Below are 115,343 nucleotides of genomic sequence, written 5' to 3'. Positions count from 1 at the left end.
AAGGATAGAGGATCAGATTTAATCTGATGACCCTATCCTTTTTTTATGAATAAAGGTTATGATTTCGTAATTTATGATGATTCAGTGTTGCTTGATTGTTCGATAACAACTTCAACCTTGCGGACACGGTATCTGTTCATCTCGCGGATGGTCAATGTTACATGGTCACGAACAATACTTTTGCCAATGGCTGGATCGGTAATATGACTGTATACCCAACCACCAACAGTGGTCACTTCTTCATCTTCGAAATCAAGCCCTGTAAGATCCTTGACCTCTAACAGAGATACCTTACCATCGAACAGATAGTTAGTATCGCTTATTTTTTCGACTTCTCTGCGTTCATCACCGTCAAACTCGTCACGGATTTCACCAACGATTTCTTCCAAAATATCTTCAATCGTGATGAGACCGGATGTTCCACCATATTCATCAAGCAGCAAGGCAATATGCACACGTTCCAACTGCATACGAGTTAGAAGATTCTTGACCGGTGTAACTTCAGATACTGTCAGTACGGGTTGAATTAGGCTATGGAAATCAAAATCAGGATTGTTATCATACTGCAAATAGAGCTGTTTCGTGTTGATCATTCCGATAATATTGTCCTTGCTGCCTTGGGCCACAGGGAAACGAGTATATTGCTCCTTGCGGATAATTTCGAAATTTTCTTTCAACGAATGATTGGTAAAAAGACATACCATATCGGTTCGCGGAACCATGATTTCTTTGGCGAGCATCTCATCAAAAGTAAAGATTCGGTTAACATAGCCATATTCGGCTTTATTGATTTTCCCGCTTTCGTAACTCTCGGACAGGATCAAACGAATCTCATCTTCACTATGCGCGTCTCCATGCTCACTAGCTGGTTTCATCCCAAAAAGACGAACAAGCATATTAGCGGAACCGTTCATGAACCAAATGAGAGGGTACAAAATTCTGTAGAACCAAATAATCAGCGGTGAAGTAATTTGACCGATTTTTTCCGGAATGTTTATAGCTGCCGTCTTCGGAGCAAGTTCTCCGACAACGACGTGTAAGAATGTTGCAATGATGAATGCGAGTAAAAACGCAAGAGGGTGACTCACACTAGAACTGATATTGGCCCAGTCGAAAATAGGAAGCAATAACTGTTCGAATGCAGGCTCTGCCAGTGCACCAATACCCAGTGCAGTGATAGTAATCCCGAGCTGACAAGCGGATAAATAGCCATCGAGATTAGCGGATACCTTCTGTACTGCCAAGGCATTCTTCTTTCCGTCAAGCACCATTTGACTGATCTGGCTACCTCTAAGTCTCACCAATGCAAATTCTGTTGCCACAAAAAAAGCGGTTAAAATAATCAAAATAACCACCAACGTCAAACTAAGTCCTATACCCATATAATCTTTACCATCCCTTTCGTTCCTAAAATAGGTTATACTCATTATTATGAGTTCTTATGAACTATTCTACGAACTTTTCAATAAAATATCAAATGGTGGAGGGAAACAGATATGGAATCATTTGCATTGACTCGTGTGGAGATGTCCAGTCTACTGCTCTCATTGACCGGATTGTCAGACCGGAAACCGCTGAATATCCTCCAAGAGGCATGGGCAAAGTTTCACCGTGAAGAATTACAAAAGGGGACTTCGTTACCCGCTTTTTTATCAACCAATGTTCCACCCATATTACAAAAGATCATTAAAGGCGGCCATGTAAAAGGCTTTTCACTTGGTGAAATTGCTTCATTGGGCCATCTTATAGAGTATTCCACATTGACCGTCACAGCTATGCAAAATTGGGTCAAGCGCGACTTCAAGGAATATCTCGGTTCGCCTAAAGAAGGAAAGAAATATTCGGTTAATCAGGCGGCGCTTTTGTTTATTATCGATGATCTCAAATCAGCCCTTAACTTTGAAAGTATCCGCCAATTGTTCCAGCTAATGTTCCTAAAGCCGGATCGCGATGATGATGATCTAATTGAACCGGCCAAGCTGTATTACGCATATGCGGGGCTTTTTGAGGAGATCAAAAGCAATCCATCGATTCAGACGCAATGTAAAGTAGATCAAGTGTTGCACAAGGAGTTCTCTTGGAAAGAAGATACCTCGTTAAAAAGCTCTATAGATCGTGTAATTAACCGGTTGACACATTTGTCTAGAGCGCAGAGAGAATCCGTTCGTAATATGCTGCTTATCGCCACAATTTCTGTGCAGACCTGTTATTTTCAATCGCTGGCTAGGCAATACTTTAATGCTGCTTTATTTCTTGATTTTTGAGCACTTCAATTTTAAAATGTATAAGTGAAACAATCAAAAGTAAGTTTATTGGTTAACAGGTTGAAATAAGGGGGCTTCGAAGTGAATCAAATGACACTGCTGCGGAATCCGAAACAAAGGAAATTACTCTTCAGCGCTGGCTTGAGCTGGATGTTCGATGCGATGGACGTCGGAATGATTTCTTTTGTTGTAGCAGCTTTAGCTAAGGATTGGAATCTGGGACCGGAGCAGATCGGTATATTGACTAGTATTAATTCCGTCGGTATGGCAGTAGGTGCTGCAGCGGCAGGGATATTAGCAGACCGCTTTGGCCGTAAACCGGTATTGCTGTGGACACTCCTTATTTTCTCGGCGGCAAGCGGATTATCCGCATTTGCAACAGGCTTTGCGATCCTCTGTGTGCTTCGTTTTATCGCTGGGTTTGGACTTGGCGGTGAGCTGCCTGTCGCTTCTACCTTGGTCTCAGAGAGCATGCCTGCTCAGGAGAGAGGCCGTGCGGTTGTGCTTTTGGAGAGCTTTTGGGCAGTCGGTTGGATTGCTTCGGCATTAATCGCGTTCTTCATTATCCCTGATTATGGCTGGCGTATAGCTTTCGGAATTGGGGCTGTACCTGCACTCTACGCTTTATATCTAAGACGGGCGATTGATGATTCACCGAAATTTGCTGAGATTAAAAAGGCACCCGTTTCCTTAAAGAAACGAATCGCTACCGTATGGTCGCCAGAATATCGCCGTTCTACAATTATGTTGTGGATTTTATGGTTTACGGTGGTGTTCTCGTATTATGGCATGTTTCTATGGCTGCCTACAGTTATGGTACTTAAAGGCTTCAGCTTGGTCAAAAGCTTCGAATATGTGCTTATTATGACGCTCGCTCAGCTGCCTGGATATTTTACTGCCGCTTACTTTATAGAAAAGTTCGGACGTAAATTTGTCCTGGTCATCTATATGCTATTCACTGCGGTTAGCGCTGCATGGTTCGGAAATGCGACTACTGAAGGAATGCTGATGGCTGCCGGAATTTGTTTATCCTTCTTCAATCTTGGCGCTTGGGGTGGCATGTATGCTTATACGCCAGAGCTGTACCCAACGGCTATTCGTTCCACAGGCGCTGGTTTAGCAACTTCCTTTGGCCGGATTGGGGGCATTATCGCACCTTTGCTGGTAGGGGTTCTAGTAGGTAAATCTATGGCGATTGGCTCGATCTTTATGCTATTTTTTGTAACGATTATTATCGGTGCATTAGCGGTATTGTTCCTTGGCAAAGAAACAAAGGGAACCGAGCTTCTCTAAAGTGTGATTCTGCATTACATACTTGATGTTAATCTATCAACAATGCTAAAATATCAAGAAGAAACGATGTTGTCGTCCTGTATGGATGACCACTATTCACGTAAGAACAAAACGGTTCCTTCACAGTTGTGAACAGGACCGTTTTTTTACATTAATCCTTATTTATAAGGGCGGAGCGATCGCACATGAGTAATGATAGGAAGCAACCGCATTTCACAGAATTAGTCTGGGAAAGTACGGAACAAAATGTACCGATTCCACCGCGAAATTCCCCTGAACCTGCGCTGCCTAAGTCATCTTCTAAGCATAATGGCAAAACAAATTCAACCCCTGAACCTTCATTACAGCTGCAGCTTTGGGATACAGAGATGGAAACACCGGAGCCTGTGACTACCACCGAAGGGCAGTTCGTAACTAGAGCGAAGGAATTAGTTGAAAAAACTGAGGATTCAGCGCTTTTTGTTCCTTTTAAAAGTTACTGGCCTACATATGGACATATGACAGGCACGCAGAGCAGATGGTATTTTTATTGGCGGAATGAAGTTAGACAAGGCAGATATCTGAAAACAGATCTTTCTTATATTTTTCTGCATGTATATGAGCTTATTAATGGCGTGGGGTGGACTGACCCTAATGATGGCTATAGGCAGCTAAATCTGATCTGGGAAGCTTACCGGGAAAGTTATAAACGTTTGGATCAATATCTTGGCGGCTGGATCGCGGACTTCTCTTTTGTACATCATTTGGATGTCCCGCTTTCTATCATTGTGGCTCGTTCACGTGGTCTTGCTGGGGATCTGGCGGAGCTTGAATTAATGAGAGGACTGACGGCTGCTCCTGAGCAGCTAACCTTCGCAGTATTAACGGCAATGTCGGACTATGATATTAGTAAATCCAAGTTCTACATCGGAGAAGGCAAAGAAGCTCTTGAACAATACATTCCGCAGGTCGTGGCGTTAATTAATGCTTATGTCACCCGGAAACACGGCTCCAATCTAGTGGAAATGTTTCCGCCTGGACCAGCGGTGATGCGGGAGCGTTATTTATTCCGAAGTGCCGTATATGATATTTCATTATATGGCTATTCTGTTCTTATACCGGTTGTACGTATTAGTAAATCTCCACCACTTCGCAGTCTGATTACTAGGCTATTTCGTCTGACTGAGAATAAACTCCGGGAACTGATGGGTTACCGCGGACGACTTAAAGGTATTAATGTAGATGCCGATATGGACGATTTGATCACTCGTTTTTTAAAGCGTGAGTACCTTAAAGAGATGCAGGAAGACAAGGGACCCGCAGTTGTCATAGATCCGGAGAAGCTAGAACGCCTGCAAAGTGATTCTGAAATTGTACGGACGATGCTTACGGTTGAGAATATGGACGAGCAGGAAGACTACGAGGCTAGCGAGCTCGAAGCAACTATCGATGAAATCGATCCAATACAAGATAGTATGGAAGAAATGTTGCCTGTAGAGGTGATTGAAGAAGCTCAAGCGGTTAGCATAGGGTCGGAGGCAGAACAGTTTGCCAATGCTTTAAGTCCACTACAACAGGAAGTACTGCTTGCTCTTTTGGATGAAGATGGAAGTCATGCTTTACTGAAGCTGGCTGCTGCTAATGGCACGATGTCAGAGCTTTTAATTGATGAGATTAATGAAATCGCAATGGACATTCTTGGTGATCTGATCATTGAGGGGGAAGACATTGTTGAGGAATATATCTCTATGCTGCGCAATATTTAATGAGGTGAACTTTGGATGAGTGAATTAAAAATACCTAAACGAATGACAACTGCGCTAGTCAATTCGTTGACGGCTGGTGTTGTTCCGCGTATCGGACTAGAGCATATAGCCGTTGGCCGTCGGCCGGAGATTGAAGCCATATTAAGAGATATGGAGAACATTGCAGAGGGTGGGGCAGCTTTTAAGCTGATTACAGGCAAATTCGGCAGCGGCAAAAGCTTTCTGCTTCAGATGATCCGTAATTACGCGATGGATCGTGATTTTGTAGTAGCAGATGCTGACCTGTCCCCTGAGCGTAGGTTAGTAGGAACTAAAGGACAAGGTCTAGCGACTTACCGGGAGCTAATGAGCCATTTATCGACCCGCACACGTCCAGATGGTGGAGCGTTGGAGATCATCCTGCAGAAATGGATTATTACGCTACAGCAGTCCGTGATGCAGGAGAAGGAATATGGGCCTGATCACCCTCAGCTTGGTGAAGAAGTAGAGAAGCGAATTTACGCTGTAGCCTCTGAAATGCGTGGTTTGGTACATGGTTTTGATTTTGCTAAAGTACTCGCCTCTTATTGGAATGCACACAAGCTGGCCGATGATGACCAGAAACAGGATTCGCTTCGCTGGTTGCGTGGAGAATTTGCAACTCGGACAGAAGCCCGCAAAGCGCTTGGAGTTGGCGTGATTATTGATGATGATAATTGGTATGACTATATGAAGCTTTGGGCGGAATTTACCGCGGCTATTGGCTATAAAGGTCTGCTGCTGTTTATTGATGAAGGTGTCAATCTTTATAAAATTACGAACAGTATTTCCCGCCAGAGCAACTATGAAAAGCTGCTTACCATGTTCAATGATACGATGCAGGGGAAGGCAGAGAACCTTGGGATTTTTATAGGGGGAACTCCGCAATTTGTGGAAGATGGACGGCGTGGATTATTTAGTTATGAGGCACTGCGATCGAGATTGGTTGCTGGCCGGTACGGGGCGGCGGGTCTGAATAATTATACTGGACCTATCATTGCACTGGACATGTTATCACACGAGGAAATTCTGGTATTGCTCCAAAAGCTTAAAGAGATTCACGCCCTACATTATGGTTATGAAGCCCGTTTATCACAGGAACAATTGGTTCATTTTATGGAGGAAGCGGTTGGAAGATTAGGGGCTGAAGAACTCTTGACTCCACGGGAGGTAGTTCGTGATTTCATGGATCTGCTGCATACACTCCACCAGCATCCGGAGATTACTTTTGAACAGCTAGTGGGCGAAAAAACGGCTAAGCCAGCTGAGACTGAGCAAAATGAACTGGATGGGTTCCTGGCGGAGTTTGAATTATGAGTGATAATCCGTTCTATAGGCTGGCACCCTTCATTAAAGAGTTTATTTATAAGAACCGCTGGGAGACTTTGCGTGAGGCACAGGTGGATGCCTGCCGGGTGCTTTTTGACACCCCGCATCATCTGCTGATTGCCTCAGGTACCGCTTCAGGTAAGACAGAGGCAGCTTTTTTTCCTGCGCTTACTGAACTGTATGAACGTCCTTCCGGTTCGGTTGGCATTTTGTATATCGCCCCTCTGAAAGCTTTGATCAACGATCAATTTACACGTTTGAATGATTTGCTTCGTGAAGGCAACATTCCAGTGTGGCACTGGCATGGAGATGTACCACAAGCCGATAAAACAAAACTGGTGCAGAATCCTTCAGGCGTGCTGCAAATCACCCCTGAATCGCTTGAAGGATTGTTGATGAACCGCCCGAATGCTATTCCAGCGTTGTTCCATGATCTACGTTTTATTGTCATTGACGAGGTGCATGCCTTTATGGGAGCTGACCGGGGGATTCAGGTGTTAAGCCAGCTGGCGAGAATCTCACGTATGGCGGGATGCTATCCTCGCAGAATCGGACTATCAGCTACGCTGAGTGACTACGCTTCTGTCACAGAGTGGCTGGCGGCGGGCACGCGGGAGAGCGTTGAAGTGTCCGCTCCACAAGGCGGGCGTAAGCTCCGTTTAAGTGTGGAGCATTTCTCTTTCCCGGATGCGCGGGATGAGGTGCAGGCGGAGCATTTAGAACGTGCGAAGCAGTCTTATTACGATTTCATTTATGATCATACGCATCTGAAGAAGGCGTTGATCTTCACCAACAGCCGCTCAGATGCGGAGACGGCGACCCTAGAGATGCGGAGAACGGCCGCGAAGCGTGGTGAACGGGATGTGTTTCACGTTCACCATGGCAGCATCTCCGCGATGCTGCGTGAAGAGACGGAAGCCGCGCTGCGGCAAGGCACCGGACCGGCTGTTGCCGCAGCGACATTGACGCTGGAGCTGGGCATTGATCTGGGCGAGCTGGAGCGAGTGCTACAGATCGGCGCTCCCTATAGCTGCGCAAGCTTTGTGCAGCGGTTAGGCCGCTCGGGCAGGCGTGGAGACGCTGCATCCGAGATGATCTTTGTCACGCCCGAGGAAGAGGACGAGGAAGCTCAGCTTCCGGCGCGGATGCCTTGGACACTGCTTCGAGCGATAGCGGTTATTGAGCTATATGTGCGCGAGAAATGGGTGGAACCCCTGGTCGTGCGTCAGCTGCCAGTTGGACTGCTGTACCATCAGACGATGAGCATTTTGAAAAGTATGGGCGAGGCCGAACCGGATGATTTAAAAGAAGCGGTTCTGAGTTTGCCTTCGTTTAAAACCATAGATCCTACTGATTATGATATTTTCATGACCTATATGTTAGGCATGGGACAAATTGAGAAGATGGACGAAGGCAGCTTGATCATCGGGATGGCGGGAGAGAAGATCGTGAATAACTTCCGCTTCTACGCGGTCTTCAAAGATGATGAAGAGCATGTCGTCTATAACGGAACTGAGGAAATCGGATCGATCACAACGGTTCCACCACCAGGCTACTGTTTTACTCTGGCAGGTAAGCTTTGGAAGGTAGAAGAGGTAGATAATCGCCATAAAGCCGTTTATGTGAAAACTTCACGCGGCAAAGTAGATACGTTGTGGCTTGGTGCGGGTGGGGATGTACATACACGCATCATGACCAAAATCCATGAAATCTTAGGAGCCACTTCATTGTATCCTTATTTAGCTCCGAGTGCGGCTGCGCGGCTCGAACGAGCTCGTCGTTTAGCGAAGGAAAGCGGAATGCTTGTGCGGTCCGTTATGCCGGCAGGTGGAGATTCCATGTTCATTCTGCCCTGGGCGGGCAGTCGGCAATTCCGTACGTTGGAGCGCCTTTTGAAGAACAACCTAAAGAGCCCTCTGGGACTGCGTTCTATCGTTCCGATGGAACCTTATTATATGGTCGTTGCTGGTAAAACAGATGCAGAAACGCTGGAAGCAGAGATCATTGCTGAAAGTATGGCTGCCACAGATCCATTATCATTGTTATCCCCAGATGAAGCACCCTATCTCGGAAAATACGATGAGTTCATCCCGCATGAGCTGCTGCGTAGAGCTTTTTCCTTGGATGGATTAGATGTTCCGGGTCTGATTGAAGTTTTAAAGCAGTGGCAGCAACCTAATTAACCTTAAGCAGTACCCATTGAAAATACTCTAAATTGCAGACGTCCGCTTATGCGGGCGTTTTGTTATGTCCGGACCAATGCTGATGTATGAACTTTCCTTAAGTTTCAAATGTTGCATAAGAATAGGGTGAAAGGAGAATAGTACTAACAGATTCCTATAGAGGATGATTGCGATGTGGCCTAAAATAGTCTCTTATATTCCGGACTGGACAATTTTTATGCAGGCGGCGATTACGCTGCTCTTTCCCGTAGGGATTTTTTATCTTTACAGGCATTTGTATTTTTATGTTGGAAGCGGACGCTCCAAGGAAACAGAGGCCAAATCACAGGATGCGGAACTGAAGAAGAATGACAATCGGGAAGTAAATCCGCAGCCTCCTGTATCTACTGCTTTTACCCAGGACTATGATGCCGATCTGACAGCGATAAAAACGGCATTGGGGGAGAACAGTGATGTACATTTTCGTGAATTCTCAGTTAAAGGCATTCAGGCACGTGCCGCATTGGTCTATGTAGAGGGGATGCAGCACGAAGAACTGATTAATCAGCAGGTGCTGCAGAATCTGATGTTTGCCGGCGAAACGCAGGCTTCAGAAGGAATATACAACTACTTGAAACAGAATATGCTCCCGTTAGCTCAGCTTAGTGAAGCCAAGGATTTAGACCAACTGCAGGAGTTTGTCCTATTCGGATACACTGCGCTGATTGTCGAAGGCATGCGAGAGATGTTGCTGGTAGGTTCTCCGCATGGATCCGTGCGTTCGATTACTGAGCCGACCTCGGAGGCTTTACTGCGTGGGCCTCGGATTGGCTTTACAGAGGTGCTTAGTGAGAATACCTCTATGCTGCGGCGCCAAGGGCTTAATAAGAATCTGGAAATGAAAATGGTTGAAGTAGGCAGCGAAATCAAGAAGAACCTGGTTATCGCTTATATGAAAAACATTGTAAATCCTGATCTGCTCCAGGAAGTGAAGGAACGTATCTCCAAAATTGATATGGACTTTATTCTGGAATCCGGCTATGTGGAACAGTTGATCGAGGATGATTATTTAAGCCCGTTTCAGCAGACACAGAATACGGAAAGACCCGATCGGGTAATTGCTTCCTTGTTAGAGGGAAGAGTCGCTATTTTGCTGGATGGCACACCTTTTGCACTCGTTGTTCCAGTGACGTTCAGTATGCTTTTGCAGTCTCCTGAGGATTATTATGAGCGCTGGATTCCGGGTACACTTTTGCGGATACTCCGGTTTTGCGCATCATTTCTGGCTCTGTTGGCTCCGGCGCTGTATATTTCCTTTATCTCTTTTCATCCGGGACTGATTCCTACACAACTGGCGATCTCCATTATCGAAACACGCCAAGGTGTACCCTTTCCTGCATTAATTGAAGTGTTGATTCTGGAAATTTCCATTGAAATCTTGCGTGAAGCTGGGATCCGGCTGCCGAAGCCCATAGGTCCGGCAATGGGGATTGTCGGAGGTCTGATCATTGGAGATGCCGCGGTACAGGCTGGTATTGTGAGTCCTTTTCTTGTAATTGTTGTAGCTGTGACAGCGATCTCTTCGTTTTCCATACCGATGTACAGTGCGGGGATTACTCTCCGGATCTTACGATTCGCAGGCATGTTATTTGCGGCGGTCCTGGGTATGTTCGGAACCATCCTTTTCTTCCTGCTTATTTGCAGTCATCTGACTCGGCTTTCAAGCTTTGGAGTTCCTTACGTCACCCCTATTTCCCCTTTCCGGTTAAGTGACTGGAAAGATTTGTTCGTTCGTGCACCGTTATCGATCATGAAGCGAAGACCGGAGATGCTGAAGACCCAGAAGAAAAAGCGCAGGTCCTAGAGAATGTATTCTTAGCAGGAGCAGAGGGGAGACCACAGTGTTTAAACGAACTGATGACAAGATCACAACCTCGCAGGCTTCCATAATCTTGACCAATTCAATGCTAGGTGCGGGAATTTTGACTTTGCCAAGAAATGTTGTTAAGGCTGTGCAGACTCCCGATGCCTGGATTTCAGTAGTGCTGGGAGGTATCATCGTATCTTTGGTGATATTAGTTATGGTGAAACTTAGCCAGCAATTTCCAGGAAAGACTGTCTTTCAGTATTCTAAAAGAATTGTTGGGAATCTTCCAGGCAGTATAATGAGTACAATATTGATTCTGTACTTTATTGTGATAGCGGGTTTCGAAATTCGCGTTCTGGCGGAAGTAACGTTGTTTTTTCTTCTGGAAGGGACACCGATCTGGGCGATTGTGATGCCGTTCATCTGGGTGGGCACTTATTTGGTGTATGGCGGGATTAATTCCATGGCCCGCGTATTTCAGATTGTATTTCCGATCAGTATTTTTATCCTGATTATTTGTTACATCTTAAGTACCAGAATATTTGATATCCAGCATTTACGTCCTTTTCTGAGTGAAGGTATGATGCCGGTGGTCCGTGGAATGAAGTCAAGCATCCTGATCTTTACCGGTTGTGAGGTTGTGATGACAATGACGGCCTTTATGGAGCATCCACAGCAAGCAGTCAAGGGAATGTTGGTTGGTTTATGCATACCATTTGTATTATATTTGGTTACTGTTGTAATGGTTATCGGCGGCTTATCTATTAATTCTGTAATCTCAAGCACCTGGCCGACGATAGATTTGGTACGGAGCTTTGAAATTTCAGGGTTCTTTTTTGAACGATTTGAATTTCCGTTACTGGTTATCTGGCTGATGCAGATGTTCTGTAATTTTTGCAGCTTTTTCTTTAATGCTTCACTCGGAATCTCCCAGGTGTTCCACCTAAAGATCCATCCGGTTATGTTCGCTTTAATGCCCATCATCTTCATCTGCACGATGATCCCTCAACGCATCAATGATGTCTTCAGTCTTGGTGATACGATTGGCTATATGGGTGTGTTGATCTTTATTTTGCTGCCAATGTTATTGTCGATTGTATTAATCATTAGGAAGAAAGGACTCAAGCAGAATGTTTAGACAACGGGTTATACACTTACTGTTGGTATTCGTAATTCTGCTTACGCAGTCTGGCTGCTGGAGCAGTAAGGAGATTGAAGACCTGAGTGTTTATACGGGACTAGCACTTGACAAGGGGGAGCCGAAAGGAGTCGAACGGGAATTTGAGGAACTTGGAGGAAGCTATTTAAAGAAAAATAAATTGACGGCTACGGTACAAATTGTACCTGAAAATGTAATCGGAAACTCTGGCAAAGAAGGCGAAACACCTAAAACTCATTATAATAATATTTCTGAGACAGGGGATTCTCTGCTTGAGATATTTCGCCAAATCTCGATACGTAAGAACCGTCCGATTATAGGCCATCACCTCAAGGTTGTTGTCATATCCGAGAAACTGGTGCAACAGGTGAAGATCAGACGTCTAATGGACTTTTTACTGCGAGATAATGATATCCGCCCTAGCTGTCTTATATTTCTAAGCCAAGGTCCTGCGTCTGACACGCTTAACACATCCTCGGAGGAGATTCCTTCCTTTCGTCTGGCAGACATGATTCATAACCACTTTAGAACCAGTAAAGTTATGAAGGGCATAACATTGTCGAATCTGGATGCGCTGATGTACTCCAAGCAAAGCTTTGTATTACAGAACGTTGTGGAGGCGCAAGGTGAGGTGGAATTTTCCGGAGCAGGTATTATCAAGGGAGATACAGGACAATGGATTGGCAATATTGATCAACAGGATGTGGAGAGTATTGCCTGGATCAAAGGGGATATTAAAGGCGGAAGCATTAAGGCTTATAATCAGTCGAACGAAGCGATTACTTATGAAATTAAATCAGTTAAGAGCAAGATTACGCTAAAGGAGACTGCTGACGAGAAGTTCTCTATTCATGTAGCCATTGAGTCTGATGGCCGTCTTATTGAGAATTGGGATGATAATGAACATTCCGCGGAAGTTGCCTATTTCAAAGAATTGGAGAAGATATTCGAGGAAAGATTAACCGAAAAAATCAATGCTCTTATTCACAAAATGCATTCGACCTACAAAGTGGATATAGCAGGGTTCGGAAATTGGTTCAGCATAGAAAAACCGCAGGTTTGGAAAAAGATCAAGGATCATTGGGACGAGGAATTTATTCGGATGCCATTGACCTTTGATGTAAAGCTTAAAATCACCGATTTTGGTTCCACGACTGAATGAAGGGTTCACTTGATAGCGTGTTAACTCGAAAAGGATCTCAGCAGCCAATGATGGCTATTGAGATCCTTTTCGTGGTTAGTAAGTAGAAGCTGCAAAAACAAACACAACGACGAATAATATAATAATTGCGTACATCAGCGTGCCCACAATTCCACATACCAGACCTGCAATCGCTAGGCCTTTGCCTTGTTCATAACGATTACGGATTTCCTTCAGCGATAAGGCGGATAGAATAATCGCAATAATTCCTAACAGAAAGCCAATATAAGGTACAACAATGGAGAGGATTCCCAAGACAAAACCAGCGATTGATTTGCCATTCGTCGGTGCCGGAGGGGGTGGAGGCTGATAATAGTTCAAATTGTCGTTTGGTGGATAGCTCATTAAAATCACCTCCAATAGAAAATGTTATTGAATGTAGTTAATCCAGTGCTCTAGCTGCACACAAGGGACAAGTCCAATAGATTCAGCTAGACGAATGGAAGCTTGATTTCTTTCAAGGACGTGATAGCGTGGAATAAAGCCTCGTTCTAACGTTGCATGTATGGCTGTGCGAACTACCTTTTTCGCGTATCCGTATCTTTGAAATGCTTCTAAAGTATGTACAGCGCCGATTTCCCAAATCTGCTCTTCATTTCGGAACGCTAGGCAGGTACTAACTGGATTGTCGCCCTGAAAGATTGAAACGGAAAACGCTCCTTTTTGGAAATATTCCTCAATTTCTTCCTTATTGTAATGGTTAGCAGCCCAAAGTGGAAGTAGCCGTTCATCAAATGAATGGTTGATTGCCACCTCTTTGTCCTTACTATACCTTAATCCTTCAGCTGTGCTGTAAGAGAAAAACCCCCGAGCTTTTTCTAAAGAAAAATGTGCAGACAGTGCCTCTTGGTACTTCACATCCTGTAGTTTAAAAACAAGCTTTGCCTGTGTTGGGAGCAGTGGTAATAAAGCTGGAAATATATCGGGGCAGCTGTAATCCAAAAATACGATGTAATCCGCTTGAGGATATACCCTATGATCATATGCGTATGCTGTGGCTGGAAGAAGTAATACAATACCCCACTGATCACCTTGCTCAACTAGATGTGTTTCCATGACTTCGTGGAAAGAGTTTAACATTTTTAACAAGCTTACATTTTTTAAGGGATTCGTTTGTAATTTGTTTATGATTCGTTCGTTCTGGTGCACGTCCATCCACTCCTAGCTCAGATTTATATATTTTACTATAAATTGTACTTATGTAGATATTTATATTTTTTCCTTTACTAATCATTAAGCTATTGAAGAAGGAAGGTTGACATTGACTGTTATAATATATTAGGGAAAATAAAGCTCGCTGTTTGAAGCAGCATACGTGAACGGAGGCACATAATTTCATGACACAATCTATCACAGGCGCTGCTGTTCGTGTAGGAGAAGGTCTATCTAAGCAATTCATCTTAATTCTAGCCATTGCATCAGGACTAAGTGTGGCAAATATGTATTATAATCAGCCGCTCCTGGCTGAGATAGGACGCACATTTAATGCATCCTCTAACGCAGTGGGATATGTATCGATGCTTACTCAAATCGGATACGCGCTGGGAATGTTATTTTTTGTTCCACTAGGTGACATTCGTGAACGCAGAACACTGATATCAGGACTTCTTATTGCTGTATCACTGTCACTAATTGGTTTCGCTACCGCACAAAACCTCACTTGGATGTATATCGCCAGCTTTGCTATCGGCATAACAACGGTGGTGCCGCAGGTCATCATTCCTCTCTCGGCTGAGTTGGCTTTACCGGAGGAGCGGGGGAAGGTTATAGGCACAGTAATGAGCGGATTGTTTTTTGGTATTTTGCTAGCAAGAACAATATCCGGAATTATAGGGGATATGTTCGGCTGGAGGGCGATGTACTGGATTGCCGCAGTAGTCATGTTATTGCTATCCCTTATTCTTTATCGGTTAATTCCGGCAACGAAACCAGACAATAATTCTTCGTACTCCGATCTGCTGAAATCAATGGGGCAACTGATTCGCAGATATTCGACGCTTCGTGAGTCATCTTTAATTGGGGCTTGCATGTTTGGCGGCTTCAGTGTGTTCTGGACTTCTCTAGCTTTCTTTCTGGAAGGAGAACCTTATCACTACAGTAGCTCTATTACAGGATTGTTTGGTCTTATTGGAGTAGCAGGTGCTGCTGGTGCTCCATTTATCGGGAGGTTAGCAGACAGAATTGCTCCCAAAAAGATTGTAGGAATCCTACTGTTAATTACATTAATTGCTTACGGATTTTTTGGTTTAGCCGGATTTACGATCTGGAGTTTGATTGCAGGAGTTATTATTCTGGATCTTGGGGTACAGGGGTCACAGGTCAGTAACCAAACACGGATATATGCACTTGAACCAGCGGCTCGCAGTCGTATTAATACTGTTTTTATGGTCAGCACTTTTACAGGTGGAGCGATTGGATCCACACTGGGAAGTTTTGCATGGCAGCATTGGGGTTGGAGTGGTGTCTGCTTAATGGGGGGAACGCTAGTTATAGCCGCTCTATGCATATGGATAGTTTATAGAGTGATCGAGAAAGAGGATATACCGGAGATTAGCTAGAAACGTATTACAGTACCTTTTATTATCCCCGGGAGGTGTTTGATCATCGCTGAGAAGACGAAAGTTATAGAGGTTGTCCCGTATAACCCAGAGTGGAAGGCAGAATTCAATAGATTAAAAGAACAGCTCTTATCTTATGTCGGAGATCTTATTATTTCTATCGAGCATGTGGGCAGTACTTCCATTGAAGGGCTAGCTGCTAAACCTATCATCGACCTTGATCTTGTGATGGACAGCTACGATGTACTCCCACAAATCATAGAACGTTTACAACAGTATGGATATGAACACCAAGGGAACTTGGGAATAGAGGGAAGAGAAGCGTTTCAAAGACTTCAGGCTGATGGATTTATGAAATATCATCTGTATGTATGCCCTAAGGATGGAAAAGGCTACTTGGAGCATATCGCTTTCAGAGACTATCTGCGATCGAATACAGCAGCGCGTCAAGCCTATGCAGAGGTCAAACAGCACCTGGCAGCACAACATCGTGATGACATTGACGCTTATTGTGAAGGAAAGACAATGTTTGTTAGTTCAATTTTATCTAAAGCCATGAAAGAAACGTAAGAAAAATCAATCACTTGCCATTTCGAAGATGATTTCGAAATTCACTGGGAGACATGCCGCTCCACTTACGGAACTGCTTGGAGAAGTATAACGCGTCATTGAAACCGACCGAAGACGAGATCTGGTCGATGGTCAGCGTTCCTCCTAGCAGTTTTTTTGCGTTATCCATCCGTACCTTTAATAAATATTGTTTGGGAGACATGCCGATCTTTTGTTTAAAGACTTTAGAGAGGTGCGCTCTATGATAGCCTAGAGACGATGCCATATGGTCGATACTGATCTGTTGATGAAACTGCAGAGAAATCCAACGGATCGCTTGATCGATCTGGCGGTCGATAACATCCGGTAATTCTATCGATTGAGAGGGAAGCGAACTTATGTTCGCAACACCGAATTTGTGCACTAGCAGCCGCAGCCAACCCGAAGCTTCTAAGCTCTCCAGTCGAGGATAAGCAGATTGCTGAAAGGATAAACGAATATGTTCATATATTTTATGTATCTCTATTAGGTTATTTAAGTGGATTATTGGCTTGTCCCTTGTAATTCCCACTTCGTGTAGTAGCTGTTCAACCGCTTCCCCTTGTAAGGCCACCCATACATATGTCCACGGACGATCCATGTCTGCCTGATAGCTAAATAACGCACCCGGAAAAATTACAAAGGTATCCCCCTTACTACATCCCTGCGAATTACTGCCACTTTGAAAAACACCTTCACCATCAATTACTGTATGAATGAGATAGTAATCATGCACAGAGGGGCCCATTTTATGGCCAGGAACAGGCTTGCCTTCTCCGCTGAATAATACAGATAGGTCATGATCATCGGGAGCCAGATTAAACCCTGCTGTAAAATGATAATGCTCTGAAGCCATTCACTTAGGACCTCCCCAAGATTGCTTTTATAATACATTTAGATTATAGGATTGAATATACAAATGCAACAAACGTCCATATATCTCTTGTATTTCTCCATACTCATTGGGACCGCTCTCATTTATAGTGATTAGTGAAGAGAGCAGACGGTGATGATCCGACATCCTAGTGTTTATAAGGGAATTATAGTTTACTCTATTCCATAAAACTGCGATGTTAACACCGTTCACCTCACCTATAAGGAGGAATATTTCACATGTCTAAAATTACATTTATCGGAGCGGGCAGCACCGTATTTGCCAAAAACGTGTTGGGAGATTGTATGAGAACGCCAGCCCTGCAAGGGTTTGAACTTGCCCTGTATGATATTGATCTACAACGCCTTAAAGATTCCGAGAATATGCTAAATAATATAAAAGAGAGCAGCGGCAGCACTTGTGTTGTGAAATCCTATACGGATCGTAAAGAAGCTTTGCGTGGAGCTAAATATGTCATTAATGCAATCCAAGTGGGAGGTTACGATCCTTGCACCATCACAGATTTTGAAATTCCGAAGAAATATGGCTTGCGGCAAACGATTGCGGATACGGTTGGCATAGGTGGGATATTCCGTAACCTGCGTACTATTCCAGTGATGCTGGACTTTGCTGCAGATGTACGGGAGGTTTGTCCGGACGCACTCTTTATGAACTATACGAATCCTATGGCAGTTCTGACCAATGTGATGAATACCTATGGCGGTGTAAAGACGGTGGGATTATGTCATAGTGTGCAGCATTGTATTCCGGGCTTGTTCGAGCATCTGGGTATGGATCAGACAGGTGTTCAGGCTAAGATCGCTGGGATTAACCATATGGCTTGGTTATTAGAGGTTACTAAAGACGGCGAGGATTTGTATCCGGAAATTAAACGCCGTGCCGCTGAGAAGCAACAAGAACATCACGGAGACATGGTCCGTTATGAAATGATGCTTAAATTCGGTTACTACATTACGGAATCTTCGGAACATAACGCAGAGTATCATCCTTATTTTATCAAACGTAATTACCCTGAGCTTATCGAACGGTTTCAAATTCCACTTGACGAGTATCCACGCCGCTGTGTAGATCAAATTGAACGTTGGCAACAAATGCGTGAAGAATTGGTTAATAACAAAGAACTTAAACATGAACGTTCGCATGAATATGCGTCTTATATCATGGAAGCCATCGAAACTAATGTGCCTTTCAAAATAGGTGGCAATGTTATGAACACAGGTCTTATCACCAATTTGCCAAAAGAAGCATGTGTAGAGGTCCCTTGTTTAGTAGATAGAAGCGGAGTAACTCCGACCTACGTGGGAGATCTGCCTCCACAGTGCGCCGCACTGAATCGTACAAACATTAATACACAATTGTTAACGATCGAAGCAGCGATTACCCATAAGAAAGAACATATCTATCACGCCGCAATGCTCGATCCACATACAGCAGCTGAATTGTCGATGGATGACATTACAAATATGTGCGACGAGCTGATCACAGCCCATGGAGACTGGCTCCCGGCGTATAAATAAATTAATTAGTTAGGACTAAGGAAGCCTGAAAAATCAGGCTTTTTTTGATTGTATTTCTACGAGAAACGAATGTTATCTTTAAAAAAGACAACGTCGTTTCTTCTTGCTTATCTGTCTAGGACAACTGGGGGACATCGGAATACACATATATGGATTATCTAAATGTGGAGGTGATCCTATATGATCGTTGAAAGCTATACCTTAGCATCGTCCACAGCTTATGCTACCCCTTATTATGTGATTAGAGGTGAGCTTCCTGGTCCTGTCTTTATGGTGGTGTCGGGGATACATGGGAATGAGACAGGAAGTATTCGTGCCGCACAGATCATTGTAGAACGTTTTAATCAGAGAAGGTTGTATATACACCGGGGCACGATCATTGTAGTACCTCTAATGAATCAAAAAGCTTACCGCAAACGGATCAGAGGTGTACCCGATTTAAATCGCACCTTTCCACGTTCTAACAAAACAGCGGCAAAACATCCATTAGCTTCAGCTTTGCTACAGCTAGTAGTAAGATATCGTCCCACCTGGTTTCTGGATCTTCATGAAGCAAATGGGTTGTCACAAAAAAATCCGAAGCGACTTGGCCAGTCGATCATCGTCACTCCGGGAAGCCGAGGAATAGGTACAGCAAAACGTGTCATCAAAGGCATTAATCGTACGATTCCCAAAACCGCTTATCATTTTAATATCCGTTTACGGGAGCGCCCCGGCTCCTCAAGGGCAGCCGTTACCCGTATATTAGGGGCTAAAGCATTTACTGTGGAAACCTGCTGGAGCCTTGATCGTGACCTACGGATTCGCTATCAGATAGATATTGTTAGCCGTTTTTTAAAAAGTGCTGGATTATTGTGATGGAGAAAATATCTGATAACTGTGTAAGCTGGTTCTTAGATCCTAGGAATCAGCTTTTTTGCCGATACAAGAAAGGTAATTGACAACATTGAGTATAGTGTATATATTACATATATACATTGATAACACATAAACTAGGAGTGAGGGCACGATTCCATGAACATATTGATATCCAACACTTCCGGTGAACCCATCTATGCACAGATTGTCAGCCAGATCCGCCAGATGATTCTGCAAGGAGAGTTAGTGTCTGGCACCCCATTACCTTCTATCCGGCTATTAGCTAAAGAACTGCAGATTAGCGTAATTACAACGAAACGAGCCTATGAAGAACTGGAGAGAGAAGGGCTTATCAATTCAATTGTGGGGAAAGGTTCCTTTGTTTCTGGTGCAGATCAGGAGTTTATTCGGGAACAACGGCTACGGATTATGGAGCACAAAATGAAGGAGATTATCGACGAGAGTAAAATGCTGGGGATTAATTTTGCTGAATTTAGTGAAATGTTGAAATTGCTTTATGAGGAGGAGACAGAATGAAAGAAGTCATTCAATTGGACCAAATTTCTAAAAAATATGGCCATTTTAGCCTATGCGAACTTACGTTCGGTATTAAAGAAGGGTATATCACGGGGTTAATTGGGCCGAATGGGGCAGGGAAAACAACATTAATAAAAATGATGATGGGGATGGTGTTTCCTGATCGCGGCAGCGTCAAGATTTTTGACCAAGAGATGTCTATGCATGAAGCAGAGAATAAGGATCGGATTGGCTATGTCTCCGATGAGAATTACTTTTACGATCAATTAACCATCGATCAGATGAGTAAGATTATTGCTCCTTTTTATAGTCGTTGGGATCAAGAAACGTATAGGAAATACATAGAGATGTTCAAGCTTTCCCCGCGGAAAAAGATTAAGGAGCTCTCCAAAGGAATGAAAATGAAGTATTCGCTCGCCATTGCCTTATCACATGGTGCAGATCTGCTCATTATGGATGAACCTACTGCAGGACTTGATCCTATATTCCGAAGAGAGTTGCTTGATTTGCTTAGTGAGCATATCCAGGATGAAAAGAAGTCTATTCTTTTTTCAACGCATAATACGACTGATTTGGACCGGATCGCGGACTATATTGTTTTTGTGAACGAAGGGCACCTAGTATTTAATGAAATGAAGGAATCACTAGCCAACAAATATATGATGGTTAAAGGAAACAAAGAGTTGCTTGATCGGGATGTGCGAAAATGGTTCATCGGGCTTAGAGAGACGGAAGTTGGTTTCGAGGGGCTTCTGAACAATCGCTCTGAAGGGGAACACTTCTTTAGAGATCATGCCATATGCGAAACACCTACCCTGGAAGAAATCATGTATTTTACGGTAAAGGGAAACGCTTTGTATGTTTAACCTCTTTTTGCTGATTCGAAAAGATTTTATCCTACTGCGGAATTTTATCCCTATATTTCTCTTGAGTATCTTGTTTATTGCATATGTTCAACTGGATAACTCCAGCATGTTTGCTACATTTCAATCTTTACTGTTGCTCGTATACTCCTGTTCTATGGATGTATTGAATAACAACACAAAGTTTGTTATAGGGTTGCCAGTAAGACGGCAAGAGATTATCTTGGCTAAATACTTATCACTTATTCCTTATTGTTTCATCGGTTTGGTTTGCTCTTTCGCTTTGTTACTAATTTCCTTTTCATTGGGATATTCTATTAGCCCGTTTTATTGGATAGGGGTATCTTTAACGTTACTTATGATTCCTTTGTCTGCGTCTATTTATCTGCCGATTCATTATTGGCTTGGTTCCAAAAACTATTACTTCAATATCCTTTTTAATGTAGTAATAACGATAACCACCCTAAACACTGGATCTTCACTCTCGAATTCATCTTTTTTCTTAACAATTACCCATTTAAAGCTGCAAGATCATCTGGTGCCGGTTGGTTTGATAGGGATTGTTTATCTATCTATATTGTACTGCTCGTATAGAATTTCACTACGATTATTTAGTAAGGAAGAGTTATAAGCTAAGGAGGACGTAAAGTGCATAAATCATTTTTTTTAATTCAAAAAGACTTCATTCTTCTGCGTAAATTTCTGATGCTGCTAATCCCTTTCTTTATTTTTATAGCGTACTCGAACTATCATAGCTTCAGTTTATTTACGGTAATGCCACCCATGCTGTTATTGATAAGCTCCTGCTCAATGGATACTCAGCAGATGACACAACGGTTTCTCGTTAATCTCCCTGTAAGGAGACAAGAGCTTGTCCGTGCCAAATACTTATCGATCCTTCCGCATGCGCTTGTTGGGCTGGCAGCAACGTCCTTTACCTATCTCCTGATTATTGTAACAGGCAAAGCCGTAACCCCTCATTTTTGGCAAGAGGTTGGCATTACGATATCCATTTTCCCTCTCCTTGCGATGCTTTATTTACCGATTCATTACTGGTTAGGGGCAAAGGGAGCGCAAGTGGTTAATCTTGTTTTTATGATGATTGTAATGTTTGGACCGAACGTGTTTAGCTTTTTGATCCAGTGGATCCCTGATGTGAACAGATGGCTGAGTTTTGGAGTGAAAGGTACAGTCATTCCCTTTATAATCCTAGGGCTGGCTTATGTATTCTTGCTTAGCTGTTCATATATCATTTCTCTGCGGATTTTTGTGCGGAAAGATCTTTGATTCGAAGGATTTGAGATTTTGAATGAATTCATATACCATTGTCACTACAAAGATAAATAGTAGGGGAAGGGTATACAACCAATGCCTAAAATGATTTATAGCTTTCGTACAAAAATGATTATGCTGCTGATGGCCAGTATGCTTGTATCCGGTGGAATTACCTTTTCAATCTATAAAATTCTGCAGAGATATTATCGATCAGAGGTCTTATTAGAAAATCCATTGACTAAAGTTCGCTACTTGATGCGGGATATCGGTGATGTTAATGCATTTTTGATTATCTTCATTCCTTTGGCCATCTTATTCTTTTTTATATTTACTAAACCATATGCAAATTATTTCAAGGAAATCTCGAAAGGGATCCATCAGCTGGCGTCGGGTGATTTCTCGGAGCGGGTGGATATCCCTTCTAAAGATGAGTTCGGCCTTATTGGCCATGATATCAATCTGGCTATTGATCATCTACAGGAAGCTATTGAGCGGGGCGACTTTGCGGAGAGCAGTAAAGATCAACTTGTATTAAATCTGGCACATGATCTGCGTACACCACTTACCTCCGTTATAGGTTATTTGGATTTTATCTTGAAGGACAATGAATTAACGCCAGAACAGACCAGACATTATACAACGATTGCTTATACTAAATCTCAACGTTTGGAAAAATTAATTGATGAGCTATTTGAAATCACAAGAATGAACTATGGTAAGCTTACGCTTGAAAAAACCTCGATCGACCTGAGTGAGCTTCTTTTACAGTTAAATGAAGAGTTATATCCCGTTTTTGAAAAAAATGGTCTTATTTCCCGCTTGGATGTAACCCAACCTCTGAAGATAGAGGGTGACGGTGAACTGCTGGCGCGTGTATTTGAGAATCTCCTCACCAACGCAGCGCGATATGGAAGCGACGGTCAATTTATTGATATTCATGGTTATCTAGAAGAAAACGAAGTCGTTATTGAGATTATTAACTATGGAGATTGTATTGATCCGGAAGAGCTGCCGCGTATTTTTGATATGTTCTACACCGGGGATCGAGCACGAACGCATCCCACAGGGAGTACGGGACTGGGCTTATTTATCACTAAAAACATTGTGGAACAACATGCTGGTACAGTTTCTGCACAAAGCAGCGTAGTGCGGACGATGTTTGAAGTACGGCTTCCACAAAATAATTGAGAACGAAGTCAAGTGTCGACTGAGCAGGAGTAAAACCGAGATCTACATGATCTTGTGGTGTTACTCCTTTTTAATGGTTTGGTCAGCAGACAGGATGAACGTTACCGGACATTTATTTGAAATTTTTAATAAATCGTGATATTATTAGCTTGCTAAGTAATTTGTATGGCAGTACGGAGGAAATATCTGTGATAGAAGATGAGATAAGGGAACTACTGGATAGAATATCAGCGGAAATGCGTAGAGATTATGCAGAGCTGCTTAGAGAACTTAATCTTCATGTGGGTCAAGAACAGTTATTATGCCGGTTATGGAGAACAGATGGAATGACACAGATACAGCTAAGTGAACGCTTGAATTGTGAGCCTCCAACCATAACAAATATGGTGAAATCTCTTGAAAATCATGGGTTTGTTGTTCGAAAAAGAGATCCTGAAGATGGCAGAGTTAGCCGAGTGTATCTAACCCTAGCCGGACGAAGTCTCTGCGAACCTGTGGAACAGATTTGGAACAAACAGCTGGATAAATTACTAGCCGGAATTATACCTGAAGAACGTTTATTATTAAGAAGACTTATGAAACAAATGGCTGATAATTTAGCTTGAATCAGGACCTATCCGCCATAACCATTAGTAAGCTAATTAAAACCAAGAAAAGAGGAACATAGATGATTACAAGTTTGACTCGCATCAATGAATTAGCTAAGAAAGAACGTGAAGTAGGCCTTACACAAGGCGAATGGGTTGAACAGATCGCTTTGCGTGAAGACTACCTGCGTGAAATTCGTGGACAAGTCCGTAACAGTCTTTCTGGAGTGACAATTTTAGATCCGGATGGAAACGATGTAACCCCTGAGAAGCTTCGTGCAGCGCGTAAATAATCAATGAACTAATAGTGGAAACAACTACACCTTTAGATAACGTTAGATTAGCCTATGGCTGATCGACGGATATCTAGAGGTGTTTTTTGTTATATAAATCTTAACAGAAGCTTAATTCGTTATCATTAGGAGCTGGTGAAAGTTAAGAATCAATTAAACTTGCGTTACACAGGATCTAAGACTGGATTGTTAGAATGAAATAGACAAAAGATAAGGGATAACATGAAGGGGTGCAGAAGTTGGAGAAATTAAAAGAAACATCAAGGAAGGAAATGAAAGTATGAAAAAAACATTATTAATTTTACTTAAAGTAATAGTCGCTATAGTCATACTCATAGCACTTTTTCTGGTCATCGTTTTTACAGTCAATGTGATCAGCAATAAAGTGGAGAAAGGAAAAATAGAACCCTATGGTCAGCTTGTACCTGTCGACGGGAAAAAGATGAATGTAACCATACAAGGGCAAGGCAAGGAAACGGTCGTGTTACTCCCAGGGTTTGGAACCGCATCACCCGTAATTGATTTCAAACCACTTGTAGATGAACTGACTCCTTTCTATAAAGTTGTAGTAGTTGAGCCGTTTGGTTATGGTCTAAGTGATGTCACCACAAAAGAACGAACGGTCGACAATATCGTGAGTGAGCTTCATGAAGCTTTACAAGAATTAAAGATAGATCGTTATATTCTGATGGGACATTCTATAGCGGGAATTTACGGACTGGACTATGTGAACAAATACGAAAACGAAGTTAGTGCATTCGTAGGCATCGACAGCAGCGTACCCACACAAGGGGGCAACGATGAAGAATTTCCATCTGGAACCTATAAGCTGCTTAAAAAATCAGGATTTATGCGATTGATGGTAAAACTCAACCCGGCCCAAATCGTTACACCAAGTGATGATGAGGAAACTAAAGAACAAAATAGAATGATTTCACTTAAAAACATGATGAATCCTAATATCATCAGCGAAGCAGAGCATTTTAAAAGCAATTTCAAAGCCACGGAAACATTAAATTTCCCTAAAGATCTTCCTGTTATTTTCTTCCTTGTGAAAGAAAATACGGATGTTCCAGGCTGGGAATCCCTGCATAAAGAACAGATAAAAGACTCCTTACACGGGAAATTGATGTTGCTTGATGGGGAGCATTATTTGCACCATACCCGATCTAAAGAGATTGTCGAGAACTTTAGAAGCTTTATGGGAGAGATAAAGTAAGAATGAATGAGAAAAGCCTGCTAATTCAGGCTTTTCTTTTTTGTATTTTCAAATAAGTGAATCCTTTAGAAAAAAATGATAAATTTATCAAAGCAATTATGGGCACTCTATATCCTAATCTTTATAATAGGAAGGACTGCCATAGTATGTGCGGAATAGCAGGAATATTAAAATATAATGGACAGCCACCACATGAAGAAACCTTAAAGCAAATGACCGGGGTTATGAATCACCGAGGTCCCAATCATGAGGGAGTATGGCTCGATTCTCGCATTGGACTTGGTTTTCGCAGATTGTCTGTAATTGATTTACGTGATGGCAATCAACCGATGACCAATGAAGATCGTACCCTTTGGATTGTTTTTAATGGTGAAATCTATAATTATAAAAAACTACGAGATCAGTTAAAGCTAAAAGGACATCACTTTCAGACGCAATCAGATACAGAGGTCATTGTGCATTTATTTGAGGAATACGGCAAGGACTGTGTCCATCATTTACGTGGAATGTTTAGTTTTGCGATTTGGGATCTTAAGGAACAATCTCTTTTTGCTGCTAGAGATCATTTCGGGATCAAACCTTTTTATTATTACAAAGACGAAAATAATCTTTTATTTGCTTCAGAAATTAAAAGCATACTTGCAGTGCAAGGGGTACCCAGAAAGCTTCAATATCAAAGTTTATTCAGCTACTTAACTTTTCAGTATGTCCCGCATCCTGATACGATGTTTGAACACATTCATAAATTAGGACCTGCGGAGCGATTATTTGTTAACTCGGATGGTGAAATGAAGATCGAGAAATATTGGGAACCCCATTTTCAACCGGTAGAACGATCTTTAGCAGACTACGCAGAAGAAATTCAATGGAAATTGAAAGAGTCTGTAAATCTTCATTTACAAAGTGATGTGGATAGAGGATGTTTTTTGTCCAGTGGAATTGACTCCACCGCAATAGCTGCAATGATGAGAGCAGAAGAATCAACAAAGACCTTCTCGATTGGATTTGAAGGGCTGAACAATGAAACAATCATTGCAAATCAAACGGCAGCCAAACTGGGGACAGATCATTATTTTCACATTTTATCGCAAAAAGACTTTTTTGAAAGTATCCCGAAAACGGTCTGGCATCTAGATGAGCCAGTTGCAGACCCTTCCGCTATTGCACTCTATCATCTGAACCAGCTTGCAAAAGAACATGTCACGGTTGTCCTATCAGGGGAAGGCGCTGACGAATTATTCGGAGGGTATAGAATCTATAGAGAGCCAAATGCATTAAAACCGATAACCTGGATGCCTAACTTCATAAAGGATTCGTTACGAAAATCATTATCTGTATATCCCTATCATTTTTATGGCAAGAATTATTTACTTCGGGGTCTGACACCTTTAGAAGAGCGTTTTTTCGGAAATGCTAACATCTTTAACAAAAGCGGTAAGATGAACTTGCTCCACGAATCGGTACACGCTCAGAATAGCTTTTTACATCCTACGGATATCGTTAAGCCTTTTTATGATAAGACAGCTCACCTAGACCCTACGACAAGAATGCAGTTTATTGATATGAATTTTTGGTTACCTGGAGACATTTTATCAAAAGCAGATAAGCTGTCCATGGCACATTCATTAGAATTAAGAGTCCCGTTTTTAGATAAAGAGGTTTTCGAAACGGCTAGTAAAATACCTGTGTCCAATCGGATTGGGCAAAAAACAACAAAACTTGCTTTGCGTAAAGCTATGGAAGGAATCGTTCCGGAAGCTATTGTGAATCGCCCGAAACTAGGATTTCCCGTACCCATTCGTGATTGGCTCAAAACTCCAATTTCAGATATAATGTTCGAACAAATACGATATAGTGGCATTGAAGAAATATTCAATATGAATATCATCGAAGAGATGTTTACCCAGCACCGGAGTAATAAAGGCGACTATTCGCGTAGAATCTGGCTAATTTACATTTTTTCAGTATGGTACACTCTTTTTATAAAAGAAGATCTGAAGCAATTAAACAGTGCCGTGTTGTAATGGGGGAGTGGTGTGTTTGGAGTTTGAGGAATACGCGTGGAATAAACATGAGCAGCAAATAAGAGAAACTAAAGGATTTACTTACAGTACTCCAAAGATAAAGATTATAGATAACCATGAATTAAGAAATCGACTTGAAGTCATGCTTGAAAAGCTGCCGCAGAAGTTTCTGGCCAAATGGGCTTTGAAAGTAGCAGCTGAGCACCTGGATCATCTGGACCAGCAGCTTGTAAATGACCCGCGGATTGATTTAGGTATAGAAACGCTAGAAAAGCGTATAATTGGTGAGATTAGAGCCTTTGATTTAAGAAAAGTTGGATTCATAGTCAATGAATTGGCCAAAGAGTCCACAACCGAGGCTAGTAAGTATGCTGCCCGTTCTTTTGCACAAGCCATAGCAACTGGACATATGCGAGGACACGCTATGGTTTGCAGTGACTACGCAGTATAACTGGTGAATTACATATCAGATCGTTCTTCATTAGCTGAGGCAACAACTAAAGAACGGGAAAGACAATTAAGGTTAGCTGAAGAGTTACTTTGAAATTGAAGGTTTAATGATGAACATGTATGAGGATGATTCTAAAAGTTAAATAATGGTAATGAATAACTTTTTATATAATTGAGAGTTATGTAATCTAGCGCAACAATAAAACATAATCAGCATTTAAAGTTTTATGCGAGACTTGATGAGCTTTAAAGCTTAATACTCGTTTTAGATAATACGATTACTAAATAAGAATCAATTGCTTAGGAAAGGGCAGCAATTTTGAACATTGCTTAGATAATCATTAATAAACAGTAAATGGGCAATAATTTGGATCAAATTGGTTGCTTCCATTAATTTATATACTACTTCCTCACAAAACCCGTATTTTGTACATATGTCTATGAGTAGTATTTCAGCTCGGGTACCTGCGTTTGGTTCCAATTTTAAGGTATATACCTTTTTACAAGCTATGTCTAGCACCATCTTCTACAAGACAAGGTTATTTTCATTCACACCTAATTCTTGACGCTACAGATATCAATGGATTTCCTGAAACGTCGGTTTAAAATTTGATAAAAAAAGTATATAGAATAAATTACTATATACTAGCCTAAAATGATATTCTTCAAACGGCTAACCGCCGTATGCAAAGTTTCTTTTCCTTCTACACATGCCATTGCAACCCCATAAATGCCCCAACTCCAAAATGTAGCAAGTAAATAATGTTCTTCTTTCACACCATGTTCTTTATCTAATAAAGCTTGCAGAGTTTCCGTCAATCGTTGTTTAATTTCATAGTCCATTATCGATTTAAATTCTTCAAGTGCATGTTGACATTGTAGGGATAAATTTATTTGAGAACCCATGATAGCTTTTAGGGACATAATAATCGTTTGTTCATCGATGACTTCTTGTAATGCTACCTCTTTGAAAATTTCTTTCGTAAGAACTTCTTTTTGAATCACATTGATTAAATCGTATTTATCCAGAAAATGATAGTAAAACGTTGAACGGTTAATCTCTGCTTCTTGTGTAATATCAGCAATGGTAATATCACTAAAATCTTTTTCTCTGATCAGTCTCATAAAACCATTCATGATATTTTTTCTTGTCCGTTGAATCCGTGGATCTTGTTTTTTCATTCATACTTACCTTCTCTAAATACTATTATTTTTCAACACTTGTTAGATTACATGAATGACTTAATTATAACAGAAAATTTCCAAAAAAAATAAGCAATTCATGACCCATTTTGTATGGACCACGAATTGCAATATAAAGATAATAAACGATTAAAAGTTTCGTGCTAATTGCTTTGCACGCTCGATGCCTGCTGCTTTAATTTCCTCAGCTTTATTTGGCATTTTAGCATGACCTTCAATAAATAAACCTTCATATTCAGTAATACCCATGAAGTTCATAATATGTTTTAAATACCGATCGCCTAGCTCTTCATCTGCTAAATGACCTTCTGAATAAAAATCACCGCGAGCTTGAATGTGAAGCACTTTCTTACCATGAAGTAAGCCTATTGCACCAGTCTCCGTATATCTGAACGTCTTACCAGGTACAGCTACGGCATCAATATATGCTTTCACAACGGATGGGAATGAGAAGTTCCACATCGGCGTTACGAATATCATTTTATCCGTTGATATAAATTGATCGAGAATTTCGTTTAGGCGACCAACTTTCGCTAATTCCTCAGTTGAAAGAGTGTCTATTTGCTGTCCTGCACGAAGCTTTTCCCAACCACTGAAAACATCTGCATCTATATTTGGAATATCTTCCTTGAATAAATCTAAGGTCACGATTTCATTCGTTGGATTTGTTTCTTTATATGTTTCAATAAATGCCTTTCCTACTGCCATACTAAACGAACGATTTTCGTCATTGGGGTTTGCTGTAATAAATAATACCTTAGTGATAATAATCTCCTCTATTCTTTTAAGTTTACAACAACTGTTGTTAAAGTTAGTATAAAACGATTAATCTACTAAACAAACCATCAATTTTATCGAATTGTTGCAAATCCAACATTCAGCTGGTATTGACTATAAAATGAATAATCAGAATGTACCGATAAAATAAAAAAGCCGCTAAAATAGCGACTTTCAAAGGGAGTATGTTATTGTCCCTCGACACTATATGGATTGTGTCACAATCTAGGGGTTTATATATTTTATCTTTTTATCACTTCCTCTTCCGAGTTCCGAGCAATAACTAATCACCGGAAAACGAATCTTAACTGTCGTACCACACCCTACCCCGCTGCTAATGTGGACAGTACCTTGATGTTGATCGACGATCCAACGTGCGATCGATAGCCCTAGACCTGCTCCATGATCCCCTCTACTTCTAGAGGAATCTCCCTTATAAAAGCGATTAAATACGAGTGGTAATTCATGTTCCGAAATACCCACTCCGTTATCCTTGACGGTTACAAGAACTGATTTCCCCTGCCTAAGACACTCAAGATCGATTTGCCCATCCGCCTGCGTAAATTTAATGGCATTGTCCAACAAAATCATGAACAACTGTATGAGACGATTCTCATCTCCATTCATGAGCAATTCCGAGCCTTCGACATGAAGCTGTAACCGCAACTGCTTGTAATCCATTATTGGCTCCATTTTTTTGGCGATCTCTTTAATGATCACGTCAATACGAACAGGTGTGCATGAGATAACTTCCTCATGTGAATCGCCTCTTGCCAGAAGAAGCAGGCCGTCTACCATGTTGCTCATTCTTTTAGTTTCTTTCAGAATGGCTGAAATTGGAGCGCTTTCTTCCTCGATCGTATGATCGGGATGGCGTAACAATATTTGTGTTTGCCCACGGATCCCTTCCCCATCATAGCGCGACTATGTAGGTAACTTTAAGTCAATAAACACAAATGTACCTTCATAAAAAAAGAAAAGCCTGATCTAACAAGCTTTTGTCGAGTAGCTTATGTTGGCACTTTTGTGTCATTGGACAGTTCGTTATATACATGTCGGTGGACAAGAAGATTGTCTACTTCGGCTACGGTACTTTAAAGGGTAAAGTTACCGGCTAGCCGTTAGCTTAATAAAAAGACAGCCGATCATCTAGACGGCTGCCATCGTGTATGGATTGATCGATCTTTCCCCGTAAGCGTAATGATGTTGCTTCAGTGTAAAAAAACTGCAATCTTATTAACCTGCTCCGTAATTTATAGCGAGGTTACGAACTTCACCTCCGGAAAGCGGCTATCTGGTCCTTTCATTAAGATTCCGTCTTGATTTTTCAGATACATATCGAAGAAATTCAGCATATAGGTATTGGTAACGGAGTCCGCTCTATCGGGCTCAATCTTTCCTGTAATGCCCAGCATTTTGAAAATCGGAGAAATGAACTGTACGTCGGTAAAATTCAAATGCTCCGTATTTTCGATATAGAGGACTTGTCCCCCTTCGTCGACCGCTTTGCGCATCCGTTCTAGCTCTAACTTTTTATCTTCCGTTACTTGATCCTCCCACTCTCTGGTTGAGCCCATACGGTTAATTTCTGCATCCGTGTAGACCCGGTTATCCATCACCATTTTTAATTTTTCAAAATAGCTTTCCGAGTTGAGGAATAAAAACGGCTTTTGCAGTCCCTCTCTTTCACGCAGACGATAAAGCCCTCCATCCAGGTCGATGCCAACCGCGATTCGCGGATCGTAAGAAGCGTCATAAGCCGTTGCTCCACCGATAGAATGACCGAACACCCCGACATGGTCGAGATCAATCCAGCCTTTTAGATGACTTGGAATCTGCCCCGATTGGATAAGTTCGAATTGGTCCAGCACAAACACCACATCGTCGGTTAAAACTTTCCCTAACTTGTCGCGATTTCCGCTTTCCGTCCGATAATCATGGTCAGGCGAGAATAAGTCGTTGGTTGTGCTGGTCGTGATTCGACCGTCCGGAAACTCGGTTGCAGATGTGTTGTAGGTGTGGTCGATCATTGCCACGATATATCCGTGACTCGCGAGATATTCGGCTTGCGACGTGTGGAGGAACCTAGAAGAGCCGTTGCCGGGATTCCCAAGGATCAGTGGGTATGAAGTCTGCGCCGTAGAGATTTCCGCCTCCGCATATGCATGACTGGATACGTACTTCAGGTGTTGAAAAGTAAACCCGGGAAGACCATAGTTCGCGGCCATATAACTTAAAATCCGCGGTTCGGGAATAAAAGCAGTTCGCTTGCCACTACCAGCTTGAGTCGGATACCATACCTGAACCATCAATTCTCTTTTACCCTCTCTTGCTTTATCAAAAATCTCTTCCCTATTGGGATCCACTAAATGAAACGTTTGCGTTCCTACCTTAAATTTTCCTGTCAGTTCAGGGAGTTTAAATACAGGAAAAGCATACATGAGGACCGCTGTTCCGACCAGCATGATCGCTATAGCGGTATAAGCTGAACCCAACAGGAATCGAGGTTTTTTTTGGAAACTGCTTTTTTTAAAATAACTATAACTTGAACTGGCTAAAAAAAAGACCGTTATGCAATATGGGAAAAACAGCTGCACTCTGTATCCTTCCACCGTCCAATGAATGACCAGTAAAACTGCGGCGATCCCGCTTGCAATGAAAACTGGAATTATACGCTGACCTTTTTTTAATACAACTGTTAATACAAACAAACTGATGTTTGACAAATATAGCAATAATTCAAACAATCTCATCTCAAGTCTCCTTTAAAAAAATTTCATTTTCATTTGTTCCAATCACTCCTACCTAGCTTGCCTAACCTCCTCTCCTTTGCTGCTTCAGTATAAAGACGGTTTCTCAATCCAAAATGTATCAGTTTCGTTACTGTAAACTGCTTATTAGCTAATGAAAAGGCAGCCGATCATTTGACCGGCTGCCTTCTTATTTTGATTGAGCTATCGTTTATCATTATCTAGCTTAATGGATCACATTCGTATTCTTAATGTAACCTATCAACTATTCCATTAATCTCCCTTTACTTCATTATCGTTCGAAATTAATTCATACAAGTCACGAACATCACAACCGATGGAATCGGCGATCGATATGGCAATTTTGAGTGGCATCACTCTTTTGTTTTCAATAAAGTCGTAAACTCGTTCTGGTTTAAAAAGCAAGTCTTTTGCCAGCCATTCCGCTGACTTCCCGGATTCCATCAATCGTTCATTCAGTAAGCAACGTCCTAGTTCAAATTTCAAGAAGTGATGACCTCCCGCATAAGATAATACTTAACCTTAAGCGTTGTCCATTGCCAGCATGAATATACTTCATATATGATGCATAATAGCACTGTGTAGAAAATCTGCTAAATCCTCATTGCTATATGGATTAATTATGTTCATATCTCTCACTCCGTACATATATAAGCAATAACGCCCCATCTCGTGGTCTATAACATCGTCCACCTTAAGAGTAAGTTCGGTCAGTTTTTATGGAGTATATTGTGTAAACAAGCTTATGCCCGTTTTTTTATTGTTATAGAACATATGGATTTGGTTTGAATGACAGACTTATTCTTTAAAATAGGGCGTAATCCCTCTTGAATATAGGTTCTCCACTAACTTGGAAAATTCTTCTGACGATAAATCCTTTTGACGCTGGAGCCAAAGACGAAATAAAGAAAGAGCAGTTGTCAGGTGAAACTCAATGAAGTATGGCGTTAAGGATTGGTTTTGCGGAACGTTTAATTCTAATTGATCCAAAGTGATTTCTTTCTTTAAGCGTTTTGAAAAACGGGCACTTCCATAATCACCCAAAAGGGCATTAAGAACCAGGAGATGTTCTTTTTTATCCAGACAATTGAGCGTATCTTGAACCGTATCCATCGATCGCTCATTATTCGCCAATTCTTTTTTCATGTCATTCAATAAGTCATTTTCAACAGAGTCTAACAATTCGTAAATGTCAGTAAAGTATTGATAAAAGGTGCTGCGGTTATATCCTGACTTATTCGAGATTTCCTGAATCGAAATTTTTTCAATCGGCTTTTGGCTATATAACTCACAAAAAACTTCTACAAACTTTTGTCTTGTTTTCTCCGTTATTTGGGGTTGCTTTTTCATGTTTCCCTCCTACTAGGAATAAGAATATCATCCGACAAATCATAAAAAACTGATGGTTGATCAAGGAATAATGAAGATTTATAATCACATCATACAACATGTTGTCGGATGATTAAAAGGGAATATTAATAAGTAGAGGTGGTTTATATGTCGGCAAAACAAGATAGAATTTTAATTTTTGGTGCAGGTGTCATCGGGAGCATGTACGCAATAAAGCTTATTGAAGCAGGGTTTGACGTTAGCCTGTTTGCACATTCGAATAGATATACATCATTAAGAGAAAATGGCCTGCAGTATATAGAAAAAGGTACAGTTAGATCGATACAAGTGAATGTCATTGATACGCTCGAAAATGACGATGTATACGATTTTATTTTCGTTACCGTTCGTTATGATCGGTCCGAATCAGCATTGTTAGCGCTAAAAGATAATCAAAGCAAAAATATAGTTACGATGATTAGTAATTCAATTGGATTTTCTTCGTGGCTGGATATCGTAGGGGATAGACTTTTACCAGCATTTCCAGGCTTCGGGGGACAGATTAAAGATGGAGTATTGCATACGCGATTTCTACCAAAGATTATAGCGGCAACTGCATTTGGAGAAATTAATGGTGCAGTGACAGAACGTATAGAAAATCTCGCAAAATTATTTAAAACTGCTAAGCTTCCCTATGTTATTAAAAAGGATATGCAAGCATATCTAATCACACATTCCGTATCAGATATTGCCATGTTGAGTTTTTTGCATTCTGAGAATAAGATTATTGACAAAAAAACAGCCAGCACCAGAAAGACGGCACGCAAAATAACAGTCACTTTAAAAGCGTATCTTAGGGAAATACAAAAAGCGGGCGTTTTAATTGATCCTCCAATACTTAAAATGGTGCTTAAATTTCCAAACTTATTTTTGGATCTTTTCTTTATGACATGGCTACGAACTAAGATGGTTAGGGATATGATGTTGCCGGATTATGCGAATAATGCTAACAATGAGATTGTACAGCTGAGTAATGATTTAATGAAATTTTTAAGTCCACATGATATCAAATCGGAAATACATGTTCAATAATTTTTTGTTAAAATAGTATGGTATTTTTTAATTTATTTCATTAAATCCTTCAATCAGGCATTAATCTGAATATGAAAATCTAAATATATAGTTTTTTCGTAGCATCCTTGAATAAACTAACGGGAAATGATAATTGAACAGCGGCAGTCTAAGACTTTATTTATCCAGTCTTGGACTGACGCTGCTTTATTATCCGGGACAGTCAGCTGATAAACGCATTTCAGTATTCAAAGTTTTACTCACACCTGGGGTGATTCCTATCTTGGTTGTGGTTCTTGCCTGGATGCTGGCTCATAATATTTTGTACATCTATATCTCTCCTTTCCTTGGGCACTCCTGCTTCTCTTGCTTCTTGCTCTGTTTGTTGCCTGGCGTGCTAAAAGGCATGGGTTTCGTCCATCCCAGATCCATTAAGTAATCCGATTGCCATCCGTCTGCTATTGACTGTGAATTGTTCTTGCACGATCGTGGCAATCATTCATCTATTTGCGCCACTGAAAATCATAAAATGCACCACCAAAAACCATAAATTATATCAGATCGATATGTGAACCAGGCGGAATCATGAATTTCGCCTGGTTCTTTTTGTATTCTAGTCTTGTAAATCAAGGCAATCTAAGTAAACATAAAGGTTTTATATTACTTAGTATAAGTATACTTTACTTTTATTAAAAATAAGTTTATAATTTGCTTCAAGAGGTGATGGTCATGAAGAAAGATTTTGGTGATTCAATATCCAATAAGGTTTATGAATATCGTGTACTTGCCAGAATGTCTCAGCAAGAATTAGCAGAGAAAGTCGGGGTTTCCAAACAAACCATTTTTGTAATGGAAAAAGGGAATTATGTTCCAACTCTGCTATTGGCTTTTCGAATTGCCGATTTTTTTAATGCTGATGTAAACGATGTTTTTACTTATTTGAAAGGAAATGATCAAAATGAAAATTAAGTCTATTTCTGATATCCATAACGCAATTTTTCACCCTTTAAAGTCCTGGGCTGAGCAATCTACGGGAAATTGGAATATTCTCATTGGAGTCGGTTTTTTACTGCTCATGGGTAGTGCGATTTTTACCTATGTATTTTATAAGAAGATTGGGCAAGACGATGAACGGACAAATAAAATCTTTTTGAAAAGCAGTTACTTTATGCTGTTGACAATTATTCTATGTGACATGATTTTTCCTAAAGAGTATATGTGGAACATCTTTTTCTTGTTCAAATATGCGCTAGCATTTTTAGCTGGTGGAATTTACATGGCCATCCAGTATAAAAAGGATTTGTCGTAAGGAAGGGTCGCAGAGCGAGGGCTAGCCAAGGATGAGGATTAGACAATGTTGATAAATATACTAACGAAGTGATATGGAAGTTCAATAGGTGCAATCGGGTTGTAAAATAAAATGCTAAAATCAAAAATATCCTATTATGTACCTTCTCCCTCTGCTTCTAGCGGAAATAGATACACGTTCTTGTCCATTTTTGGCAATGGTTACATGTTCTTGTCCTTTGATCGCGACAAGAACATGTATTCATAAATCAAAAAAACCTCGCTCTGCCCCTCCTCTTGTCAGACTATTATATCGGTGAGTGTATACAAACCATGTAATGCTTGCTGTTAATAATGCTGACGAAATCAAGGCTGTAAGAACACTATATGTTTGCCAAATAAGTATCGTTGACCAATCTAATGCACAGCACATTATACACAGGGCAATCGTAGCAATCAGCAAAATAGATGTTACGATTACTCGCTTTTTTGTCATTGGCTGCCGCCCATTCATTTTTCTTCTGCGTAATCCTAAGAGAAAGAACAGAACGGCCAATAGGCAAAAAATAATTGTGGTAGACGATAAAATGATGTCCAAAAGCTGTGTGCCGCTTATTTCATATGACTGCGTTAGATTGCCGTCTAATATATCTTTAACTTTTAGTACCATGCTTCTGTTGATATTGGCGCCGTTGGTCAGCAAGCAGACGGCTGTTCGTTCATTTGGCAGTATGATCACTTCGGTTCCAAAATTGGGATTTCCCCCGGGGTGCTCTATAATCGTTTGGTTGGCGTTTACCGTCCAGCCCGCCGCATAATACATTTCGTTAACAGCCGGAACAGACATATCCCCCTGATGTGATTTTTCGATAACCGTATGGAATCTTTCGGGTATGTCTTTCACAATACCCATCTGTATGCCCATCCAACGCGCCATATCTTTTGTACAAGAAATGATGTAGCCTGCGGGTTTATTCCCGGAATAATCCGGCGCGTTATATGGAGTTGTCATAAAAAATGATGAACGGTAGCCCTGTGCCAACTGTCCGGTGGCTTGAGCCTCTTCTTTATAAACATACGTCTGGTGAAGACCTAACGGCTGAAATACCTGTTCCCTCATAAAGTCTTCATAGCTTTGTCCCGACACAATCTCAATAACCAAACCCAATACGTCATAATTAACGGTTCCATAGCTATACTGTTCACCGGGAGGGAACGCCAACTCAGCATCTACGAGCATTTCCACAGTCTTTTGCAGCAAATCTGGTGTATTGCCTTGGGGAATATTTTGAGAATGCCTACCATTTGTTAGGCCGCTAGTATGGTGAAGAAAGTTATTGAGTGTAAGGCTTTGCATATCAACAGGTTTTCCTTGATACTTTAACGTAAACCAAGGTAAATATTTTTGGACAGTGTCAGTCATTGACAGCAGCCCTTGTTCCTCCAACAGCAGAATACCCATGCCGGTAAAGGCTTTACTGACCGAGGCCAGTTCATATAGTGTGTTCTCACTTGCAGACAACCCACTTTCACGGTCTGCATACCCGGAAGAAAAGTAGAATATTTCATCATCAGCTAGAATCGAGATTGACATTCCCGGCACACCTGATATACGACGGGCATCATCCAGCAACGCGTGTATTGCCGCAGATTGCGTATCTGACAACGCCGCATAACTTTGTGTTGCGAAACCTGAGAATAATATAAGTATCGTTAATACAAAAACAATAGTCTTTTTCATAAACTCTCCATTTCGAAAAAATTATGCGAGGATAATATAAACAACCCGTAGTACACCTTATCCGCCTAATGCGTCGCTCCATTATACTTAATGCTAGACGTTCAATGATTAGATTACTATTGTAAACTTCACAGACCCATGTATATTATTTCTTGTTTCGCAAAAAAAGACCCCTCTGATTGCTTAGCGGAAAGGTCTCCTTTCTTTTATAAAAATTTCACCCTATTATGATAAAGCTCAGCGTAGGTAAGTTTCATTAATCTTTCCATGTTACCTGCCATCCATATGACTGAAGTTTAAAGTATTTATTAAACTCCGCGACTACGGACTTCGCGTTCTCTTTCGATGTTGCATGAAATATAGTTATATCGACTATATTACAGTCTGAAATTTCCTCCAACCCTTTAAGTCTTGATGCATCTACTCCAATCTGCTTTAGACTCATACAATTTTTGAGTATTGTTAAATCTCCAACCGGATAAGTGAACTGCTTTAATTTCTTCAATTCTCCTATAACTTCTATATGTGATTCATCTAATGCACAGCTATCTGTCTCAAAAAACGTTAGATTCTTTAAAGCTTTTAAGAATGATAAATGTGGTATAGTCACTTGTTTGAGCTCTAGTTTTATTAACTTACTAAGGTTTGAAATATAAAGCAGGTCGCCAACCTCCATTTCTTCTAAACTTAGTTCCTTCAAATTTTTTATAGTTCCTATTAATCCCCTATCAATTGAGTTCATTCTACATAATCTCAAACTCTTTAATTTCTTTATATCTTTCAGTTTATGTATATCTTTTAATGGAAGTCCTATTAATGTTAGCTGCCTTAGCCCATCTAAAGAAACTAAGTACTCCAAATCAGACTCTTTAAAGGCTTCTGATCCTATCACAAGTTCTGCTAAAGAAGCCATCCGTTGAAGTACATCAAAATTAGTAATTTCATCCGCATGTATAATAAGTTCTTTAAGATTAACCATATGGGTTAAAATATCCAAAGATATTGCTCCGTATTTTTGAGCTTGATCAGCTGTAATAAATACCATTCTCTTTTTTTTCAATGTTTTTGAAGATACAAAACCACTTTCAACATCGTCTTTAAAATACTCTTCCCAAAATCCGCTTACAGGGATAAGGCTGTTCTCTTCGATATTCAAATTAGTCAAAGTCAAAATATCATCTAACAAACTTCCACTTTCACGGGATAATATGATTACATCATCTTCTTCACGAATACCAATACTATTATTTCTGAGGCTCGAATCGATAAATTCAAAGAAATGTCCCAAACTTTCTGCAATAACATAGGAAAAATGAGAATTATGATCTATCGTAATAATTTGCCCATAAACGCCCTTTTCTCCGGGGTCTAAATCTATTGCCAAAAATGAGCCACCACCATCTTCAGCAAAAGGAATCCAGCCTTCTCTGTAGTTCCCATCTTTTATTACATCTGATTTGCTGGATATAATATCGTAAGCTGATTCCAAAAGGGACTTCCAGTTGCTTACTATCGATTCAATGTTCATCCAACCAAGACCAGCCATAACGCCAAAAATCTGCTCTCCTTCTCCATTAGAATTCATGTATAACTTTCTGAAATCTTCTGGAAATTTGCAGTTCATCATGCTCTCGAAAAGATTTATCTCTGATTCCTCAACTGCTGGATTCAGTAATTCCTCTACATTTGGTATATGCGATTTTAATGTCTCGATAAGTAAACACTCTTCTTTTTTATTAGCTAATGACATATAGTGGCCCCCATTCTACAGAGTCATAATAGTTTCAGTAAACATCCTTGGTTGATCATCAATCATTTTGTTATGATTCATCTTCAACAGTTCTATCAATAATTAATTCTATCTTACATATGGAGCATCTATTTTCTGATTTAGCAATATCGTATCATGAATTTGTAAATATTGTTGTATTAATCCATATTCAAAAACCTAAGAGTCATCTTAGGGGTTAATTTTATCTCCATATAAACTTCAATCACAACTAATTTTTCACCCTATTTATGGTACGGTTCAGCCCGATTTGTCCTCACCGCGGGATACATCTGTTCCAAGCTTTTAGCCACGCTTAGATTCTATTGTGATTGTGCGCCTGAGTCTGAACCAGCTGATCTTCACAACTGCTGTGTTGCGGTCCCCATCTGCAGTTTCCGGGCAATTTAGAGTTATATATACTGGTTTTCTCAAATTAATCACGTAATCTAGTGCTCCGAATAATAAAAAAAGCCTGCAAGCTAGGTACCTGCGGCTTTAAATTTTAGGATATGTTGTTATTTATTATTATCTCTCCCCTCTCCAACAAAGCCTTAGCCCACACTTTCATGGAGTTATTTGATTGTGGAAGCTACAGCAAAGGCTATACGCGTTGAATCGTGGCTATCATGACACCGGCAAATCCAATGCCTAACTGCATTCCGTGTACCTAGAAGGACACGTTATGCGATTTTCAAGTGGCAATCGCCTCTTTCTGTTCCTTAGCTTTTGGGAATCCTTGATCTACTCCTTGTTCTCTACGACTATCACGCAAGAGCTCGTACGTCACATACACCGGTCGCCCTGTTCGTGGTTCCAGCATAATCTCCGCATCAATGGCAAACACCTCACGCAGCGTCCGTACCGTCATTACACGCTCTGGCGAACCATGCTCCACCACTTGGCCCTCACGAATCGCCACCATATAGTCGGAGAAGCGTGCTGCCAGATTCAGGTCATGCAGCACCATCACAATCGTCACCTGTTGACTGCGATTCAGTTCATAGAGCAGTTCCAGCACTTCAAGCTGATGCGCCAGGTCCAGATAGGTGGTGGGTTCATCCAGAAGAATCAGATCGGTTTGCTGAGCGAGCGCCATCGCAATCCACACGCGCTGACGCTGACCGCCAGATAGCGTATCGACCTCACGATGCTCAAACGCTGTAAGCTTTGTGACCGATAGGGCCCAGGCTACTACTTGCTTATCCTCTTTGGAGAGCTTGCCAAAGCCCCGTTGATGTGGAAAACGCCCATAGGCGACTAATTGACCGACCGTCAAACCGCTTGGTGCGGTCGGCGTCTGCGGCAGAATCGCCATCTGCTTGGCCACTTCCTTAGTGGACAGCGTGCGGATATCTGCACCATTTAGATAAACCGTACCATTATTCGTCTTGAGCAGCCGGCCAACTGCCTTTAGTACGGTTGATTTGCCGCATCCATTGGGACCAATAATCGAGGTAATCTGTCCACGCGGAATCTGCAAGTCCAGTTCTTGTACGATAAGCGTGTCATTATAGGCAATATCGATTTGTTGCGCTGTAATACTTTCCATGACGTCCTCCTAATTGGCCTTCGATAGTAAATAAAGAAAGTACGGAACACTGATAACCGTAATGACAATTCCCGTCGGAACATCTCCCCCCAGGCTAACTGTGCGCGTAATCGTGTCAGCCAGCACCACGACTAATCCTCCGGTCAGGCTGGCAGCCGGAACGAGCAATTTATGATCGGGCCCGACCAGTTTTCTTGCCATATGCGGAGCGATCAAGCCAACGAAAAAGAAGCTTCCGCCCACGGCCACACTGCCAGAGGATAAAGCAACCGCAGCGACCGACAACCCCAAAAACTGCCGCTTCACGGCAAGACCCAGCCCTTCTGCCGTCTGATTGCCCAGATGGAGGGTGTTGAGTATGCGAGACTTGTAGAAAATATAGCCGAGTAAAATCAAGACCCATGGTGCCAGTACGGAAATATAACGCCAATCAGCGCCCCACAAGCTTCCCGCCAGCCAGTGCAGCATGAAATCCATCTGCGAATCATTCAGCTTGAGAGTCAGGAAGGTGGTCAGCGCTTCATACCCGCTTCCGAGTGCGACCCCGGTTAAGATCAAACCGATTGGCGAAATATCTCGCCCACGGCGATACGATAATAAGAAGATCAATCCCGCCGCCAATAATCCGCCAACAAAGGCCAGTAGTGGCAGGGCTATAAAGGAGCCCTTTCCTGTCGATGCCATGAATACGACGAAGAACAGGACAAACAAACCCGATCCCGAACTAATCCCCAGCGTCCCCGGACTAGCCATGTCATTACGCAGCAAACTCTGCATCACGACCCCAGCCGCTCCCATTCCCAGGCCTACCAAGATGGACAGTGTGATTCGTGGCAGGCGAAAATCGAACACGATCAGATTTTGCTTGTCTGTACCGTTTCCCAGGAGAACATTCAGCACTTCTAGCGGTGAAAGATTCATTTTGCCAGAATTCATGCTAATGACAGCAAACATAAGGATGAGCACCATAAGCACTAGATTGACGATTATGCCCCTTTGCACCGTATAACGCTGCTTGATCATTCAGATTCCCTCCTTTGCTTGCGAGCCAGGAAGAGAAAGTACGGCACACCAATGATAGAAAATATAATGCCAATCGGTGTTTCGAACGGTTTATTGATCAAGCGTCCAGCCAGATCGGCCGACACGGTCAGCAACGCACCATATAGTGCAACTGCCGGAATAATGTAACGATAGTCGACACCGACCATGTATCGCACAATATGTGGGGTAATCAGGCCAACAAAACCGATCGGGCCAACTAAGACAACAGCCAATCCAGTCAGCACGAGCACGATAATCGTCGATAACCCTTTGACCAGTCCGCTACGAATACCGAGTCCACTTGCCACATCATCCCCCAAACTGAGCAGTGTAACAGAAGGAGATAACGCCAGCGCCAGCAGTACACCACCAATAAATAGCGGTGAGATAATCAGCAATTCCCCCCACTTGACCCCCGCTGTACTGCCTGCCGTCCAGAATGCCAATGCTCGACCCAGATTATAATTGATCGCTAAATACTGACTGAGTGCGCCAAATAGCATGGAGATGGACAGTCCTGCTAATACCAGCCGCTGAGGCGTCATCCCGCGCTTGCCCAGTGACGCGATGAAGTAAGTGATCCCGGTCGCGAGGGCTGCCCCCAGACAAGCAAACAGCATCATATGCCCATACGAATAACCTGGCAGAAAGGCCAGGCAAAGAGCAATCGCGAATGCTGCCCCAGAGCTGATCCCCATCAGTCCGGAGTCAGCCAGCGGATTGCGCGTTGTTCCCTGCATAATAGCCCCACATACCGCAAGGCTGCACCCGACGATCAGATCGGCTACGGTACGCGGAAGACGTAGGGTTTGTATAATTTGATGCTCAGTGAGCGTTGGATCAAATCGGAAAATAGCCTCCCATGCAGTCGCTAACCTCATGTCGGCGGCGCCGAAGCTAATCGACGCCGCCGACATGAGAACCGTTAATCCAAGCCCTACCACCATGTACATGGTGAAGTTCACCGCCCCACGGCGTTTTTGTTCAGGCTTGTTTTTCATTACGCTTTCCTTTCCTTACCTACTGATAGTCATATTTGCAAATTGGAGTACTTCTTTTAACCTCGTCAAAATCCTTATTTAGCCATTGCCAGCAAATGATTTACAATATGATCAATTAATGCACTGGAGGTCATTATATCCGTGGACCAAGATAGCGATGTACCCACCGATATGATCCGATTATGTTGCACAGCAGGTAGTGATTTCCAGACCGCATTATCAGTAGGAACTTCCGTATCCCCTATAGCGATTAGATAATCCCCTATGTAAGCAGCCAAGACCTCCATAGAGATATCTCCCCAATATTTATCTGCGTCAATAATATCAGTTTGAACTTTTGAAGGTGCCTTCATTTTAAGTTCATTATAAACAAGCTCGCCAACCGCATGCTTGGCTCCTGCGATGTAGTTACTTTTATCACTGAATTCCCCCATAGTAATTGTCACGTCTGATAGACCTGCATTCTGAAGGGCTAGCTTCGCTTCTTCGATTTTTCCGGTATAAGCACTCAGAACAGCCTTAGCCTCTTCCTGCTTGTTCAAAACATCACCAATAAAATGTATCCGCTCTTCTGTAGTCATATCACCATAAGGGACATAAATTGTCGGGGCAATTTTGGATAAATCTTCATAATTTTCATCGCCCCATGCTAAAATGATCAGATCAGGCTCAAGAGTCATGACATCTTCCGGTTCCATAGCTATTTTAATAGAGTCTGTAATCTGGTTAGCAAAAACAGCCTCTTTCCCGTCCCTTGCCGCTCTCGCCACCCCTAAAGGAGTTACACCTAGGGCCACCACATCACCAACCAAATAATCGACTACAACACGCTGAGGGTTGTTCGGTACCTTAACGTCACCCTTTACTGTGGATATCGTTCTCGTCTGTGAGACTGCTTCTGAAGCATTCGTCTCCGATACTTCCGGTTGCGTCGTCTGTTGTGTCTGCGCAGGGTTTGAATTCACCGTTCCCCCGTTATTCGATGGCGTTCCCGATGCACATGCCGACAATAACAGCATCAAGCTCATCGTCGCCGCCAAGATCATTTCTTTACTTCTTACTTTTCCAAACATGGTTGATTCCCCTTCTCTATAAGACTGGACTAGACCCGCTAGTTCCCTCTCATAGTAAAGAAAATGAGAATCATTATCAATACCATCAACCTGCATAGATAGTGCGTTTATTTTCCGATAATCACTTGGTGTCATCTTGTAATACTTCTTAAACATCCGAAACAGATTTTTCTCATCTGCAAAACCAGATCCTGTTGCGATCTCTTTAATGGTTGCTTCTGTATGTTTCAAGTCATGGCAGGCAGCTTCAATCCTTCTCTGAATGAGGTACTCCTGTAAGCTCATGCCTTCTTTCTTTTTGAACAGCCGCGTCAATTGCCCGCCACTGATCCCAAACATATCAGCAATTTCTTGGAACATAATCGGTCGCATGTAATGTTTATCGAGATATATCTTGGCAGAACAGGCTGGATCTGGCTGGAGATACCGAATCTCCCCACTCTCAAAATCTCTGTACACCCCATGTATCAATTGATATAGAAAACTTTTGGCCTGCAGCTGATCCATCGCCTTGCCGCGGTTCCAGCCATTCATCATCTGTTGAAACCAATCGAGTAGCAAGATAGGGTTACTTGGTGTATAACCATACTGTTGAACAAATGGATTTACTTCCTCCAGTAATTGCTGCAGGTGTCTCTTGAAAAAAAGAGGTAATTCTGCTTTGTAAAACACCATAAAGGTCTTTACATTCTCCCCTTTAGGCGAAATACTGAGTAGGCTCCCCTTCCCTCCGTGAACTAAACCAAAGCGCTCCATTCCAAATGTGGTTTCATTCAGTTGAATTTGCGCTTCTCCTCCACATGCATAGATAAACATGCTACTAGGCATTTTATATTGCTCCAACGGGTATTGGGACGCTACATTCTGAAAACGCACATCTATTAATGTAATGATCGAACGTGTCCAAATGTGGGCCATCGTATCGATCATCTCCGGTGTAAAAACCTGGCTTGCTGCTGCTTCGTCTTGCATCTATCTGCGCTCCCTCATCTCACCTTTTGCAATTTATATCTCACCTATCAATTGATATTGATTATCAATATCATAATTCATGAGGTAAGTATATCATCATTAAGTGACATTGAGGACAAGTTCTTGCCCTGAGTAAAAGACAAGAACTTGTACCGATAAAAAAAACCGCGCACAGCGCGGCTTCCAGTCAGACTATGTTCTTGTCCTCTGACTGAAGAATCGTTTCTATAATCTCAGTAGAAGATATAATTTACAGCTAAATATCACGAAGCAGTGAAGTATCAAGCTCCGCTCTCCCTAAGTAGCCGCTGCAGATAACGGGGCGGTTAATGATTTCATACATTTTTTTAAGATCCGAAATGGACTCTTGGCTCCAGGTTTCAAACGAATCGAATTCCGCCATAGAAATTTGATAGTACTCCGGGGAGTCAGTTACCCCGGTTAGGATCTCATATGCATAAATATTGTCGCCAAACTTTCCTACAGATTGATATCTTCCTGTTTTCAGGCAGATATAATCGGTATATTTCACGGTCATCCCTCATCCTGTCATTGATTTCCTCATGTTCATTAATTTAATCTAGTATAAATCTAACTCCGCAGCAATTCGTCCCGCGCTTCCGTCAGTGCGAACCCCAGCAGATTTCTGCCCCTCCATTTCATGGGATTCTCCGCATCCGGATTGGACTGGCCCATGCCGATCCCCCAAATACGGTCCCGCGGGCTAGCCTCGACGAGGATGCGGTTCTTCGTCGAGTTAAGATAATCATTGAGCTTCGGATTCTGCGAAAATTTGGCCAAGCTGGCTCTTTTGACGATGCCGTAACAGTCCTTATCCCAAATATCTTTGTCAAAGTTTTGGACCGCACGTCCAAAAGCCTTCATTTCCTTTGGATGCTTAGCTTTAAGGATGGACTCCAGCATTTCGTCATCGCCGAACAACCTTGCCTTCTCAGCCATCATAAACTGCTCGGCGCAGGAGTACTGCGTTCCCTCTACCGTGAACGGGCACATCCACCATTGGCTGAAGCAGCTTTTATCGACGCTCCCGTCCTTAGGCGGTGTATGTCCCCAAAAAAATAAGAATTTGAACTTTTTTCCTTCGTTATATGCTTGTCTTAACTCATCAATATTGTAAATCATCGTTAACCCTCCAAATTTCTCCGATATAAGCGGGATGGTCTATGCCCCGCATTTTCGGTATAATGATCGGTCTCCACTACAAGATCGGCTACTTTACGCCGGAAGGCCGCCTTCAACAGCTCTTTATCCATAATTACCTCATAAACCTGCTGCAGTTCCGTCAATGTAAAAAGCTTCGGCATCAAGTGCAGTGCGATATCGGTATAATTCACTTTTCCCCGTAACCGATCAATAGCGCATGCTATGATCTTCGCATGGTCGAAGGCCAATCCGTCATTCGATACGATCTCATAATCCGTGCCAGTTGATGTAGTCTTCGCTGTCATAGTCCTCGCCACGACTGCCGAAAGTTCTTCTTTTTCACTGCTTAGTTTGAGTTCGTACTCCAGCGTCTTGATGTATCCGTCCACAATCAATTCTTTTTGCTCCCGCAGCGGCCGATAGGATACCTTGAACCAGGCGGCGTCTGCTGCATCATCTCCTGCCTTTAACTCCAACTTGTCGCTGTTAATCAGAGCCATATAGCTGCAGCTTATTACCCAGGTTCGTGGGTCGCGCCCGATATCACTGAACGTATACAGCTGCTCCAGATAAACATCTTCCACGCCGGTTTCCTCGCATAGTTCCCTTACTGCTGCCTGCTCAGTCGTCTCATTCGGCCGGACAAAACCGCCAGGCAGCGCCCATTTGCCCAGGAAGGGGTGAGCCCCCCGGCGAATTAAAAGGACGCGTAGCTCTTTTTCCGGTAGTTTGCGATAACTGTCAGCCTCGTCTTCCGTCACAGTGAAGATAACCATATCCGTTGTCACTGAAGGACGCTCGTAATCGCCTGCCTTGTATTGCTTCAAAAATTCAGATTCGGTAAGTCCATCCTTATCTATCAAATCCAAGTGGGTATGCCTCCTTTATATTTGATTTAACCGTTTAGCTCTCCGTAATAGTTTCCGTAGGGCTCGAACTTTGCCAACACTTCATCTACCTTGCGTATACGTTCCTCCAGGCTCCCCCGCAGCGTAATATAGGGGATCCGCCGCTCCTTCAAATCCGCGATAATCTGTTTATGAAAGACATGCCGTTTCTGATCCCCGCTGCGGTCCCACGTATCGTCGTAAGGAATATCGTCAGCGCATAGGAAGAACAGATCATAACGTTGCGCGTTCTCCAGAGCGATGCGGGTTAACAGTTTGGGGGCCCGGCCGTGGTAATCCAGCGCGAACATATACGTCGTGATCGCATTGGTATCGACGAACAGAACCCGGTTCGCCGCAAGCAATGCCTGTTCTTCGCGCTCGATATGACCCACCGCGATTTCATCGAACGCTTCCAAGCCGATTCGGCGGTCCACCTGATGTTCGGTCCAATAATCACGTCCGTATTCGCTTACGAACGTTGTGCAATACCGCTGTGCAAGTGCTTCGGTGATCGTCGACTTCCCCGTCGACATCGCTCCGACGAACACCACTTTTGTGATCAAATCCCGGTATACGATATCACTTACGAACTCCTTGTACTTATATGGATTGGCACGGACCATCGTCGCTGAGATCGGAACCCGCTCTCGGGCTTCATCCACCCGCCGGTCTATCGCTCCCAAAGCGAGACTCATATGTTTGCCGTAGAATTCGCTCGAGTAAAAATGCGTTACTTGCTCTCCGTCCAGCAAACCGAGTATATACTGTTCTTCCCGAACCTCATGCTCCCTGTCATCCGAATACCCATCCGGACCATCCCAAGCTTCGATTACCCGGACTTCCGGATAGAGCCTGCGAATCCAATTTGCCCGGACATGAAGCGGGATCGGAGTGACTGTCGTTTCGTAAATGACCAGGATCAATTCATCGACCTCTTGTAGCGCCGTTTCAATCATGAACTGATGGCCTTTATGCAGCGGGGCAAACTTTCCCAGTGTTAGTCCAAGCGTGCTCATGCCGCCACCTCCTTCGCCCCTTTATTCCAAATATAGTACCCGTAAACTGCGTTGACCAGATACGCGCTCCACATCACGATCATCAGCAGGCCTTCCCCGCTGCCCTCCAGCATACGAATCGCCCACAACAGCACCGTAAAGAGATTTAGCACGATATAGACCAGCCATTGTTCCTTGAATCTTCTAACCATTAAGAAGGTCGCCACAACAGACAGCACCGTCGTAGTAGCATCGATGTAAGGCGAATTCTGTCCCGGAATGAACGAAAGCCCAAATCCTAGCAGCAAACAGCCGATTACACTGACCATCCCAACGAGGAGCAGACTTCTAAGATCCATCTGCCGCATGGTCAGTCTACCGTCTTTTTGGCGATTATTTTTCCACATGTAGAAGCCAATAACATTCATTGGAACAAAGAATAGCAGATTCAGCATTACCTCTCCAAACAAACCGTTCATATAGGCCAAATAAGCATAACCGATGGTATTGTACATGCCGAAAACATAGCTCATCAGGTTGCCCTTCGCTGCAAGCACCACGCATAACACCCCAGTAATAAATACCGTGAATCCGAATAAAGAGTCCTTTGTAATCACTGTAAACCCAACAGCAATTGAGGTAAACAGTACCAACCATGTAATTTCGAACAGATTCCAGTTAGCTGCCACCTTTTTCATCTTGCATCCCTCCGCTTATTCCACTCATTCATAGAGCGAATAAAATTAGTTCTACTTAGTATCGTTTTGTTAATAACATATTGTTACTATCAAAAATAACAGAAAATTCTGCGAAGGGCAAGCAAATTCTTCCTATTTCCACAGACAGGTATAATTGAAATCGCCGCCAGTAAGGTATGCGATTGGAAGTCCGGAAGGCTTCTCAACAGAACTAACTTTAAATGTGTAAAAATAAAAAGAAACCCCTAATAAAAGGGATTTCCTCTAATCTTGTTCAACTAACGCACCAATAGGGAATTCAATATTTATATATCGTCATCAACTTATAAGAGTCAGCAGCTCCGATAGAATAACTCTAAGCTCAAGTTCCGTCTGCTCTGACTTCACGGATTTTTCCAGCTTTGCACGGCTTCCGAATATCCGGTATAGAACCTGCTCTTGTTCATATATTTCTTTAGGTGACAGCTCTTGTAGCAGCGCTTCTGCTAGCTCGACCCGATCGATCACGAAGTTTTTGACAGCTCTTGCTTCCTCATTTCCTGCTAGCAGAATGTCAACTAGGACTGGCATAAGCTCAGCCTCCACGCCGTGCGCATCAATAAAGGTCTCCGCATAACCATCCTGTATCATTTGGTGTTCCGTATCTACCATCTCCATATAACGAGAGATGAGTGAGAAATATTCCTTGCTATATAATCCTAATCCGAGTGCAGCATATGTACCAGGCATGACCGACTTTTCACCCGGTTCCGTGTCCTTGTACCACGCATAGGGCTCCATAGCGATATTCGCATACGCAGCCAGCTTAGGAAAAAGAGACGGATATGCCAGTGCACCAGCAAAAAACTGATGAAGACCTGATTTAGCCATTTTTTTTAGAGGAAGATAGTTCTTTTGTTTGCTTTTCAGCTTCAGGTTATATTCCTTCGGGAATCCCTGCTGCAGCAATTCAGTAATGTGATCCAATGCTTCTCCATAAGCTGCTTCCTCCTCGTTCAAAATCCGGACTTCAATGCTCTGCGTTACATCATTATTATCAACTTCAACACGGGTCCCTTTATATACTGGAGCGAATTTCCCGCTTCCCCCCTGGATATACTCCGCTGCGCGTTTTGAACCAAGCTGGACAGCAAGTTTCAAATATTGTTCCCGGATGTCCGGTTTCGTTTTTCCAATTTGCAGAGCGGCATATACAAAAAAGGAAAGTTGATCTGCATTCGGATCCATAAGCGGCGTATCCTCTTTAGGTATCCAATCCATTCTAAAGCTGCCTGTACGCACAAAATAGCATGGAAGAAAAACGTTCTGAATCCAATTATCCATAGCCAAAGTATACTGGCCAGTCCACTCGTCTAAGCGACCCCTATTACTTCTGAGCTTGTCGGACAAACGCTCTATTAATGGGCCAACCGCATTTTCTTCTTGCTTCATAAGATCAGGATTCATCAAGTGATGAGAAAAGAAATACTGGTCATCAACACTCGGCAATACCGGAAGATCAGACATGATTTTGGATGTTATAAACTTCTGTAATGATTGGCGGAGTTCGTTCAGCTTCTCTTCGTTTACCAGATGCACGCAAAGCGTTAAGTCTTCGTCCTCCATTTCAAAGGAAAGTACGATCTGGAATCGGTAATCAAAAAAACGAGGACCTAGCTTCTCTGATAAAAAAAGCTCCTCCACTCTCTTGCATAATGCCGGGTAAAGTTCAGATCTAATTAATTCCTCCGTGAGTTCGGCGATATAAGGACCTGCTTCGATTTCATAAGAGCTGTCTGTCCAATCAAACGGTTCTTCAACATCAATATGTATTTTTCCGTCACGCCAAGCTACCTGAAGATAATCCTTTATCCCTGCCTGGAGCCGACGATTTCCTATGAATTCATTTATTCTTATAGTCTCTTTATTGTATATGGTTATCATCTCACTCCACACATCGTCTAAAAACCTCTGTACTGCTGCGTTCATTCCCACTCCTCCTCATAGTTAATGCTAATAGAACCTTGTACTCCTCATGCTGATTGAAGACGGAGAAGCAGCTGATCAACCAGATCTGTCTCTCGCAGCTGGTTGATCCAGCGCTGAGGGATATGCTCATAGCCATATCGGATTCCGGCAAGACCGCCTGTGATACAGGCCGTTGTATCCGTGTCGTTGCCTAAGGCAACTGCTCGTTTGACGGCATCTTCGTAGGAAGTGCAGGTTTGGAGGATCATACACGCACTGAACAAGGAATCCACGACATAACCAGATCCTTCGCCATAGAATACTTTATCAGGCTGAATGTTCTCTTCGAGCTCCCGTTCATGCTCAGGCATCTGCTGGTAGATCTTTCGAAGCTTGCTAAGAGCAGTTTGGTAGCACAGATTGAAGTCTTGCTTTTGCAACAGTTCACATGCAATTAACACATACAAGGCACAACATACCTGATTACAGATATGTCCATGAGTTACAAGGCATTGAGTATGTGCGTTTTGAACGAGCTGCTCATCTGTTCCTTTGTGCCACAAGGCAAGTGGTAGCACGCGCATCAGCGCTCCATTCCCTTTCCCATCAGGAACCGTATTGCCACTCTCGTAAGGGGACATTCCATGGTAATAAGTAGTCAGCGTACGACTGGTTTGTATCCCAATATCAAAAACTTGTTGGGCTACTGCCCATCTACCTTCATGATACCAATCGACCAATTTGTCTGCAAAATCAGTTAGCTCCAGTGTACCTTTATCGATCAGACTCTCAAGCAGACATAGTGCCTGCGCACCATCATCCGACCAGGTGCCGGCAGGGACATCTCGGTAGGTGGGCTGAAAGCCCACAGGAGGAGTAAACTCAATCTGCTCAAGAGGTGGGAGCTGCTCCGCTGATCTGAATTCATAGGGGACACCAAGAGCATCTCCAATCAATAAGCCGTAAAGCCCACCCTTAATTTTATCCCACATGTTGTATTCTCCTTATCACTAGATATAATTTGGATCAAGCTGCTGCAAATATATAAGCCTACCCTATCAATATTTAAACTGTTTTGCATCATCTAAATAAAAATTGAAAAAATAAGCTTCCAATGAACAATACGATAGTAATCTAAGCCTTTTTTAAAATCAATAATATATAACAAAAGATGAGGCTGTTTTTAAAATCAACAACCTCATCTTTTTTATGAATCTTTCCCGAATAATTACGTGTTTCTACTTAAATAACCAATCAACTTTTTCTGTGTATTCGCAGTTTACTTTAGTCCCAGTAATTAGTTAGGGTGAAGTGCCCGGGCCATCGCTTCCATATAGCCCTGAACAGCGCGCTGACTCACTTCTGTTTCTGGCGCGAAAATTTCGAAAAGGTGATAACAACCGGGATACAGGTGGAATTCAACATCTACACCTGCTTGTGCAAGTCGTGCCACATACTCCATTGTCTCGTCTCGGAATAGATCGAGCTGACCTATACAAGTATAGGCTGGCGGCAAACCTGCCAAGTTCTCCGCTCTCGAGGGTACTGCATAAGTAGATTTCCCTCTGACATCGCTCTCCTCGCCCAGGTACATGTTCCAAGCTGCTATGTTGTCTGTTCGGTTCCAGATTGCGCCTGCTTCCGTAATCTCATGACTGGACGGTGTGATGTTACGGTTGTCAAGCATCGGGTATAATGGCATTTGGAAAATAAGAGACGGTCCTCCTTTATCACGCGCCATTAGCGCGAGTGCTGCTGTCAGTCCGCCGCCACCGCTAGCACCGGCAATTGCAACCCGATTCACATCAATGCCAAGCAACGCTGCCTCCTCCGTCATCCATACCAATCCAGCATAACAATCTTCGATCGCCGCCGGATAAGGGTGCTCGGGAGCAAGCCTATAATCAACCGATACGACAATACATTCAGCTGTCTGAACAAAGCGTTCGCATAATTCGTCGTCCATATCCGGATGTCCTAACACGTATCCGCCCCCGTGAATCCATAGCATGGCAGGTAACAAGTCATTCGTTCGCCCGGCAGGTTCATAAATTTTCACCAGCATCTCGCCTCCATCCCTCGGGATTTTGCGACTGGTTGTGTTTACATGCTCTGATCCTTTCACGGATGCAGCTGACACTAAGCTCCTGCTCCACTCTAAATTCTTCTCCAATTCAAACCCAGGAAATTGTGAATAAACCTCTCTTAATTCTGGTAGTATACGTGTTTCATAACTCATGATAATCCCTCCAAATAAAATAATGAATTTGTTCGTTTACGTTTTATTCATAGATAATCCTTATCCCATTTGAGCTTCCCACTTGGCAATTTCCTCTCGTACTCGCGGCGCAACCTCTGTACCGAGCAGTTCTATAGCCCGCATAACCAACTCATGCGGCATCGTACTTAAGGGAACATACATCATGAATCGTGTAATCCCTACATGCTTACGCAGATGGATAATTTTTTGGGCGACTGTTTCCGGATCCCCTACATACAACGCACCATCAAAGCGTCGGGCAGCATCATAGCTGGAACGATCATAGTACGCCCACCCCCGTTCTTTACCGAGCTTATTCATACCGTACTGGGTAGATGGAAAAAAGAGTTCTGCCGCCTGTTCCGTATCTTCTGCAACAAATCCGATGGAATGTGAACCTACCTGAAGCCGCGAAACATCATGTCCGGCATGAGCTGCCGCCTTTTTATACAGTTGTACAAGCGGCGCAAAATTGGTTGGGTTTCCACCGATAATCGCCAGGACTAATGGCAGACCCAGAAGTCCTGCACGTACGGCAGACTCCTGAGTACCACCGCTACCAATCCATACGGGTAAAGAGTGCTGAACAGGGCGCGGGTATACACCCAGATTATTTATCGCTGATCGATGTCCTCCACTCCATGTTACTTTCTCAGATTCCCGTATTTTCAGAAGCAGCTCAATGTTTTCATTAAATAAATCCTCATAGTCATGCAGGTCATAACCAAAAAGCGGAAAGGATTCAACAAAGGAACCCCGGCCCGCTATAATCTCCGCACGTCCATTGGATAAGCCGTCCAGCGTGGCAAAATCCTGAAACACACGGACAGGATCAGCTGATGAAAGGACCGTTACAGCACTCGTCAATCGAATCCGCTTTGTTAGGGGGGCCGCAGCAGATAACACCACTGCTGGTGATGAAGCTGCATAATCTTCACGATGATGTTCACCTATGCCAAACACATCTAGTCCTACCTGATCCGCAAGGACGATTTCTTCGACGACTTCACGTAATCGCTGTGCGTGACTCATCACAACTCCGGTCTCAGTATCTGGCTTTGTTTCTATGAACGAAGTAACACCTATTTCCATAGTTAATCTCTCCTTATATTTTCTCTTGCAATTTGCCCGACATCATCGGTGACAACCCAATTTCTTAAGAAGAATGCTCAAGACAACGGATTAAAGCCGTCCAATCCAACTCACCATAACCATTGGCAATTCCTTCAGACAAGTGATGGTGGATAAGCTGACCTAAAGGTAGAGGAGTTTGAACGGACTTCGCTGCCTCAATAGCCAATGCAACATCTTTTAACCCAAGCTTCATTTTAAAACCGGCTGGTTCAAAGCGCTGTTCGCTCATGATCGCTCCATAATTCTGATATATTGGAGACTGAAAAAGAGCATTTACAACATTCATAAATTGGGACGGATCAATACCGTGCTTTTCTACCATTAGCTGCACTTCCGACAAAGCTTCCAGCATTGAAGCAATTAGAAAGTTAACGCCAATTTTTACAACGTTCCCTTCTTCGCCGTGATCCCCAATCTCTACTATCTCTTGACCCATTGCTGTTAAAACGGGAAGTACCCGTTGTCTTGCTTGTTCCGGACCAGCTAAAATAATACGCAATTTAGCTTCTTTAGCGGCATCTGGGCGCCCCATCACCGTGGCAGACACAAAGTGTTGCTTTCGCTCCGCATGCGAGACGGATAATTTTCGAGCCAGATCTACGCTGATTGTACTGGCAGAGATGTGAATTCCATTTTCCGATAATCCATTCAATACACCATTCGGTCCCTCGACGACCTCCTTCAAAGCAGCATCATCAGAAAGCATGGTAATTACAAGATTGCTTTCTTTCACTGCCTCTAGCGGTGTTTTGGCATATCGTGCTCCCTTTTTCATTAAGGGTTCAACTTTTTCAGGGGTCCGATTAAAGATGACTAATTCATAACCCGCTTTCAATAGATTTTGGGCCATTGGGAACCCCATATTTCCAAGCCCAATAAACGATACTTTCATTAGACACCTCTCCTTATTGTGATGGATTTATCAATAACGGAATGATCGTTCCAAAATAATCAAAAAAATATAGTCTAACATATACTTTTCAATTATCACCTTCATAATATGGGAAACACGATAACGGAACGATCGTTCCGGAATAATTAAAAAAAATTAGATTCCTGCAATTACAAAGCTAATCATCTCTTTTGCACGTTCCGGATGCTGATCTGCTTTGGCCATTATATTTATGCTTTGATGTAAATTCAGCAACAAATAAGATAACACTTTGATATCAGTCGCTTTATCAATTTCTCCCCGTTGCTGGCCCTTTTCTAAAAGGTCACAAAAAGCTTGCTCTAATTCCAAAAAACTAGTCTTTATCAACTCATTAATTTTTTCATCTTGCGACTCCAATGTTGTAGCTACATTCGTAACAAAACATCCGCCCGGCAGGCTGGTATCGTATGCTGAAGCAATATGATACTCAAAAAATTGAAGAATTCCATCTCTTACGCTTGATGCCTGTTCAAGAATAGCCTGCTTATTGAAATTCCCCTTTTTATAATGCTCAAGGGCATCTGTATACAAGGTTTGCTTGTCGGAAAACGTATCGTAAAGGCTGGATCGGCTAATTCCCATCACTTCTAGTAAATCCGGTATGCTAGCTGCTTCGTATCCTTTTTTCCAAAACAACAGCATGGCTTGATGCAGCGCTTGATCTTTGTTAAATTCTTTTGTCCTAGCGATAAGTAACACCTCCCGTCATTGAAATATAACATATCTGAACTGATCAGTCCAGAAAAAAAGTGAGCAGAACTTTCACCTTTGCGATATTTGTACATTTATTTTTTATTATTAAAATCCTAGACTATGTCATTAATCCAGACTATTCTATTGATTTATAAAATAAACGGACACTCATATTGGTGTCCGTTCTTAGATGAAATACTTATTTATTGAATTGCTCAAAAACATCTTTTATTCAAACATTAATGTTTGTTGCATATTGATCTAGTTAAATGATCATATCAGCTAGTTCAGAGTTAGGCATCTCGTTTACGGTAAAATACAATGGCTGCTGTAATAAAGATCAGTGTCCATAACAGGGAAGTAGATGTCCCTTCCATGGGTGTAAGATCATTTATTCCATCAGAGGAAGGCGGCATATACATATAATAACCTGCAGTATCCGGAAAATAATTTATAATACGGTGTACAAAATCTTTCGACAATGGACTGACAATAAAATAATAACCAAGCAATACCACTAAAGAAGGAGTAGTTCGTCTTAATAATGCACCTACAGCTGCACTGAGAAGGGTGGTTAAAGTTAGATAGCCTGTTGCACCTGCTAATGATTTTATCATTTCGTCTATTTCAATCACTACTGCTGTGTCTTTCATCATGATAAAGGTATATAGTACACCTGATGCAGTAGTAATAGACGACGCAGGAATGGTTATAATGGTCAAGGCCAAATACTTCGTGGATAATTGAAACCCTCGCCAAGGTATCGTAGTTAAAGTAGTTCGAATCTGTCCCCCTGTATACTCTGAACAAGTAGCTAAGATACCAAGAATAATGAACCCTGCTTGTAGATATCCCATAGAAGAAAGTCCTGTATTCAGTATATTTTGCGTTCCTGCTGCCTCTTGTAGATCAACAGAAGTAAAAGCTGCGGCTAAACCTAAATTAAGAATGAATGTAACCATAAGAGTGAGCCCTATCAATGGTAATGTAACTAATTTATCCAGTTCAGCACCCAGGATTTGTGTTATCTTTCTACTAGATGAGACACTCATGCTGCAACGTCCCTCCTATGGAACACAATAGCTGCAACAATGAAAACAACGACTACCCAGGCAAACATGACTAAACCGCCTGTGAAGGGGGTGTGAAACCTGTCGAATAAACTGCCTGTGGACATGTTGTCCGTAAACATAAACATTTCAGCGCCAGCCCTATCTGGTAAGTAAAACGCCAACTTTGTAACCCTATACAACAGGACACTAAATGATACAACGGATGAATTTATTATGAGCACAGCAAGCGGGAGGATGCCATTCTTAGTTAGCAAAGTAATTCCAAGTGCTAAAAGAGCAGTGAATGTCCAGTAACAAATGGCACCGGTAAGTCTGGACCATTCAAAGGCAGGGGCATATTCACCAAGAATAAGATGTGTTGCAGACACAGTTGTCATAATAGCAACAATACAAAGTAGTATGCTGATCACAGTCACAGCGCCTGCTTTTGCCAGCAAAAAATGAATTCGGGATGAAACAACAGTTAAACTCGTTGTAATCTGTTGTCCTCCACCAGATTCACTGCTCTCTGTTAAATACTCACTGCTGACAGCAAGCACACCAAGAATAATAACGCCTTGCACACCAAAAGCTAACCCGATATAGCCAACTTCCGATAGCCGCGTGCTAACTCCAGCTATAATCTCCTCTTTTTGGGCTATGCTGTCTAAGGCAGCAATAAGCGCTGGGGCAAACACTCCAATAAGCAAGGCTAGCCAAATGCCTGGCAGGGAGAACAATTTAGATAGTTCCGCGTTGAATGCTCTCATACAACTTCACCTGCATTTTCAGATGTCAGGGCAAAAAAAGCTTCCTCCAGGGTGGAATAGTTACCTATTACTTCTTCCAATGTTCCATCTGCAACGATGCTTCCGTGCTTAATAATCACCACATCATCAACCGTCTCTGCAAGCTCTCCCATTAGATGACTGGATAATAACACCGTATTTCCAGACTCAGCACGTTCACGTAAAAATGTCCGGATCCACCGAATTCCTTCTGGGTCGAGCCCATTTACGGGTTCATCTAAAATCAATATTTTTGGATCACCGAGTAGCGCAGCTGCTATTCCAAGTCTCCTTCCCATACCAAGAGAATACTTCCCAACTCTTTTTCCGGCTGCATTAGTAAGACCTACTATTTCCAGAACTTCCTCGACACGTGAGTTAGACAAACCTGCGGCACGGGCAATCCAACGCAAGTGTGCCCGTCCTGTTCGCATACGATGAGCTCCAAATCCATCAAGCGCGGCACCTACTGTTGCTAGAGGATTATGTAATTCTGCGAATGGTTTTCCATTGATTAGTGCACTCCCTGAGGTAGCACGATCTAATCCAAGCAGGATGCGAAGTGTAGAGCTTTTTCCTGCTCCATTTGGACCTAAAAAACCAGTTACTCTGCCAGGTCTAGCTTTAAAACTGATACCTGATAAGATTTTCCCAGTTCCGCGATGTTTGACTAAGTTATTAATTGTAAGCAACCATAACACTTCCTTTCTGTTATGGTTCTAATTATAAAGAAGCAAAGTTACATCTCGGTTATCCTGCTGTTTACTTCTGGGTTAACTTTAGGTTAAGCTCTACCAATAGCCACTCTTGTGCCGTTTTCATTTGATGTAAAGTCAGCTTTCAGCTTCATTTTATTTAACATATAATTTGAAGTCGATAAACCTATCCCCACCCCACCCTCATAGGAAGAGTTATCCATCCCCGGACCCCTGTCTGCAACAATGATCTGTTCTTTTTCTACATCAACCCCAATGTTTACGTATTTCCCTTCTGCTGCATGGCGAAGAATATTCTGAAATAAATTATCCAGAACCCGTGTCATCCATTTAGGATCTGCTTCCCAATAAAAAGTCGCCTCTGTCGGTAAATCAACCTCGATCTGGATTTCTTTTTCTTCAAATACAGGATACCACGCAGCAACAGATGCTCTTACTAAACGTCCAATATCTGTTGAAGTGGGCTCAAAAGGATGTTTTCCTGATGTAAGCAATGTATAGGAAAGTAAATCATCCATTAGATCTCCGACTCTTGTAATCGTATGGTTCATCTCTGTTAGTGAGTTTTGTCCTTCTAGACTCATTGATTCTTTATTTAATCGGGTGACATGTCCTCTCAAAATGGTTAGTGGCGTTCGTAAGTCGTGAGATAAATTCGCAATGAGTCGATGTCGTAACAATTCCTCTTCATATGCCCGCTTACGACTGTCTTCAAGCTGCTGAATCATCCAATTAAAAGAACTGCCTAACTGGTCGATTTCATCCATACGATCACGTTGAACGGATATTGGTTTAGGAAATGAATTATGATTAGCTGAAAATGACATGACTTCCTGTAAGAGGTTAAGACGTTTACGAAGTCTCAAGAAGAAAATCCAAGAAATTACCACAAATGCGACAATAATAAAACCAAACAAAAGAAGTACAATGTAAAAATAATTTAACTTATTCAGCTCTTCTTCATTAAAAGGAGACTCAATGAACGCTGATAAGAAAATAAGTACGATCGGAGGTAAAAAGATAAATAGAAAATGTCCTTTTAGGAAACGACCAAATAATGATTTAGTCTGTTTCATAGTTTCACCCGATAGCCTATTCCCTTCAATGTTTCAATAATCTCTGGGGAGTCTGGATGACGTTCCAGCTTTTGACGCAGTCGATGAATATGTACCATTAATGTTTTATCACCTGTGATATAAGCTTCTTCCCAGATGGCTTCATAGATTTGTTCTTTTGGTAAAACTTGATTAGGGTGGCGTAAGAAGTACATCAAAATATGATGTTGTTTCCCTGTCAATATAATTTCTTCCCCTGTGTGTTTGTCAAATACCATTTGGACTTCTGGATCTACTTCAATATAATTCCCTAATGAAATTCGTTCGGGATGTGTTCCGCCACCTCGACGGATTAGAACTTCTAATCTTGCCACTAATTCATCCGTATGGAATGGTTTTGTTAAATAGTCATCAGCAAATTGCAGCCCTTCTACCTTATCATCTATCGATGTTCGAGCAGTTAACAGCAAAATAGGAACAGCAGGAGCTGCCTTTTTAAATCGTTTTCCCACAGTAAATCCATCTAAACCGGGTAACATAATATCCAAAATAACAATTTCATGCTGGTTTACTACTTTTTCAGCTCCTTCACCAGAAAGCAGCCACTGTACTGAAAATCCTCGTTGTTCCAATTCTTCCTTTACCCAACTGCCTATCTTCTCATTATCTTCAATATATAACACGTTTCTTTTCAAGTAACATCCCTCTCTCAAAATCGAGTTCACTATTAGACAGATTAACACAATCTAAAGAATTGTTTCCAGTTAAGACAATTTTATTGTTCGTGCGGACTTTCACCGCCAAGTTATCGTCCATGCCCGGCGCACACTAGAAACCCCTCTAACATGGCAGTGCATGTTAGAGGGGTTAGAGCGTAGCTGCTAATTTTAGGAAATACTACTTTATGATACTAATAGATTTCAAAGTATTATCGAAGAATAGATTTGCACCAAAATACTCAGCAATGAAACGTAATGGGAGCATAGTACGACCGTTTACAAGTTCAGCTGCTACATCCATTCCTGGTGCAAGTTCACTGATCTTAATCGATAAAGTCTGACCTTTCAAGGTGATCATTACGGTTTTCGTAACGTTATCCCAGCTTACATTTGCTCCTAAGCTCTCGGCAATAAAGCGCAGTGGGACTAACGTTCTGCCTTTAACTACCATTGAAGCAACGTCCATACTCATTTCGATTCCGTTTAATTTATATCCTGTCTTTCCTAAAGTGAATTCCAATTTCACAGGTTCAGGCTTGGCTGTAATGAAGACATAACCTAGTCCTTTTGCCGTGAAGGTAAATTTACCTGTCTCACGCTCATAGTTGCCGCCTAAACGCTCCATGTTACCGTTCAATTGAAGCATAACACCGCATAACATGTTAAGCTCGTTTGTCGACAACTTCTCTTTTGACAGATCGAAGGTTACGGGTATAAGCCCTGTATAATCCGTTACTTCCCGGCCATCCACGAAGATCTTTAATTCATATCCCCGCCCTATAGCTCCGTCTCTTTCATCTACAGGTTTAATGACAATCTTCATCCGCTTTCCTGTATTCAATTGCTTCAACAATTCAGCGGACAATTTAGCAGATACGGTGTCATTCGTAACGATTAGCGGTTTGTCGGCATTAATAATCGCACCGATCGTATCGCTTTGAATCTCAATCTCATCTTTTCCGGCTGACATCGTCAATGCAATGGAATTGCCCTTCTTCAGCTGCTCTTTGATTGTAGCATCAATACGCTCCGTTACTGATAACTCTGGCGAAGGAGTCGGCGTACTGCTGTGGCCATTTGAATTGCCGCCATTGTTATTGCCACCACTGTCATTTGCAATAATTACAATAGTTAACTCTATCGTATCCATGCCAGCATGATTGGAAGCCGTAATATTGAATTTGTAAGTTCCCGCTTCAGTAGGCACGCCTGAAATAACACCCGTAGCTCCTTCTAGATTCAGCCCAGCAGGTAAATAATTATCACTCAATTTCCAGGTAATCGGTTTGTCGCCGTAAACTGCTAATGTCACCGTATACGGTTGTCCCACGTTGCCGCTTGGCAGATTCTTAGTGATAATCTCCGGAGCTGTATCCACTGGCTTATCTTCTTTAATCTCGATGCTCAATTCTCGCTCATCTCTACCAAAATCATTCGTTGCTGCAACCGTGAATTCGTAATATCCTGCCTCTAGAGGCGTACCCGAGATAATGCCCATTTCTTCATCTAGCTTCAAATCTGCTGGCAAATTTCCTCCCTGGACCTTCCAGGAAATCGGTTCACTGCCATATACCGCTAATGTTACCGTATACGGTTGTCCAACTTTACTACTCGGCAAAGTCTTAGTGATGATCTCCGGAGCTGTGTCAACTGAGACTTCTTCAGTGATCACTATATTGAACGGTTTCGAGTCACTGCCTGCGTCATTGTCAGCTTGAACTTTGAATGTAAATTGACCCCATTGATCCGGTGTACCAGAGATAACACCTGCATCTTCATCCAAGCTCAATCCTGATGGCAATAGACCATCTACAACAGCCCATTTGATCGGCTTATCGCCATCAGAGGTAAGAACTGCCGAATAAGGTTGTCCTACCTTGCCATCCGCAAGCGATTTCGTCGTAATCGTTGGCGCAGTACCTGCGTCTTCAGCCCATTTCGCATATAATTCAATATCCCTTGTAACAGTATCAGTATCGAAATCCCAAGCATCGTTTAATCCTGTATCTTGATACCAACCGCCGAAAACAGTTTTATCTTTTGTCGGCGCTGTTGGCTCGGTAATTGTACCGCCCATGTCAGCGAACTTCACCGCAACTTCGCTGCCCCCATTGGAATCAAAAGTTACCGCATAAGGGTTGTGCGCGCCGATGGAAGGCGTTCTGCCGCTAAGTGAATTGCCGAAGAAGTCTGTTCTCTCCGTCATATGAGGCAGAGCATTCGCCCGATCCACATATGGACTTACAATCTCGGCACCTGCACCATAGGCCAGGTTATTACCATCCGCAAGACGGAACCCGTTCATCGCACTATAATCAAGCTTGGCATCCACTGTTCCACTGTTGCTAATCCAATGTTCAGGCGCAGATTTATAATCTTTTAATATAGAATTCAGTTCCTCTTCCGTTACATAGCGGTTGTCTGTTGCTGTTACGCCTGCACCTAGATATCCGCCTCCACCTGCGTTCATGCTGCCAAAAAGATTAGCCGGATATACAATGTTGTTCGTAAAACGTCCGGCTGTAAATGGAGCTGATGTTCCCCCACCTTTCAGACCAACCTGGTTGTTTTCCCCAGTGTAGGCAAATATATTATTTTGGAAATAAATGTGCAAGTTGGAGGCTGTCGGGTCAAATACTAACGAACTGCTATTCTTCAATGGTGTGACGATGACATTGTTATAGTATAAGCCACTTAATTCCTCGCTCGTTGAAGAACCTCCCGCAAGTAATATAAGACTGTTAAAGCTCTTGTTAAAATCCGGGCTGCGACCGTCGTTCACGCTAATGTTATAGCGAACGATATTGCCCTTGGCAGCATTCATCTGTAAGTACCAACCGCCATAGTTATTTCGGCTGTAATTGTATTCATACACATTGTCCTGACAATAGTTGTCAATGTCCCATGCCATACCGTCATTGCTTGCATGATAAGGGTTGTCTACGGCTTCATTATAGCGGAAGATCGTACCTTTACTTGCCATAATCCACGCTGCCGCATAGTTTTGCGAACCTAGATATGTTGGTGTTGTATTATTTGGACCCCAGTTCGTAACCAGATTGCCGCTCTTATCGCTTAAATAGCTATAACCGTTGTCCGTGACCACATTTCGTTCCACAAGGGAGTTGTTCCCACCGGACATGACAATGCCATCTCCAACCGAACTAGAAACCCAGTTGTTTCTAAACATAGCGTTGGATGCCCAAGGATAGCTTGAATTACTCCAAGTAATGCCTGTGTTATTAGTCCCTGGATTGCTTGGCCCGTAGGCATTGTTGCGAATACCTTCGTTATCGCAGCGAAGGGTTTTATTGCCTTCAACCAATATATCCACATAACCATTAATAATGATGCCGCCGGATACCTTACTTGCTCCATTTGCTTGGTGCAGCCCATTAACATCATGAACGTAGTTATCTCGAATGACGATTCCTTGCATACGAGCATCAGCATAATCTTGAATATTAAACTGACCTTGTCCCAGCTTGGAAATCCGTGACATTACAGCGATACCGGAACGGCCGTCACCTGCCGCATTGCCGATGTTCGTTACTTCAATTCCACTGACTACCCAATAGTTAACGTCATATAACTCAATGGTACCGTTTAAGGAAATGCCTGATGGGCTTGACGCTGTTCCTCCACCATTAATTATCGGGCGTTGGTTAGGGTCGGTCGTATTATATTTTGTAAGCGTAATCGGATTTCCTTCCTCACCATCGCCGCGCAGTTTGATTTGTTCGTTCCATACGCTATTTGCATCCAGATAAATGGTTGAACCTGGCATAAATACATATTCATTAATCTTGGAGATTGATTTCCATGCCGTAGCCGGTGTGCGTCCATCTGCACGATCGTCACCGTTATTGGAGAAATAATAATCACGGACTTCAAGGGGGACAATGTTCAACTCAAAGGTGATTTCGGCAGGATAAAGATCAAGTCTAACGGTATATTTTCCCGGCACGATATTATTTCTTGCGAATGATTCTTTGTTAATCTTCAATACATTACCGCTAACCGTATAATCTACATCCCGCAGTAGAGTTACAGCGCCGATCTCCACTCCAGTCAGATCCGTTAAATCAGGATTTACGGTGATATTATAGTCATCCAGACCGATAACATATGTGCTGTCTTCTAAGTGACTATACTCTTTAGGCAAGAGCTTTAGTGTAATAGAAGCTGTTCCGGTTTGGGATGTTATTCCACTATCGATAACATATACGTCATCAATAAAATGCCTGTTTTGTATATCCTTAACCGTTCCAGGCTTGTTGCCCCAGTTCGTAGCAAGCTGCAATGCATCGATCTTGGAAATATTGTTCTTAACTGGAGTATCAAAATTACCGCCAGCTGTTGTTTGCCTTTGAATGTCTTGTCCATCGATTTTATAGGTTGTTCCTGTTGATGTAACGAACCATTGAAATTTATGCCAACCTTTGCTTCGCTTGACATCTACAGGATAGAATCTCCCGGATGAACCAGGTCTGACTGCGTAATTGGTCAGATTTGCCGCCCAGTCACCATCTCCATTACCATAATTTATTCCGATATGTTCATTGGACGATGGGGTTAAGCCAAAGACAGCGTGGTCATTGGAAGCCGCTCTGCCATCATCATAGTACCAAGCAGTAACGATTGTTGTCTTACCGGTTGCAGGGGCGTAATTATAGGTACCTGGAACAGTCGCCACCTGACCGGCGCCGCTTGATGTCGCGGCCTTTCCTCCGGTACGGGACATCACATCGCTGTGAACATATCCGTTCGCACCATTTGAAAATTTCTTCTCCCCTTCAAATCCATCGTAAAATTTAGTGTCAGCCTTATTGAAGTAATCAACACTCACATGTACAGTAACTTCTTCGTTCCCTGTCGGAATATAACCTTTCTTAACCGTCACGAATCCGGCATCATCAACTTCAATCTTATTCTTGTCTTGATCCGCCGGACTGAAGCTGATGTTATCCGCAACGAACACATCAGCTGTGTCAACCATTAACCGCGTTCTATCTCCTGCCCGTAATGTATCGTTCTGGCGAATTAGCGCAATGTTCGCTGAATATTGTGCACTCTCCCCTGATTCATCAGAGTCCAAGAATCGTGACGTTGCGTTGCCGTTTGCCTTTACTTTAAATGTATCGTTTAATGTCGGAGACAAAGCCGTATCATTGCTTGTTGCTGCAATCGGGCTTCCATTAATCACTCCATTACTGAAGAGTTGAACCGAATAGGCAGATGCGTTAGCGACGCGATCCCATGTAGCATATGTGCCGTTCCATCTGGCATTTGCCGGTGTAGGCAATTTCTCGATTTTCAATATTCCGGATGCTGCAACTTCTTCACTGATATCTCCCGCAGTATTTATAACAATGGCTGTAACAGTGTAGTTGCCCACTCCCAGTCCCCTTGCATAGGGTAGAACATGATGCCTTTCATGATTGTTAGGCTGGTCGGGTCCCCCATTTTTCGATAAATAATAACCCACAGGTCCACCGTCTTTGAACAGTGTTACAAGGGTATCACCGTAATTGGAAGCGCCATTATAAATACCCGTATCCGAGTCAAGCGTTGGATTAATTGGTGCATTCACCTGCGTATTGGTGGTTATCAACAACGGTGCAGCATGGGATTTCACCACAACTCCCTCTGCCGAGGAAACTTCGCAATAATAAAAATTGCCTTGATGTGAAGCTGCGTCCACATTGGAAAGTGTTAATACTGCCTTATCAGCTCCGCTGACTTTTGTCCCGCTCAAGCCGGTCTCGTCATCAGATACATACCATTGATAAGCAGTAGCAGCGGCTGATGCCGTAATGCTAAATGTTGCTGTCTCATTTTGTTTCACTTCTGCCCTTGTGGGCTGCGTGATTATTTCTAAATTTGGCAATCCGCCGGGAGGTACCAAATTCACTGTTAATGTTCTGGTACCTGTTGTTGTAGCCACATCTTTTACAACATAAAAATCGTCGATTAGATGTTTATTTTTAATATAAGCTTTGTTCCCTGACTGGCTATTCCATCCTCCAGCTATTTTAGGCTGAATGGTTGTACCGCTCTTCATAGCTTTGTAAATATCACTTTGCGCTGTATCGGATATTAATGTTCCGTCTATTTGTAACGTCGCACCATTCGGTGTAATAAGCCACTCGAATTTATGCCAGCCTGTTGAACGTAAAGCCCCGCTATCTTTCCAACGATTGCCTGCTGTACCCGCTGATGATGGTGCATAAGCCCAAGTATATTTCGTCGGGTTATGAATAACATCAGCCTCTGAACTTTGATAGAATGTCCCGGCAAAGGTAGCATTTTTGCCATCTACAATAGCAAATTGAGTTCTATCCGTCGCTGTCTTCTCGTCATTGGGATACGGGTCAAAATACCATGCTGTCATCTTATAATTGCTGCCAGCCGGCAATGCCACGTCTTGGGCTACCATTTCATTATTTGTATCATCCGAAGGTGTAATCGCTTTCAATCCAGAGCGGGACTGTGCATCGGACAGTGTGAATGACGAGCCTAATTTGCTCATAGATGTCATCGGACCATTGTTGTTCTCGAAGTCCTCCATGAATAACACTTCTGAGTCAGGGTAATAATCTGCCGTGGCCGTGATTGTCACCGGGACGCCGGGGGCACCTGGCGACGCAAATGTATAACCGTTAGATAAAGTAATGTTACCCTGATTATTAACAGTTAAAAGATGCGAATTGCTGGAATCATAACTTACCTCGTCAATAACCGGTCCTTTAACCAGACTGCTTAAAGGCGAACCTTTATAGGTGAGATTTACCCTGCCTGATTGACCTGCCGCTTGTGTCAATTCTAGTACAACGGAGTCAAAAGATTCGCCCCCTCCCGCAGCTGATGCTTCAGATAAAGGCGCCAAGCCGAACAGACCAGGGAATACCAACGTTGTAGCCGTAACTATCGACAAAGCTTTTTGCATCCATTTCGATCGTATCATTCTAAAATTTCCTCCCTTTGAAGTTAATAAATTTATACTTTATAAAAAATCTGTATCTATGGAAGTCTCAATAGACATAGATTTTTATAAACTTAAAAACTAACTATTCTAGTTCACTACTAATTCACTGAATCGATTACCGTTATATACGATCTTCAACTTATTTGTATTTGCAATTAACGCTCGCAAGTCAGATTCCGCCGATCCGTATAGAATGGAATCTTTCACATCTTCCAGTTTAAGCTTGGTGATTTCCGGTTTTGTGGTTAATGTGGCAACGACATCTTCGCCCATATATTTACCGATTACTGTCTCACCTACAGAAGCAGCAGCTAAAGACTCCCAGAACTTAAGAGACTCGGTATCTTCTTTGGATATATCCAAACGATTTAGCACTTTCTCTTCTTTGACCAGTCCCGCTGTCGCTAACGCAGCCGTTAATTTATCAGCAACACGAACATATTCCGCACTTTTTGATGTATACTCAACTTGTAACTCGGTGTCGCTTTTTTTCGTTTTCTTTACCTGGGTTTCTATCAAATCGGGCCAACGGGCGCCACTTAAATATTGCATGTATTGATATAAATCAAACTGAGGCAACCCATAGTAAGTCTCTCCTGAATCATCCATCTTAGCCCGCTTAACATTTTCTTCTTCCATGTCGGATTTAAGCTCATCAAAGCTTTGGTAAGGGGCGATTCCTCGCTTGTCTGCAATAAATTGCTCCTGCTTGGACATTAGCAATGCAGTCATCGCAGAATTTTTGGCGTATTCAGAGGGGGTTTCATGATTTTCGCCGTATTGACGTGTCCAGAAGCCCTCATCTACTTGGGCCCCATAAGTTCTGAAGAAATAGTCTACCGTTATAGCTCTCTGCTCTTTAACAAAAGATTGAAATTCTTCCTCTGTTACGGCGTATCCCTCTACTGTAAATATCCAATTTTCAGGCAGTTCCGCTTTTTTGTTAGTTAAGCTCAGCACGAGTAAAGCAAGAACAATCAGAGCGGTAAACAAGATAATCACTGTTGGTTTTCGTCTTGTAATCCCCATGTCAGCCCCCTTTCCAATATTCAACCTAGCTTTGCATGAAAGCCATGACAGTGAAATTCTTCGCCGTTGCAAGAGAAGTGCCCAAATTTAAATGGTTAGACATTATTGTAAGTTTAGCCAGCCCCTCATGTAAGCGCTTATTTAGACTGAATTAGAACAAATTTGACTTATGAAAAAATAGTCCAGTTCGCAACTTTGTGTGCTAGGGGATCAATATTTAAAAAGGGACTGTCGTTTGGTGTAAACGCTTTTATTTATGAATATTAATTTTAAAATTTTATTCACAAACACCTAGACACGGCGAAAATAGTTGTGATACATTTGTGCATAAGTAATGCTGCTGGGTTAGCAATTTCTACCTATAGGTGAAAAGTGACGTTGAAGATGCGATGATTTCCTATTTAAGCGCATATCTTCAAATCTCTTTAGCATATAAGTGAAGTGTCACTTACACCTTAAAGTTAAAGCGCTTAAACTTTATAGGCATGTGTAGCACTTATTGTTAAGCGTTTTACTTTGGAGATCATTCTATAGGGAAGGAGGATTCATTGACGTTAATTAAACTAACCATCACTTAAGGAGGAATTTTTGTGTACTCAATGAAATTGACCTCAGGCACAATGAAAGTGATAATCGTGACATTGAGGATGCGATGATTCCTTATTAAAGCGTGTATCTTCAAATTTCTTCAGCATATAAGTGAAATGTCACTTCTGTCTTAAAGTTAAAGCGCTTAAACTTTATAGGCATGTGTAGCACTTATTGCTAATTAAACTAACCATCACTTAAGGAGGAATTTTTATGTACTCATTGAAATCGACCTCAGGCACAATGAAAGTGATGTTACTTGTTATGCTTTCGGCGGTTATTCTTCTATCGACATTAGCCGCACCTGCACCGCTTCAACCAAAAGCTCATGGAGCGGGTGAATTGAAACCGTTTCCTCAACAAGTCAGCTATCCGGGCATCATTAAACCAAACCACGTCAGTCAATCCTCGTTGAACAGTTCAGTAGCTTCCTACTATGACTACTGGAAGGCTACTTATCTTAAAAACAACTTATCCTCGCTGCCAGGAGGATACTATGTAAAAGGTGATATTACTGGCGAAGCGGACGGCTTCGATCCGCTAGGCACATCGGAAGGCCAAGGATACGGTATGGTCATTACTGTGCTTATGGCCGGTTACGATACGAATTCCAGAATAATCTATGACGGTTTGTTCAAAACGGCCAGAGCATTCAAGAGCTCTAACAACCCGAATCTGATGGGATGGGTAGTAGCAGATAATACTGGGGCTCAAGGGCACTTCGGTTCGGCAACAGACGGGGACCTTGATATCGCTTACTCCCTTATTCTAGCCGATCGCCAATGGGGCTCGACCGGAACGATCAATTATTTGGCTGAAGCCAAAAAGATGATTGGCGCTATTAAGCTTAGCAATGTGACAACTAACAACAGACTGAACCTTGGTGACTGGGATACGAAGAGCGCCTTGAATACGCGTCCCTCCGACTGGATGCTCAGCCATCTACGGGCTTTCAATGAAGTAACTGGAGATTCAACTTGGCTGAATGTCATCAACAATCTGTATAACGTATATAGCCAATTTACTGCAGCTTATTCGTCTAGCACAGGCCTGATATCGGACTTCGTGGTAGGAAACCCGCCTAAGCCGGCTCCCCAAAATTATTTGGAAGAGTTCCCTGAAACAAATGAATATAACTACAATGCAAGCCGTGTACCGCTTCGTATCGTAATGGATTACGCCTTGTACGGAGATACCCGTGGTAAGGATATTGCCAATAAAATGGTGGTATGGATCAAAGGAAAAACAAGCAACAATCCGAACAATGTGAAGGACGGTTACCAATTGAACGGTGCGAATCGTGGTACTTATGCAACAGCGGTATTCGTAGCGCCTTTCATCTCCGCAGCGACGACTACCACCACGCATCAAGCTTGGGTCAATGCAGGATGGGACTGGATGAAGAATAAAAAGGAAAGCTACTTCAGCGACTCCTTTAACATGCTGAACCTACTGTTCATCTCGGGGAACTGGTGGAAGCCTACCTACAGTGCTGCGGATACACAAGCTCCCTCAGATCCAACGAATCTGACCGCAACAGCAACTTCAAGCAGCCAAATCAATCTGAGTTGGACTCCTTCCACTGATAATGTCGGAGTAACCGGCTATCGGGTATTGCGTGGCGGTTTGAAAGTAGGCACACCTACAGACACATCCTTTAGCGATACTGGTCTTACCGCAGCTACAGCTTACAGCTATACGGTAAAAGCTGTAGATGCCGCAGGCAACCTGTCTGCTAACAGCAATACCGCTATAGCAACTACAAATCCAACTCCTTCTGACAGCACCAACCTTGCGCTGGGCAAGACAGCGGTAGCCAGCTCTATCGAAGGTGCAGGATTTGAAGCTTCCAAGGCAACAGACGGCAACTCTACTACCCGTTGGGCTAGCATGGAAGGAAGCAATAATGAATGGATTTACGTCGATTTGGGTACAACCCAAAGTGTGAACCGCGTCAAGTTGAATTGGGAAGACGCTTACGCTAAAGGCTACAAAGTTCAGGTATCTAATAACGCAACAACATGGACGGATGCTTACGTAACAACGACCGGTGATGGTTCTATTGACGATATTACATTTACTGCAAATAGTGGACGTTACGTCAGAGTGCTGTGTACTGCTAGAGGTACCGTATACGGATATTCGATATTCGATTTTGAGGTTTACGGCTCTTAATTGAACAAAGCCTGGCGGATATGAATCCGTCAGTTTTTTTTGTTTAAGCCAGCGACGGTTCTATAAACCATATTATCACTGGATACACAGACATATTGGACTTCACTTCGAATATAGAAAAATAGATCATACTAAATCCCAGGAAATAAAAAAGCCGAATGGATTGTTCTCATCCACTCAGCTCATAGGTTTATTTTACAATAATCTGTATCGTATCACTTTCCGTAGTTCCACTTCCATTCATAAACTCACAGTGATATTGATAAATGCCAGGAGTTTTCCCTGAGATTTGTGTAACGGCCGATTGAGCACTTGGTGTTTGTGAAGATAAAGATTGCGTTTCAATGAGTTTGCCATTTTCATATAATCGATATTGTGCTGCGTTCGTGCCCCACCACATATTAGCAGTAATGTTATAGTCCCCATCTTGATCCCAGTTGTCACTAGACAACACAGGTTTGCCGGGATTCGCCTCAGTCACGGTGACGGTGTGTGGATCACATGAAGTCGTTCCATACAAATTCGATAACTCACATGTATACACATAGGTTCCATTCGGCTTTCCTTGAATAGGAATAATGGAAGTCTGGGCAGCAGGCGAAACATCGGCCAGTGACTTCGTTTTGATCAATTGGCCATTCTCGTACAACTTATACAGTGAGCCATTGTTTCCCCACCACATATTCATCGTAACTTCGTAATTGCCATCATTTATGCCTGTCGCAACACCGCTATTATTCGAAAGTGCCGGTTTACCTGGCACCCCATTTGCAAGCAATTGCGGGCTAACGGAATGCCGTTCGAACTTGACTGCATCAGCCCTCGTATAAATCATATCGGCAGGTAGAGTTGGCGGATCTACCGTTGTCGGAGTAACCCTGGTTAGACGAACGTACTCGCTGCCGTCTCCAGTAAAGTCGAACGTTCCTAGATTAACCCACCCTGACGAGCCGATGGTTGCATCAATATACGTGACCTCGGTAACCGACTGATGCTTCACTTCTACTTTGACATAATTATCGTTTGCCGTCGTATGGACGAGCTTGTAGATGGAGACCGTATATTTCCCCTCTGGGAACTGGCCTTTCCACGTCGCTGATGATCCTTGCACGGTAGAGTAACGGGACTTAACCCCAATTTTGTATCCGGCTAAATTGCTTTGGCTCCAAGATCCTTCTGTCGTGTATAACCCAGTTGTATTCGTGCTGTCAACAATAACCGTTAAGTCCCTGATTGCAATTGTCAAAGACGGCGTTGTTAAGGTCACCCCGTCAATCGTTACAGTGGCCCATACCTCAATATGATCCGTTTCTCCGTCGAGACTTAGAAGGGTCAACATACCGCTACTGTCCACTTCAGCCAGATCGGTTCGATCAACGAAATACTGCACATTTGCCTGTGATAGATCACCAATCAGACCGTTATCCAAATAGCCGGTCACGCTTAGTTGTGCGGTTTGAGTCATTTGCAGTTCACCCCGATCCGACAGGATCACCACAGACTCCAATTGCGGCATACTGTTTGGATCCACCCACATCATCGCATCGGCAACTACCCGTGACTTGTTGGCCTTATTGGTTAATTCGACATATCCGCTATCGCCTGCTGCAAAAGGATAATCTCCCAGGTGCACCCAAGTCCCATTGGCCGTTGTCTCATCAACGGTAACCGTCTCGGAGCCTCCACTATAATAAACGGTAAATGAGGCATTCGTTGCCCAATTTTCACTTGTAGCGGTTATTTGCGGAAGCTTGTAATACACACTGTAAGTAACACTTTCCGGCAGCTCAGGCCGCCATTTAATTTTGCTTGTCGCAGTACCGGCAGCCGATTTGGCGTACACATAGTTATCATAGTAATAATCGTTAGCCGTTGTATCCCGTATCCAGGCGCCTTCTGTCTCCGCCTCCGTATTATCCACAATTATCGATGAACCCTTCTGCCAATCCGGTTGAACCGGAGTTTCTTGTACCTGATCAGGCAAATAGAGTGTCCGCTTGCGGGTCTGTTTCCCGTCCGATTCCACATAATAAGTGAAGGTTTGGGATAAATCATTTACCCGTATCGACCATTCCATCGGATAGATCGTATCTGGAATGATCGTATACGTAACCCCGCCATCCAAGGAATAATGGATCGTCGCTGGTTTTGTCGTTTTTGCCTGCACATAAGCATCATAGGCCGTTTCGTCGGGCTTGACGATCAGCATACCTTTAACCGCATCTATTGGACTGTGGATATCGAAGAAATAGCTTGCCTCCGATGTATCAGCAGTTCTGACCTGGTGCAGCGGCACATCAATGTTGAGTCCTTCTACAATGATAGCGGTTATTCCTTTGCTTGAAACCGTGGCTTGAATGATTCCGCCACTCATAACCGCTTGCTCTGGTGTGCCATTGTCGCGGATGATGGTTAAAGTATAATCTTGTGCCGGGTTGAACCCAATGATTTGTGCATTCAATTCGATCGGAGTCTGGACTTCAGCTGACGATTCGTTGCTTAACCCGATGTAGAATTTATTCCCGCTCTCTCCCGTTATCCAGTTCAATTGAGGATGGTTGGTCTTAATAATCCCCTTGGGCATCCAGAGCCAAACGTCGGAATTACCGTAAAAATTCCCTGGTTTATTTCCATAGAGGTGATATTTGAACCATAAAAAATTAGTTTCAAAAACAGAAGGAAATGTAATACTACCTTTCGATTTCAACGTTTGTTCGCTGATCAAATAATCCATCGTTTGCCCGAGCTGTCCCGGGATATGGTGATAATAAATGGATGTAGCCCCGCTTGGGCCTTCCAGAGGAAACTCTGGCTCAAGTTGGCTAACGGCGAAGCCCTTATAGTAATAACCTGGATAACTAGAATATCGTCCAATAACTGCATTATGAGCAATATCCTGCAGCAGTTTATCACCAGTATAGAGCGACAATCTCAGCATGAATGGAGCTTCCTGAGCATTCATCCGATAATAGCCAGTTGTACTTCCCGCTTCAAACGTCAATCCATTGGGAGAAACAAGCCAACTATCCGCTTGTACGCCTCCGGCTACATCTTCTGGGAGCTTGATCCGAGGATATTGATATTTACCACTTTCCGGCCAATGGAACGACTCCGCGTAATTATACGTCTCAGGCTGCGGAATCGTAACGGCACCTTCAGGAACCGGACGAGCAACGAACATCGTTGCATACCGTTTGGCTTCCTTATAAGCGGCATTCAAGTATTTGGGATCCTGAGTTTCCTCGTAAAGCTCCAAGATCTCCATCCACAGCTTGCTATAATAATAAATGAACTCATTTTTACTAACATTAACAGATGCAGGCGTATCAATATGCTGCATGATATAGCTGTCGGCTGCATCCTTGGCAGCCTGTAAATACTGCGCATCTCCCGTCATACGATACATCATCAGGGGCTGAATAACAGGACCCCGGTCTTTCTGGTCAGGATCACGTACGAGGTACTCTTCTTGTGCCAGCGCCCCAATTCCTGCCGAAGTACCCATCATCTGATTGACAGCGGTTACGCTTGAAAAATCGAACGGCAAGGTTGCCATTTTCCATAACGACGGCACACCGTATACTGGCTTTTGCGTCGGCGACCAGCCTATACCATTTCGCGATAAGCCATACTGGACGGACGGCAATGCTCTCGTATCGTAGAGCTGGTCATCCCCAGTCAAATAGTAAGCCCCCAAAAGAACCGCATTCGAGCTTGTTCGAACGCTATCCTCGTTTTCGATGTCAATAAAGCCCTTGGCACGGCTCCACCACCCGCTGGGTGACGGGACATAATCAACAGAGTCATCTCCTTGCGGCTCTATCTTAAGTAAATCGATCATATTGAACATCGCGTCAGTAAGCGACTGATCTGATACATTTTCCCTGTATGCAGAATAACCGTACTCTTTGCGAAGAATATCCGCGTAGGACTCATACAAATTGCTTTTTTGAGCGATTAGTCCCATATGAAATTGATAAGTGCTTTCTGCGTTCATTTGCGAATAGGTCCCTAATTGAGGAGCATACAAGATTGGCTGCACGCTGCCATCGTTGTTGACAAGGCTCATGCCAAGCCTTTGCTTCGTAACGCCTCCCGTCGGTTCAAATTCAACCGGAAGCTCATCCGACGGTACAAATACCCCATATGTCAATGGATTCCCCGAACCGTCATTCTTCTCAATTAGACTCATCGGAGCGCTTAGTTCCCTTAAGCTTGTTGATTCCACTGAACCTACCATTTTGGCGTGTGACCTGAAACCATTTAACACTTCATTGACGCCTGAGATTTGCTCTGTTGTGAAGGACTGATAACCGATTACATAATTGCCATCCCTGCGAGGTGTAAAGGCGAAGGAAACATCAGGTTTGTCCCCTGACATGGACCAGTTCACTTGTAAATCGTAATCGCTTTCATGTGAAGAATCGGTTAATACCGCCGTGTGGCTGTCTGGGAAAACGATCTCGTCGAATGTAATCCAACGTTTGTTCATCGTATCGTAATAATTGGTTCGACTCCCCGCATTTCCATCCAATAAGACCCATTGTTCTTCAAGTCTTTCCGCTACATTATTGACAGGCACCCAGTTCCCCGTATCCGTGTCTTTGTAGAACATATCACGAACGATAGTTTTCCCTTCATCCCAAGCTGCTTCATAAAAGGTCGCTTTATAGCTGGCATTCTCGATGCTGCCTTTTTCCGTGTAACTGAGATTCGCCAATGTACGGCTGCGCAGCGGAGGCAACGGTGGAGCTTGCTGCCGTATATTCCCTTCAAATTTGACCGCATCGGCCCGCGTAATGATCTTTCCGGTCGTAGGTTGTGTTCGAGTCAGTCTGACAAATTCGCTATCATCACCGCTGAAATAATAGGACCCCAAATCAACCCATCCGGCCGATGGCCCCGACGAGGGTCTCAGATCCATAAACATGACATCCGTTATCCCATTGTGAACAATTTCGATTTTAACGTTACTGTCTGCTTTATCCGCCCAATCAAGCTTGTTGAACGAAATTTTCGCTGTCCCTGCTTCTAATCGCGGATTCCATGTGATGCTTCTTCCTACTGCATCGGTAAATTTCGAACTGGAATTATTATATCCCTTCACTCCCGTACTTGTAGTCCAATCAGGAGCGGAGAACCCGTTATTTGCGTTATCTACATCAGTGGTGACGACATCATCAATCGTGAGGCTTCCATCATCTATGATGATCGTCTTATGAGGCTCTTTTTGCTGAATATTCCCTTCGAACTTAACCGCATCTGCACGAGTAAGTATCGTGCTGGTTGTGCTGGTAGACCGAGTTAATCTAACGAATTCGTTACCAACTCCAGAAAAATAGTACTCTCCCAAATCAACCCATCCCACAGAAGCGCCAAATGAAGGTCTCAAATCCATAAAAAGAACATCCGTCGTTCCATTGTGGACGATTTCAATTTTTACATTGCTATCCGCTTTATCTTCCCAGTTAAGCTTGTATAACGAAATTTTCGCCGTTCCCGCTTCCAATCGTGGATTCCATGATATCGTTCTGCCTGCTGTACTCGTATATTTGGAGCTGGAGTTATCATACCCCTTCACCCCTGTACTTGTGGTCCAATTCGGAGCCGAATATCCGTTGTTCTCGTTACCCACATCAGGTGTCACAACATCATTGATCGTGATGCTCCCGTCATCGATGATAATCGTCTTATACGGTAAGGTCTCTGCATAAGCGGTCCTTATTCCGTCTAGGCTGAAAGGAACTAATATCGTCACGATGAAAACGATTAAGAAAAACAGCTTCCTTTTTATCATACAATTCATAGCCTCCCTTAAGTTGATAACGCTTTCAAAATAATAAAACCCTCCTTTGTTCGAAGATCATAAAGAAGCAACCAGCCGTATCCTTCTGGCTAATCCCGCTCCGTCGTTTTTATCATAGCATGTCACAGAACTGTGAAATTTCTTTGATTTTAAGAATTTCTTATAAGATTTTAAGCAAGAAGAAACGACTTTGTCTTCCTTTAAAAAAGAGACCTACATCATAACTGGCCGCTCAACTGCAGTCAGTATGATATAGGTCTTTCAATTGAATAAAACCTTATGATTAATTATAATGGCGGCTGCACCAATAACAACTTCCCAAGCTGGATCACCGTTTGATCATACCAGTCTGGATGCTTCCGAACATGCTCAATACTTCGTTCATTGCCGCATGCCTCAAACACAGCCGCTTTGTCTGTCTTTTCGGTATCGACTTCGAAGCGAACCGTATGTTTCCCATTCGGGAGCTCCGGCAAGAATACATACTGATTTCGATTATGATCGTTGTATAGTGTGAATCGATCGACAATAAAGGGTTCCCCACCATCCACCGACACCTTCAATCTGCCAGAATCAGGCCCCCCGATATCGAATAACCCGATATGGGTTCCCTCGAACTGCACCGTAATAGCCTCTCCAGGATCGACTGCTCGCCACAGGCCGGGAAACAACCAATTGTACTCACGCACTAAAGCACAATCATCGGGAGTCATATAAGACCATCCTGCGGAAAAATCGGTAAAACTATCCAGTGACAGCATGGAAGCATACTCCCAAGGATTAGCCGGGACTAACGGATTCTGAGGTAAGTGATGTACTGACCTTCCTGGATGCTCCTGAAGTTCTCTAATTTTCTCAAATGACCGCGTGATCGTATCCGTGTAAATCTGGTGTCCCTCGGGAATAGTCGGATGGATCGAATCATGCGTAAAAACAACGGCTCCGGAAATGGACAAGTCTTCCCTTGAGGTAAAAACGAGTTTTCCCTCCGACACCAAGTGACTGACCGCTACGCCCAGATGAATCGAAGGAATACCGTAATGGTCGGCCACTTCCTCTTGCATTAGAGCCCCCTTCTGGTATTCTCCAGACTGAAATAAGACCACATCCCGCTCCTTCAGCGTATAAACGAACAGGATATCGGTAAACCGGCTCCGCTTGCGGATCTGACGGACAATCCCTTCGATCCGCGCCTTGGATTCTGGATCTCCACCATCATTACCGACAAATTCAACAAATACTAGATCAGGCCGATGAAGCAGTACATCTGTCTCCAAACGGGCACAGCCCAAATCCGATCCTGTCCCATCAATGCCTGCATTCACAGTGCGGATATCCGCCTTAGGATATTGCTTACGAAGCCAATCCGCCGTCATGACCCTGTAGCCTTCAGATCGCGTATTACTGCCGCCGAAATAGACGATTGTTACGGTATCCCCATTTTCCAATTTTTGAATTATATTGGGGAGCCCTTTACGAGGGAATAATTCCTTCATCGTGACTTCACCTGTCCTCATTTATCGATTTTAGGAGCAAACAATTTTACAGCAAACACTTCAAAATAAGGCGAACCATAAGTTGCGCAGAAATTAATTCGGATTCGGGTTACACGTTTCGCATCCATCTTATGTTTATTCAACGTTAGATAATTTCCACGAGTTATGATTGTCCTCTCGGTTCCGTCTTCTAAGGTCAAGGTCATATCATAATCTTGGATAAGGGACTCAATCGGGTCGTTGAAATGCTCCAAATCCAGCTGCGAATTAAAAACAAGATGGAGTTCGTCCAGATTTTTGGGGCTTGCAAAACAGAATTCCAACCATTCCTGTCCTTCCGTATGTTCAGAAATCCAGCCGTTCGGTTGGCCATAAGGTCTGGAGTAGCCATTAACGACATTCTCAGGACTATACATATTCTGAGCTGGCATCAGGTCCTTAAAGCAAATGCTCTTATTGAATTTCTTCAGCCTAGACGGCTCTTCCGGCCTATAATGGAAGCTGACCGCGCCTGTCAAATTCTCTTCATTACCGTATATGGCAAGGCTCGCCGTGCCCTCCAGTACGATGTAAATTTTGTCGTCAGCCGGTTTCTTGCAGTCCAAGTCTAACGTAATCCAGTCGTCATGACCGGCTGTAATAACCAAGTGGTAGTCTCTCAATTCGCTGGTTGGAATGTAGTTTTCCTTCCGTTCCCCGCCAAACAGCTTCACATGTAGAGTTTCCGAATGCTTGGACCTATTTTTAATTTTGATCCGTACGCTTTTAGCCACGGATGTCTGAATCGGCAAGACCAAACACAACCCTTTCTCCAAGGAATTCTCTTCGGTTGGATGAAGATTGACATAGCTGCGCTGAGACGAGGCACGAATAGTTAATCCGTCAGCGAAGTAAGGATCCAATTCCTCTTGAAGGCCTACAATGGTTTGCCCGTCTCGAAGCAGTAGCGCCTGCAGCTCCCCCATATGAGCTTCGACTATGGCCGCGGGGTCTACCTCATATTTCGAGCACAACGAAGCAGCTGTTCCAACCGCCTGCCCCATACAACCGCAGGTTGCCATAACCCTTGTAGATCCGAAAGCCACATGGGTAGCACTTATATTGCGACCAGCGAACATAAGATTAGGAATATTTCGTGAATATAAACTGCGGAAAGGGATATTGTACAAACCAGGCACGAAATTCCAAGCTGTAGCCGGCCCCTCATCGTAGATGCCCTTATTAGCATGTAAATCCATATACCATCCACCGACGGATACAGCATCTTCGAAATGAGGCTTTGCTGTGAGATCGTTCTGAGACAACATGTGATCCCCAATAAACCGCCTCGACTCCCGCTTTCCCGGGATCGGGCATACATAATCCAAAATGAGATTGTCTACATCATCAAATTCACCGCTATTTTTGAGATAATCCCAAATCCCGTACACCAATTTCCGCAGCTCCAACGCGATGTCTTCATTATTTTTGATAATATCCATATGTCCGCCGTATTCCAGCCACCACAATCCGCCAAGCCCGTTGATTTTTCTTGGAAAAGCCCGATGGTTTAAGCCTTTTCTGATACTATCGAAAAAGGCCAACTTCGTAATATCATACGCAAAGCCAGGTCTTTTGTATGGAACGGAATATCCTACGTCACGGGCTTGAAACAGGATCGTATCGCCCATGGTGTAATGGTCCGCCACTTCAGGAGCCAATTCTTCCTTGTATTCATGTTTCGCTTCTCTCCCCCATCGGAAGAGAGCACCTGCCTGATATCCGACAACTCCATCTCCGGAGCAATCAATATAGGTTCGGCTTTCAAAACGAAATTTCCTTTCGGAAGCCAATTGAAGGCCATCCACCCATTTAATTCTGCCGTTCTCCATGCCCGTTTCATGCACGCATGTATTCAGAAATAGAGAAATGTTAGGCTCAGCATAGACCATATCCAACAAGACCGTATCCGAAAGTGAAAGCATCAGCTTCTTGTTGTATAACGGATTATAGTGGAAAATCTTCAACTTGAGTTCTTCCACCAACCCTCCTTCGCGTGCATAATAGGATGGACTGTTTCCGAGATAAGCCGACCCGTTGATATGAACCCTGACCTCGCTGCTCGCATTTCCCCCAAGAACCGGTCGATCATTAATAAGTGACACTTGCAGCCCTTGGCGTGCGGCAGCAATGGCAGCGCATATCCCAGCAATACCTCCGCCGACGACGGTTACATCTGCTTTAATAAGCTCCATTTTGATAACCTCCATGATTAGATCCTTCTATCATGGTAATCCATTTGCTCCCTTTTTTTTTACATGATTTCGCGAAAAAATCACACATTTTTCGCAACCTTAATTGGATTCATACCGTGTCATTTTTATCCGATATTGCTTAGGAGTATCACCCGTATATTCTTTAAATAACTTGCAAAAATAACCTTCATTCACAATTCCTACTTCCTCGCACAATTCCAATATAGAATAATCCTGAACATTTAACAGCTCGAGAGCTAATTGGATTTTTTTACGATTGATGTAGCTGATAACGCCTTCATTCATTGTTTTTTTGAATAAGCTGCTAAAATACGATGGAGCTAAATTCACTTCCTCGGCAATCGCTTCGAGCGTTAATCGCTGTTTCAGGTTTTTGTCTATAAACCGCATAGCACTCATGATTTCTATACGATGCAAAAGTTGGCCAGCGTGTACATATTCGAAGGTAAAGTCGCCAATATAGGCAAGCTGCTCCCGAAAAGCTAAAAATTCTATGGGAAACTCTGCTACTTCCGTGGCTAACTTGTTCCCCGATTTAAACTTCACAATAATGTCCCTGTATAAGTCTCTTAACATAGGCGCCATGATAGACTTATGGATTTTATGGTCCTTAACAAATTGGTTCAGATCAGCAAATGCTTTCTCAAGCTCTTCCTTGGAAACCTTTCTTTTCACCCCAGCAAGAAAATCAGCCAATTTCTGTTGAACTTCTTCTTTCCTGTCATTCTGGTACTGGAACCGATGCATAGGTGTTTTTACAACTTTCTCTGTATGATAATAGAAATCATCACTCACATTTTGTGCTTCCGTGTAAGCTTGTTTGATGGATTCCCAGCCTCGGTGCTGACCTCCAAAAGCGACGGAAACCCTTTGATTCAAATATTGATGCAAGTGGGAGACGATCTGCCCCCCCAATGTCTGGCAATCATATTCCGTTTCCAGATCACTGCGATTATTTTCCCAGGAAAGAAAGCCAATAAAACGATTATCGGATAGATCCGCAGCTACACCACTGCCACCATTCATCACCGTTTCTTCGATTATATTTGTAATCGCATACCTCAAGATGTTCTGATCAGACGCTGAATAATCGTTTCGGAAACTTTCATACATATTCATTTCGACAATGAAGCAGCGATAGTTGGCTTGAAAGAAATGGAACTGCATACGATTGGCAAAATCCGATGCCCGATGAGAAGGAATTTCGCCTCTGATAAGCTCGTTAAAAAATTGCTTGCGGACTCTATATTTATTTTCAAGCACGGATACGTTTAAAGATTGAAATTCCGCTTCTTTTTTCTTAACTTCATTTAAAATCCCGGCTGCCTTATCTAAAGCCCGATCCAAATCCGCATCTCTGAGCGGAACCTTAACAATGTACTCCAATACGTTGGCTTGAATAGCTCTCTGGGCGTATTCAAAGGATGAATAAGCGGTCAAAAGAATGAATTGGGTATGGGGAAGCTTTGGCTTTAGCTGCTCAATCATGGAAATCCCATCCATACGCGGCATTACGATATCAGATATTACGATATCCGGTTTAAGCTTTACGATCTCCTCTAGCCCTTTCAGCCCATTATTCGCTTTTCCCACTAAATGAAATCGCCTATCCCTAAGGGAGAGCTCGTGAAAAAACAATTCCAATCTCTGTATGATTAGATCTTCATCGTCAACAATGAAGCAGGTGTAGTCTCTCATCATCATGCATCTCCTTTAAACAAGCCTGCTGGGAATAAGGCGCGAACCCGGGTTATTTCCTTAGGTATGCTAATGATTTGGAGTCCGAATTGTTCACCGTAGTGAAGTCTGATTCGGTCATGAATATTGTTTAACCCGATTCTTTTTCTTTTCAATTCCACATCCCCCGGTTCTGAAATTAGAATATGCTTTATTTTATCAGCTGGAATTCCCTCGCCTTGATCAACTACTTCTATGATGACATTGCCGCCCTCCCTGTACGCATGAATAGTAATAGGGCCTTCGATCCCCCCTCCGTTATAACCATGGAAGATACTATTCTCCACAAGGGGCTGCAGCAGCATTCGAAAAACCGGAAAATCTATTAGCCCTGCCTCGATATTTTCGATTAAGTGGAAGTTTCTGTTGTAGCGGATGTTCTGGATCGCGATATAGTCCGATACATTTTGCAATTCCTGACGCAGTGATACCTTCTCCGAAGCGTCGGCTATCCCATATTCCAATATTGAAATGAGAGACTCGATCACCACATCTACTTTCTCTATTTGTCCGAGTCGTATGACATTGCTGATAGAACCAAGTGTGTTATATAGAAAATGAGGGTTTATTTGAGACTGCAGCACTTGAATTTCCAGCTTGCGTTCAAGTTCATTATGAAGCTCTGCTCCCCGAATCAGTTCCACAATTTGCTGCAGCATACGATCGAATGCTCGGGAGAGATCTCCAAACTCATCGTTTCGGTTAATCGATATTGTAGTTGTGAGGGAGCCTTGCTCCACCCGCTTCATTTTTGTTTTGAGTGCATAGAGCGGGTTCCTTATATATTTGGCAATAAAGAAGGAAACGAACAGACTTAAGAGAAAACCAGCAGCTAGAAGCTCGATATAATAGGTTTCCAATCTGGATAAAGCAGCTTTCAAGCGTGATTCATCGTTGATTGAGATGATGGTCCAGTTGAATTTTTCAGTCGGTTTTTTCAGAAGGGAGACTTGAATCCCCTCCTTGGTGTGCAGTTGAAGGTTTGTTTCTGTAGTACCCAGAATTTGTTCCGCTGACGTTTCACCGATTGAAAAAGTATGATCTTGAACATTCAGGGGGCCTTTATTTTCCGAAAATCCGGCAATGATTTTTCCAGATGCGGTGATTAGAGCCAAATTCATTTGTTCTTTTTTATTAATCTTGAACAAGGTATCTTCAATGGCATTTAGGTCTAAATCTACTGCAATGGCCATAGGAAACGGAGCGCTGTTCAGATATCGGACCATCGTAACTGTCCAGCCGGAATATTTAGATTTGTAAGGATCACTGACAAATGTAATTCTTCTATTCTTGTCAGCTGCATCAAACAATGGTTCTCTTTCAGCTAAAGGTTCATCAAATATTCGGGTAGGTGTACTTCCGCCTAGAATAGATAAATCGCTTTTGATCAAATAAATATTACTGACGTAATTACTGTTGAGTTCATACAGCTCTCTTAATTGCTTTTTAATCACGTCCGGATTGTCAATGTTGGCTTTCACCGATGACTCGACCGAGAACAGCATGGTCTGGAAGGAGGAGAAATTAACTGTGAAATACTGATCAATCTTATCAAGTATCTGGTTGGTGTAATAAATGTCAGAGGTTCTTATTTCCTTTTGGACATAGCGATAAGACAATTGGCTTATCAAGATTATGCAGCTTAATACAAATGCAAACACGATAAAAAATAGTTTTAAAGGCAAGCTGATTCTTCTTCGCATCGATCATCTTCCTTTTAAATCTGTAATAAACAAATAATAGCATATGATAAGAAGAAACGCCTTCGGCGTCCTTTTTAAGGACGATAAGCGTTTCTTCGAAAAATAGAAGGATAAAGGATAAAGTAAAACTTATACTTTCTTATATTTCAATAAAGAGAGGGGCTAATTATAGCCGCTCTCTTCGTTTGATTTACTTGATTAAGCCTGCTTCTTTAAATTGCTTGATTACTGAGTCTTTATACTTCTGCATGTCAAACTTAGTTTCCAATGTATTGAGGAAATTGTCCCAGTTCGAAAGAGGTTCTTTGCCAGTCATAAATTTGACCAAGCTTTCATTAATGTAACGTTGGCGGTCAGCTGCCAATGAATCGTTCGGGTCTTCAGTCAATAAATTCCCGGGCAACGTAGCCGCCACGTATTTCTGATTGTTCTCAAAAGCTTCTGCCGTCTTAGGATTCTGGAAGCTGAAGTACTCAGCATCATCTCCGCGACGCGGCATTCTATAATGATCGACCCATAAGTACTTTTCTTTCATTTCCTTTGATAATTCGGAGGTTTTATTTTTGATCTTGCCGTCTACCAAATCCCAATGAATCCCTTTAATTCCTTATGCAAAATTCGGATATGCTTCTTTGTCGGTAAAGAGATAATTCAGCATGGACAAGATCCGAATGATTTTGTCCTTATCCGCTTTCTTGGATATGGCCCATGAATTGCCTTGGAACGATTTTCTCTCTACAATTTGATCACCATAAGGACCTGTCATTGGAGGAATGACGATCCATTCCGGCACCTCTCCACTGATTTCTTTCATTTTTTGCTGATAATCTGGTTCCAGCCTGCGGGCATCTCTTATCATAAAGCCAACTTTACCCTTAAATAACTTTTGGTCCAATAAATCGGGAGTATTCATCGTCACCCAGTCTGGATCTACAACTTTAGCTTCCATCATTTTATTGATATAAGCGAGTGCTTCTTTCATTTTTGGGTCGGTAAACAGGAACACTGGTTCATTGTCTTTCACATCAATGGCTGAGGGAGGATTGACACCAAACATCCACATCAAACTATCGAAGCCATAGGTTTGCAGATTGCCTTCTTTATTCATACCGCCTATGAATCCGTACGTATCATTTTTACCATTGCCGTCCGGGTCTTTCTCTGTAAAGGCTTTCATAACTTCAAATAGCTCGTCAGGTGTTGTTGGCACTTCCATGTTCAGCTTTTTCAGCCAATCATTACGGATAAAGAAGCTTCGACTAATACCGTTTACGTTATCATAACCTGGAACCCCAATGGTTTTTCCCTGATAGGACATCGCCTCCCAGGAGTCTTTGCTAAAACGTTTCTGCAGTTCAGGGAATTGATCCAGATATGGTGTCAAATCCGCAAGAACCCCTTGGTCATAATATTGCGCGAGATCAGCCCGGCTCTTTAAAAAGATCAAATCTGGAATATCTCCGCCAGCAATGAGTGTATTTAATTTAGTCGTTGCTTGCCCTGATTGCGGAATCATCATTTCCAAGTCGATATTTACTGCTTTCTCCAACATTTGGCGTTGGATATCTTCTTCACGGGGAGGAATCGGAGCAGCAGCATTGAAAGTTCCTTGGTTAAACATCGAAATTTTCAATTTGGTTTCAAAGGGACTAGACTGTCCTTGTGAATTACCCGAAGCTGTCGTTGTAACCTCTTTTTGTTCCCCACAGCCTGACAATACTGTTCCCACACCGACCATTGCTGTCAGAATAGCAAATGTAATCGCTTTACGTTGCATAATGACCTCTCCTTTGCTTCTATATTATCACGGTTTCCCCGTAACAACTCAGGTTGGAATATCTTTTTAACCTTTAACCGATCCCAAGAGCACACCTTTGGTAAAATGCTTTTGCATAAATGGGTAAACGATCAAAATCGGAACTGTAGTCACGACAACTGCTGCCATTTGTATAGCGAACGTACTAACAGCTCCGGTATTGGCAAGCGAATCAGCACTTTGTGTTGCGACGTTAAGCAGGATGTTGCGTAAGATCACTTGAAGCGGCATTAAGTTGGAATCATTGATATAAACAATAGCGTCGAAGTAACTGTTCCAATGCCCGACTGCGTAAAATAATGAAATTGTGGAAAGGACGGGCAAGGACAGAGGTAAAATGATCCGCCATAACGACTGAAGTTCACTTGCACCGTCTACCCTCGCTGATTCCTCGATTTCAGCAGGCAATTGCTCGAAAAAGCCTTTAATGATCACCAGATTAAATGCACTAATGAGATTTGGAATAATCAATACCCACGGACTGTTTAGCAATCCCAGAGAGCGGACAAGTAAATAAGTAGGAATTAATCCTCCTCCAAACATCATCGTAAAGACAATGAATAGTAAAAATGGGCTGCGACCCGGCAAATATTTTTTGGATAACGGATATGCCGCGATAACCGTAAAAAACACATTGAGAGCAGTGCCTACAATCGTTCGAAACAATGTAATTTTATACGCCTGCCCAATACCATGAGAAATGAATACTTCTTTATAGGCTAGAAAGGTAAAGGTTTCTGGTATAATAACAATTCCTCTTCTTAGTACTTCCGATTCTGGCGTTACTGAAACAGCAACCACATATAGAAAGGGTAGTAAGCAAAGTAAAGCTAGCAAAATAAGAATAAAATAAACGAATGCTTGCCAAACCTTTTCTCCGATTGTCAAATTGATCATTTTGATAACCACCTCACCAAATTTGCCCATCGAATTTTTTGGCGAGCTTATTCGCTGCCAACACTAAAACAAATCCGATGACCGCTTTAAATAATCCCACAGCAGTAGCCAAGCCAATCTTAAGTCGCTCGAGCCCTTCACGGTATACCCATGTGTCTATAATGTCGATCTTCTCCTGATTAAAGCTGTTGGCAAACATGAATATTTGGTCAAAACCAGCATCCAGAATATGGCTTAATTTAAGGATCAGCATCAGAATCATAACGCCTCGAATGCCGGGAAGTGTTACATGCCATAGCTGTCTCCACTTGGAAGCGCCATCAATTCTAGCCGCTTCATATAAGCTTGGATCGATTCCTGCTAATGCTGCAAGGTACAATATCGCTCCCCATCCAATATCCTTCCATATCTCAGATAAGATGATCAGCAGTCTGCCCCAGGCAGGTTCCGTTAGGAATGAGATGGGTTCAACTCCAGTTTCCTTCAAAATCATGTTAAAGAGACCATCCCCTGGGGCTAATAATGCCACCATCATTCCATAAACAATGACCCATGATAGAAAGTGGGGTAAATAAGTGATCGTTTGTACGATTTTCTTAAACCATTGGGTATAAACTTCATTGAGCAGCAAAGCAAGTATGATAGGAGCTGAGAAACCGAACAACAGCTTATACAGGGATATGATAATCGTATTTCTCATGATGTCCCAGAAATAAACGCCGTTCATAAAATCTGTGAAATTTCTAAATCCCACCCATGGGCTATCCCATAGTCCCAAAGCCAGGTTATAGTTTTTAAAGGCAATAATGATTCCCGCCATAGGAATGTATTTGAATACGGCAAAGTAAACTAATGCCGGGAACAAGAGAGCGTACATCACTTTATACTTTTTTATCGTCCTTATCCATGAGTTCCGCTTTTTGGGGAGGGGAATGGCGTCCGCTGCCAATTTTGCTTGCATATCATCACCTCGTCTTTATTTGTATTTGTATAATAGCATCCCCCTACTGGATAAATTTCTGTAATTTCAAGAATTTCTTATAAGATATTAAGTAAGTACAGCCCTGGGTAAATCCAATGCAATAGGCATGATTGTCTTGCATTAAAGCTTGTACAATAACTCTGACTCGAAAGTTTGAGTATAGACCAAATACAATCCTGTGGTTCCAACAAAAAAAGCCCTGGAAAAAATGGGCTTAATTTAATGAGTCATGTTTTTTTATATAATGCATTCACGTATTTTATTTTCCACTAACAAAAACTACATTCATGAGCAAAAAAGGCATCCTCCAGCGTAAGTTTAGAGTTCTCAATATATAAATCAATAATGCTTATGACTGAGCCAAAATTCCTTTAACAAACAATGAGACACTAAGCTTGTAGAACTCTTCCTCGGTGACGAATTGGGATTGATATTGCCTGTGAATCAGCTCGCTCATCTGAAATCCGTAACACATCGAGAGAAAAGTCATTGCGACAAGACGCTCATCCTGTCTGGCGATAACTTTTTTCTTCTGCAAGCGTTCAAAATATTCAACCAGCAAGGAGTGAAGCTTAGCCGGCGGATCCGCGAGCACTCTGTCTAATTCGGGAAGCATTCCTTTGTCGCGGATGCCAATCAAAATGATGTCCGCATTTTTATGGAAAAACAAACGGTACTGCTGACTTACATTTAGCAGATCGACTTCCGGATTATCGGTCGCTTCCTCTTTTAACAGCTTCTCAAATTGCGGAATATCCGAATGTCTTTCAATGATGGCTTCCAATATCCCTTGCTTACTTCCAAATTGCCGAAAAATCGTAGATTCATTGACTTTAGCTTCTGTTGCAATGGCTTTGGTGCTTACTCCCCGATAGCCATTCTTTTTGATGAGCCGTGTCGCGGCTTCAATGATTCTGTCTGAAGTTTGCATTGTATTTCTCCTTTTGCATATGTTAAACCTATTCTACTACAAGTTCTGCAGTCAGGTACCAATTGCGTGAGCGTGCCCTTTTACTATCATATCGAAAAGAATAAATGCAAGCAAGTACTCGCTTGCATTTATTCTTTTCATTCTCTATAATAATGACTTAGTCAGTATGCCTTATTCTAAAAACATATACGTAAAGGAGAATTTTTATGAAGTATGGACGTATTATCCAAAAACCTCGCGTTAAATTTTTTGAAGTCGCAGATGGCGTCTTTGCTGGTATTACGCCGTATCGTGGGATCAGTTGGGCCAATGCCGGATTCATCAACAAGGGTGATGGGTTGGTGTATGATACGTTCTTCGATTTGTTCCATGCACGGGAAATGCGGGAAGCTTTTATGGAAGTAAGCAACGGCGGCTCTCCCGCATATGTCGTGAACTCGCACTATAACAGCGACCACGCCTGGGGAAACAAAGTGTTTGAAGATGCTTGTATTATTATGCACAAGGAAGCCTCCAGAGAGCGTCTCACCGAAAATATCGCCTGGATGGACAGCGTCATCAGAAGAGGAAAGAATTCTCCGGAATCGACTCCGGGCGAGCGGTTTTTTGCAGCGGAATTTGAAGGGTTCGACCTGGAAGGCGTAGAATGGGTGCTCCCGAGTATTGAGATAAAGGACGATATCAACATCCGTCTTGGCGATACAGAAGTTATGATTCACAACGTAGCTCCAGCCCACTCTGATAGTGACTTACTATTGTGGATGCCAAAAGAAAAAGTGCTGTTCGCTGGCGATGTCGTGTTTAATGGTTGTACGGCATACAGCGAAGAGGGAACCCTCAATTGGGTTAAAGTGCTTGATCGCATTATTGATGAAATTAAACCCGAAATCGTTGTTCCAGGGCATGGCGCCATTTGCGGCTTGGATTTCGTGAAGGAACAGAGAGACTACCTCTTGAACCTGATCAGCGAGTTCAACAAGCATTACAATGATGAAATCGATTCCTTGTCCCTGACCAAGCAAATGGATATTTCCCGCTTCCTTCATTGGATTCAGCCAGAACGCTTGTATGTTACAGTGGATATCCTATTGAAAAGCAAACGAGGGTTGCCACCCCTTCCAGTTTGGAACGAGGTGCCTGCTAAGCTGGAAGACATGAAAGCTTTCTTGGCTGGAAAATATGACAATCAGATCAAGCCATGGGACCCTATGAGTGTTTGGCAAGAATAGCAATTTACAGCTAACCTATGAAAACAAAAGAACGGCCCTGTCGCTAATGATGCGAACAGCGGCGGTTCTTTTGCATTGTTCCAAGGAATTAAAATCGGTGATTAGAAACGATTATGATAGAAAATGGAGAAGGACTATGACTTACTAGAGGAGAATCTCCCCAATTGGATTGGAGAGATTCCCGTTGTTGTTGTATTTATTATTCCAAATAGCCTTCGGCAAGTTTCATTAGGGTTTCTTTGCTTACTTTATTTATGTCACCACGTAAAGTATAGGCGTATTTCACCTTTTTGTCTGGGCTCTCGTATACCCATTTCAGCTCGTGCGTCTGCGAAGGAGCAAATTCTGTATGCAGCATTTCTACTCCCTTCACTTGAATCTTCTCCTGCTTAAATTCAACCTTTTCGTCAATATACATTGTAGGGTCGCTCTTTCCACTCAGATTAGTGATATCAACCCCGATTTCATCTTCGCCATTTTGATACGTAGCAAAGAGAAGGAAAAACTGATCTGTCATTTCAACCGGCATCATGGCATATCCCTGATTGGATTCTTCGGCCTGCTTTCTCAGTTTTTCTGCCATTTTCTTTTTTTCTTCCGAAGAAGGAGGATTCACTTCCTGAGCATTTTTAAAGATTACGTCCGCCTTCTGGAATGTATAATTTCCATTGATGTTGTCTGCGATCTTAATGGATTGATCCGTAAACTTATCACGCAATTGAGATGAATCGTGGAAGATAGTCAACTTTGTTCCAAGATCTGTTTGATGGTTCGGGTTATTGGCAACCATATAGAAAAGCCCAGCTTCCCCGTTCTTTAGCACCTTTTCCTTCAGTTCAAAAAATGCCTTGAACCGCGCTGCCTCATCTTTCGATTCTGTTTTTTCGTAATCTTTCGTAGATTTCGTTTCATATACGACTTTGCCATCCTTATTGGTCAAAGAATGATATTGAACTGCCGCATAACCCGTGGAGGCCATTAACATCATCCCTACACACGCAGTCAGAACAACTTTATATTTCATAAAAAACCTCTCCTTTTCTTTTGGCTTAGCATGTATTATTCTCATTACTTTTCCTGTCAAGTCGGCGTCAGGAATGCTCGCGTCATCAAACAGTTTTTTCAAATCCCGATCCCTGTCCATATTCATACACTCCCACTCCCTTCACTTGAGCATAATACTTTCGAAATTTTGCAGATGTACGTTCGTACCTTTTACGAAGGCTGGCGCTGTTTTTACCGAGAATCAATCCGATCTCCTGATAGCTTTTATCCTCGACACAACGTAAGATTAACAAATTACGCTCTTCCGCCGATAATTTTGCCATGGCCTGATGTACGGATTCATCAAAATAGTTGGCTTCAATATGCAAATCGACTTCATTATTTTCTTTATCATCCTGGTAAAAGAAAGGTAAATATTTCACCAACTTTCGCTTACGGATGATGTCGATACATTGATGGTAGGCAATCTTGTATACCCAGGCGCCAAAATCGATCTGATATTGGGTATATTTTTTCAAGGTGCGGAAGGTCTTCAAAAATACCTCCTGTGCGTTTTCCTCGGCTTCGGCATAATTGCCCAGCATGTGATAACAGTAGAGAAAAATCGGTTTTTGATAAATGTCCATGATTTTCTCGAATTGTTCTGTGTTCCCATCCAACACATCTGCAATAATCTGATTTAACTCCGTATCATTCAAGCTGTCCCCCCCCTTTCACTCTATACAACGAAGAGCTCGACCTAAAATGTGACAGCAATAAAGATCATTACAATCTAAATCGAGCTTCGCAAGGAGCTTGTACGATCCTTTTCCGTTGATTTAATAGTTACGTTTCCCTTGTACAGCCTATCTTTTTTTTACACTCTATCTGTCTATTTCACTCCTATATATTTTTACATATATTAACATTGTGTTTAAATCTATTGAATGGAGTGATATAAATGAGTCTTTATGTACAGAATAATACCTCTAACTATATTTGGCTTGCTATTGCTCACTATGATCCGACTTGTAGCCCTACCACTTATGTTAAAAAGGGTTGGTACCGATTAGTCCCAGGCAGAAGTTCACTTATAGTAACTGGCTCATCCGCAAATCAAAGTTACTATTATTACGCGTATGACAATTCCGGAAATACATGGAGCGGTAATTTCTACACGTATATTCCTAATGCAGTCTTCAATATGTGTTGGATAGAAAGATGCCAGGGCACAGGCTGTAACAGGGTAGGTTTCCGTGAACTCAAAGTTGGGAATTCTCAGAATTATACTTTAACTTTTACGAATAGAACCAATAATTCAGCAAAATTAAGAAATGCTATATTGTCAAAAAAAGGATCTCTAAAATTCAAATTGGATAGATCGAGCATAAGAAAGTTACCCGGTAAGGTGGGTAAAATCGGTAGGGTTATTAGACCTTTGCGTGGCTTATAGAATAGGTTACTTTGAAAACAAGGCGAGGGTATAGTTTTTAGAATTTATCAGAAGCAACCTGTAGAAATTTATTCCTGCGGGTTACTTCTGATTTTTTTTAAGTAAGATAGTTGCAGGAGATGAAGTTTAGGGATGTCGAGCTCACTAAATCATCAGTCCTCAACTTCTCCGATCATTTGCTGTTCAATTTTTTTCATTTCATAAAAATAGCCTTTTTGCACCATCAATTCCGAATAGGACCCCGTTTCGACTACCCTGCCTTGGTCCATGACCACAATCTGGTCCATCTCTTCCAATCCGGTTAGCCGATGACAAATCAGGAGAAGCGTATCATTAACCGCCTGTGTGTAGAGATGCTTCAAAACGTGATTCTCTGTCACATAATCCAGCGATGAAGTGGGTTCGTCCAGAAGCCATAACCGACCTTTGCGGAGCATCGCTCGCGCCAAAGCCAACCTCTGCTTCTCACCGTCGGACAGATTCTCCCCTTTTTCATACACCATATCGGTCAACGATGTATCGGGCAGCTGCATTTTAGCTAGCACATCCATCAATTGTTCGTCCGCATGTTCTTCTCCATTCAGCAGCAGGTTGTCCCGGATCGTTCCCCGGAAGAAATGACTTTGCTGAAACACTACAGTAGCCGTTTGCCAAATGCTCGTTTCATCCAGTGCCTTCACCGAAATGCCGTTTAACCGTATATCGCCGGCTGTTGGTGTTCGCAGCTTGAGCAGCAATTCGATAATCGTTGATTTTCCTGATCCACTCGGCCCGACAATCGCCGTTTTGGAACCAGGTAAAATGTGCAGGGATACATCCCTGAGCGCCGGTCTCCACTCCCCTTCATATTGAAACGTAACATCGGATAGCTCCATCGTAACGGCATGATCAACAGACAATGTGCCACTTGGCTGCGAAGACTGCTCATCAAAGGTCTGAACTGTTTCCGTCAGTCGTTTGGCTGCGTGTTCGCTATCCTCTTTATAAGCGGGTAATGTAGCCATAGCCGTCGCTTCTTCAAATACGGTTTGCGATGCCATGACCAGCATGGCAAGAAATACGCCTGCAAGCGCTCCTTCCATAATTAAATAGGCGCCAAGCGTAAGCACTCCCCAGGAAACGAAAAACGTAACAAAAGTGTGCATCGATTGCCCGCGCAGCAATTGCCCGGCTGCTCGTTGCTGCTCAGCTGCCAATACAGCGGAAGCTTGCTGTAGCTGTTCCTCCCGCTGTGCCAATTGACCATATACTTTCAAATCCCGGAAACCGTACAACACTTCGGTAACTTCCGTGGACAGCTGCGCCCTCTGCTCACGAACGCGTCCATGTATTCTCCGCTGCCCGAGTAACACAATTCCCGGTACAACGAATGCCGTTACCAGCATACCTATTACAAACAAAACGGCAATCCAGATCGAAAAGGTAGAAGTAAACAGCACCGTAGCCAAAAACACCATGACGACCATGATCGGAGGATAAGCGACACGCAAGAAAAAATTTTGCAAACTTTCCACATCCCCAACGATCCGCGCAAGCAGATCCCCGCTTCGATTTTTGTTCAATATACCAGGCGTTAAAGGAATAAGCTTAGCAAAAAAGGATGTACGTAAACGGCTTAGCATAGAAAACGTCGCCCGGTGAGAATACAAGCGTTCTCCATAACGACTCGCCGCCCGAAGCAGACCCAGCAGTTTGACCATAGAGGTGAGTACAATTAAAGTATAAAGCGGTGGCGCAAAAACCGTTTGCGAAATCAGATAACCGCTCGCGGAAAAGAGTGCCACACCAGCTGTGCCGGCGATAAATCCACACAAAATGGAAAGAACGATATCCTTGCGCTCCTGAAACATCGCCTTTGACAGAATAGCCAGCTCATTCATGATGATCCCCCCCTTTCCGCTCTACTCCTACCATCTCGGCATACTGAGGTAGGCGCTCCATGAGCTCGTCATGCCGTCCGGAATCTACCAACACTCCATGATCCATAAACAAAATCTTGTCGGCTTGTTGAATCGTATATAATCGGTGCGCCACCGTAATCATCGTGGACGTTTTTCCCAGTTTGGCAATGGAATGTTGTAGTACCTGTTCAGTGTGCAAATCCAGTCCAACTGTGGGTTCATCAAACAAAATGATGGCAGGCTGCTTCAAAAAAGCGCGTGCCAAGGCAAGCCGTTGTTTCTCTCCACCTGACAGACCTCTACCGCCTTCACCAACAAAGGTGTCAAATCCGTGCTCCAATTGGGCTGTAAGCGCAGTAAGTCCGGCTTCCTCTCCCGCCCGCTCAATTTCAGCTCTGGAGACGTCTCCACCAGCACCAATCTCAATATTTTCGGAAAATGTTCCTGCGAAAATATACGGATGCTGTGTAATGTAGCTAAGATGTTCGAACCATGCGGGCTCATCGTATTGTGAGAGTGGGCTTCCATTCACCAGAATCTTTCCTGAAGCTGGTTTGAGCAAACCGGCAATGAGATGTAGCAAAGTCGTTTTGCCGGAACCGCTTTTGCCAACAATGGCAATGTGTTCTCCTGGACTAAGCTGGATCCGACCTGTTTTAAGCTCGAATGAATCTGGAGCATACTGAAACCGGAGTTGGTCAATTACGATGGACGGCGGTATTGAAAGGACTCCAGAATGGGCAAGTTCCAATTTGCTTATTCTGTCGGTCCTATCACCGACCTTATCTATGTTGGGGCTCACGTCAATTCCATCAGATGTCCCTGCCGTTTCCTCAAGCATCTGTTCTACCTTACGAATAGCTCCCATACTAGTCCGGCCGCTGTGAAAGGCTGTTCCCGTATTCTTTAACAGGTTGTAAAACTCGGGAACGAGCAGCAAAACGAAAAAGGCAGTGTGGAACGTCATAGCTTTGAAAACAAGCAACTGGATGGCCAGTTCGAGAGCCACAATACCAATGCTTAGCATCACGATTGATTCCAGCATGAAGGTATTCGTAAACGCAATCTTCAGAATACCCATCGTGGCATCACGATAACCCAAGCTACTGCGTTCAATCTCCTGTTGCTGACGGTGAGCTCGTCCAAATATTTTCAATGTCACCAGTCCTTGAAGAGAGTCCAGAAACGTCCCTGAAAACTCAGCGAGTTGCGCATATTTTTCTTCGGATTTGTTCTTCGTTTTCAGCCCTACCAAAATCATGAACAGCGGGATGAATGGAGCAGTAAACAATAGAATGAAACCTGTGTTGGCATGTTGGATAAATGTAACGACCAAAATCAGAACCGGGATGATAGCAGCTTCCATCATACGCGGCATGTATTGACTGAAATAACTATCAGCCTCATCCACAGCATCCAGAGCAATACTGACCTTTCCTCCCGTCTGTCCACGAAGGGTTGAAGGCATGGAAGCATGAGTCAAGTTTTGCAGTACGGCTGCGCGCATATTTGTCTTGGCAGTAGCAGCCATATGTAAGCCAACTATACCGTTTCCATAGGACAATAGTGTGCGTACAGCCATAACAGCCAGAAGTATGCCGAGCAACAGGATAACCGATGAAAATGAAGCTTTCTCTACAAAAATCCGTTGGACTGCTTCAGCAAGCAGTCCAGCCTGACTCACAATAGCTATACCCAGCGCGAGCGAAATGAATGCGAGGAAAGCCATGTTTTTCCTTTGTGAAGACATTTGCTGAGAAATCAGACTGGATTTCCTCTTCACAGATACACCTCCTTTATATAGGCTTGTAGGGACATCTCAAACATGCCGTAATGGATTAATCAGCTTTATTTTTTTCCTTTTACATAATCCGCATCAAACAGGAAGAGTTTGAAGACCAGAATAAGGGATGGGATCAACAGGCATAGACCGCCGATAAACACAATAACTAACGCTAAACCCATTGCCGGTGAAGTTGCACTGCTCTGAATCGTGATATACGGATCAAGAATATAAGGGTATTGGCCAATCCCGTAAGCGAAAAAGGCACAGAAAAATTGCAACATGACGCATATAAAAGCTAATCCGTAACGGCGTCCGTTATATAACAGCCACATCGCGATCATGAAGAAAGCAACGGAAAGAGCCAGCAACCACCATAAATCCATCATATTTTGAAAATGCCGCTCATTGTGTTGACCCAAATAGATAAATGCTGTCAGTGCGAGGATTATCGTCGGTGTGCTCCAAAACAGGGCGTAGTTGCGCATCAGCTTCAACGCGGAATGATCCTCTGCCCGAGAAGCGTAAAATGTCAGAAATGAGCCGCTAATGAACAAAACGGACACAATTGCCAGTCCAACGATACTCCACGATAACGGATTGGAAAACAGCGCCCAGTAATCCAGAGAAACCGTCTCCCCCTGCTTCACGATAAAGCCGCCTTCAGACAAAGTTAGCGCCACTGACAACGATGCTGGAATAAGCAAACCTGTAGCTCCGTACAAAAAAAGATATACTATGTTTTTCTTGGAACCGTAATTTTCAAAAGCATAGAACGAACCGCGAATCGCAAGAAGAATCACTGCAATGCTTCCCGGAACAAGTAACGCGGAGCCATAATAATAGGCAGTGTCCGGAAAAAATCCGACGATGCCAATATAGAAAAAGATAAAAAATACATTTGTAATCTCCCATACGGGTGATAAATATCGGGAAATCAGACGATTAATGAGATGGTCCTGCTTCGTTAAACGTGCATAAAAGGCGAAGAAGCCCGCTCCGAAATCAATGGAAGCTATAATTAAATAGCCGTACAAAAACAGCCAGAGCACCGAGATGCCAATCAATTCGTAACTCATCATTCAGTGCCCCCCTTTTTAATAGATGGATTAGGATGATCCTTCATCCATTTCTCCATCTCAGCTTCTGCAGGATTATTGTTGAACAAGCGCCTTAGCACGATTACACACATACTGCCGAGTACGATGTACAAGAGCAATAAGGCGAAGAATATAATTCTTACATTCGGTGAAGAAGTGGCCGCCTCCTCAACACGCATATATCCACGGATAATCCACGGCTGGCGCCCAACCTCTGCATAAAACCAGCCCAGCTCAACAGCCAGAAAGGCGAGCGGTGCACTCAGTGCAATGATGCGAAGCATCCACTTGTTAAGCGCATTACGTTTTTTCCAGAACACAAACAGGAAATATAAGAACGAAATCGCAAGCAGAGTAAATCCGATTCCGACCATTAAATCAAACAGGTAATGAACGAGAAGCGGTGGCCATTCTTCCTTGGGGAATTCCTCGAGCCCCGTTACCTCTGCATTAAAGTTTCCAAAGGCCAGGAAGCTGAGCAGCTTCGGAAGATGAAGAGCCCCTAAAACTTCATGCTCTGCATTCAGCCATCCTAATAAAACCAAATCCACACTGCTACTCGTCTCAAAATGCCACTCTGCCGCTGCAAGCTTCTCTGGCTGATGCTCGGCTAAAAACTTGGCGGACACATCACCGGCTAACGTGTTCAGCAAACCGAACAGTAAAACTACCGCCATCATGAGATTTAAAGATTTTTTGTGGTATGCGGACACACCTTTTCTCAGCATCGCGAAGGCTGCAATCCCGGCTAACAAGGCAGCTCCTGTCAAATAGGCCGAGCTTAATACATGGAACACTTTGGAGAACGTCGCTGTATTCAGCATCGCTTGCACCGGGTTAATCGCTGTGAATTGGCCTGCTTCCATGACAAAGCCTTCAGGCTGGTTCATGAATCCGTTCACCGTCGTAATAAAAACGGCAGACATGCCTGCCCCGGCGACAATCGGAATCGTCAGCAGCCAATGGATATACGGATTTTTGAACCGATCCCACGTATACAAATAAATGCCCAAGAAGATAGCTTCAAAAAAGAACGCGAACACCTCCATGAATAAAGGAAGTGCAATGACATTCCCAGCCAGTTTCATAAAATTCGGCCATACCAGGGCCAGCTGTAGTGAAATCGCTGTACCGGTCACGACACCAACCGCCACAGAAATGACAAATCCTCTAGACCACCGCTTCGCCATAAGTGTATAATGGGGGTCTTTCTTCCGGATTCCGATAAACTCGGCTATAGCGATCATTAGCGGTATACCAACGCCAATTGTCGCAAAAATAACGTGGAACCCGAGAGTTAAGCCTGTCACCAGCCTGCTCCATAGCACCGTATCAATTGCCATTTTTTACTGCTCCCTTCAAAACTCTGTTCATTTTTCTATGATTAGGCCTGCTAACTGTTGGCTGCATTCAATATCAGGTTTAGCAAGGTTCAGCGACATCGTTGCTCGTTCATTTAGTATGACGTTCATCGTTCTTTGCTATGTAAAAAGAGAAAAAATTCACAAAGCAGGAGTTGGCGAGCCCGATTCACCTGATACTGAGCAGTCAAATTAATAATGTGACCTAATAATTAAAGTTATCTTATCTTAAATTTTAAGTAATTCAATCACTGACATCTCTTAATCTCAAAACGTTCAAGAAAGGGACAAATCTTTCTAACAACTCAGTGAATAACACAAAAAGTACCCGAAGGAGCTATTGATTGATTAGTGCATATGTGGTGTCACAAGTTTCCTCCTACTTTAATGCTAGTAAAAAAACGGTGTTTTCTCATTTTGAGCCGTAATATATCCCTTTTTTGCAACAAAAAAACACTGACTCAAATCATCAGTGTTTTTGAAGTAAAGCTAATGTCATCTACGTCATGACAAATCTTGAACTGCCACTATCATTTAGTACGACCGTAGAAAAAAGAATACCCATCTGACTTCCCAAGCTTAGTCGTCTCCGTTCCGTCCACTAGCTTGACCGCTTTCAGCAACGATGCAATTTGCGTATGCATTAGCTTTGCATCAAATTTGTCCATCTCTCTGTTGTCACTATCCACGAGCAGATAGTCGGGCATTGGAATGAACCCAATCACCGGTATCCCTGCCTCAAATAAGGGCTGACTCTCTCCAAACTCAAACTTGTTATGTCCACGCAATAATACAGTACGTGTGCCATCTGTCTTTTCAATAGCCTTCAGCCAAATGGCTGCCATCATTTCATTGCCCGCATAGGTATATTCGGTACTTATTTGTCCAGTTGGACCATAATGACCCGTATCATCGTCCTTCCACTCCATGCTGCCTAAATGCTCAACCGTAATTCCAGCTACAGCTTTTAAATGGCCATTCTTGCCATCCCACAGCTCTCGATGCCCCTCCATCCAGGTGGAAGTTGCCTGAGAGGATCCTTTGAACTCCGGCAATCTAAAATGCCCTGTCACAAAAGCGAATATCATCGTACGCTCCGGCTGCTCCTGCTGTAAGTAACGAATCATAGACAGCATGCCCACAGCGCCATTCTCTTCCACTACATTTATCCCATCCGTATGGGTATTTACGATAATCGCTTCGTCTTTATTCTTACCGTCAATTTTCACATAAAAGGATTCTGTTGAGGCATCATTTTGTATTTCCGCTTCTAAAATAACCGTACCTTCTTTATGCTCCTGAGCTGCGCTGATCACCTTTTTCCCTTCCGTTTCGTTAACCCAGACCGCAGGGATTCCGGCATAATCGGTGGTAAAAGGCACATATTGCTCTTCAACCTTATCGTCAGATACCCCTTTCCAGACTAAAACAACAGCTTTTACGCCCATTTCCTTCGCTTGCTCCAATTTAGCTTCTTTTAAAGCTGTAGTGAGGACTAGGTCGCCTTCATTTGGGGCAATTTGGTTGTCCATAGGAGATGAATCCCGCATGTTCATAACGATCCCGCTTGGAAAATTTCTGAAATTCTCAATTTCAATGACAGCAATTTTTCCGCTGATCTGGTCATATTCACCACGCTTCGTATACACCAGCTCCCCTGTTACACCTTTTTCGTCAGTTTCCCCGGAATAGGGAAAAGCTGAAGAGACATGAATTGCCTGTTGATCAATCATTAAAGCACTGTTCTTTTCTTCCCAACGGTCAAAAGTATAGCGATCACGATAAACTTGCAGCCCCATATCCGATACCTGCTGCTCCAGCCAAGCAATAAACTGATTATGACCCTCAGAGCCGGTTGTGCGGCTTCCAAAAGAATTCATTACTTCAATATCCTTGAGCATCACTGCTGCAGAATCCAATTTACGTTCATCGATCGTCACTGCCGTATCAGCTGCTAATGCTACCGGTGTTGTAATAGGTTTTGCATAGATTCCAATACCCCAAAGTACAGTAACGATAAGTGCAGCAATGCTGAATAACACTTTACGAACTACTAGAAACGGAGTAACTCTTCTGCTTACCTTTTGCCCCAAGAGTCCTCTCCATATGCCCGCTACGATCAGCAGCAGGATAGAAAGCGCAAGCAGCCAAAATTCTTTTGTTAGTAAGAATAACCCTTCTGCCACCATCGCACTAATAAATACTACTTGTAACTTCTCTCGTTTCCTTAAAAGTAAAAAAGAGATGCCTAATTCTGCTAACAAAATGATAATGGTCACGATCGAGATTACCGTTTCTTTGCCAATGAATATCGTAGCACAGAGTGCTAGGATCAAAAGCAGCACCGCTGACAATCGTCTATATAAGATTTCTAACATGACGCCCTCCCATTTTAACTAATGATTATTTTGACATTACATTTGTAATGCCTTATGGTTTTAGCATATTGAAAATACTCATGAAAAACAATGAAACGAACATCAGAATGTACAAACGGAGGGGAAATGTCATCTCAAATCATGAATTATACAGTCCAAATAGCTCTCAGCATCGTTCCAATAAAGAAACCAACCGTTTGACAAGAGAAGCCATCTGCACGGCATTAGTCTTCTTGATCCAGGAACAGTCTTTTAGTAAAATCACCATCACCGATATTGTGAAACGCGCAGGGGTTTCTCGAACGGCCTATTACAACAACTATTCCTCCAAGCAAGAGATCCTCGTGGATTTGGTCGACTCGCTTATATTCGAAATTAATCAAAAACTCTTACCTTACACCAATGAATTAACAGGCAAAGCTAAAGAACCTCAAAAATTTATCAAGGTGCTTTTTGAAGTTATTTTTCAGCAGCGGAATATCTACAAAGCACTTCAAAGTGCAAAGTTTGATGATGTAATTCTGGATTGCTTGAATGAAATGATGCTTTCTACTGCTCATGACAAAAGCGACGAGAATGTGTACCGAATATACTTTAAAGCGGGGGCCCTCTATAATGTTCTCCTTAAATGGATACAATCAGACTTTGCAAAATCCATTGACGAAATGACCAAGATTTGTCTTGAGGTATACCATACTCCAATGTCCCAGGAATAACGTTTAAAAAAACGTGTTTATAAATGAAAAAACAAAGAAACCACGGAACCAAGTTCAGCTCCGCAGTTTAATTATCAACCCTACTATTGAATTTGAATTTGTTTCATGTACTCTTTGAATGCCTCGGCGATTTCTTTGTATTTTGTATGATGCAGATAATGTGACCCTTCCATTGGGATCATTTTGCCCTGTGCGGATTGTTTGACTTGCTCCTCGTGCAGCGGAATCCACTGTTTATTGTGCTCGTTATTCGATTGAACGAAGAGAAGCAGCGGCAAGTCTTTTGGCATTGTGAGTTTTTCTCCATTTTTGAAATTGGAACCAAGGTGGCTCAGTTCATTCATCAATGTTGGGTTGGTCGCGACTTGATTTGATATCAAACGCATCTGTTCTTTGGTATGCTCATCGAATGCAAGCGATTCATACGGATCTCCGCTCACTTTTTGGACCAATCTCATTAGCCCTGATTTTTGAAGAAACTGCATGGCTTTCAAAGGTAGTTTGACATCCATTCCGGGTTGATTGGGAACGCTGCTATCGATGCCGACAAAAGCAAGAACTTCATCCGGATAAGTATTCACATAGGTCGCTCCGTATAGTCCCGCGATGGAATGTCCCATTAGAATGTAACGGTCTACACCCAGTTGCTGCAAAGCTTGGTGAACCTCACTTACTATATTCTCAGTCGTTCTTTCCTTCTCGGTTTCATCGCTCAAACCATAACCGAAAGGCTCGACCACCACGACTTTGTAATTAGGGGTAATCTCATCGATCAGCAATTTGAAATCAAGTGCAGGTGTCGGGGTTCCTTGTCCTGGTAGGAGTACAACCGTTTGTTCTCCGCTGCCTTGAATAAGCACATTCATCTTTTTTCCATCCACATTGACATACTGGCCATACGATTCGATTTTCTTTTTCTCTACCCCATCGCTAATAGAATCAACGATAAAAACGATGCCCATGAACAACACTAGCGCCCCTACAATACCTCCGATTATTTTTAACCATAGGTTCCGTTTCTTGTGGCTCTTAGTCCCAGTTGTTTTTATTTCCACCTTATTTGCCACGTTCATCTCTTCCCTTCCTTGTCCCTGTATCTGAAGTGCCGCATTGACGACATGTTCAAAGTGTAATCAATCAAGATGTACCCTTCGTGACGACAATATGAACGGAATATGAACAAGTCAAAAAAAGAGTTTTTAGATCAACATCAAATCGGAAAGAAGGCTGCTTTTTATTCATTTAATATTTGTAGGTTCTCACTATTCTATTATTTCTCAGCACAAATCATGAACATCGGTGTTGACCTGTTTAAGACTTGCTGTTTCGCATCCAGTACTTTGGCGTTCAAATTCTCTTCAGCAAAAATATTAGCGAAGCCTTCTTTTTTGAAAGTCTGTATATCCCACTCAGGACGCCATTCTCTGGTCAGCGGCAATACTAGACTCAGACGGTCTGTCTCCTCTATGTCCTTATGATGCGGGAGTTCACCAAAGCCCTTATCTACATAGGTTTGCTGATCCTCTACTCGCTTTTGCTGCATCTCTTCGTCCCAGAGATGGCGATTCCAGTTGGCGTCAAAAACCAGCAGCCGTCCCCCAGGCTTAAGTACTCTTCCCCACTCTTTGTAGGCTGACTGCGGATCGGTAAGGCTCCAAGTGACATTGCGGCACACGATCAGATCGAAACTCTCCGCAGCAAAGTCAAGCTTGTGCGAATCCATCTTGCGGAAGGTAACGGTGACACCCTCCCGACTGGAGTGGGCACGTGCTTCTTCCAGCATATTGTCGGTACAATCGATCGCAGTAACCAGATGCCCGGCACTGGAAAGAATCACAGAGAAGAAGCCAGGACCGCAGCCAATATCTAGGACATGCAATCTTTCCTTCTGCGGTGCATTAGTGAGGATAAGCTTCAGCCAGGCTTCCCGCTGAAATCCGTTTAGTTCCTTCTGGATGCCTTCGCTATACAGCTCTGCTTCGCCTTCCCAATACATTTCCACCTCTTGTTGTATACCCATTTATCATTCACTCCTTCTTGGCAAATATCATGAACCGATTTACATTCTGGTAACCGTATTTCAAATAATCTAGCGGCATTTCGCGGGCAGGGATAAAGTTTCGGTGAACATCTATGGTTCGGAACCCGGCCTGTTTCAGCGCTGTCTCGTCAGCTTCAGGCCGTAATACATTAACAAATGGCAACTCGCTTAGCAGGCTTTTATCTTGACTGCTTCGCTGGCGGATTCTTTGTTCTGTGAGCAGAATCAGTGTCCAGGACAAGGCATACCAAAGTCTACGGAATACCGTCTTGCTCTCTTTATACAAATAGTTGCCGTCAAAAACAATGAGGGTCCCACCCGGTTTTAGAATCCGGTACCATTCCGCATAAGCCCTCTGTGGATCAGGCAGCGTCCATACCACATCCCTGCACACCACCGCATCAAAACTATCCTCTTGCTCCATATGCAAGTCAGCAGCATCAGCGACATAAGCTGGAACTTTGTATCCATAACTCACAAAATTTCGTGAAGCTCTATCTATCATTCCCTGAGAGACATCCACTGCTATAGGCAGATGACCCATCTGTGATAAGAGAATGGAGAAAAAGCCAGGTCCTGTTCCCACATCCAACACCTTTTGCTGGGGGGTTGTTCCCAATCCTTTAATAAGCAGCTGTTTCCAGAGGTTTATGGTTTTTTTTCTGCGGAATTGAGTCTTTATGACTTTGTCATAACTCTCCGAGCTTGAAGTCCAGTATTTCGAAATCTCTTTTAACATCATTTTTCACCTATGTCTAGCTGATTCCAGAAGATCGGCGTAAAGGTGGTGTACCCCGCCTTAAATCCGGTCACTCTTTTATTTATTGCCATGATATCGTCAGGGAAATAAATAGCTGTAAACATAGCCTCCTGATACAATTTGGAGAAAATGGAGTCATATGCGGTCTGACGTTTCTGAATATCGGTTGTTCCTACTGCTGTGTCAATCTGTGATTCTAGTGCAGGATCAGACCATACGACAGCAGTTGCGTCAGCTGTTTTATGAAATAGGGACAGCAAGAATGCATGCGGATTATAGGCATCATCATAAGTCCGGTACATAATTAGATCATAGGCTTTGCTTGTCCATAAGGCATCGTAATAGGCATTCGGCTCAAGAACCTGAAGATTCACTGTAATGCCAATCTCCTTTAACTCGGACTGAATCAGTTCACTAATGGACTTCCATTCGGGATATTCAGCCTGCTGCAGTACAAAATTAAGCTCAAGCGGCGTTCCGTCCTTCTGCACCATTCCATCTCCGTCCGAATCCGTGTAACCGGCAGCTGCTAGCAGCTGCTTCGCTTCCAGCGGATCGAAGCCATACCATGTATTATTGGATTCCGTCACATAAGGAACCGTCAACGGGAACAGACCTTGGGCTTCACTGCCGATACCGTCCATTAGATCATCGACAATGCTTTTTTTATTAATTGCCAAATTGATAGCTTTGCGCACATTCAGATCTTGAAGTGCAGGCGTTTTGTAGTTAAAGATCATGAAATGAGAGTTTGTTCCTTGTGATTTTTGCAAGGTCAGTGTAGAATCCGCTTCAATCACTGGCACGCTTTCGACTGGAATCTTTCCCATTTGTCCCCCGGCAATATCAACATCTCCAGCTTGCAGCGCTAGTACTCTGGACTGTGGATCAGGGATTACCTTTAAAATAATTTTCGACAGCTTCGGCATTTCTCCCCAATAATTCGGATTTCTGACGAGTACGGCTTCCTGATCTGTTTTGTAGCTCTCAGCCATCCATGCGCCAGTTCCAATCGCTTTGATGAATTTACCGGTAATATCTCCTGCGGGTTCTACAGCGGAAGGGCTGATAATTCGGACCGGTCTTGCAAAGGATAACTCGGTTAAGAAGGGATAATACGCTTTGTTGAATGTCATTGTAATCGTATGTTCGTCCACAACAACAAGGGATTGCATCGCAGTTGCCACATTTAACGAATTGGCTGGATCCTTAATCCAGCGTTCGAAGGAGAATTTAACCGCGTCGGCATTAAACTCCGTACCGTCAGAGAATTTGACGTCATGGCGAAGATGGAATGTATATACTTTCCCATCTTCTGAAATATCCCAAGACTCCGCAAGCGACGGCAGTATTTCGCCTTTTTCACCATACTCCACTAACCCCTCATATATCATCGCGTGCACATTCATCGAACCATCATAGGCACCGGCATCCAATCGGTCTATACCGGCATCAGACGATATAGCAACAGTGACTGTCTTGTCCTGAGCTTCAGATCCTTGTGCAGCTTCATTATTGGCGGTATTATTGGCTCTAGCCGTAGAATTGCTGTTATTACTGTTGCTGCAACCTGATATCAACATAACTATTACAAGAAGCATAAAGAATAATGATTTTGATAATAGGTTTTTTGTCTTAGGGTTCGTTGTCATTCTTGGTACATCCTTTCTCTACTTAACATCATAGGAATGGCTGGGTTGCCACTCTTCTTCCAGTCTCTTCTTTCTTAAGCGGGGGTCCTGCACAGGTACCGAGGAGAGCAATGTTCTTGTATAAGGGTGGTCTGCTTGCTGCAACATGGTTGCACCCGATTGCTTCTCCACAATTTCTCCTTGACACATCACAGCCACACTGTCGCAAAAACGATTTACAACTGACAAATCATGTGTAATAAATACATAGGATAATCCCAGCTCATGCTTCAACTCCTGCAGCAGATCCATCATTTGCTTTCGCAGGGTGACGTCGAGACTCGAGAAAGGTTCATCACAGATAATCAGCTCCGGCCGCAAAGCGATCGCCCGCGCAATTCCGACTCTTTGCTGCTGTCCGCCGCTGAGTTCATGCGGATAGCGGTGAATATGCTGCCGTTCAAGTCCCACAAGCTCAAGTGTGTCTGCTACCGTGGCCCTGCGGGCTCCAGCCTTCCTCTCTCCATAGTTTCGAAGAGGCTCGCCGATAATCTGCTCTACCGTAAACAACGGATTAAATGAAGCCAGACTGTTCTGAAACACCATCTGCATCTTCCTGCGGATCATGCGCATTTCGCTGAAGCTCCAATCCGTATAATCCTCGTTTCGGTACATAACTCTTCCGGAGGATGGTTTCTCAAGTCCCAGCAGAAGTCTGGCCAAAGTGCTCTTACCACAGCCACTTTCCCCCACTAGTCCAAGGGTTTCACCTCTCTCCAGACTGAGAGACAGGTTGTTGACGGCATGAACACTTCTGGCATTACGTGTGAACCACCTCCTTTCCATCCCATATTTCTTGTTCAGGCTTATCGCTTCCAATAACTTCAAGATCACCACGTCCCCAAAAAAATGTAATATTTCCGTTGTTATCTGCACTCCATTAAGTATTTAGTATAGGGATGCACGGGATTAGTAAAGAGTTCAAACACATTGCCTGATTCCACAATCTTCCCGGACTTCATCACATATACATAATCTGCCAGCTCCGCAACAACGCCAAGATCATGGGTAATTAATAGGATACCGACATTGTTAGTCCATCTGACTCGGTCTAGCTCTTTAAGAATCTGGGCTTGAATGGTTACATCCAATGCCGTTGTAGGCTCATCTGCAATTAGCAATTGTGCACCGGATACCAGTGCGATGGCGATCATTACTCTTTGACACATACCACCGCTAATTTGAAAAGGATATTTATTGAAAACCAATTCAGGATCGCTGAGCCCTGCTTGCTCCATCTGCCTCATGGCAAGCACCTTTGCTTCTTTTCCCGATATACGCCTGTGCAGTTTAATCGTCTCCATGATCTGCCTGCCAATAGTAAGTACCGGATTCAGCGCGTTCATAGGATCTTGAAAGATAACAGCCATTTCTGTTCCCCGAAGCTTCCGTAACTGACGGCTGGAGCATATACGAAGATTGTTACCCTTAAGCCAGATTTCTCCACTCTCAACTAAGCCTGGAGAATCTAATAATCCTAATATGGACATTGCCGTAACACTTTTACCGCTGCCGCTCTCGCCTACAAGTGCGACAATCTGTCGGGATTTCACCTCGATACTGACATCATCAACCGCTGTAACTTTATAACTGCCTGTGTGAAAGCAGGTGCGTAAATGACTGACCTTCAGCAGTACAGACTCTGCCATCATGTTCTGGCCCCCCACTTTACTGCAGAATCGGAAGCACGCTCTGGCTGTCGCAAGCCTTCTCCCAACAGATTAAAGCCCAGAACCGCCAGCATGATCATCATTCCCGGAAATAGCATCAACCGCGGCTCTGTTTGAATATAGGCACGGCTGTCGTTCAGCATTACTCCCCATTCCGGTGTAGGCGGCTGAGCTCCCAAACCCAGAAAGGACAAACCCGCAATGGAGAGCATAATCGTACCCACTTCCATAGAAGTAAGAACCAGAATAGGCCGGGCTGCATTCAGCAGAATATGCCTGAAAATAATTTGTAAATGAGAAGTGCCTGACGCTTTGGCCGCTGTAATATATTCACTTTCCTTGATTTGAAGGACCATGCTGCGTATCACTCTGGCATACCCCGTCCACCAGACAGCAGCAAATGCGATTAGCAGATTCTTCATACTGGGACCTAACATGGCTGTAATAGCAAGGGATAGGATTAAGCTGGGAAAGGCAAGTAATATATCTATAATCCGCATAATCAAATGATCGATCTTGCCGCCAGCGTAACCTGCCAGTAAACCAACAGGGATGCTAATCGCAAAAACAGCGATCAACACCATAAACGAATAATTCAGGGAGGTTCGGGTCCCATAGATTAATCGGGATAAGACACAGCGTCCCAGATGATCCGTACCGAGCGGGTATTGCCAGGAAGGCATAGCCAGTTTGTGTTCCATGTGAATCTGCAGCGGATCGGAAGGTGAAAGCCATGGGGCAAAGAGTCCAATGCATATGAACAAAAGTACTATGCCCGCTCCGAACCTTGCTCCCTTATTCTTAAATAAGCTAATACGAAATATGACAATCCGCTCCTTCTAAATCGTCACCGCAGCCTGATTCGCGGATCCAGCAGCAGATGTAATAAATCCACTGTCAAGTTAATCAGGACAACGACAACAGCCATCCATAATACGTAACCCTGAATGACAATATAGTCTTTCGCAAAAATCGCCTCAATGGCATACTTACCGATTCCCGGCCAAGAAAATATAGTTTCAACAATAACAGAACCGCCCAATAGCCCCGCTATGTTAACCCCAAGGAGGGTAAGACTCGGAAGAAGTGCATTACGAAGTGCATGCCGAATGATTATTCTCCATTCCTGCAACCCCTTAGCTCTAGCTGCTGTGATATAAGGCTTGCCCAAAACGTCTAGAAGACTGGAACGAATCAAGCGGATGTAGACTCCTGCCATACCAAATCCTAGTGTGAGAGCAGGTAGAATGACACTGGATACCCCATCCATTCCCATCACAGGAAACAACTTAAACTTCACCGCACCATAATAAATCAGGAGCAGACTTAGCCAGTATCCCGGCATTGAAACACTGAGTAGTGCACATACTCTTCCCAGTCGATCAAGCATTCTACCCGGATATAATGCAGATCCAACTCCTATCGGCAGGGCAATAAAAATAGCGGACAATACGGAACAGGTACTGAGCAGTATAGTTGCCGGAAAACGACTCATTAGCTCTGTGAACACTGGACGACCGCTGCTGTAAGATAGGCCTAAATCTAGGTGGGACACCCGGTTTAACCAATGAAAATATTGCTTATGTACAGGACCATTCAGACCAAGTGTATGTCTGGTCGCCTTAATAGCTTCCTGCGTAGGTTTGATGCCGTCAGCACGCAGCATGATCTCCGCTGGATCACCTGGTGTTAAGTGCATCAGCGCAAAGGTAATGCAAGAGATGCCGAGCAGCACGGGGATGAGCTGCAATAAGCGTTGCAACAAGTATCGATTGATGGCATTCAACTCCAAATTCTTAATCGTAATAATTACGATTATAGCATAATCTTTTTAAATTAATAGTCTTAATTTGATTTATTTCATGTAGGACATAAAAAAATCAACCCCTATTAAATGAGTTGATCTTTAAACATTTGGCCTCTGCACAGTCGCAACTTTTTTTCGCAATAATATTGTCAAATCCTTAATAATCATGTCATTATAAGTAGGTTCATATTAAAAATAACTATAAAGGAAGTGTGTATTTGAATCGGTTCAATCTAGTCCTCATCTATGTTTTATCCATCATGATAGCTTTTCTTCTAGGAATTTACGTGGCCCCTAGCGTTGAAACACGCTTGAATGGGCAGACTGTGGCAAGTAATTCCGTTATCGAAGAAATACCGCCTAGTACGGCAGATAAAGCTGCTATTGCTGCTGAATCTAACACTACTGAATCCAATCCTACTGAATCTTCACCTTCCCCGGAAGCCGTTGTCTTGGAAGATATGCCTTCGGACGATGATACCGGACCCGCCGGTGATGACTCTGTAGAACTGCCAGCAGCAGATACCCCATCCGGGCAAGGGATTGGTGCGCCCTTAGAATTCAAGTATAGTACGAACTCTGCTGATGCTGTTAAGCTTACCTGGGAAGCTGACAACTTAACTGGAAAAAGGATCAATTATTACACAGCCCACATCAGCACGTTTAATCCAGTAGGCGATCCTTCCAATGATCAGCTGAACGGCAAGAGCAGCTTTTCGCTTAAATATGTGGGGCCGGTCGAGCCCAATGATACTTTGTTTATTTTCAGTGATTTTACATATCAGAATACAATACATACGATTATTATTGACCAGCTCACACTTCAATATGATGATGGTACTATCGAGACCTTCGACTATGGTTACGAAACTACCGATGATAGCGGCCTATAATTCATATGATTTGCAGCCCTGGTGCTAACCAGGGCTTTTTGCGAGGCGCAATTGAGCTAATGGTAATGCAAAAAACGAAGAGCGGCCTGGAATCCGGCGCTCTTCGTTTTTTACTGTTATTGTTACTGCCATTCTGTTTAGCGGATGACCGTTACCTTGAGCGTATCACTGGCAGTTACTCCCGCCGCGTTGACCAGTTCCGCCCGATATTCGTACACGCCGGCAGTGCGTCCGCTGATGGTGGTGGCTGCACTTTGTGCCGAAGGCGTATGGGCATTCAGCGGCTGCGAGTCGATGAGCTCTCCGTTTTCATACAGGCGGTATTCTGTAGCGTTAGTCCCCCACCACAGATTCATCGACACCTTATAGGTGCCATCTCCGTCCCAGTTATCTTCGGACAGAATCGGCTTGCCCGGTGCGGAGTCACTTATCGTGACCGTAAGCGGATCGCTCTTGGTCGTGCCATATTTGTTGATTAACTCCGCAGTGTATACATAAGTGCCGTTTACCTTGCTATGAAACTCTGTACTTGCCGTCTGGGCTGCTGGCGATACATCCTTCAGTGTCTTAGAATCAATCAATGTGCCGTTCTCATAGAGTTTGTAGCTCGTGCCGTTATTCCCCCACCATAGGTTCATGGTGACCGTATAGTTACCATCACTAAGTCCATTAGCATAGCTGCTGTTGGAGGAAAGATCAGCTTGTCCTGGCTTACCAGTCGCAATCACTTGGCCGCCAATCACCTGGAACGTATAGCTCTTTTCAGTCGTATTGCCGGCTGCGTCATGTACGATGTATTTCACGGTGTGGGGGCCGGCGCCTAAATCGGCGGCGCTTAGGGTCTGGCCCTCGGCAATCGTTCTCCCATCTAATAGAAGCTGTTTCGAGGTGACACCTGATAATACATCGTCAGCAGTCAATTCAAAGTTAAGCTGTGCTCCTTCTTCTACATCTCTCACCTCATGACCGGATTCTTTCAGTGCGGCAACCGGTGGAGCTGTATCAATATTGAGGTTTAACGTCTTGGGATCTTCCGTTTTGCCTTTTCCCGGCACAGCATGGTATGTCAATGTATGCCGCCCGTCTTCCTTTAGGTCCACAGGTGTACTGTACTCAGCTTCCTTGTTGCCGTTAAGCGAGTAATAAACATTAGCTGTATCTGTATTCGCCTTCAGGGTAACGGTGACCGGCTGATTAAACCAGCCGGAAGCATTTGGCTCGGCAGACAGCGTTGCCGTTGTTACCGGAGCTCCCTCTTCAGCTGCTGCAATGAAGTCATCGAGGCTTCTCGGCTTGAGCTGGTAGATGCCTTTAAAAATTGCGGCAACACCTGTGATATTAAGTTTCTGCCCATCTGTATAAGGGAAGTTATCCTTAGTAATGCCTGTCCGGGCATCCACGCGCACATGATTGCTTGTCCCTTCGGCGTTGACGGCGTCGAATTCAAAGGAGCCGCTTGGCGTAGCGTTGATAATGTTCGCCACTGTTACACCGTTCAGTTGAAGCAATTGGCCTTGGTTGGCATCATTCACCATGCTCGCCGCAATCGGCTGCGGCAGTGCCGCCGTGCCCGTCTTCGCAATTTGCACTGCTTCGGTTAGCTCCAGCTCTGTGTTGTACAATGCGGTGGACGCTGTTACCTTGACCTTATCGCCCACGTGAAAGCCGCTCTGACTCTGGAAGACATAAACCCCACCGGTTCCATCTTGGAGATAGAAGGACTGTCCGCCAAAGATACCCGGCTCGGTCGTCACGGTCCCCTCCACCGTTACCAGTGATCCGGCTGCCTTAGCCCGGGAGTCGCCGATAGAGATTGTAGCCGGAATGGGATCTTCCTCAGCCGGAAGCGGTTCAGCAGGAACATTGCCCAGCGTCACCGATTCAGTCTTGAGGTTTGTACTGTTCTGGCGGAGGCGCAGATTAGATGCAGCTGTGGTGCCCGGCTTGATCTGGATCGTCAGGTCCTTGTAGGCATGACCGTTCAGATCAGCCGTCAGATTGAATGAGGAGCTGTAGCCGTAGCTGCTTGGCCAGGTGCCGTCGCTGTTTTGAATCTTGGCGATTTGGGCGCCACTGCTTACCTGGTAGACACCTACCTGAAAGCCGGAAACGCTTGTACCTGCTGGAAGATTATCTGCACTCACCCGAATCTGAAAATTCTGTGCATTTGGCAGCACAGCCTGGTGCGTGAAGTTATAAACCGCACTTGCAGTGGCTGCCGGCCCGCCGTAGGAGCCTGCTTTGAAGGTGCTGCGATCATACCATTTGTAGCCAGCATTAGGTTGAGCCCAAGGCTCCGGTTGAGGCTCAGTGGACAGCGCTGGCTCCTCGAATGGCAGCAGGGCTGTCGGCTGATCTAGCGTCAGGCCATTCACCTGGGTGAAATCCGTATAGCTCTCCTGCTCAGCGAGCCAGTTGACGGTGTTAACCAGCAGTGTGGCATCGTCCACTTCCTTGAAGCCATCGTAAGTTGTTTTCTTGGCGCCGGTATCTTCGCGCAGGTATTTCGGTGTTGCATCCTCTACAGGAGATGAGTCACCGATGAAGGCCGCCTTGCCGGCGCCTTTTTTCGCGACTGCCACATAGGGACCTTCTGCCACACCGCCGCCGTTATAGACCCCCTGGTCTACGGCATTGGCCCAGGCAGCATTGGTTTGCGGCAGGTAGACAATACCTTTCGCACGGGCTGGGTCTAGAATGGCCAGCGTGGAACCGGCATGCATAGCAACCGCTGATACGCCCGTTGTAATGCCGAAGGCTTGATTGGGAGCCACGATGTTGGTTGCGTTAATGTCGCCAAGCGCATTGTAGCGGAAACGGACACCGAACTCGTCCGCCAGCCAGTCAGAGCTAACTACACCCTGCATGGCTGCAGAAGCGACCTCATCGGCATTCATGCCTTTGGCTGGGTTGTCCCACGCTCCACGGCGGTAGCCGTTGAAAGCTTCAGAACCATCCCAGCGGTTTTTGTTGCGGTCGGCGTTATAATGGTCGCCGATGAAGAAAATACTGCCGCCATCCTCCACATATTCCGCCATCGCAAGCTGCTCGCTTGCTTTGTAGGGCACGTTGGATTCGGCGACGATGTAGACATCATAACCGGAAAGATCACTCAAAGTAATTGGAGTCGTCTTGCGGAGTTCTTTGACATAATAGCCTTCCTGGGCAAGGGCATTCCCAAAGTCTGAAAAAGCGCCGTCAATCACCCAATCGGCTGCTCCCGCAGTCTGCTCATGGGTGTTGTCAAACAGGATCTTCTGGCCTGCATGCTCATTGACCACTTTGGCCTCAATGTACGGTGCAGGATCGTTTGGTCCTTCTGCGAATACCGCCGAACCGGCTCCGAACGTGAACAGCTGAAGTGGTACGGCCACCGCTACAGCTAGAGTGCTGTTCATCAGCCTCTTTTTCCAAACTGAATTCTTCTCCTTCATACCCTTCCTCCTCAAGATATAGTCCGGTGAGTAATTACCATAAATACCCACCCGCTTGACATCTACTATCCTATCTCAAAACAATTAAAAAAAAGATAGATTTATGTAAACTGCTGTAAAAATTATACTTTTGGCCTATAAAACGGGTCGAATATAGAAAGGGTATTATGAAAAAAGTCACAGTTGCTGAGGCTTATGATGAAGGATTGGACTGTAGGGTAATAGAATAAAAAAAGGCGAAACGGATAAAATGCTCCATTTCGCTCTCTTCCTATGCCGCCGCTGGCAGTTTCTGCTTGTTGTCCTGGTATCAATATTCCAGACACATCAGGGCTTAAGTATATCTATTAAACTATTTACTAGTGCCAAGTAACAAATTCACAATCGTATCAAGCTGAAGCTCTAATGAAAAAGGATCCTCCATTACGAATTCATCATGATAATTATCGCCATACAAATAAACTTTGCCATTTTTCACTGCAGGGATGCCTTTCCATATGTTACTTTCCATTGCTTTATTGGTTGCATCCGCATCGCCATTATATACAAAAACATAATCACCTAAATATTCTGGAAGCACTTCAAGTGAAATGGATTCAAACCCCTCCGCCATATTTTTGGCACTTTCTGTTGGAGGCAGCTTCAGCATATTGTATATAGTGGAAGAACCATAATTTCCTCCCTTTGCCGCTAAGACGTACACGGCTTTTTCTGAAAATGAAACAACCGAAACGGTTCCCCCTTCCTTGATAACCCCAGCAAGTTTCGACTTTGCTTCAGCTACTTTCTGTTCATATTCCGTAATCCATTCTTCTGCTTCTTTTTCTTTTCCGAATATTTTGCTTACACTCCTAAATTTATCAAGCGGCCCTGCTGTTTTTAACCCCTCCCAATAAGGCAGAAAAACAGTGGTCCCAATTTTCTCATATTGTTCTATGTTCTCATCGATCGAACCGATAATTAAGTCCGGATCTAGCATCGTTAATTTTTCCAGATTTAAAGGGAAATCCCCTAAATCCTCAATTTTCTCGACCGTTTCTTTAGGGATGTCTGCTTTTTCCATCCAGCCTTCATCCAGCATAAACGTTCTTGCTCCGATGGGTACAATTCCTAATTTCAATAAATGTCCCATATATTGGTCAGCTGCCACTCTTTTCGGCTCTGCTGGTACTTCCACATCTCCCTTAGGTGTTGATACTATTCGAGTGTTCGTAC

Annotated in this window: 92 protein-coding genes and 2 pseudogenes (2 of these 94 cut by a window edge); 33 read left to right on the top strand and 61 right to left on the bottom strand. The window is 43.2% G+C overall.

Annotation, left to right across the window (positions count from 1 at the left end; all coding sequences use genetic code 11):
- Positions 1 to 22, top strand: the 3' end of a protein-coding gene (locus MKZ09_RS18480) for a GNAT family N-acetyltransferase (RefSeq protein ID WP_076201116.1). 512 nt of this gene lie to the left of the window's left edge; 22 of the gene's 534 nt are visible here — the last part of the coding sequence; its start codon lies beyond the left edge, outside the window; the stop codon is at positions 20 to 22.
- Between the two features lie 49 nt (positions 23 to 71).
- Here MKZ09_RS18480 and MKZ09_RS18475 read toward each other — a convergent pair whose 3' ends face one another.
- Positions 72 to 1,382 (bottom strand): hemolysin family protein, encoded by a 1,311-nt coding sequence (locus MKZ09_RS18475; RefSeq protein WP_036676912.1) that lies wholly within the window; start codon positions 1,380 to 1,382, stop codon positions 72 to 74.
- A gap of 114 nt (positions 1,383 to 1,496) precedes the next feature.
- Here MKZ09_RS18475 and MKZ09_RS18470 point away from each other — a divergent pair, with 114 nt between their 5' ends.
- From MKZ09_RS18470 to MKZ09_RS18435, 8 genes are all read left to right on the top strand, one after another.
- Positions 1,497 to 2,264 carry a DUF1836 domain-containing protein gene (locus MKZ09_RS18470; RefSeq protein WP_036676915.1) on the top strand — a complete coding sequence of 256 codons (768 nt, stop codon included), beginning with the start codon at positions 1,497 to 1,499 and terminating at the stop codon, positions 2,262 to 2,264.
- Between the two features lie 90 nt (positions 2,265 to 2,354).
- Complete coding sequence (locus MKZ09_RS18465; RefSeq protein ID WP_036677382.1) at positions 2,355 to 3,557, top strand: MFS transporter; 1,203 nt, start codon at positions 2,355 to 2,357, stop codon at positions 3,555 to 3,557.
- Between the two features lie 185 nt (positions 3,558 to 3,742).
- Positions 3,743 to 5,302, top strand: a complete 1,560-nt coding sequence (locus MKZ09_RS18460; protein ID WP_076201119.1) for a TerB N-terminal domain-containing protein — start codon at positions 3,743 to 3,745, stop codon at positions 5,300 to 5,302.
- A 15-nt stretch (positions 5,303 to 5,317) separates the two neighbouring features.
- Positions 5,318 to 6,637: an ATP-binding protein gene (locus MKZ09_RS18455; RefSeq protein WP_076126647.1), complete on the top strand. Its 1,320-nt coding sequence runs from the start codon at positions 5,318 to 5,320 to the stop codon at positions 6,635 to 6,637.
- Positions 6,634 to 8,832, top strand: a complete 2,199-nt coding sequence (locus tag MKZ09_RS18450; RefSeq protein WP_076201122.1) for a DEAD/DEAH box helicase — start codon at positions 6,634 to 6,636, stop codon at positions 8,830 to 8,832. Before MKZ09_RS18455 ends, MKZ09_RS18450 begins: the two co-directional genes overlap by 4 nt.
- Positions 8,833 to 9,004: 172 nt before the next feature.
- On the top strand, positions 9,005 to 10,675 hold the full coding sequence (locus MKZ09_RS18445) for a spore germination protein (RefSeq protein WP_076133420.1): 1,671 nt from the start codon (positions 9,005 to 9,007) through the stop codon (positions 10,673 to 10,675).
- A 37-nt stretch (positions 10,676 to 10,712) separates the two neighbouring features.
- The gene (locus MKZ09_RS18440) at positions 10,713 to 11,816 is read left to right on the top strand and encodes a GerAB/ArcD/ProY family transporter (protein WP_076201125.1); all 1,104 of its coding nucleotides are present in this window, start codon (positions 10,713 to 10,715) and stop codon (positions 11,814 to 11,816) included.
- Positions 11,809 to 12,999: a Ger(x)C family spore germination protein gene (locus MKZ09_RS18435; RefSeq protein WP_076132983.1), complete on the top strand. Its 1,191-nt coding sequence runs from the start codon at positions 11,809 to 11,811 to the stop codon at positions 12,997 to 12,999. Before MKZ09_RS18440 ends, MKZ09_RS18435 begins: the two co-directional genes overlap by 8 nt.
- Before the next feature lie 75 nt (positions 13,000 to 13,074).
- Here MKZ09_RS18435 and MKZ09_RS18430 read toward each other — a convergent pair whose 3' ends face one another.
- A complete protein-coding gene (locus MKZ09_RS18430) occupies positions 13,075 to 13,383 on the bottom strand; it encodes a DUF4190 domain-containing protein (RefSeq protein WP_036676925.1) in 309 nt (102 codons plus the stop codon).
- Positions 13,384 to 13,407: 24 nt separating this feature from the next.
- A complete protein-coding gene (locus MKZ09_RS18425) occupies positions 13,408 to 14,187 on the bottom strand; it encodes a GNAT family N-acetyltransferase (RefSeq protein ID WP_076201127.1) in 780 nt (259 codons plus the stop codon).
- A 188-nt stretch (positions 14,188 to 14,375) separates the two neighbouring features.
- Between MKZ09_RS18425 and MKZ09_RS18420 the strand changes: the two genes are divergently transcribed.
- Together MKZ09_RS18420 and MKZ09_RS18415 are read left to right on the top strand one after the other, a co-directional pair.
- Entirely contained in the window at positions 14,376 to 15,596 is a 1,221-nt protein-coding gene (locus MKZ09_RS18420; RefSeq protein ID WP_076132987.1) for an MFS transporter, read from the top strand.
- Positions 15,597 to 15,635: 39 nt separating this feature from the next.
- Positions 15,636 to 16,166 (top strand): GrpB family protein, encoded by a 531-nt coding sequence (locus tag MKZ09_RS18415; RefSeq protein WP_370511151.1) that lies wholly within the window; start codon positions 15,636 to 15,638, stop codon positions 16,164 to 16,166.
- A gap of 10 nt (positions 16,167 to 16,176) precedes the next feature.
- Here the strand turns inward: MKZ09_RS18415 and MKZ09_RS18410 are convergent, their stop codons facing one another.
- The gene (locus tag MKZ09_RS18410) at positions 16,177 to 17,040 is read right to left on the bottom strand and encodes an AraC family transcriptional regulator (RefSeq protein WP_076132989.1); all 864 of its coding nucleotides are present in this window, start codon (positions 17,038 to 17,040) and stop codon (positions 16,177 to 16,179) included.
- 257 nt (positions 17,041 to 17,297) lie between these two features.
- Between MKZ09_RS18410 and MKZ09_RS18405 the strand changes: the two genes are divergently transcribed.
- The 12 genes from MKZ09_RS18405 (at position 17,298) to MKZ09_RS18355 (ending at position 27,891) form a co-directional block, all read left to right on the top strand.
- The gene (locus MKZ09_RS18405; protein ID WP_076132990.1) at positions 17,298 to 18,596 is read left to right on the top strand and encodes an alpha-glucosidase/alpha-galactosidase; all 1,299 of its coding nucleotides are present in this window, start codon (positions 17,298 to 17,300) and stop codon (positions 18,594 to 18,596) included.
- Between the two features lie 180 nt (positions 18,597 to 18,776).
- Entirely contained in the window at positions 18,777 to 19,454 is a 678-nt protein-coding gene (locus tag MKZ09_RS18400) for a M99 family carboxypeptidase catalytic domain-containing protein (RefSeq protein WP_076132992.1), read from the top strand.
- 156 nt (positions 19,455 to 19,610) lie between these two features.
- Positions 19,611 to 19,991, top strand: coding sequence for a GntR family transcriptional regulator (locus MKZ09_RS18395; protein WP_076132994.1), 381 nt, complete (start codon positions 19,611 to 19,613; stop codon positions 19,989 to 19,991).
- Complete coding sequence (locus tag MKZ09_RS18390) at positions 19,988 to 20,857, top strand: ABC transporter ATP-binding protein (RefSeq protein WP_076201129.1); 870 nt, start codon at positions 19,988 to 19,990, stop codon at positions 20,855 to 20,857. Before MKZ09_RS18395 ends, MKZ09_RS18390 begins: the two co-directional genes overlap by 4 nt.
- Positions 20,850 to 21,485, top strand: coding sequence for an ABC-2 transporter permease (locus MKZ09_RS34495; RefSeq protein WP_076201131.1), 636 nt, complete (start codon positions 20,850 to 20,852; stop codon positions 21,483 to 21,485). The genes MKZ09_RS18390 and MKZ09_RS34495 overlap by 8 nt, the downstream gene beginning before the upstream one ends.
- A gap of 17 nt (positions 21,486 to 21,502) precedes the next feature.
- Positions 21,503 to 22,141: an ABC-2 transporter permease gene (locus MKZ09_RS18385; protein ID WP_076201133.1), complete on the top strand. Its 639-nt coding sequence runs from the start codon at positions 21,503 to 21,505 to the stop codon at positions 22,139 to 22,141.
- Positions 22,142 to 22,222: 81 nt separating this feature from the next.
- The gene (locus MKZ09_RS18380) at positions 22,223 to 23,317 is read left to right on the top strand and encodes a HAMP domain-containing sensor histidine kinase (protein WP_076201136.1); all 1,095 of its coding nucleotides are present in this window, start codon (positions 22,223 to 22,225) and stop codon (positions 23,315 to 23,317) included.
- A gap of 188 nt (positions 23,318 to 23,505) precedes the next feature.
- Positions 23,506 to 23,922: a MarR family winged helix-turn-helix transcriptional regulator gene (locus tag MKZ09_RS18375; RefSeq protein ID WP_239498746.1), complete on the top strand. Its 417-nt coding sequence runs from the start codon at positions 23,506 to 23,508 to the stop codon at positions 23,920 to 23,922.
- Between the two features lie 62 nt (positions 23,923 to 23,984).
- Complete coding sequence (locus MKZ09_RS18370; RefSeq protein WP_036676956.1) at positions 23,985 to 24,197, top strand: DUF896 domain-containing protein; 213 nt, start codon at positions 23,985 to 23,987, stop codon at positions 24,195 to 24,197.
- Positions 24,198 to 24,477: 280 nt separating this feature from the next.
- Positions 24,478 to 25,416, top strand: a complete 939-nt coding sequence (locus tag MKZ09_RS18365) for an alpha/beta fold hydrolase (protein ID WP_076201138.1) — start codon at positions 24,478 to 24,480, stop codon at positions 25,414 to 25,416.
- A 146-nt stretch (positions 25,417 to 25,562) separates the two neighbouring features.
- Entirely contained in the window at positions 25,563 to 27,440 is a 1,878-nt protein-coding gene (gene asnB / locus MKZ09_RS18360; RefSeq protein WP_076201140.1) for an asparagine synthase (glutamine-hydrolyzing), read from the top strand.
- Between the two features lie 16 nt (positions 27,441 to 27,456).
- A complete protein-coding gene (locus MKZ09_RS18355) occupies positions 27,457 to 27,891 on the top strand; it encodes a putative immunity protein (protein ID WP_218643090.1) in 435 nt (144 codons plus the stop codon).
- A 644-nt stretch (positions 27,892 to 28,535) separates the two neighbouring features.
- Here the strand turns inward: MKZ09_RS18355 and MKZ09_RS18350 are convergent.
- The 6 genes from MKZ09_RS18350 to MKZ09_RS18325 form a co-directional block, all read right to left on the bottom strand.
- The gene (locus tag MKZ09_RS18350; RefSeq protein WP_076201142.1) at positions 28,536 to 29,072 is read right to left on the bottom strand and encodes a TetR/AcrR family transcriptional regulator; all 537 of its coding nucleotides are present in this window, start codon (positions 29,070 to 29,072) and stop codon (positions 28,536 to 28,538) included.
- 150 nt (positions 29,073 to 29,222) lie between these two features.
- The gene (locus MKZ09_RS18345) at positions 29,223 to 29,858 is read right to left on the bottom strand and encodes an FMN-dependent NADH-azoreductase (RefSeq protein WP_076201144.1); all 636 of its coding nucleotides are present in this window, start codon (positions 29,856 to 29,858) and stop codon (positions 29,223 to 29,225) included.
- 237 nt (positions 29,859 to 30,095) lie between these two features.
- The gene (locus MKZ09_RS18340) at positions 30,096 to 30,677 is read right to left on the bottom strand and encodes an ATP-binding protein (protein ID WP_143767274.1); all 582 of its coding nucleotides are present in this window, start codon (positions 30,675 to 30,677) and stop codon (positions 30,096 to 30,098) included.
- Positions 30,678 to 31,123: 446 nt separating this feature from the next.
- Positions 31,124 to 32,623, bottom strand: coding sequence for an alpha/beta hydrolase family protein (locus MKZ09_RS18335; protein WP_076201149.1), 1,500 nt, complete (start codon positions 32,621 to 32,623; stop codon positions 31,124 to 31,126).
- Between the two features lie 270 nt (positions 32,624 to 32,893).
- A complete protein-coding gene (locus tag MKZ09_RS18330) occupies positions 32,894 to 33,127 on the bottom strand; it encodes a transcriptional regulator (RefSeq protein ID WP_076201151.1) in 234 nt (77 codons plus the stop codon).
- Between the two features lie 312 nt (positions 33,128 to 33,439).
- Positions 33,440 to 33,991, bottom strand: coding sequence for a TetR/AcrR family transcriptional regulator (locus MKZ09_RS18325; RefSeq protein ID WP_076201153.1), 552 nt, complete (start codon positions 33,989 to 33,991; stop codon positions 33,440 to 33,442).
- A gap of 147 nt (positions 33,992 to 34,138) precedes the next feature.
- Here MKZ09_RS18325 and MKZ09_RS18320 point away from each other — a divergent pair, with 147 nt between their 5' ends.
- The 3 genes from MKZ09_RS18320 to MKZ09_RS18310 all read left to right on the top strand — a co-directional run bounded on the left by MKZ09_RS18320 (position 34,139) and on the right by MKZ09_RS18310 (position 36,350).
- On the top strand, positions 34,139 to 35,062 hold the full coding sequence (locus MKZ09_RS18320) for a ketopantoate reductase family protein (protein WP_076201155.1): 924 nt from the start codon (positions 34,139 to 34,141) through the stop codon (positions 35,060 to 35,062).
- 708 nt (positions 35,063 to 35,770) lie between these two features.
- On the top strand, positions 35,771 to 36,010 hold the full coding sequence (locus MKZ09_RS18315; RefSeq protein ID WP_076133030.1) for a helix-turn-helix transcriptional regulator: 240 nt from the start codon (positions 35,771 to 35,773) through the stop codon (positions 36,008 to 36,010).
- Complete coding sequence (locus tag MKZ09_RS18310; protein ID WP_036677002.1) at positions 36,000 to 36,350, top strand: hypothetical protein; 351 nt, start codon at positions 36,000 to 36,002, stop codon at positions 36,348 to 36,350. The genes MKZ09_RS18315 and MKZ09_RS18310 overlap by 11 nt, the downstream gene beginning before the upstream one ends.
- A gap of 240 nt (positions 36,351 to 36,590) precedes the next feature.
- Here MKZ09_RS18310 and MKZ09_RS18305 read toward each other — a convergent pair whose 3' ends face one another.
- The 24 genes from MKZ09_RS18305 to MKZ09_RS18190 all read right to left on the bottom strand — a co-directional run bounded on the left by MKZ09_RS18305 (position 36,591) and on the right by MKZ09_RS18190 (position 68,541).
- Positions 36,591 to 38,069, bottom strand: a complete 1,479-nt coding sequence (locus tag MKZ09_RS18305; protein WP_076201160.1) for a serine hydrolase domain-containing protein — start codon at positions 38,067 to 38,069, stop codon at positions 36,591 to 36,593.
- Positions 38,070 to 38,325: 256 nt separating this feature from the next.
- Positions 38,326 to 39,819: an SMI1/KNR4 family protein gene (locus MKZ09_RS18300; RefSeq protein WP_076201163.1), complete on the bottom strand. Its 1,494-nt coding sequence runs from the start codon at positions 39,817 to 39,819 to the stop codon at positions 38,326 to 38,328.
- Positions 39,820 to 40,531: 712 nt separating this feature from the next.
- Entirely contained in the window at positions 40,532 to 41,389 is an 858-nt protein-coding gene (locus MKZ09_RS18295; protein ID WP_076201165.1) for an ABC transporter ATP-binding protein, read from the bottom strand.
- Positions 41,390 to 41,398: 9 nt separating this feature from the next.
- Positions 41,399 to 42,412 (bottom strand): FecCD family ABC transporter permease, encoded by a 1,014-nt coding sequence (locus MKZ09_RS18290; RefSeq protein ID WP_076201166.1) that lies wholly within the window; start codon positions 42,410 to 42,412, stop codon positions 41,399 to 41,401.
- A complete protein-coding gene (locus MKZ09_RS18285) occupies positions 42,409 to 43,434 on the bottom strand; it encodes a FecCD family ABC transporter permease (RefSeq protein ID WP_076133042.1) in 1,026 nt (341 codons plus the stop codon). Before MKZ09_RS18285 ends, MKZ09_RS18290 begins: the two co-directional genes overlap by 4 nt.
- 74 nt (positions 43,435 to 43,508) lie before the next feature.
- Positions 43,509 to 45,479, bottom strand: a complete 1,971-nt coding sequence (locus MKZ09_RS18280; protein WP_076133043.1) for an AraC family transcriptional regulator — start codon at positions 45,477 to 45,479, stop codon at positions 43,509 to 43,511.
- A 256-nt stretch (positions 45,480 to 45,735) separates the two neighbouring features.
- Positions 45,736 to 46,011: a hypothetical protein gene (locus tag MKZ09_RS18275; RefSeq protein ID WP_143767275.1), complete on the bottom strand. Its 276-nt coding sequence runs from the start codon at positions 46,009 to 46,011 to the stop codon at positions 45,736 to 45,738.
- Between the two features lie 59 nt (positions 46,012 to 46,070).
- On the bottom strand, positions 46,071 to 46,622 hold the full coding sequence (locus MKZ09_RS18270) for an NADAR family protein (RefSeq protein ID WP_076201168.1): 552 nt from the start codon (positions 46,620 to 46,622) through the stop codon (positions 46,071 to 46,073).
- Positions 46,623 to 46,624: 2 nt separating this feature from the next.
- Positions 46,625 to 47,512, bottom strand: a complete 888-nt coding sequence (locus MKZ09_RS18265; protein ID WP_076201169.1) for an NUDIX domain-containing protein — start codon at positions 47,510 to 47,512, stop codon at positions 46,625 to 46,627.
- A 26-nt stretch (positions 47,513 to 47,538) separates the two neighbouring features.
- A complete protein-coding gene (locus MKZ09_RS18260) occupies positions 47,539 to 48,549 on the bottom strand; it encodes an AAA family ATPase (protein WP_076133050.1) in 1,011 nt (336 codons plus the stop codon).
- Positions 48,546 to 49,226 carry a nicotinamide riboside transporter PnuC gene (gene pnuC / locus MKZ09_RS18255; RefSeq protein WP_076133051.1) on the bottom strand — a complete coding sequence of 227 codons (681 nt, stop codon included), beginning with the start codon at positions 49,224 to 49,226 and terminating at the stop codon, positions 48,546 to 48,548. The genes MKZ09_RS18260 and pnuC overlap by 4 nt, the downstream gene beginning before the upstream one ends.
- Positions 49,227 to 49,544: 318 nt before the next feature.
- A complete protein-coding gene (locus MKZ09_RS18250) occupies positions 49,545 to 51,194 on the bottom strand; it encodes a DUF6138 family protein (RefSeq protein WP_076201170.1) in 1,650 nt (549 codons plus the stop codon).
- A gap of 44 nt (positions 51,195 to 51,238) precedes the next feature.
- Entirely contained in the window at positions 51,239 to 52,165 is a 927-nt protein-coding gene (locus MKZ09_RS18245; protein WP_076201171.1) for an ADP-ribosylglycohydrolase family protein, read from the bottom strand.
- Between the two features lie 305 nt (positions 52,166 to 52,470).
- A complete protein-coding gene (locus MKZ09_RS18240; RefSeq protein WP_076201173.1) occupies positions 52,471 to 53,412 on the bottom strand; it encodes an alpha/beta hydrolase in 942 nt (313 codons plus the stop codon).
- Positions 53,413 to 53,472: 60 nt separating this feature from the next.
- Complete coding sequence (locus MKZ09_RS18235) at positions 53,473 to 54,525, bottom strand: LLM class flavin-dependent oxidoreductase (RefSeq protein WP_036677037.1); 1,053 nt, start codon at positions 54,523 to 54,525, stop codon at positions 53,473 to 53,475.
- 64 nt (positions 54,526 to 54,589) lie between these two features.
- Complete coding sequence (locus MKZ09_RS18230; RefSeq protein ID WP_076201176.1) at positions 54,590 to 55,459, bottom strand: NAD(P)-dependent oxidoreductase; 870 nt, start codon at positions 55,457 to 55,459, stop codon at positions 54,590 to 54,592.
- 156 nt (positions 55,460 to 55,615) lie between these two features.
- The gene (locus MKZ09_RS18225; RefSeq protein ID WP_256719128.1) at positions 55,616 to 56,200 is read right to left on the bottom strand and encodes a TetR/AcrR family transcriptional regulator; all 585 of its coding nucleotides are present in this window, start codon (positions 56,198 to 56,200) and stop codon (positions 55,616 to 55,618) included.
- Positions 56,201 to 56,487: 287 nt separating this feature from the next.
- Positions 56,488 to 57,246: an ABC transporter permease gene (locus MKZ09_RS18220; protein ID WP_076201179.1), complete on the bottom strand. Its 759-nt coding sequence runs from the start codon at positions 57,244 to 57,246 to the stop codon at positions 56,488 to 56,490.
- Complete coding sequence (locus MKZ09_RS18215) at positions 57,243 to 58,016, bottom strand: ABC transporter permease (RefSeq protein ID WP_076201182.1); 774 nt, start codon at positions 58,014 to 58,016, stop codon at positions 57,243 to 57,245. Before MKZ09_RS18215 ends, MKZ09_RS18220 begins: the two co-directional genes overlap by 4 nt.
- Complete coding sequence (locus tag MKZ09_RS18210) at positions 58,013 to 58,735, bottom strand: ABC transporter ATP-binding protein (RefSeq protein WP_341041153.1); 723 nt, start codon at positions 58,733 to 58,735, stop codon at positions 58,013 to 58,015. The genes MKZ09_RS18215 and MKZ09_RS18210 overlap by 4 nt, the downstream gene beginning before the upstream one ends.
- Positions 58,736 to 58,818: 83 nt before the next feature.
- Entirely contained in the window at positions 58,819 to 59,826 is a 1,008-nt protein-coding gene (locus tag MKZ09_RS18205) for a sensor histidine kinase (RefSeq protein WP_076201185.1), read from the bottom strand.
- Positions 59,823 to 60,500 carry a response regulator transcription factor gene (locus tag MKZ09_RS18200; RefSeq protein ID WP_076201187.1) on the bottom strand — a complete coding sequence of 226 codons (678 nt, stop codon included), beginning with the start codon at positions 60,498 to 60,500 and terminating at the stop codon, positions 59,823 to 59,825. The genes MKZ09_RS18205 and MKZ09_RS18200 overlap by 4 nt, the downstream gene beginning before the upstream one ends.
- Before the next feature lie 202 nt (positions 60,501 to 60,702).
- On the bottom strand, positions 60,703 to 67,491 hold the full coding sequence (locus MKZ09_RS18195) for a stalk domain-containing protein (RefSeq protein WP_076201190.1): 6,789 nt from the start codon (positions 67,489 to 67,491) through the stop codon (positions 60,703 to 60,705).
- Between the two features lie 108 nt (positions 67,492 to 67,599).
- On the bottom strand, positions 67,600 to 68,541 hold the full coding sequence (locus MKZ09_RS18190; RefSeq protein WP_076201192.1) for a hypothetical protein: 942 nt from the start codon (positions 68,539 to 68,541) through the stop codon (positions 67,600 to 67,602).
- A 921-nt stretch (positions 68,542 to 69,462) separates the two neighbouring features.
- On the opposite strand from MKZ09_RS18190, the pseudogene MKZ09_RS18185 reads away from it, so the two are divergent.
- The 3 genes and pseudogenes from MKZ09_RS18185 to MKZ09_RS34485 form a co-directional block, all read left to right on the top strand.
- Positions 69,463 to 70,635 (top strand): annotated as a pseudogene (locus MKZ09_RS18185) (glycosyl hydrolase family 8); the annotation flags it as partial.
- Positions 70,636 to 70,653: 18 nt separating this feature from the next.
- Positions 70,654 to 70,860 (top strand): annotated as a pseudogene (locus MKZ09_RS34490) (fibronectin type III domain-containing protein); the annotation flags it as partial.
- Positions 70,858 to 71,304 (top strand): discoidin domain-containing protein, encoded by a 447-nt coding sequence (locus MKZ09_RS34485; RefSeq protein WP_415624296.1) that lies wholly within the window; start codon positions 70,858 to 70,860, stop codon positions 71,302 to 71,304. The pseudogene MKZ09_RS34490 and the gene MKZ09_RS34485, both read left to right, overlap by 3 nt.
- 190 nt (positions 71,305 to 71,494) lie before the next feature.
- On the opposite strand, the gene MKZ09_RS18175 is transcribed toward MKZ09_RS34485, so the two are convergent.
- From MKZ09_RS18175 to MKZ09_RS18130, 10 genes are all read right to left on the bottom strand, one after another.
- On the bottom strand, positions 71,495 to 77,101 hold the full coding sequence (locus MKZ09_RS18175; RefSeq protein ID WP_076201197.1) for a golvesin C-terminal-like domain-containing protein: 5,607 nt from the start codon (positions 77,099 to 77,101) through the stop codon (positions 71,495 to 71,497).
- Between the two features lie 296 nt (positions 77,102 to 77,397).
- The gene (locus tag MKZ09_RS18170; RefSeq protein WP_076201200.1) at positions 77,398 to 78,606 is read right to left on the bottom strand and encodes a GDSL-type esterase/lipase family protein; all 1,209 of its coding nucleotides are present in this window, start codon (positions 78,604 to 78,606) and stop codon (positions 77,398 to 77,400) included.
- A gap of 17 nt (positions 78,607 to 78,623) precedes the next feature.
- Entirely contained in the window at positions 78,624 to 80,855 is a 2,232-nt protein-coding gene (locus MKZ09_RS18165; protein WP_076201203.1) for an FAD-dependent oxidoreductase, read from the bottom strand.
- Positions 80,856 to 80,939: 84 nt separating this feature from the next.
- On the bottom strand, positions 80,940 to 82,559 hold the full coding sequence (locus MKZ09_RS18160) for a response regulator (protein WP_341041903.1): 1,620 nt from the start codon (positions 82,557 to 82,559) through the stop codon (positions 80,940 to 80,942).
- Positions 82,560 to 82,561: 2 nt separating this feature from the next.
- Positions 82,562 to 84,301 (bottom strand): sensor histidine kinase, encoded by a 1,740-nt coding sequence (locus MKZ09_RS18155; RefSeq protein WP_076201209.1) that lies wholly within the window; start codon positions 84,299 to 84,301, stop codon positions 82,562 to 82,564.
- A 190-nt stretch (positions 84,302 to 84,491) separates the two neighbouring features.
- Entirely contained in the window at positions 84,492 to 84,884 is a 393-nt protein-coding gene (locus tag MKZ09_RS18150) for a hypothetical protein (RefSeq protein ID WP_341041149.1), read from the bottom strand.
- 24 nt (positions 84,885 to 84,908) lie between these two features.
- A complete protein-coding gene (locus tag MKZ09_RS18145; RefSeq protein WP_256719131.1) occupies positions 84,909 to 86,078 on the bottom strand; it encodes an extracellular solute-binding protein in 1,170 nt (389 codons plus the stop codon).
- Positions 86,079 to 86,144: 66 nt separating this feature from the next.
- Positions 86,145 to 87,014, bottom strand: a complete 870-nt coding sequence (locus MKZ09_RS18140) for a carbohydrate ABC transporter permease (RefSeq protein ID WP_036677077.1) — start codon at positions 87,012 to 87,014, stop codon at positions 86,145 to 86,147.
- 13 nt (positions 87,015 to 87,027) lie between these two features.
- Entirely contained in the window at positions 87,028 to 87,975 is a 948-nt protein-coding gene (locus MKZ09_RS18135) for an ABC transporter permease (RefSeq protein ID WP_036677080.1), read from the bottom strand.
- A 370-nt stretch (positions 87,976 to 88,345) separates the two neighbouring features.
- Positions 88,346 to 88,927, bottom strand: a complete 582-nt coding sequence (locus MKZ09_RS18130; RefSeq protein WP_076201215.1) for a TetR/AcrR family transcriptional regulator — start codon at positions 88,925 to 88,927, stop codon at positions 88,346 to 88,348.
- Positions 88,928 to 89,133: 206 nt separating this feature from the next.
- Between MKZ09_RS18130 and MKZ09_RS18125 the strand changes: the two genes are divergently transcribed.
- Entirely contained in the window at positions 89,134 to 90,156 is a 1,023-nt protein-coding gene (locus MKZ09_RS18125) for an MBL fold metallo-hydrolase (protein ID WP_076133087.1), read from the top strand.
- A 199-nt stretch (positions 90,157 to 90,355) separates the two neighbouring features.
- Here MKZ09_RS18125 and MKZ09_RS18120 read toward each other — a convergent pair whose 3' ends face one another.
- Together MKZ09_RS18120 and MKZ09_RS18115 are read right to left on the bottom strand one after the other, a co-directional pair.
- Positions 90,356 to 91,180: a hypothetical protein gene (locus MKZ09_RS18120; RefSeq protein ID WP_143767276.1), complete on the bottom strand. Its 825-nt coding sequence runs from the start codon at positions 91,178 to 91,180 to the stop codon at positions 90,356 to 90,358.
- Between the two features lie 85 nt (positions 91,181 to 91,265).
- Positions 91,266 to 91,859 carry an RNA polymerase sigma factor gene (locus MKZ09_RS18115; RefSeq protein ID WP_076133089.1) on the bottom strand — a complete coding sequence of 198 codons (594 nt, stop codon included), beginning with the start codon at positions 91,857 to 91,859 and terminating at the stop codon, positions 91,266 to 91,268.
- Between the two features lie 242 nt (positions 91,860 to 92,101).
- Between MKZ09_RS18115 and MKZ09_RS34480 the strand changes: the two genes are divergently transcribed.
- Positions 92,102 to 92,593, top strand: coding sequence for a DUF1036 domain-containing protein (locus MKZ09_RS34480; protein ID WP_076133090.1), 492 nt, complete (start codon positions 92,102 to 92,104; stop codon positions 92,591 to 92,593).
- A gap of 152 nt (positions 92,594 to 92,745) precedes the next feature.
- Here the strand turns inward: MKZ09_RS34480 and cydC are convergent, their stop codons facing one another.
- From cydC to MKZ09_RS18090, 5 genes are all read right to left on the bottom strand, one after another.
- Positions 92,746 to 94,473 (bottom strand): thiol reductant ABC exporter subunit CydC, encoded by a 1,728-nt coding sequence (gene cydC, locus MKZ09_RS18110; protein ID WP_076201220.1) that lies wholly within the window; start codon positions 94,471 to 94,473, stop codon positions 92,746 to 92,748.
- Positions 94,466 to 96,277 carry a thiol reductant ABC exporter subunit CydD gene (cydD, locus tag MKZ09_RS18105; RefSeq protein ID WP_076201223.1) on the bottom strand — a complete coding sequence of 604 codons (1,812 nt, stop codon included), beginning with the start codon at positions 96,275 to 96,277 and terminating at the stop codon, positions 94,466 to 94,468. Before cydD ends, cydC begins: the two co-directional genes overlap by 8 nt.
- Before the next feature lie 65 nt (positions 96,278 to 96,342).
- Positions 96,343 to 97,359 (bottom strand): cytochrome d ubiquinol oxidase subunit II, encoded by a 1,017-nt coding sequence (locus tag MKZ09_RS18100; protein WP_076133095.1) that lies wholly within the window; start codon positions 97,357 to 97,359, stop codon positions 96,343 to 96,345.
- On the bottom strand, positions 97,356 to 98,720 hold the full coding sequence (locus MKZ09_RS18095) for a cytochrome ubiquinol oxidase subunit I (protein ID WP_076201225.1): 1,365 nt from the start codon (positions 98,718 to 98,720) through the stop codon (positions 97,356 to 97,358). Before MKZ09_RS18095 ends, MKZ09_RS18100 begins: the two co-directional genes overlap by 4 nt.
- Before the next feature lie 548 nt (positions 98,721 to 99,268).
- The gene (locus MKZ09_RS18090; protein WP_076201227.1) at positions 99,269 to 101,116 is read right to left on the bottom strand and encodes a hypothetical protein; all 1,848 of its coding nucleotides are present in this window, start codon (positions 101,114 to 101,116) and stop codon (positions 99,269 to 99,271) included.
- A gap of 80 nt (positions 101,117 to 101,196) precedes the next feature.
- On the opposite strand from MKZ09_RS18090, the gene MKZ09_RS18085 reads away from it, so the two are divergent.
- Positions 101,197 to 101,832: a TetR/AcrR family transcriptional regulator gene (locus tag MKZ09_RS18085; protein WP_162636746.1), complete on the top strand. Its 636-nt coding sequence runs from the start codon at positions 101,197 to 101,199 to the stop codon at positions 101,830 to 101,832.
- A gap of 83 nt (positions 101,833 to 101,915) precedes the next feature.
- Here the strand turns inward: MKZ09_RS18085 and MKZ09_RS18080 are convergent, their stop codons facing one another.
- From MKZ09_RS18080 to nikB, 8 genes are all read right to left on the bottom strand, one after another.
- The gene (locus tag MKZ09_RS18080) at positions 101,916 to 102,905 is read right to left on the bottom strand and encodes an alpha/beta fold hydrolase (RefSeq protein ID WP_076133100.1); all 990 of its coding nucleotides are present in this window, start codon (positions 102,903 to 102,905) and stop codon (positions 101,916 to 101,918) included.
- Between the two features lie 197 nt (positions 102,906 to 103,102).
- Positions 103,103 to 103,852, bottom strand: a complete 750-nt coding sequence (locus MKZ09_RS18075; protein ID WP_076201229.1) for a class I SAM-dependent methyltransferase — start codon at positions 103,850 to 103,852, stop codon at positions 103,103 to 103,105.
- Between the two features lie 7 nt (positions 103,853 to 103,859).
- A complete protein-coding gene (locus tag MKZ09_RS18070; protein WP_256719132.1) occupies positions 103,860 to 104,615 on the bottom strand; it encodes a class I SAM-dependent methyltransferase in 756 nt (251 codons plus the stop codon).
- Positions 104,612 to 106,285 (bottom strand): nickel ABC transporter substrate-binding protein, encoded by a 1,674-nt coding sequence (locus MKZ09_RS18065; RefSeq protein ID WP_076133105.1) that lies wholly within the window; start codon positions 106,283 to 106,285, stop codon positions 104,612 to 104,614. The genes MKZ09_RS18070 and MKZ09_RS18065 overlap by 4 nt, the downstream gene beginning before the upstream one ends.
- A gap of 18 nt (positions 106,286 to 106,303) precedes the next feature.
- Positions 106,304 to 107,152 (bottom strand): ATP-binding cassette domain-containing protein, encoded by an 849-nt coding sequence (locus MKZ09_RS18060; protein WP_076201235.1) that lies wholly within the window; start codon positions 107,150 to 107,152, stop codon positions 106,304 to 106,306.
- 38 nt (positions 107,153 to 107,190) lie between these two features.
- Complete coding sequence (locus MKZ09_RS18055; protein ID WP_076133109.1) at positions 107,191 to 107,976, bottom strand: ABC transporter ATP-binding protein; 786 nt, start codon at positions 107,974 to 107,976, stop codon at positions 107,191 to 107,193.
- The gene (gene nikC / locus MKZ09_RS18050) at positions 107,973 to 108,809 is read right to left on the bottom strand and encodes a nickel transporter permease (RefSeq protein WP_143767277.1); all 837 of its coding nucleotides are present in this window, start codon (positions 108,807 to 108,809) and stop codon (positions 107,973 to 107,975) included. The genes MKZ09_RS18055 and nikC overlap by 4 nt, the downstream gene beginning before the upstream one ends.
- 32 nt (positions 108,810 to 108,841) lie before the next feature.
- Positions 108,842 to 109,780, bottom strand: a complete 939-nt coding sequence (nikB, locus tag MKZ09_RS18045) for a nickel ABC transporter permease (protein WP_341041144.1) — start codon at positions 109,778 to 109,780, stop codon at positions 108,842 to 108,844.
- Between the two features lie 239 nt (positions 109,781 to 110,019).
- Here nikB and MKZ09_RS18040 point away from each other — a divergent pair, with 239 nt between their 5' ends.
- Positions 110,020 to 110,694 carry a hypothetical protein gene (locus MKZ09_RS18040; RefSeq protein ID WP_081394138.1) on the top strand — a complete coding sequence of 225 codons (675 nt, stop codon included), beginning with the start codon at positions 110,020 to 110,022 and terminating at the stop codon, positions 110,692 to 110,694.
- Between the two features lie 137 nt (positions 110,695 to 110,831).
- Here the strand turns inward: MKZ09_RS18040 and MKZ09_RS18035 are convergent, their stop codons facing one another.
- On the bottom strand, positions 110,832 to 114,128 hold the full coding sequence (locus tag MKZ09_RS18035; RefSeq protein WP_076201241.1) for a chitinase N-terminal domain-containing protein: 3,297 nt from the start codon (positions 114,126 to 114,128) through the stop codon (positions 110,832 to 110,834).
- A gap of 352 nt (positions 114,129 to 114,480) precedes the next feature.
- Positions 114,481 to 115,343, bottom strand: partial view of an AraC family transcriptional regulator gene (locus MKZ09_RS18030; RefSeq protein ID WP_076201244.1) — the final stretch only. It continues 1,060 nt past the right edge of the window; the window shows 863 of its 1,923 coding nt (coding positions 1,061-1,923); the start codon falls outside the window, past its right edge; the stop codon is at positions 114,481 to 114,483.

This window comes from Paenibacillus sp. FSL R5-0908 (assembly GCF_038006245.1).
Taxonomy (GTDB): domain Bacteria; phylum Bacillota; class Bacilli; order Paenibacillales; family Paenibacillaceae; genus Paenibacillus_AQ; species Paenibacillus_AQ odorifer.
This window is presented reverse-complemented; position numbering and strand designations above follow the sequence as displayed.

Excerpts from the sequence above, each read along its gene's own strand:
- MKZ09_RS18475 (WP_036676912.1), bottom strand. The coding sequence starts at position 1,382 with ATGGGTATAGGACTTAGTTTGACGTTGGTGGTTATTTTGATTATTTTA.
- MKZ09_RS18470 (WP_036676915.1), top strand. The coding sequence starts at position 1,497 with ATGGAATCATTTGCATTGACTCGTGTGGAGATGTCCAGTCTACTGCTC.
- MKZ09_RS18465 (WP_036677382.1), top strand. The coding sequence starts at position 2,355 with ATGACACTGCTGCGGAATCCGAAACAAAGGAAATTACTCTTCAGCGCT.
- MKZ09_RS18460 (WP_076201119.1), top strand. The coding sequence starts at position 3,743 with ATGAGTAATGATAGGAAGCAACCGCATTTCACAGAATTAGTCTGGGAA.
- MKZ09_RS18455 (WP_076126647.1), top strand. The coding sequence starts at position 5,318 with ATGAGTGAATTAAAAATACCTAAACGAATGACAACTGCGCTAGTCAAT.
- MKZ09_RS18450 (WP_076201122.1), top strand. The coding sequence starts at position 6,634 with ATGAGTGATAATCCGTTCTATAGGCTGGCACCCTTCATTAAAGAGTTT.
- MKZ09_RS18445 (WP_076133420.1), top strand. The coding sequence starts at position 9,005 with ATGTGGCCTAAAATAGTCTCTTATATTCCGGACTGGACAATTTTTATG.
- MKZ09_RS18435 (WP_076132983.1), top strand. The coding sequence starts at position 11,809 with ATGTTTAGACAACGGGTTATACACTTACTGTTGGTATTCGTAATTCTG.
- MKZ09_RS18430 (WP_036676925.1), bottom strand. The coding sequence starts at position 13,383 with ATGAGCTATCCACCAAACGACAATTTGAACTATTATCAGCCTCCACCC.
- MKZ09_RS18420 (WP_076132987.1), top strand. The coding sequence starts at position 14,376 with ATGACACAATCTATCACAGGCGCTGCTGTTCGTGTAGGAGAAGGTCTA.
- MKZ09_RS18410 (WP_076132989.1), bottom strand. The coding sequence starts at position 17,040 with ATGGCTTCAGAGCATTATCATTTTACAGCAGGGTTTAATCTGGCTCCC.
- MKZ09_RS18405 (WP_076132990.1), top strand. The coding sequence starts at position 17,298 with ATGTCTAAAATTACATTTATCGGAGCGGGCAGCACCGTATTTGCCAAA.
- MKZ09_RS18400 (WP_076132992.1), top strand. The coding sequence starts at position 18,777 with ATGATCGTTGAAAGCTATACCTTAGCATCGTCCACAGCTTATGCTACC.
- MKZ09_RS18395 (WP_076132994.1), top strand. The coding sequence starts at position 19,611 with ATGAACATATTGATATCCAACACTTCCGGTGAACCCATCTATGCACAG.
- MKZ09_RS18390 (WP_076201129.1), top strand. The coding sequence starts at position 19,988 with ATGAAAGAAGTCATTCAATTGGACCAAATTTCTAAAAAATATGGCCAT.
- MKZ09_RS34495 (WP_076201131.1), top strand. The coding sequence starts at position 20,850 with ATGTTTAACCTCTTTTTGCTGATTCGAAAAGATTTTATCCTACTGCGG.
- MKZ09_RS18380 (WP_076201136.1), top strand. The coding sequence starts at position 22,223 with ATGCCTAAAATGATTTATAGCTTTCGTACAAAAATGATTATGCTGCTG.
- MKZ09_RS18370 (WP_036676956.1), top strand. The coding sequence starts at position 23,985 with ATGATTACAAGTTTGACTCGCATCAATGAATTAGCTAAGAAAGAACGT.
- MKZ09_RS18365 (WP_076201138.1), top strand. The coding sequence starts at position 24,478 with ATGAAAAAAACATTATTAATTTTACTTAAAGTAATAGTCGCTATAGTC.
- asnB (WP_076201140.1), top strand. The coding sequence starts at position 25,563 with ATGTGCGGAATAGCAGGAATATTAAAATATAATGGACAGCCACCACAT.
- MKZ09_RS18350 (WP_076201142.1), bottom strand. The coding sequence starts at position 29,072 with ATGAAAAAACAAGATCCACGGATTCAACGGACAAGAAAAAATATCATG.
- MKZ09_RS18340 (WP_143767274.1), bottom strand. The coding sequence starts at position 30,677 with ATGAGCAACATGGTAGACGGCCTGCTTCTTCTGGCAAGAGGCGATTCA.
- MKZ09_RS18335 (WP_076201149.1), bottom strand. The coding sequence starts at position 32,623 with ATGAGATTGTTTGAATTATTGCTATATTTGTCAAACATCAGTTTGTTT.
- MKZ09_RS18325 (WP_076201153.1), bottom strand. The coding sequence starts at position 33,991 with ATGAAAAAGCAACCCCAAATAACGGAGAAAACAAGACAAAAGTTTGTA.
- MKZ09_RS18320 (WP_076201155.1), top strand. The coding sequence starts at position 34,139 with ATGTCGGCAAAACAAGATAGAATTTTAATTTTTGGTGCAGGTGTCATC.
- MKZ09_RS18315 (WP_076133030.1), top strand. The coding sequence starts at position 35,771 with ATGAAGAAAGATTTTGGTGATTCAATATCCAATAAGGTTTATGAATAT.
- MKZ09_RS18310 (WP_036677002.1), top strand. The coding sequence starts at position 36,000 with ATGAAAATTAAGTCTATTTCTGATATCCATAACGCAATTTTTCACCCT.
- MKZ09_RS18305 (WP_076201160.1), bottom strand. The coding sequence starts at position 38,069 with ATGAAAAAGACTATTGTTTTTGTATTAACGATACTTATATTATTCTCA.
- MKZ09_RS18300 (WP_076201163.1), bottom strand. The coding sequence starts at position 39,819 with ATGTCATTAGCTAATAAAAAAGAAGAGTGTTTACTTATCGAGACATTA.
- MKZ09_RS18295 (WP_076201165.1), bottom strand. The coding sequence starts at position 41,389 with ATGGAAAGTATTACAGCGCAACAAATCGATATTGCCTATAATGACACG.
- MKZ09_RS18290 (WP_076201166.1), bottom strand. The coding sequence starts at position 42,412 with ATGATCAAGCAGCGTTATACGGTGCAAAGGGGCATAATCGTCAATCTA.
- MKZ09_RS18285 (WP_076133042.1), bottom strand. The coding sequence starts at position 43,434 with ATGAAAAACAAGCCTGAACAAAAACGCCGTGGGGCGGTGAACTTCACC.
- MKZ09_RS18280 (WP_076133043.1), bottom strand. The coding sequence starts at position 45,479 with ATGCAAGACGAAGCAGCAGCAAGCCAGGTTTTTACACCGGAGATGATC.
- MKZ09_RS18270 (WP_076201168.1), bottom strand. The coding sequence starts at position 46,622 with ATGATTTACAATATTGATGAGTTAAGACAAGCATATAACGAAGGAAAA.
- MKZ09_RS18260 (WP_076133050.1), bottom strand. The coding sequence starts at position 48,549 with ATGAGCACGCTTGGACTAACACTGGGAAAGTTTGCCCCGCTGCATAAA.
- pnuC (WP_076133051.1), bottom strand. The coding sequence starts at position 49,226 with ATGAAAAAGGTGGCAGCTAACTGGAATCTGTTCGAAATTACATGGTTG.
- MKZ09_RS18250 (WP_076201170.1), bottom strand. The coding sequence starts at position 51,194 with ATGAACGCAGCAGTACAGAGGTTTTTAGACGATGTGTGGAGTGAGATG.
- MKZ09_RS18245 (WP_076201171.1), bottom strand. The coding sequence starts at position 52,165 with ATGTGGGATAAAATTAAGGGTGGGCTTTACGGCTTATTGATTGGAGAT.
- MKZ09_RS18240 (WP_076201173.1), bottom strand. The coding sequence starts at position 53,412 with ATGAGTTATGAAACACGTATACTACCAGAATTAAGAGAGGTTTATTCA.
- MKZ09_RS18235 (WP_036677037.1), bottom strand. The coding sequence starts at position 54,525 with ATGGAAATAGGTGTTACTTCGTTCATAGAAACAAAGCCAGATACTGAG.
- MKZ09_RS18230 (WP_076201176.1), bottom strand. The coding sequence starts at position 55,459 with ATGAAAGTATCGTTTATTGGGCTTGGAAATATGGGGTTCCCAATGGCC.
- MKZ09_RS18220 (WP_076201179.1), bottom strand. The coding sequence starts at position 57,246 with ATGAGTGTCTCATCTAGTAGAAAGATAACACAAATCCTGGGTGCTGAA.
- MKZ09_RS18215 (WP_076201182.1), bottom strand. The coding sequence starts at position 58,016 with ATGAGAGCATTCAACGCGGAACTATCTAAATTGTTCTCCCTGCCAGGC.
- MKZ09_RS18205 (WP_076201185.1), bottom strand. The coding sequence starts at position 59,826 with ATGAAACAGACTAAATCATTATTTGGTCGTTTCCTAAAAGGACATTTT.
- MKZ09_RS18195 (WP_076201190.1), bottom strand. The coding sequence starts at position 67,491 with ATGATACGATCGAAATGGATGCAAAAAGCTTTGTCGATAGTTACGGCT.
- MKZ09_RS18190 (WP_076201192.1), bottom strand. The coding sequence starts at position 68,541 with ATGGGGATTACAAGACGAAAACCAACAGTGATTATCTTGTTTACCGCT.
- MKZ09_RS18175 (WP_076201197.1), bottom strand. The coding sequence starts at position 77,101 with ATGATAAAAAGGAAGCTGTTTTTCTTAATCGTTTTCATCGTGACGATA.
- MKZ09_RS18170 (WP_076201200.1), bottom strand. The coding sequence starts at position 78,606 with ATGAAGGAATTATTCCCTCGTAAAGGGCTCCCCAATATAATTCAAAAA.
- MKZ09_RS18165 (WP_076201203.1), bottom strand. The coding sequence starts at position 80,855 with ATGGAGGTTATCAAAATGGAGCTTATTAAAGCAGATGTAACCGTCGTC.
- MKZ09_RS18160 (WP_341041903.1), bottom strand. The coding sequence starts at position 82,559 with ATGAGAGACTACACCTGCTTCATTGTTGACGATGAAGATCTAATCATA.
- MKZ09_RS18155 (WP_076201209.1), bottom strand. The coding sequence starts at position 84,301 with ATGCGAAGAAGAATCAGCTTGCCTTTAAAACTATTTTTTATCGTGTTT.
- MKZ09_RS18145 (WP_256719131.1), bottom strand. The coding sequence starts at position 86,078 with ATGCAACGTAAAGCGATTACATTTGCTATTCTGACAGCAATGGTCGGT.
- MKZ09_RS18140 (WP_036677077.1), bottom strand. The coding sequence starts at position 87,014 with ATGATCAATTTGACAATCGGAGAAAAGGTTTGGCAAGCATTCGTTTAT.
- MKZ09_RS18135 (WP_036677080.1), bottom strand. The coding sequence starts at position 87,975 with ATGCAAGCAAAATTGGCAGCGGACGCCATTCCCCTCCCCAAAAAGCGG.
- MKZ09_RS18130 (WP_076201215.1), bottom strand. The coding sequence starts at position 88,927 with ATGCAAACTTCAGACAGAATCATTGAAGCCGCGACACGGCTCATCAAA.
- MKZ09_RS18125 (WP_076133087.1), top strand. The coding sequence starts at position 89,134 with ATGAAGTATGGACGTATTATCCAAAAACCTCGCGTTAAATTTTTTGAA.
- MKZ09_RS18120 (WP_143767276.1), bottom strand. The coding sequence starts at position 91,180 with ATGAAATATAAAGTTGTTCTGACTGCGTGTGTAGGGATGATGTTAATG.
- MKZ09_RS34480 (WP_076133090.1), top strand. The coding sequence starts at position 92,102 with ATGAGTCTTTATGTACAGAATAATACCTCTAACTATATTTGGCTTGCT.
- cydC (WP_076201220.1), bottom strand. The coding sequence starts at position 94,473 with ATGAATGAGCTGGCTATTCTGTCAAAGGCGATGTTTCAGGAGCGCAAG.
- MKZ09_RS18100 (WP_076133095.1), bottom strand. The coding sequence starts at position 97,359 with ATGATGAGTTACGAATTGATTGGCATCTCGGTGCTCTGGCTGTTTTTG.
- MKZ09_RS18095 (WP_076201225.1), bottom strand. The coding sequence starts at position 98,720 with ATGGCAATTGATACGGTGCTATGGAGCAGGCTGGTGACAGGCTTAACT.
- MKZ09_RS18090 (WP_076201227.1), bottom strand. The coding sequence starts at position 101,116 with ATGTTAGAAATCTTATATAGACGATTGTCAGCGGTGCTGCTTTTGATC.
- MKZ09_RS18085 (WP_162636746.1), top strand. The coding sequence starts at position 101,197 with ATGAAAAACAATGAAACGAACATCAGAATGTACAAACGGAGGGGAAAT.
- MKZ09_RS18080 (WP_076133100.1), bottom strand. The coding sequence starts at position 102,905 with ATGAACGTGGCAAATAAGGTGGAAATAAAAACAACTGGGACTAAGAGC.
- MKZ09_RS18075 (WP_076201229.1), bottom strand. The coding sequence starts at position 103,852 with ATGGGTATACAACAAGAGGTGGAAATGTATTGGGAAGGCGAAGCAGAG.
- MKZ09_RS18070 (WP_256719132.1), bottom strand. The coding sequence starts at position 104,615 with ATGATGTTAAAAGAGATTTCGAAATACTGGACTTCAAGCTCGGAGAGT.
- MKZ09_RS18065 (WP_076133105.1), bottom strand. The coding sequence starts at position 106,285 with ATGACAACGAACCCTAAGACAAAAAACCTATTATCAAAATCATTATTC.
- MKZ09_RS18055 (WP_076133109.1), bottom strand. The coding sequence starts at position 107,976 with ATGATGGCAGAGTCTGTACTGCTGAAGGTCAGTCATTTACGCACCTGC.
- MKZ09_RS18035 (WP_076201241.1), bottom strand. The coding sequence starts at position 114,128 with ATGAAGGAGAAGAATTCAGTTTGGAAAAAGAGGCTGATGAACAGCACT.